The organism is Shewanella sp. DNRA4 (assembly GCF_012843185.1).
Taxonomy (GTDB): Bacteria; Pseudomonadota; Gammaproteobacteria; order Enterobacterales; family Shewanellaceae; genus Shewanella; species Shewanella xiamenensis.
This window is the reverse complement of the sequence record NZ_JABAIP010000001.1, coordinates 288,358-403,700: the sequence shown is the minus strand read 5'-3', so window position 1 is coordinate 403,700 and position 115,343 is coordinate 288,358. Positions and strand designations below refer to the sequence as shown.

The following is a 115,343-nucleotide window of genomic DNA, read 5'->3' as shown; positions in this document are numbered from 1 at the left end:
AATAGGAGGCCACAGTACCACTGGAGTAACACAAAAAAATCAAGGTCGCTTGAAAGCGGCTCCACTCGTAGGGCGCCGCCATCAAATGCAGTTGAATAAAGCTAAATTGATTCACCATCATCATAAAAGTGATCCCACCGATGGCATAGGCTAACCGCATTTGTGGATCGGTTAGATGGTGACTAAACCCGTAAAAATCTTGAAGTAACCGAGCCCGTTTTGAGACTGAAGGCGCCAAGGTTTGCCCGCCAGATATCGCCTTAGCATCCGCGCCAGATGGCAATAAAAAACTGGTCAAGGCAACACCTGCTAGGGTCACTAAAAACAGCAGCCACATGGACTCCTGCCAAGATAAAAACTGCGACATCAACCCGCCCAGCAGACGCCCAACAATCCCGCCGATACTATTGGCCATAATGTAAATCCCCGCGGCTTTGAGCATAGTGCTTGGCGAGAGTTGCTCCTTAAAATAAGCCATGGCAATGGCAGGCACCGCAGCGAGCAATACGCCTTGTAAAAAACGCACATACACAAGCGCATTAAAGTCCCCAGCCCAAATCAGCAGCAGGTTCGACAATGCCAATAACCAAAGACTCACCACAATCGGCGTATGCCGGCCAATTCTGTCGGACACAACCGCATAAATTAACAGCGAAAACGCCAATGAAAAACTGGTCACAGAGAGAATGAGCGTAGCCTGCGAGCCAGGCACAGAAAAATGCTCGGCGATCAGCGGTAACATGCCCTGCATCAAATACAGATTGATATATACCACCACGGAAGCCACACACAGGGCCCACATCAGTCGGGTATCACGTTGTTTATTGTCGATAATAGTGTCTAACACGGCTTGCACTTTTAGCCTCGATAACGCCTCACTCTAAGAATAGACAAAGGTTAGCACTGGGCATAACATAACAATAATAGATAATTTATATCGACATTATTGATTTTTGTTATGATAAATTTTTATAACTGACATGGTTATCGCAAATTGTCGCGCGTAAGCGTGCATCACAAGCAAAAGGCTCACACCATGGATATACGCCAACTTAAACACTTAGATGCACTTGCAAATACTGGCAGTTTTACCGCCGCGGCCAAGAAGCTCAATATGGCGCAGCCTGCCCTGAGCCAAAGTATTAAACGGCTTGAGCAGTCGCTTGGCGTCACCCTGATCAACCGCACCAGTAATAAGAATGACAAGCACCTCGCGCTCACCGCCGAAGGCTTAGTGCTGCACCAGCATGCCACGTTGATCCTAAAACAAATCAAGCAGGCGGAAGCACAAATCCGTGCCATGGCGAATCTCACTTCGGGGGAAGTGCGGATTGCGGTGCCGGGTATGTTGGGCTCTTTTTATCTACCTTCACGCCTTATGGCGTTTCGCCATCAATATCCCGAGTTAAAGCTGTCACTATTCGAAGGCGGTACCCGTGACGCACTGCGGATGTTACAACAGGAAGAAGTGGATATTGCTATCATTACTGCCCAAGATCTGCAGAGTGATTTTGATAGCCAATTACTGATCCGTGAGCAGATGGTGATCGCCATGGGTGCCGAGCATCCACTTGCCGAGCATTCTGCCGTGAGTTTAAACGACTTCTTTGACCATGAACTGGTAATGTTCAAAACCGGCTATTTTCACCGCGAGTGGATCCTCTCTCAGGCAAAAGACTTGGGTAAAAAGCCCAATATTGCCTTTGAGACCAATCTGATTAACTTGATCAAACAGATTGTGTCGCAGGGATTTGGTATCACCAGCGTGCTCGAAATGGCCATCAGTCCAAAAGACGATATTCTCGCAAAACCCTTTGATCCGCCAGTGTTTTTAAACCTGCATATCGCCTGGAAAAAACAGCGCCCCGTCAGCCAAGCCGACCGCGCCTTTGTGGAATTTTTAATGAAAAATCGATAATAAACAGGCAATAAAAAGGGCCGATTGCTCGGCCCTTTTTATGACTCACCTAACGCTTAAGGTGGAATCATTTTACTCATAGCAAATTAACGCAGTTTACGGCGACCAAAAGCAAATGGCAGCAGTAATAAACTTAACCAGCCTAAAGCACCACCGTCATCCTTCTTCGGCGGAGTATCGGTAATAGAGACAGATACTAAGCTCGAATCGCTGTTGCCGTGGTTATCGGATACCGTCAGTTGGAATGACACGGTTTGTGCCGCGCCACTCACACTTGGCGCCACTAAGTTTAATTTGGCCGCTGCGGGGTCAAAATTAAAGCTTGCGCCACCTAACTGAGTCCACTTGTAGGTCAGCGGATCATTATTCGCATCCGATGATTTACTGGCATCGATAAACAACGGCTTACCTTCTTGTACTGACGTTGGCGCTTCAACCTTGGCCACAGGCGCCACTTCTGCAACATCAAACTGATAGCGCTGAGTCAAGGTTTCTGACGACGCATTGTTGACCTTGTTCGACAGGCTTAACTCATTATCAACACCCGCCTTACGTGGAACCAGCTCAAAACTGATGTCTTTCGCTTCAGCGCCCGATGGCATCTCGATCGTCCAAGTGATCTTATTGCCATCTTGCTTACCGTCATGGCTGATGTTAGCCACTTCATGGCCTTCAGGCAGCATAGCTTCTAAGTTATACACGCGTGTTACTTGGGTTTTATTGGCTTCGATACGGGTTTTCATCATCTTAGCCACGCCCGGTGTTAACTGACCGCTCAGCGTATTGCCCAGAGGCGACAGCACATCATCACCTACACGTTCAAAGACGACGGGGAGCTTCACTGGTGCTACTTTGTCATCGCCAGTGGTGAGGGTCAGCATAGCTAAACCTTCATCACCGACTTTAAGCGCATCCTTCCACGTCAGCTTAACGTCAAAGTCATTGGTATCGCCAGAAAGCGTCGCCGTGAGGTTATCCTCAGCCGTGTCATAGAGGGTCAATTGTTTTAAACCAAACACGTCATCGGCCGTCGCTGATGAAGCGCTGTAGTTTTGCACAATCACATAGTAAGTGCCTTTAACAGGATTATTGAGTAAGACACTTTCCTCTGAACCATCTCTGGCTGATGAGGCCACTCGAGCAAGTTTGCTGCCATCGTTTTTATCGAGTAGCACATACATATCAAGATCGGGCGATGTGGTGTAACTAATTGAGGTACGGAAATACAGAGCATTTTCATTAACGTCAAACTTAAACACTTTGACGCCATCATCAAGATCATCTGTATATGAAGCATTATTCGAGTCTTGCTTCACGCTTGACTCAATGGTTTGGCTCAGCTTGAGGCCCGTCACTTCGGCACCAACGCTAGCAAAATCCACCGCCTTCAAGCCTTCAAGAGTGATCTCATCCGCATTACGAGTCGCTTGAATGCTTACCAAGTTTGGCAGGTTACGCTTACCAATCTTAGCCGCAATCGGCATAGTCGCCGTAGGGAAGTTAGCTGACTCGAGCACTAAGTTGCCAAAGCCCCAATCTGCACCCACTTGCGTTACATCGGCGGTGACAGTAATGATTTGGCTCGCACCTTTTTTCAGGGTAAAGCTTTCAGGCGATACCGTTAGTGCCAGCTTATCGGTCACCGCTTGGCCCTTCGCCGTCCAGCTACCATCTTGGGTTGCGGTTACGGTACGGGTCCAAGTACAGGTATTGACACAACGAGAATCAGCCATACTAGGCACGTTGAGCTTACGAGGATCGCCGTTCAATAAGGGATTTGCAATTTCATAGTTCAGTGCGCTTTCATCCATCACTAAACCCGCTTTAGCTGCTAAATCCACACGAATACGGCCAGCACCCACGTCGAACGGATCGGCAACGGTTTTAGCATCGGCTTTTTTCATCGCCTGAGCGGTCGTTGCAGTCAGCATTAATGCGGAGCGGATATTGTCCGGCGTCCAATCTTTATGCAGCGACTTTAACAGCGCGCCAGCACCCGCAACATGGGGGCTTGCCATGGAGGTACCCGACATTAAAGTAAAGTCGGCAGGATTAGTGCCCGACTCATCATGACCAAATTGTTGGTCAGAATAAGCGGCGTAAATATCCGAACCAGGAGCAGCCACCGAAGGCACAATAACATCATTGGTCGCATTTGGGCCAATCAGCGAGCCAGCAGATAACACATCGGCCTCACGGCTAATCGCTTGCGGTGTCGGGGTTAAAGTTAACTCTACAGCAGGATTGGCGGCCATGGCCTCGATTAAGGCAACGCCATCGGTATTACCAATAAATACCGCTGGTATATTTAATGTCTCGAGCGAAGCCATTTTTAAACGATCATTGCCTTCGCCATCTCGGTTATAGACGATCACCGCTTTAGCACCCGCAGCTAATGCACCCGATACTTTAGTTGTAAAATCGCATGTTCCCCGTTTAATGACCGCTATTTTGTCTTTAAAGGCATCGGCGGGGAAGACTTTACAACCTTCCACATTGGTCGCATCGACAGAGCCAGCAAACACTGGAAGTCCTTTAACCACTTCGGTTTGCACAGGGCCAGAGCCAGGGGTGAATTCAAATGTCTTACCATTAAATTCCAGCTCACGTACCACTTCACGATTGTGAGTCGAGTTAGCCACCGAGGTATACCATGGGGCATTTTTGGGAGTCGAATAAGGTGACTGGGTGATTGCGGCACTGGTTGCGGTTGCTGGGCGCGTATTCCCTGCTGCAACGGCAGCAAAAATACCCGCATTACGCGCCGCTAAAAAACCCTGTTCAGTTGCACTATTCCATGGATTACCGCCACCACTGATGGAGAAGTTAATCACATCCACGCCATCTTTAATCGCATCATCTATGGCTTTCAGAATCGGTACAGTCGGGCAACCTGAATACTTGTCACCCGCATCCCCAGGTCTACAGATTTGATATGCAATAATGTTTGCATGGGGAGCCACACCAGAGATTTGCGCAAACTTTAAGCCAGTTGCGATACCATCACCTTCTAGCTTACCAACCTCTCCATCAACATAAGGCACATCAAGCAAGATATTCCCTGCCGCGGTGCTGGCCACATGCGAGCCATGACCACCGTAGTCTTCACCATTTTTAGCGGGAGGCGTCGCACCAAAAATCTTTTCGTCGTCATAGATATCGGTGATTTCAGGGTAACTACGCACACCAATCAGCTTATCGTTACACATGCTGGCAAAATCGGTTTTACAATCACCAATATAAATCCCTTGGCCTAAGGGGTTTGTATGGTCATAACCATCCCCGCCAATATCGGCAAACGAGGCATGATCAGAGTTAATCCCCGAGTCGATGATCGCCACAACCACGCCCTCACCCATTGCCTTGGTACCAGTAGCACTACCGTCCCACACCTTTGGGGAGCCGATCAGTGCCTGACTCACATCGGTTTCAAGCTGCTCAATACGCTCACGCTCGATATAAATCACCTCAGGTAGTTCAGCCATTTTTATCGCTTGCGCCTGCGTCATACGCACAGCGATACCATTGAGTGCATATTGGTAGGTGGTTAATGGCTCTAGCTGTGTACCAATCGCTGCGCTGGCACTCGTCAAAAAGCGCTCTTGCTTAACCTTAAGGAAACTAACGTAGTTTTTCACCTCAGGAGCCGCGGCGTTAAGTTTAACATTGCCAGTCTTTCCAGTGCCTTTTGCCTGTGAGGTCGACTTTACATGTTGTGGGCTAGTTGCTTTGAAGCCAGGAATCTCCCCTTGATAATTCGCGACAGCACTGTCACGTAAGCGAACAATATAAGTATGCTCACCTTCGGCAAATTCTGGTTCAGGAATAAATTTTACATCTTGGTTATTAACTGCGGTTAATCTGCCTCGAGTTGAGTCATTTGATAATTCGGCTGGAATATCTAACTGTATTGTTTCACCCGTTGGAGATAATACTGTCTGTGCATTTGCTGCAGATGACAACAGTGCCATAGACACTGCTAGTGCAATTTTTGTTTTCATTGTCGCTTCCTTCGCTATATCGATTTATTTCTATAAAGTTCAATTTTTAATATTTATTCAGTACAGGAATCGATTAAATTTCTGTTACCAATAGAACTTCAGCTCAGCGTTTTAACACGGAGTGATACATATTGAAACACCTTATTAACGGAACAATTACCCATAAAAACAGTTAATAAGCATGCCATACTCAATAAAAAATCGATTTTTAAAACATAAGCGAATGGTAAACTGTTTACTTAAACAAAAGGAATTTTAGCAACTACTTAAAAATAAAAGACAAGTTATCTATCGCCATTAAGTAGCATAGAGAATCAAGAGAGAATTAACGGTTACGCATTCTGATTAAAAGATAAGAAAACAACTTAAATTTATAGATGAAATAATTTCAAATAGCTAAAAATTACATATGATAAACGCAATAAATAATCGCATTATGCCATCAACGTTACCGAATACCTCTACACCAAACAAGATGAATGATATTAAGCTCGAGATAGGAAATAAAAAATAATCGCGATTTACCAAACAAAAAGCCCTTACGAAAAGGGCTTTTTGAAATAACGCATGCTTTACTGATTAATCATCACCGCCTTCATCAATACTTCAGTGGTGTATTTACCATTATTAATCACGGGGAAACGATCATAGGTCTGGAAAATCACCTTGTCCTGGTACTTGATCATAGCCACTACGCCATAATTAATTCGTTTATCGATTGATTGCGCGGGTAATAAGAACTTAAATGGCACAGGCGCTCGGGCGATATTAAAGCTTTTTTGAGCAATAATGGCCCCCGGAGTATTCAAATCGATAATGGCAATAGTAATTTCACTGCCTTGTGGCAAGATAATTTTCTCTAAATAACCCGCCGCACCATTGATGATAATGGGTGGTTCAGGTTGTACCGTTACGCAACCAGCCATCGTCAATGAGCTTAAACAGAATAGAATAAATATTTTTAATTTCAGTAACATATTAGCTTCCTTTTACCATACGGATCAGCCCCTCTTGGGTCGTCGATGCGACAAGCTCGCCCTGCTGATTAAAAAATTGTCCTCGGACATACCCACGCCCACCACTGGCATTTGGGCTATCGATACTATAGAGCAACCATTCTCCCATATTAATGGGTCGGTGGAACCACATCGCATGATCTATGGTTGCCATGCGGATGCCCGGGGTTAAAAACGACACGCCATGGGGCTGAGCCGCCGTGACTAAAAAATTAAAGTCGGAGGCATAGGCTAGTAAATATTCATGGATATGACTATCTGTTGGCATTGCACCATTCGCCCTTAACCACACATAGCGATATGGCTCAGTTTCTTTAGGTGCGAAGGGATGCAGAGGGTTGACTAAGCGCATCTCAATTGGCGCGTCTTCCATAAACTTTTCAAGGATCCTTGCTGGGACTTTATCCCTTAAGGTCATAGCCAACTCATTTTGATTTAATAAACCTTCAGGGCCAGGCACCTGCGGCATCTGTGCTTGATGTTCAAAACCCACCTCGGGTTCTTGGAAGGAACAGGTCATATGAAAAATCGGCCGTCCCTTTTGTATTGCACTCACCCGCCTAGCACTAAAGCTGCCTCCATCGCGCATATTTTCAACTTCATACACTATGGGTAACTTCTCATCTCCTGCGCGTAAAAAATAAGAGTGAAGCGAATGCACTTGGCGCTCAGCTGGTACGGTTTGCTTAGCCGCGCTCAAGGCCTGTCCCATGACTTGCCCACCAAACACATGCCCAAATCCTAGGTCTTGACTTTGACCGCGAAACAGCCCGATTTCGATTTGCTCAAGGGATAATAATGATAAGAGATCGTCTAATACTTGACTCATGGGATCCTACGGAAAATTAGCAATGAATACCCAAGGGTAACTCAGTTCGACTAGGGCTGACCAGTAGGGAGTCACTTGGCATGGTGTTTGTTAACGATTTAACAAAACGCACGCCGAACTACTCAATTTTTATATGATGCTCAAGAGCGCTCTGCTTTGACCAAGCCAACACTTTATCCTCACCACAGGAATGTAAATTAACCGGAAAGGCATTGTGAAGTTCTGACCAATATTTCACGAGTTTATCGGGCGTACATTGTCCCTCACTAAAGTAGATAGACTGAAACTCAGCGAATCTGCCGTGGCTGACACTGCCAGCGCCCGCCAATAAATGCTGACCATTAGGGGCCTTTGGACTCACTAAAAACGCCACGGTCGCAGTCAGCGTATCAAAGCAAAATAGCGGTTGAATCGCAGGAGCTAAATGCTTTCGAGTCATAGCCGTTAATGCCTGAGGGCATAAGCTATTGATATAAATGTTATATTGCTCGCCCTCTATCGATAGGCTGTTTACCATTCCCACTAAAGCCATCTTGGCGGCACTGAATGCGACTTGGTGTAAATCACCAAAGAGTGCCGAAACCCCCGTTGTCATCAAAATGCGGCCATAACCCTGTGCTTTCATCGCTGGCCATATTGCTTGAGTCAGATAAAAACTGCCATTAACATCAACGTCAAACTGCCGCTGCCACTCAGCTTGTTGAATATGCTCAAAAGGACGAGCACCATAAACACCGGCATTATTGATTAATATATCCACGCCCTGCCAACATTGAAGCAAGCTATTCACCATAGTCTGAACATCCATCTGTTGACTGACATCCACCTCAAAGCAAAGGCACTCGGCCCCGAGTTTTAAAATCGTCTCATGGGTTTGGCGCAATTCATCATTGCTATCGTCAGCATCTGGGTGTTTTTGGCGTTTAGAGGACACCTTAGGTTGGTCGACAAGCACCACTTTGGCGCCCCGCTCTGCCAACATAATGGCATAGGCTCTCCCAAGCCCTGCGCCAGCTCCGGTGATCAACGCCACTTGGTTATCGAAACGCATCCTATCGAATCCTTATCATTGACATAAAGGTGACGTGCTCATTCTCCGGCAGCTAAGCCCGATGACTTGCCTTACACTCAAGGCTCAATCAGCGTTAAGTTACTGGCTTTACCAATGACATACGGGTAAACGGCATAAACTATAAAAGCACAGACAATGTGGATTTTCTTTGACATTGGCGGCAAATCTTTTCCCTAACCGCGAAACATCTGTGCGCCAATTCAAACTCTATTACATGCGTGTATTAGATAGTACTCACTTTAGGGTAATTTCTTGTTATGCTATGGCGCTGTTCACTACTCATTCCTTTTTAGATAACGACTAGACATCATGAATCCTTGGATTTTAGCCATCAGACCTCGCACCTTACCCGCGGCAATCGGTCCCCTGTTAATTGGTAATATTCTGGCGCTGCACCTTGAGCGTTTCAGTTGGTTAATTGCCGTGACATCGATGTTGTGCGCGATTTTATTGCAGATCGCTGTCAACCTCGCCAATGACTATTTTGATTTTAAAAATGGTATCGATACTGCCGAACGTATTGGCCCAGTTCGCGTGACGCAAAGCGGGATGATCCCAGCCTATAAAGTACGTAATGCGATGATCTTCTGCTTATTACTCGCGTTAACAGTAGGTTCCTATTTAATTTGGCACGGTGGTTGGCCAATAGCGATTTTAGCGGCGGCGGCGATTTTAGGCGCCCTCGGCTACAGCGGCGGTCCTTATCCTTTAGCCTCACACGGGCTAGGCGAAGTTGCCGCCTTTGTGTTTTTTGGCTTAGTGGCTGTGGTCGGCAGTTATTATTTGCAGGCAGGTGATACTAATTTGAATGCGTGGCTACTTGGCTGTGCGATTGGCTTATTTAACGCCGCCATTATGTTAGTTAACAACACCCGCGATATTCGCACCGACACCCAAGCGGGCAAACATACGCTCGCGGTGAGGATTGGCGAAGCACAGGCCAAAGTCTTGTATCAAGCCTTAATTTACTTACCCTTTGGTTTAGTGATCGCGGGATTCTTACTGGGCATTCTGCCTGGATTACCGGTATTGTTGGCGGGTTTATCTCTGCTTATCGCCCGTAAACTCAGTAGCGATTTCTATGCTGTATCGGGTGAGGCGCTTAATCCACTATTGGGACGCACAGCAAAACTTACTATGATTTTCAGTACCCTATTCAGTGTGGGACTGGTGTTTACCGCTTAAGCTGGAATACCAACATCTCAGAGTTGTCCCCATTACTGAGTAAGAGCCAGCCACCAATTAGCTAGGTTAAAATACAAAAAGGTTCGTCATGATGCGCCAAACGCACAACATGATGAACCTTTTGCTTTTAGGGACAAATTAAGACCAGAGATAAGCCGAGATTGCCGTGTTAAATAACACGCCACTAAATTGATGCGTGGCTTTTGGCGTCTGTAAATGCGCCGCCCCAAAACACACATGTAAAGGAATTAAATGCTCTTCCCTTGGGTGACTAAAACGCGCCTCTGGCGCCGATTGCCAATCGATTAATTGTGCCTTGGCGTGGTTATCGCCTGATGTCACTACATCGGTTAACCAAGTATCAAACCCTTGGCTGCGAGGCAACACCTTAGGATCGCCGGAGAAAAACGCGCGCATATTGTGAAACGACATGCCAGACCCCACAATTAGCACCCCTTGGGTACGTAATGATGCCAATGCTTCACCGATAGCAATATGGGCACTCGGATCCAGATGCTGCACTAAGGACATTTGCACCACAGGAATGTTGGCCTCAGGATACATCAACTTAAGTGGCACAAAGGTGCCGTGATCGAAGGCGCGTTGATTATCCAACCGTACCTCAATGCCGCTTGCCTTAAGTAAACTGGCAATGGTTTCCGCAAGCTGCGGCTCACCGGGTGCAGGATAAGAAAGCGTATAAGCCTCAGGGGGAAAACCATAGTAATCGAACAGCATACCAGGATGAGAATGGCTCGACACTGTCACCTGCGCCTCTTCCCAGTGGGCAGTAACTAATACAATCGCCTTGGGCGTGGGAATAGTCTCTGCCACCTTGGATAAATATGACCGTAATTCCCGATGATTTGCATCATTGAGTAATGGTAAAGGCCCGCCACCATGGGGAACAAACAGCACTGGCATTTGAGCCGAGTTCGCGTACGTCATAGTAAATGTCTCTTGATTAAACCGTGAGTTGTCACTTGTAAATTAAAACTTGTCTGCGCGGTGGCCAAAATCAGAAAACCGCTTTTATGTCCACCAGCTGACGTTGAAAACGCACTAATCTATCGACGGTTTCATCTAACTTGATGATTAAAAAAAGCAAGGCAGATAATAACAATGCGGGTAGCGCGTTAAGGGTAGCTTCAAAATTAAAGTGGTAATAAATGGCTCCCATCATCACCGACAGTAATGCTGTTGCCGACAGGACTCGAGATTCACGCCAGCCAATGCCAATGGCACCCAGCACTTCAATCACACCGATAAAATAGCCAAAACCCGTTGGTAAATTCATCACGCTAAAGGGCGCATGGAAAAACGGCACGCTGAGTAACTTACCCATGCCCGAGAATAAAAACACTATGCTCATGGCGAGCGTTACCAAAGCCGCCGCACGATTTAAGGTATTGGCACAGACAAAGAGTTTTTCAGGGTCGGTCTCTGCCGAGGTTTTGTTTTCACTTTTGGCAAAACATAATTGATTGATAGACATAACGACCTCATTGCTCATCACTTTTAGACCTAATTCCGTATAAACTCTTGCTAAACAGTACTCTAAACGCAAAGTAGTGGGCTCATATTTTGTGCCCACTACTGTAATATGGCGAGATTATGCGCCCACAAAAAATAAATAAATATGGAATAATATCTAACATCTTCTAAAATAATTATTTATTTGTTTAAGGGTATTGCCATGACCTTAGAACAACTGCTGATGTTCAATACCGTCGCCCTCGCTGGCTCGCTAAAGGCCGCCAGTGACAAACTCCATAAGACCCAGCCGGCGATCAGTCAGAGCATTAAACAATTGGAATCCCAGCTAGATGTAGTGCTGTTCGACCGCCAAGGTTATCGGTTAGCACTGACCCAAGAGGGACGAAAACTATTGCAATACGCCCAGCGCGTACTGAATGAAGCGCAGGAAATGCGCCAAGTGGCCAAGCATTTAGCCAAAGGTAACGAGGCCAGTATCACCTTAGCCTTTGAGGCATCCTTTAATCTTGCTCGAATCTTGCCGATGTTAGAGCGCACACAAAATGAGTTTCCACATACACAAATTATTCTTAAACAAGAGTATTTAACCGGGGCACTTGAAGCCCTAAATCAAGGCAAAGCCGATATTGCGATTTCAGCTGGCGGTATTGAGCTGCTTCGCTCAAGCCATTATGAGCTTGGTTATTTATTTTCAGGGAGTTTATTGGATGTTGCTTCCCCCCGTTTACTGAGCCGTTATCCCCACCTAAGTCATGTAAGGCAATTGGTGAACGAGTACCAAATTGTGATCCAAGATACTGGCACTGGCACCGCCAATATCGAATTTGGGGTGCAAGCTGGGCAGCGCCGTTGGTATGTGAATGATTTTTATACGAAGAAAATGCTTATTCAAGGAGGGATGGGATGGGGAAAACTTCCCCATTATATGGTCGAAGAAGCCATCGCAGAAGGAAGCTTACAACAGCTTGAACTACAAGAAAGACAAAACCTGATCCAACTTGATTACTATGTGATGCGGCCGCCCCACTCGCCACTAGGCCCTGTGGCACAGGCGCTATGGGACAATTTAGTGCAACTAGCCGTTAAGCCAAGCTAATAATTGACCTCTTTTGATATCACACTATCTGTATATGTAATCTGAATATGACATTCGTTAATCAGTCATATTTTGAAGGCTGGCTGCCTTGATAGAAGCTAACAGTTCAGCCTAAAGGAGCACTTAAATAAATGCGCGTGACACTCTGATGCACTTTTCATCATGCTTATTCAGTAAAAGCCTATTGTTGTTTTATCGCGTAATTTGCAGCCGCGATGACGCAATTTTTCCCACATATTACTCAGTCATGCTATCCAACAAGCAATTAACTCAGCGCCGATAATAAATAATTGACCAAAAATCAAACTGCTCGCCTTTGGCGGCGCACCAATCCGGAAACGACTCAGCCACAGCATGAGTGGAATACTCCTCCCAGCAATTTATCATCGACTGGTAATAATCATGCCGGTTTTGCAGCCTTGATTTACTCTCCTGCGTTTGTAATCGCTCGATTAATGTGTGTGCTGATGCTAGTGAGTCTTTTGCTCGCACTATATCGCCCAACAATACAGATTCAGATAAATGGTGGGTCTGAAAATCGACACTGCTTAAATGGGCCAACGCAACTTGAGTAAGACAAATTTCATCTTTAGGCTCAAGCGCTAACGCCCTTTCATAGGAGGCGATATCCTCACCAATATAGCCTAACCATTTGTGTGGAATGGGGTTGTTGGGTTCATCTACCGCCCATTGGGCCAGCACATTTTTGAGCAATACGGTGAGGGGGTAAGCGAGTAACTGGTGTGTTTCACGCTGCCAATAACCTAAGGATGATAGTTCTTCAGCTATTTGCCTTTGTTTAGTCAAGGATTGGCTCTTACAGTGCGACACAAATGTATTCACCGTCGCAATCGCTTGCTTCTTCAGTCCTTGCTCTTTTTGCAGACAATATTGGCCAAAAAGTTCATACCCCTTCAGAGCCGAATACTGAGTCCCTATCGACTTTAATCCTTCAAAGTTATCGCTATTCCAGTAGTTCATATTGAGACTTGAGTTGGTGAAACCTTCGGGCTGAACAATGCAACCACTCGTATGGAAAAGTACATGGAATAATGCAAACATGGTCCATGGTAATCATGCGCTAAAGCCGAGTGAAGCACGGCCCCAAGGCATAGAAGCAGATTGTAATCTGTAAACCCATCGTGAACCAAATAGTTTAGCGCTAAGTGGTTATATTATTGGCCGTTTTACGATAAAGCCTCTGATGTTAATAGGCTCATATTAATAATTGACTCATAATAAAGGGCCTTGCGGCCCTTTATTCACCTTTTAGCTTCGCTAAATGGCTTACTGAATTTCTTGCTTGGCGAGTGCGCGATCTAACTTAGCACGCTCCACTTCAGGCGAGGCTTTAACCGCTTGAATTAAGCCAATTAAATCAGTACCTTCTTCGGCGGCCAGCAGCAATAAGTTATTGTCATTCTGCCAATCAACTTTTAAACCGTGAGTCTTAGCAAAATCATCGGCTGATACACCTGGTTTTAGTTTAACCACTAACTTTCCGGTCATTTCGGCAAAGGGTTTACCCGATTGAGTCACCACTTTCTGCCCTTTAACCAATTGCTTAGCCTGTTTAACCCCAGTCTCAGTTTTAACAAAGTAGGGTGTATCTAAACCGAGAAACTCGGCACGGCTCACTTGAACACCTTTAGACTCAGCTTGAGGTTCAGTGAGTTCGATCTTGTCATGTGCCATTACTTGAACTGACAGTGAAAGTGCAACAGCTGCTAATGATAAATTTAACGCTTTCATTGGTTACTCCTTAAGATGCAGACTTGGCGGCATGGCCATGGAAACGAATTGACCAACCTTTCAGTTTGCCATCGGCTTCGTTAGGGATTGAGATATAGCCTTGATCGTATTTAACAAATCGATAGCTACCGCTATTCACATCAATCAGCTTGATTGTCCATTCACCTTTTGATGATTCGCCATAGAAGGCATTTGATAACATAGGTGTTGCATCATAGCCTTTAACAAGATCATCCGGATCATTCTTATCCATCACCCCTTGATAAACTAAACCGTTATAAGGTGTCATCAACACACTCTTAGTACCTGCAGGCGAAATCAGCTCTACCGCTAAATCAGGTAGACGCAGGTGATCGGCAGTCAGCTCAATTTGCACGGCTTCAATCACTAAATCGTCAGCGACTACTTGGGTATCCGTCACGCCATTAATATCGGCATCGGGAATCGCTTTGGTGAGCGCTGCGCTTGCTTGCCATTCGGTTACGACATAGTCACCTAAGTCCTGTACATAGGATTTGGCGAGCTTAACGGCTTCAGTTAAATTCACTCGACCAAAACCATAGAGGTTATGGAATGAAAAACCCGCCGCGTTTTGTAACCAACTAGGGATAGCCGTATACACTGGCGCACCTTCCCCCTCACCAATGGTCACGGTTTTAGGCGCAATATCCGCATCAACTTTGGTAGCTGTCTTCGCCAAAATATAGCGAATATCACGCCAAGTGAGATCTGGATTAGCACTCATAATGACAGCGACAGCTCCCGAAGTGTTAGGTGCCGCAGACGAGGTACCGTTCATTGTCGATGTGTAATCACAATTTGGGTTTAACGGGTTTAAACCACCGTGGAATGGCGTGCTTGGTCTATCTTCTGCGATTGCAGAGCCCTTCACACATCCCATAAAGTCGGTAGTAACTATCGCAGGATCATTATCACCATACTCACCACCGGGTGCTGTGACAAAAATATTCGAGCCCACGGATGAATAGCTAGAAAGTTTACCCTTAGCATTAATTGCACTAACAACTAAGTTATAAACGTTAGCATTGTCAGAGGACATGTTGGAATTATGGAAAGGTAAGCCGTGGTTAGCGGGATTTTCCGTCGTTGCCGTGAAGTAATCTCCCGGTAACCAGAAAGTACGGAAACGATAGTAGTCATACCCATTACCCGCGGACTTAACGAAAATACTGCCTTTGCCATCGAAGCTTTGCGTTGCAATATCTTGATAAACTTCGGTTTCATCCTCATCAAACCCATGAGGGAATGGCACGCTGTAACCATAGCTTTGGTTAAAAACGCGTGCACTATCGCTATAGGCACTGGCACCGTGGGATTTAGCAAAGTTTTCAAATGTTTGTACGTTTGTCACTTTACCCGTTGGATCTTCATCTAAAAAGTTAAAGCCAATTAATTTTGCCTTAGGTGCCACACCGCGACCACCAATACCGTTCCAACCTTCTGCAGCAATAATCCCTCCTACTGCTGTACCATGAGCTGCTGTCGCAGACCCAGAGAAAGGTGTTGGATCAACAGTACCTGTAATTAAATTGTATGAACCACCATTTACAGTGTTATTTGTTAGATCTGGATGAGCAATTTCTAAGCCGCTATCGACCACCGCGACAATCACACCTTGTCCCATAGCATTATCTGAAATTGCGCCGCTCACATTCATATCTTCACCGGCAACACCGCGGTTAGCCGCAAAAGCATTCTGCCCAGTGTTTTTTAAATGCCATTGGTAGGTAAAGAGTGGATCGCCATGCTTAATATTGATTGTCAGATTGGCTTCAGCCTGTAATTGGCCATCGGAGACTTTGAACCGAACCACCTCAGTCCCTTCATTGGCATCAGATGTATAGGTAAATTCACCCGTGCTTTTATTGACTAGCGTAAAGGTGCCGAGTTTGAGATCGGCAGGGTCCACTAAAGAATAAGTTAAACCACCTTCGGCATCCGTCCCCTCAAGTTTTCCAGTAAAAAGAATCGACTGTGACACATCAACAGTCATATCCGCTGTGGTCGGGGCAGTATTCACTTTAGGCACAGGTGCCGGAGTCTTCTTATCATCGCTCCCACAGCCAGCCAATAAGGCCGCCGTGATGCTTAATGCAACAATGGACATACGCATAATAGACATTCCTTCTTCTCATTACTTATTACAACTTAATTTGGCGTGATAATGTTGATTAACATTATTCCGCATTAAGTTCTGTTATTTTAGTTATACCCTATGAACTCTTATAAAATACAAGCATCAAATGGGAAGCAAAGATTTAACACAAAGGAAATAATTATGAAAACAAATATAAACAGAATGAAAGACTGAATAGGTTTATTCGATTATTTTATCAGCAGATAAAATTAAGAACAGATAAAGACAGACAATAAATAAGACATAAAAAAACAGATTAAAAACAAAAAGATAATAATTTTATTTGCTTTTTCAAATTACAAGACAACAAACTGTTTAAATTACATAAATTTTTACATTTTGAATCTTCAAATTCTTTAAAAATATTAAAACAGCAAAATTAAACCGTCCCAAAATATAGAATGGCAAACGGTTAAAGCGTCAAGTTATTAACATTTATAAAACAAGTTTGAGTTATTAAAAAGATACGACCAATAAAAAAGCCCCTATTTCTAGGGGCTATTCAAATTATTTTATCTAGAGTTTAATTAAAACTCTGTTTGTGGCACTCCAATCTAAATGGTATTTCTCACCGGCTGGCTTATCTAAACGCTCAAAAGTATGGGCACCAAAAAAGTCCCGTTGTCCTTGGAGCAAATTAGCTGGCAAGGTCTCACTGCGATAACTGTCGTAATAGGCCAGTGCCGAGCTAATGCAAGGCACAGGGATCCCTTGCATAACCGCCGCCGCCACAGCACTGCGCCACGCTGTTTGTTTTTCTGATAAGGTAGTTGCAAAGGTGTCTGCCATTAACAAACAACTTAAGTCAGCATCCGCTTGATAAGCTTGGGTTATCGATTGCAAGAAGGTGGCACGAATAATACAACCCGCACGCCAGATTTTCGCGATCTCAGCAAAATCGAGTTGCCATTTTTGCTCCTGCGCCGCCATCGCCATCAGTTGGAAACCTTGAGCGTAGCAACAGACCTTAGCGCAATAGAGCGCACTCTCTAAGGCATCGATTAAGGTGGCTTTTTGGTTTTCATCCATCGCAGGAGATAAGGGGCCCGCAAGCTTTTTACTGAGCTCAACACGGAGGGATTTTTGGGTGCTCACCGCGCGCGCATAAACCGCTTCGGCAATGGTGGGAGCCGGACAACCTATTTGTAAACTGCTCACCGCAGTCCAAAGTCCAGTGCCCTTCTGCCCTGCTTTATCGAGGATCATCTCAACTAACGGTTTACCCGTTAGCGGATCCGCCTGTTTGAGCACCTCGGCGCTGATCCCCATCAGATAACTGTTTAAACTGCCCTTATTCCAGCGTTCGAACACCTCACCTACCTGTGCTGCGCTCATGCCTAAGCCATCGTGCATTAATTGATAGGCTTCGCAAATCAGCTGCATATCGGCGTATTCAATGCCGTTATGCACCATTTTCACATAATGCCCAGCACCCGCAGGCCCAATATAGGTCGTGCAAGGTTCGCCTTCGGTCACCGGATTTCCCGGCTCAAAACGCTCAATCGGCAGCCCCGTTTTAGGGTCAACCTTAGCGGCAATAGCCTTCCAAATCGGCGCAACATGTTGCCATGCGCCAAGATCGCCGCTTGGCATTAATGAAGGCCCAAAACGCGCACCAACCTCACCGCCCGAAACGGCTGAGCTGAAGAAGATAAATTTGCCTTGATAACGCTTTTCGCGTTCAACGGTGTCAGTCCAAAGACTGTTGCCCGTATCGATTACGATGTCGTCCGCTTCGATACCAGCAGAAATCAGGGCATGACATACCCCATCCACAGGTGCACCCGCAGGGACAGATAGCACGAGAATACGGGGATGAGTGAGGCTGGCTAACATTTCTGAAAGATTAGCACAGCCTTTAATACGCAGATCCTGTCCTACACGTTCTTGTTTTTCTTGTTGTAAAACCCCGTTGACTTTAACAGGATCGAGATCGAAGGCACTGACGCGATATTGATTGTCGGCAATGTTTAGCGCGAGGTTTTTGCCCATCACGCCAAGGCCAATCACGCCAATGTCATTAAGATTGCTGTGGTTTTGCATTATATAATTCCCACGGGTCACAGAGGTTAGAAATAACCAATTTGGAGGTGTAATTATATCGGGCTTTGTAACTTAATTACCAGAGACAATAGACGATGCATACGATTGGCAATCTCGATTACAGTCTAAGATGCGTTGTTTTTTCAGGAAAATATTCCTAGATCTCATCAAACATCTTTACCAATCGTATACATCTGGGGCGAGCGCTTCCTTGGGGAAGAGAATTGATTAATGAGCGAGTTTTAAGCCGAGTACGCCAAGCAAAATGAGGATTAAGCTGGCGATTTTCAGCAAGCTCACTCCCTCGCCTAAGAGAATAATGCCCGCAATTGCCGTGCCCATGGCACCTATGCCAACCCACACCCCATAAGCCGTGCCTATCGGCAATTGCTTAACGGCGAGGCCCAGTAGCAACACACTGAACGCCATGGAGAGCAAAGTAAACACACTCGGCCACAAGCGAGTAAAACCATCGGTGTATTTGAGTCCGATGGCCCAACCAATTTCAAAAAGTCCAGCAAGTATTAACAGTAACCAGCTCATAGAGAACTCCCATACGGGGTCGTCCCCAAATTGATATCGGCGTATTTAGGGTCGTCCCTAAGCCGTTGTGAAATGTGTAATGTCTCTAACAATTGGAATCTAGATATAAAGCTTAAGATCCAATGCCTTAATCGTGCTTTGTAAAAGCTCGACGATTAAGTATGCGGGCTAGACTAACAAATAGTGACATCTAAGAGCAAGCCTTGGACTTCAGCCCTTTTCGCAAAATTCAAGCGATAGCCTGATGAGACTGCACTCATCAGACTATCGCTTTATCTTGGCTTTACGGCCCCTATTCAAGGACGCTCACGACTACCTAGTCAGATTACCCCACGAGAGCATCGGCATAGCCCATGCGGGTTAAGGTCGTGCGGACTAAATCGAGGGTCTGCGGATCTTCAATGGTCGCTGGCGCCGTATATTGCTGATTATCGGCAATTTTACGCATAGTGCCGCGCAGGATTTTACCCGAGCGAGTTTTCGGCAGTTTTTGAATCGCGCTCACCAACCTAAAGGACGCAACGGGACCAATTTCTTGGCGAACGAGGGCAATTAACTGCTTATGCAGCTCCTCATCCGTAATAGTCACGCCCTTTTTAAGTACCACTAAGCCTAATGGCACTTGGCCCTTTAATTTGTCATCAACACCAATCACTGCGGCTTCGGCGACATCGGGATGCTGGCACAACACCTCTTCAAACCGCCCAGTAGAGAGACGATGACCCGCAACGTTAATGATGTCATCGATGCGGCTCATGATATACAGATAGCCATCCTCATCCATATAACCCGCATCCCCTGTAAGGTAATAACCTGGGTACATAGATAAGTAACTGTCTTGATAACGTTTGTTGTTTTGCCAGAGCGTTGTGAGCGTGCCCGGTGGCAAGGGTAATTTTATCACCACATTGCCAGAGACATTCGCCGCCACTTTAGCGCCCAGCTCATCGACCACATCAACTTCGTATCCAGGCACGGGTCGCCCCGGTGAGCCGGCTTTAACCGCAATCGGCGCCACCCCCATTAGATTTGCGGCTACTGGCCAACCTGTTTCAGTTTGCCACCAATGATCGATAACCGGTTTATGTAACTTGTCTTCAGCCCAATGCAGTGTGTCGGGATCGCAGCGCTCCCCGGCTAAAAAGACATTCTTCAAGCAGCTTAAATCAACACCTTGAATAAATTCGCCGTCGGGATCTTCACGCTTAATAGCGCGAATCGCCGTGGGCGCGGTGAAAAAACTTTTAACTTGATACTTGGCAATCGTACGCCAAAAGGCGCCGGGGTCGGGTGTGCCAACGGGTTTGCCTTCGTATAACAGCGTGGTCGCCCCCACGAGTAACGGACCATAAACAATATAGGAATGACCAACAACCCAACCCACATCCGATGCCGCCCAAAACACATCGCCTTGATGAATATCGTAAATATTGGCCATCGACCAAGCTAATGCGACCGCATGACCGCCATTGTCACGCACCACCCCTTTAGGTTGGCCTGTAGTGCCAGAGGTATAGAGCACATATAAAGGATCGGTAGCATTTACCGTGACGCAGTCAACGCTTTCGCATCCTTTAAGCGCGGTCTGCCAATCGGCGTCTCGGCCAGTTTGCATCTGCGCTTCATATTGAGGGCGGTTTAAAATCAAGCAATGCTCAACCTTGTGCACCGCTTCATTTAATGCTTTATCTAGTAGGGGTTTATAGGGCACAACCCCTGAAGGTTCAATCCCGCAGGAGGCAGACATTACCAGCTTAGGTTTGGCATCATTGATACGGGTGGCAAGTTCATTGGCCGCAAAGCCACCAAATACCACCGAATGAATGGCGCCAATGCGCGCGCAGGCAAGCATGGCATAGGCCGTTTCGGGTACCATCGGCATATAAATAACCACCCGATCACCCTTTGTCACCCCCATAGTACGCAAATACCCTGCAAGCCTTGCTACCTGAGCCTGCAGTTCGTGATAGGTAATACTGTATTCGGTTTCAGTTACTGGGCTAACGTAATGAATCGCAATCTGCTCACCACGTCCCGCTAACACATGTCGGTCTATCGCGTTATAACACGTGTTTAACTCACCATCGCTAAACCAATGGTAAAATGGTGCCTCGCTTTCATCTAATATTTGTTTGCTTGGCGTAACCCAATCTAAGGCCTTGGCTGCTTGTTGCCAAAATGCCTGTTTGTTCGCAATAGATGTCTGATGTAATTGTTGTCCAACATCTGTCATAAGGCCTCCCATCATGACACTCATCCGTGTCAACACAGATGAAACTCTCCCCTTCCTTCCGAGGTTGATTATGACCTGCCACGCATTATTCCCCCATTAGACTAAGGGATATACTGGGGTTAAAAAATAAATCCGAAGAGATAGACCATCTAACACTTGCCGTGTAGAAGACTTCCACATAATCTTATGTCTTTAATGGATTTTTCACGGAAAGAAATACTCATTATGCGCCGCTTCAGCCAATTCAAACTCGGTCTACTCCTATTCATCAATCTCGTCAGTACGGCTTGTTTTGCTTCGACACAACAACTTGAAGCATTACTCGAACCCCTGTCTATCGGTGAGCGGGCTAACGTAGATAACACTCAGATCATCAGCGCTAAGTTACTCTCACGGGTCTATCAAGTGCGCCAATATCAAGCGCTCTGGGAGGATAAAGACTATGCGGGCACGCTACTCGATGTAATTAAAAGTGCCGATGAAGAGGGTCTTGCGAAGGAAGATTACCACTATCCCAAGTTGGTCGAACTTTACCAACAACTGAGTGCATCAAATTGGCAAGATGAGTATCGCAGTAGTGTATTTGAAGTGCTGCTAACCGATGGCATTATTACCTATGCTATTCATTTACTTAATGGAAAAGTCAATCCCAGTATGCTCGGCAAAACTTGGAACTATGATGAAGCCCATCTGGATTTTGATACCACATTAAAACAGCTTGAAGAACACATTAAAGCGCACACTGTGGCCGAGGCGATTACAGGCTTAGCGCCTAAGATTGCGCCATATCACCAGCTTAAACAGTATCTTGCCCAGTACAAAGACTTGGCCGCTCGCTATCCCTTTACCACGATTCCTTATACGGAAGTCATTAAACCCGGCAGCACTTCCCCCTCGGTACCAGGCATTGCCACACGGCTAAAAGAGTTAGGTTACTTAGCAGCAAGCTCGCCAGCGGAGAATAGCGCCGCCGTGAACGAGCCATTAACTTATGACAGCACGCTTGAAGCTGCGGTACGTCAATTTCAAACTGACCACAGCCTTAAGGCCGATGGGGTGATAGGCGCAGGCACAATGGCGGCGTTAAATGTTCCCTATACACAAAGGGTCGAGCAGATCCGCATTAACCTCGAGCGTGCCCGCTGGCTATCAGCCAACTTGCCGGCAAACTATCTGCTGGTTAATTTGGCTGGCTACGAATTATTACTATTTAAAGACAATAACTTAAACTGGCGCACCGACATTATCATCGGCAAAATCGACGCAAAGACGCCATTGTTTAAATCCAAATTAAAATATGTGGTTGTGAATCCCACTTGGACCGTGCCCCGCAGTATCTCCACGGAGATCATCAACCACTTACGTAAAGATCCCGATTATCTGCAAAAAAAGCACTTTAAAGTCGTCGAAGCCTCGGGCACGCCCGTCGATGCTCGCGGCATCGATTGGCACAGTATGACCCGCAAAAACTTTCCCTACTGGTTTGTGCAGGGGCCAGGGGAAGATAACTCCCTTGGTTTAGTTAAATTTATCTTCCCAAACCAATATTCAATTTATCTGCATGATACGCCATCGAAAAATCTATTCGAGCAAACCAATAGAGCCTTCAGTCACGGTTGTATTCGAGTGAAAGATCCTCTCGTGCTCGCCGATAAACTGCTGAGCGCCAATGCGAATTGGTCCAGTGAAACGCTCAATTGCAAACTTGCAGAGGGAAAAACAGAAAACCTGTTTTTAGATCAGCCCTTAGATATTTTGATTATGTATTGGACCGTGACCATCAAAAACGGAAAAATTAAATTTTACAATGATATATACACACGTGACCCGGTACTTATCGAAGCATTAAATCGCCCAACCTATGAGGGTGTGTTAGCCGATGATGGCTTGCTCAATACGTTGGAATAACGGCTTACACGCCTGCCTTAACGCCACCACTTAATAAGTTCTCTTCCCCCGTGGAGCCTTAAGGCAATATGGGTGGGCTCACCTAAAAAAACACTTGTTTGAGTTCAAGCTAACGTAATATTTATCAACATGTTAAACAACACAGCTTGAGCCAAGTGGCAACAAGAATTGACAAAAAAAATCGACTAACCACACCACAATCTTTACCTTTACGTAAACTTCATATATCTTGCATAAAAATGATTAACTAAGGTGCCTGAATGAGCGCAACTAACACGCCACAAACGACTTATTCGATCAGTGATCTCTCCAAAGAGTTTGATATCACGACCCGAAGCATTCGTTTTTACGAAGACCAAGGCTTACTTAAGCCAAAACGTCGCGGTCAAACCCGTATTTACAGTCTTAAGGACAGGGTTCGACTCAAACTAATCCTGCGCGGCAAGCGCCTTGGGTTCTCCCTCGCAGAAACCCGTCGCCTGTTCGAACTTTACGATGCCGACAAGAGCAGCACCACCCAGCTCAATACCATGCTTGCCCTAGTGGAAGAGAAAAAATCCGCCCTGCAACAGCAAATGGACGACATTAAAGTGGTCCTGATGGAGCTAAACTCGGCCGAGCAGCAATGCCGCCTCGCCCTAGAAGAAAGCAAAGTCAAAGCGTAAAACAGGCGGGCATAGCATTAATCAACACCTCAGTTGGTACGACCGCGTGACAGGGATAAATCACGCACTGTAAGACGGTTTTAAAGACTCAAGCACCTAATAATCATAAAAATATAAATTAGAACCTAAGATAGGACACAAGCAATGAACTCACTCTACACCAGTCTCAATTTTGGCCTAGGCGAAGAAGTCGATATGCTGCGCGATGCGGTGCACGATTTTGCTCAACACGAAATCGCCCCCATTGCCGCTAAAGTCGACCACGACAACGCCTTTCCTAACGAAATTTGGCCCGTGCTCGGTGGGATGGGGCTTTTAGGTGTCACTGTGCCTGAGGAATACGGCGGTGCAAATATGGGCTATCTTGCCCACGTGGTCGCCATGGAAGAGATTTCCCGTGCCTCGGCCTCTATTGGGTTAAGTTATGGCGCCCACTCTAATCTGTGTGTGAACCAAATTAACCGTAACGGTAATGCTGCACAAAAAGCCAAATACTTACCCAAACTGGTGAGCGGTGAGCATATCGGCGCACTGGCAATGAGTGAGCCCAATGCCGGCTCAGATGTGGTTTCAATGAAGCTGCACGCCCGTAAAGAAGGCGACCGTTATATCCTCAATGGCAACAAAATGTGGATCACCAACGGTCCCGATGCCAATACCTATGTAATTTATGCCAAAACCGACCTAACTAAGGGCGCCCACGGCATCACCGCCTTTATCGTTGAGCGTGGTTTTAAAGGTTTCAGCCAAGCGCAAAAACTCGATAAATTAGGCATGCGCGGTTCAAACACCTGCGAACTGGTGTTTGAAGAGGTGGAAGTGCCAGAGGAAAACATTCTTGGCGGCCTAAACAACGGCGTTAAAGTGCTGATGAGTGGCTTAGATTACGAGCGCGTCGTGCTCTCAGGCGGCCCGCTGGGGATTATGAATGCCTGTATGGATATCGTCGTGCCCTATATCCACGAGCGTGAGCAATTTGGTAAATCCATCGGTGAATTCCAATTAGTACAAGGCAAATTAGCCGACATGTACACAGGTATGAACGCCGCTAAAGCCTATGTCTATAGCGTGGCCAAATCCTGCGATCGCGGTGAAACCACCCGTAAAGACGCCGCGGGCGCCATTCTTTACAGCGCTGAATTGGCGACCAAAATGGCACTGGATGCCATTCAATTGCTCGGCGGTAACGGTTATGTCAACGAGTATGCCACTGGCCGCTTACTGCGCGATGCCAAACTCTATGAGATCGGTGCTGGCACCTCAGAAATTCGCCGTATGCTGATTGGCCGCGAACTCTATAACGAATCGAAATAAGCAGCCTAGGGCGAATGACGCATGACTCGGCTTAAGCCCTTCATGCCCCCTCGCCTCACCGAGCCAACTGATACTGAGTTACCGCTTTATAAGGACAATCAACGTGACGCAATTAAGCAGTCGTATCAACGCCCGTAGCGATGAATTTAAAGCCAAATCCGACGATATGGCCGCCCTAGTGGCCGATCTTAAAACCAAACTCGCCAAAATCGAACTCGGTGGCGGCCCTGTTGCCCTAGAGCGCCATTTGGCCCGCGGTAAACTCCTTCCCCGTCAACGGGTTGAGAAACTCCTCGACGCAGGTTCGCCCTTTTTAGAATTGTCGCAATTTGCGGCATTTGAAGTCTATGACGAAGAAGTGCCCGCCGCAGGCATAATTGCAGGTATCGGCCGCGTGAGCGGCGTAGAATGCATGATTATCGCCAACGATGCCACGGTCAAAGGCGGCACTTACTATCCTATTACGGTCAAAAAACACTTAAGGGCGCAAGAGATTGCCAGCCGCTGCCATCTGCCCTGTATCTATTTAGTCGACTCGGGCGGTGCCAACTTGCCCCGTCAGGATGAAGTGTTCCCAGACCGCGATCATTTCGGCCGGATTTTCTACAACCAAGCGCAAATGTCTGCCAAGGGTATTCCGCAAATTGCGGTGGTGATGGGTCTGTGTACCGCGGGCGGCGCCTATGTGCCAGCGATGGCCGATGAATCGATTATCGTTAAAGAACAAGGCACTATCTTCTTAGCGGGTCCGCCGTTAGTGAAAGCAGCGACAGGTGAAGAAGTCAGCGCCGAAGAACTTGGCGGCGCCGACGTACACACTAAAATTTCAGGTGTAGCGGATCACCTAGCCCAAAACGATGAGCATGCCTTAGAGCTTGCCCGCCGCGCAGTGCTGCGTCTAAATCATCAAAAACTAATTAATAGTTTACTGAGCCCAGTTAAGCCACCGAAGTTTGATATCAACGAACTCTACGGCATTGTCGGCACCGACTTGAAAAAGCCCTTTGATGTCAAAGAAGTGATCGCCCGCATTGTCGACGACTCCGACTTCGATGAGTTTAAAGCTAACTATGGTGCGACTTTGGTCTGTGGTTTTGCCCGCATTCACGGCTATCCCGTGGGAATTGTGGCCAACAACGGCATTTTATTCTCAGAATCGGCGCAAAAAGGCGCGCACTTTATCGAACTGTGCTGCCAGCGCAAGATCCCGCTACTGTTCCTGCAAAACATCACCGGCTTTATGGTGGGTAAAAAGTACGAACACGAAGGTATCGCAAAGCACGGCGCCAAAATGGTGACCGCAGTCTCCTGCGCCAATGTACCTAAATTCACTGTGATTATCGGTGGCAGCTACGGCGCGGGTAACTATGGTATGTGCGGCCGCGCCTTCGAACCAACCATGATGTGGATGTGGCCCAATGCGCGCATCTCTGTGATGGGTGGCGAGCAAGCCGCTGGCGTATTAGCGACAGTACGCCGCGACGGTTTAGCCCGTAAAGGTGAAGAATGGTCTGCTGAGGATGAAAAAGCCTTTAAAGCACCGATTATTGCCCAATACGATAAAGAGGGTCATCCCTACCATGCCAGCGCCCGCCTGTGGGATGACGGCATTATCGACCCGGCGCAAACCCGTGATGTGGTGGGCCTTGCCCTGTCAGCCGCATTAAATGCCCCTATCGAAGACACCCGCTTCGGCGTCTTCCGTATGTAACGCATCTTGCGATGCCTTACGTATCACTCATAGAGGGGATAAATATGACGGGAATAATAATGACTGACACACAACACCAGAACACTAGCACTCAATCCTTAGCTCATTTGCAGCACGTCAGCTATGCGCTCAATAACGGCGTGGGCGAGTTAATTCTTAACCGAGCAGAAGTGCACAACGCCTTCGATGAGGTGATGATCAGCGAAATGATCGCCGTCCTCGGTTATTTTGCCGAGCACAAAGACTGCAAACTCTTGGTATTAAAAGCCAATGGCAAAAACTTCAGCGCAGGCGCCGACTTAAACTGGATGCGCAAACAAGCCAAGATGGATTTTGATCAAAATCTGAATGACGCCAAGGCGCTGGCTAAGCTGATGCAGGACTTAGATACCTTTCCAAAACCCACTATCGCCTTAGTCCAAGGGGCAGCCTTTGGCGGCGCGCTTGGGTTAATTTGCGCTAGTGATATTGCCATCGCCACCCAGCGTGCCAGCTTCTGCTTAAGCGAAGTCAAACTCGGGCTGATCCCTGCGGTGATTAGCCCCTACGTTGCCCGCGCCATGGGCAATCGCGCCTCACGCCGCTATATGCTGACCGCGGAGCGTTTTGATGCGCAAACGGCGCTCAAACTCAATGTTATCCATGAGATAAACGACGATTTAGCGGCCGCTGCGCAGCCCATTATCACCGCGCTGCTCGCCAACAGTCCGCAGGGAATGGCATGGGTGAAGACCCTACTCGCCCGCCTCGAAGATGGCGTGATAGACCAAGATACGATTGATTACACCAGCGAGCGCATCGCCCGCATTCGGGTATCTGATGAAGGCCAAGAAGGTTTAAACGCCTTTTTTGAAAAACGTCAGCCGAACTGGCACACGCCAACAGATACCCAAGGAGCACTTTAATGTTGACCAAGCAGATGTTGACTAACAGCATGTTCACTAAGCTTTTAATTGCTAACCGTGGTGAAATTGCCTGCCGCATTATCAAAACCGCGCAGGCCATGGGCGTTCGCACCGTAGCCTTATATTCCGATGCCGATAAAAACGCCCGCCATGTTGCTATGGCCGACGAATCGTTTTACTTAGGTGGCAGCGCCCCAGCGGATTCTTACCTGAAGGGCGACTTGATTATTGAAATCGCCAAAAAAGCTCAGGCGCAAGCCATTCACCCAGGCTATGGCTTCTTATCGGAAAACGCCGACTTTGCCCGCAAGTGTGAGGCGGCAGGAATCGTATTTGTTGGCCCTGGCAGCAATGCTATCGATGCCATGGGCAGCAAGAGTGCGGCCAAAGCCATTATGACAGCGGCGCAAGTACCTTTAGTGCCCGGTTACCATGGCGACGATCAAACCGATGCCACCCTCAAGGCCGAAGCCTTAAAAATCGGCTTCCCCATGCTGATTAAAGCCGCCTACGGTGGCGGTGGCAAAGGCATGCGTATCGTTGAGCATGAAGGCGAAATTATGGACGCCATCAACTCGGCGCGCCGTGAAGCAGCCTCCTCCTTCGGTAACGATAAATTATTGCTGGAGCGTTACTTGCGCCAGCCTCGCCATGTCGAAGTGCAAGTATTTGCCGATACCTTTGGCAATGCGATTTACCTATCGGATCGCGACTGCTCGATTCAGCGCCGCCACCAAAAAGTGGTCGAAGAAGCCCCAGCCCCGGGTTTAAGTGATGAGCTGCGCGCCCAAATGGGTGAAGCTGCCGTGGCCGCCGCTAAAGCTATCGATTATGTCGGTGCGGGAACCGTTGAATTCCTGTTAGATACCGACAATCGCTTCTACTTTATGGAGATGAATACCCGTCTGCAGGTAGAGCATCCAGTCACCGAAATGGTGACGGGCCAAGACTTAGTCAAATGGCAGTTAATGGTCGCCAGTGGTCAGCCGTTACCGCTCAAACAGGACGAAGTGCGTATCCATGGGCACGCCTTTGAGGTACGTATTTACGCCGAAGATCCGCAAAATGAGTTCTTACCCGCCAGCGGTAAGCTCAACTTCCTGCGCGAGCCCGAGCAAAGCAAATACGTGCGTATCGATTCCGGCATCCGTGAAAACGATGTGATCAGTAACTTTTATGATCCGATGATCGCCAAACTGATTGTGTGGGATGAGTCGCGTCCACGTGCGCTGCAACGCCTAGTGCATGCCCTCGAGTCCTACCAAATCAGCGGACTTAAGCACAATATTGAATTTTTAGCCAATATTGCCGAGCATCCCGCCTTTGCCAAGGCAGATTTTAGCACCGACTTTATCAACCGTTACGGCGATGCGCTGATTGGCAGTGCTTCGAGCGAAGCCGACACTGCACTTGCCTTTGCCGCGCTGTATCAAGTGCTTGCCCGTAAAGAGGCCGCCAAGGCACAGGCGATTAATAGCGCCGATCCTTACTCGCCTTGGGGCCAAGTCAGTGGCTTTAGACTCAACAGTGTCAGCCAACATTCTATTGCCCTGCTCGACGATGCCCACGAGTTACAACAATTGGTGCTATTAGACTTTGGTGATCACTATCAGCTATCTCTGCCAACGGAAGAAGGTCATGTCAGCAAGTCCCTTAGTGGTGAGCTTAAGCAGGATTTACTGTTAGCCGAAATCAACGGCCATAAGAGTAAAGTACCAGTCAGCGCTCAGGGCGATGATTTTACACTGTTTTTACCCTCAGGCAGTTATCACTTCAGGGCGGTTAAAACCCAAGTGGTTGAGGCAGAATCCAGCAATGAAGATAAGCTCAAGGCCCCGATGAACGGCACAGTCGTGACCCACTTAGTGGAAGTCGGTGCTGAGGTGAAGGCGGGACAAGGGCTTCTGGTGATGGAAGCGATGAAGATGGAATACACCATCGAAGCGCCCTTCGACGGTATCGTTACCGAGTTCTACTTTAAGGCGGGCGAGTTAGTGAGCGATGGCGCTGTGCTGCTCCATGTTGAGCCAAAAGCCCAGAGCGAGGAAGCCTAAATGTCTGCGCTGGATCTTACGAACTTAAGCGCCAGCTCGGATAGGGTTAGCCTGTTCGAGATGGGGCCACGTGATGGCTTGCAGAATGAAGCCGCTGTCCCGACACAGGCCAAAGTCGCCTTGATTGAATTCCTCGCCGATGCGGGCGTGAAGCGAATTGAAGCTGGCAGTTTTGTGTCACCCAAATGGGTGCCACAAATGGCCGATAGTGGCGAAGTATTGCGCCAAATTCGCCGTCAAGCGGGCGTGGTTTACAGCGCCCTCACCCCCAATGTCAAAGGCTTAGAGCTGGCGCTGGATGCAAAAGCTTCCGAAGTCGCTATCTTTGGTGCGGCGTCACAAAGCTTTAGCCAACGCAATATCAACTGTTCGATTGAAGAGTCGATTGAACGCTTTATCCCGTTGATGGACATGGCAAAAGCCGCCAACATCCCTGTGCGTGGCTATGTGTCCTGCGTTTTAGGTTGCCCCTATGAAGGGGAAATCGCGGCGAGCGAAGTGGCAAGAGTGTCTGAAATCCTTTACAAAATGGGCTGTTACGAAATTTCGCTCGGCGACACTATCGGTGTAGGCACGCCGTTAAAAGCCCGTAAAATGCTGCAAGCCGTGATGGAGCGAGTGCCGGTAGAAAAACTCGCCCTACACTTCCACGACACCTATGGTCAAGCATTAGCCAATATTACTGCCTGCCTTGACTTAGGTGTGCGCAGCTTTGACGCCTCAGTGGCAGGCCTAGGTGGTTGCCCGTATGCGAAAGGCGCGTCGGGCAATCTGGCGAGTGAAGACTTGGTCTATATGCTCCACGGGCTCGGTTTGAAGACGGGTATCGATTTAGAAAAACTGGCATTAGCGGGTTTTGGGATCAGCAAACAATTAAATCGTCTTAATGGCTCTAAAGTCGCCAATGCAATCTTGCAGGGCGCTAAAGCCTAGACTCATGCGTCGAGGCGCTAAACATACCTAGCGCCTTGGGGACTGAATAACAGTAAAAGGACATCAAAATGGCAGGACTCAATAAAGTCGTCAGCAGCTATGAAGAAGCGTTAACAGGTTTATCCGATGATATGACCATTATGGTTGGCGGTTTTGGCCTGTGCGGTATTCCTGAAGGCTTAATCAATCAAATGGTTAAGATGGGCGTTAAAGGCTTAACCGCCATTTCGAATAATGCCGGTGTGGATGATTTCGGTCTGGGCTTATTGTTAAAACATCGCCAGATTTCGACCATGATCGCCTCCTACGTGGGTGAGAACGCCACCTTCGAGCAGCAAATGCTCTCGGGCGAACTGAATGTGATTTTAACGCCACAGGGCACGCTGGCGGAAAAAATCCGCGCCGGCGGTGCAGGCATTCCGGCATTTTTCACCGCCACAGGCTACGGCACCCCCGTGGCGGAAGGCAAAGAAACCCGCGAGATCAAAGGCCGTCACTATGTGTTAGAAGAATCTCTGAACGCCGATTTTGCCCTCGTTCGCGCTTGGAAGGCAGATACTATGGGTAACTTAGTGTTCCGCAAAACCGCTGCTAACTTTAACCCTATGATGGCGACGGCGGGCAAAATCACGGTAGTGGAAGCCGAGTTTATTGTAGAGCCGGGCGAGCTCGATCCTGATCATATCCATACTCCCGGCATTTATGTTGATCGCGTCATCCAAGGCAAGTTCGAGAAACGTATCGAGCAGCGCACGGTAAAAGCGGCGAAATAAGAAGCGCGAACGATTAACAACGCAAGCTAAAGCGACAGAGTCTTGACTCAAAGTAAAAGCACAAAAAATTGAGGCTAATAGCGACTCTAGGTAAAGGAAGGATAAAGATCATGGCATTATCAAGAGAACAACTGGCACAGCGCGTTGCCAAAGAATTACAAGACGGCTACTACGTCAACCTCGGTATTGGCATTCCCACGCTCGTGGCCAATTACATTCCCGCTGGCATGGAAGTGATGCTGCAATCGGAAAACGGTCTGCTCGGCATGGGTGAATTTCCGACGGAAGAAACTATCGATCCGGATTTAATTAACGCCGGTAAACAAACCGTCACCGCGGTAAAAGGCGCCTCGTTTTTCTCCTCCGCTGAAAGCTTCGCGATGATCCGTGGCGGCCATGTGGACTTAACCGTACTCGGCGCCTTTGAGGTCGATGTGAATGGTTCTATCGCTTCATGGATGATCCCAGGCAAACTTATCAAAGGCATGGGCGGCGCAATGGATTTAGTGGCGGGTGCGGAAAATATTATCGTGACTATGATGCACGCCGATAAGTACGGTAACTCTAAGCTGTTACCCGTATGCGAATTGCCCCTCACAGGTTACGGCTGCATCAAACGTGTTGTTACCGATTTAGCCTTTATCGAGATTAAAGACGGCGCCTTCCATCTGTTAGAGCGCGCCCCCGGTGTCAGCGTTGAAGAAATTGTTAGCAAAACCGCTGGCAAATTAATCGTGCCAGACCATGTACCAGAGATGGTGTTTTAAGCGTTCTACAACGTGTGCAAATAACCTATACCGATAAGGCTTGAAACTTACGTTAAATTGAAGCTTTAGCCTAAAAAGTGTTGAGTGTTAACCGATTTTTTTTAGTTTTAAAAAGCCCAGAAGATGATTCTGGGCTTTTTATTGCTCTGCTTAACCCATTGAACCTGTCGAGTGCAACAGCACCTATGCTCTGGCGACACGCCGTAAACCCATCCTTGGGGGCTCAACGAAAAAGTCCCTTTTTTCGATGGTCGCCAACGCATCAGCGCTGTTTGCTACAATGTTCTGCGTATTCAACCCTGCTTTACACATCGTGTGCATGGGTGACTTGTATAGTCGTTTTACTTCACAGTTAGCCACCCTGTATGCAATTGCGGTAAACTTGCCGCAGCCTAAATAGTAAGGATGCTCAAGTTGTTAACTAAATTCCTCAATAAGCGCAGTCGCAGTCGTAAACATATGCGCGATTATGCTCAAGATGTATTTCCCCGCAATCAACATCTACTAACCGATTATATCAATAGCGGGAAGGCTGATAGTTTTGAAAGAGTAAAGCAATACCGTGAATTCGATAAGGATTTTCGTCAATGGCAATTATTTCGGGCTGAGTTTGGTGTACCCAAACGCCATTGGGGTTATCTGGCCCAGCTTACCTATATCGAATCCGGTATACTTGAAGCTAAGCCATTGATGTGCTCACTAGCATATGGTTATTTTGATACTGCGATTGACTACTATCGTTTTTACCGCGAGATTGAAACAAAAGGTGAGATTGCTAATGCCATGTGGGCAACAGAACGAGCATTTCAGCTTGTGATTATGTTGTTAGCAGGACTAAAAGCTGAAGTGGATGAGTTGTATAATGCGAACGCCACCGCCTGGCGCGCTGGCTGGATAATTCGTTCCCACGGGTTTATCGGTGATTTTTTGGTGTTGTTATATGGGCGATATTTGGGTGTTATTGAGCCGCCTTTTACTAGTGAAGTGCAAGTGACATTGCGAAAAACGGCTCCTTTCCCCTATGCGCCCTTTTTAGATAACTGGGACACACAGGATATCGAATTCATCAGCACTATGTTGCAAACCCTGTGTGACCATCAGGTAGAGCAAGCAGTTATCGGCGATAAAAAGTGCTTTTTTGAGTTTGATAGTGGGCCACACGCATATTTACCATTGACTGCGTTAATGCTTCTAAAACTGCGTTCCCTTAAGGGGTTGCCTAACCCGCAATTCAGTCATCCCGCATTTGGCGATATAACAGCGTTGTTTGAGCAAGTCTCCACAGCCTTTAGCGACTATGTCGCAGCAGAGAAGATCCTGCAGATTGAAGATGCGGCCGATGAAGTGTTAACCCAGACATTAACCAGAATGCAAAGCCAAGATTTTAATGCCCATGCTATTTTTGCCAAGCGGCTCCCATCGTTGAGTGCTAGTTAACATATTGATTAACCATTCATTCCAATAACCCCATATTGATAACCCTGACTTAAGGCTGAGCCTATTCAAGCCTTAAGTCATCCCAATGCAAACGAGAGGACAAAGGATGTACCAGATTGCGATTGTGATATTTGATGAATTTACCGATATCGATTTCTTTTTAATGCGCGATATTCTCGGCCGCACAACAACCGATTGGACAGTCAAAGTGCTAGGCACCAAACCTAGCCACAGGTCGAGTTTGGGGATGACGGTAGAAACCCATGGTCATGTCGCGCAAGTCGCCGAGGCTGACGTAGTATTATTCAGCAGTGGTTACAAAGGCGTACCTGCCGCACTTGCGGATCCTGAGTTTATGTCGGCCCTTAAATTAGATCCCGCACGGCAATTACTTGGCAGTATTTGTGCGGGCTCATTCTTCTTTGCCAAGTTAGGCTTACTCGACAATATCTCGGCAACGACGCACCCCGATGCAAAACCCGCATTGGTAGCCATGGGTGTGGAGGTGGAAGACTCTGCTCTGGTGATCAATGGCAATATTGCCACCGCGGGAGGTTGTCTGTCCTCACTCTATTTAACGGGTTGGGTTGCGGAGCGTTTATTTGACAGTGCGAAACGCCGCGAAATTCATCGGCAACTGATCCCCGCAGGCCAAGCCGATGTGTTTGAAGCTTTAATCGAATCCTCGATTGCCTCAGCCATTCGCTAACACAGCTCCTCAGGATAAAAGGCCTTCAATAATGACACTCAAAGCACTACTCAATCAGTTAAAAACCGAACACAAGCTCACCAGCGTAGCCGAACTAGCGGCGCTATTGGCGCAAGATGAAGCGCTACTTCAGCAGATAAAACAAGTGGATGCGCAGTATTGGGTCAACTTTAGCAAGCAGACGTTTGATGGTTGGTACTGCATCGCTACGCCATCGAATGCCAGCTACCATGTGTACTATCAAGAGCGTGGGCAACATTGCTGGGGAGAAGAAGTATTTAGCGATCAACATTTAGCCATCGCTACGGTGATTTTTGAGTCAGGGCTGTTTCACGCTGAATAAAGGCATATCTGCAAAGTGTTAATCACTTTTGATGAGTTAGGCTGAGCCCTTAATGCCAAGGCTTTATACCTAAACCCGATTCGGCACGCCCATAACAAAGCCATTAATCTGCCGCGACTTACAATATTGATGGATTTTCATCTGAGTGACTTACTGTTAAGGTGATGTTTTTATAAGCAATTGACGTTCTAGTTCAGCACAACAATGGCAGCGGAGCATTCACTATGGATTGGTTACTGATCGCCCTCGCAGGCTTACTCGGCGGCATGTTAAATGCGGTGGCGGGCGGTGGCAGCTTTATCACCTTATTTGCCCTTGTGTTTGTGGGCATGCCGCCACTGATGGCCAACGCTACGGGCACTGCCGCTCTGCTCCCCGGCTACCTTGCCAGTGCCTGGCGTTTTCGAAAAGAAATTGAATATCCTGCAAATCTTAGCTTAAAAACCCTGTGTCTGATTGCGATAGCTGGCGGATGCCTAGGCGCGGCAATACTGCTAAGCACCAGCGAGCAAGTGTTTGCTTATCTTGTCCCTTGGTTGATTTTGCTGGCAACCCTAGCCTTTATCGCTGGACCTTGGTTACTGAAAAAACGTTTAGCCCATGCTAGCATCCCCAGTGTGAATACCGTCAAGCCACTGACTGCAATGATGATTCTCTTCATCGTTTGTATTTACGGCGGCTATTTTAATGGGGGATTAGGGATTATTTTACTCGCCACCTTTGGGCTACTCGGCCAAACCCAATTACATGGGATGAACGGGCTTAAAAATTTACTCTCCGCCCTACTCACCACCATTGCCGTGGTTATATACGCCCTAGGTAATCTGATTGATGGACAATATCTGTTACTGCTTGCCATTATGGCGATTATTGGCGGCTATCTTGGCGCCGCGCTGGCTTATCGCATTCCCCAATCCCTGCTGCGGGGTTTTATTGTGCTTGTCGGTTTCGCCATGAGTGTGGGATTTTTTATGCGTTAACCCCTTTGCGTTAGCCTAAAATATGCAAACATCAAGAGTCATGTATTGGCAGACTACCTGCTTAATAGAAATCTAGATACTGGATAAAACAAGGAAGCGTGATGGGCGCCATTTCAATTAGACAAGCACAGATAGCCGACCATAACGCCATGACGGCCTTACTGTTGCAGCTGGGTTATAGTGCCACCGAGGCGCAGTTACATCAGTATCTCGATGATCCTAAAAGATCGGATGAAATCTATCTCGCCGAGTCTGAGGGAGTCGTGGTTGGGCTGATAAGTTTGATCTTTTTTGATTATTTTCCCTCGCAGCAGCAAATCTGCCGCATTACTGCTTTAGTGGTGACTGAGGCCAGTAGAGGTTTAGGCGTGGGGACGCAACTAATTGATTTTGCAAAATCGAGGGCAAGTGAACGAGGTTGTCGCCAGCTTGAGGTCACTACCTCTATGCGCCGCGAGCAGACCCAAGCCTACTATGAGTCCATTGGCTTTGAGAAAACCTCCTTTCGCTATATTCAAGCTCTTGAAGTTAACCCAAAGTAAGTTTACCCAAATAAAATAGGCGCTTAAGTGTACTTAAGCGCCTATTTTGGCTAAGCGTTAGCGAGGGATTAATCCTGCGCTAACTCCTTTTCTAATTGCTGGGCAATCGCTTCTGGCGAGCCGCTATTACGGGCAAAAAGACCGTAGGCAGTTGGGATCACATAAATGGTAAACAGCGTCGCCAGCATAATGCCCGCAAGCACCACTACGCCAATCACAAAGCGGGTTTCAGCACCTGCGCCCGTTGCCAAAACCAGAGGAACGGCGCCCGCAGCAGTGGTAATCCCCGTCATCAGGATAGGCCGTAAACGCTGGCATGAGGCTTGGATAATGGCGCGGTCAAAATCGACGCCCTTATCCCGCAACTGGTTGGCAAATTCGACGATCAGAATACCGTTTTTCGCTGCCAAACCGACCAGCATAATAATCCCAATCTGACTGTAGATATTAAGGCTCTGCCCCGTAAACCACAGCCCTATCAAGGCGCCAACCGTGGCAAGCGGTACCGTCAGCATAATCACCATAGGGTGAATATAGCTTTCAAACTGCGCCGCTAATACCAGGAACACAATCCCAAGCGCCAGCAAGAACACAAAGTACATTGAGCTGCCAGACTCTTGATAATCCAGCGATTGTCCCTTGTAGCTGATGACAGCCTCCGCAGGCAAGTAAGCTCGCGCCACTTGATTGAGGTAATCCAGCGCTTCGCCTAGGCTATAACCATCCGCCAAGCTGGCCTCAATGGTAATCGCCCGCATACGGTTGTAGCGGTTAAGGGAGCTAGCATCGGCAAACTCTTCGACCGTGACTAAGTTGGATAATGGGATCAGCTCCTTCGTCCGTTCGGAGCGAACATAGATATTCTGTAGATCGGCCGCGGTATTTTGGTTACTGCGCTCCCCTTCCACAATCACATCATACTCTTCGCCATCACGCATAAAGGTGGTGACAAGGCGCGAACCTAACATAGATTCTAAGGTACGACCGATATTAGAAATTGACACCCCTAGGCTTGCCGCCCTGTCTCTGTCGATCACCACTCTAAGCTGCGGTTTGGTCTCTTTATAATCGTGGTCAAGGCCAAGCAGTTTAGGATTTTCCGCCACCTTTTCCATCATAATATCCCGCCAAGCAGCGAGTTCCTCATAGCTTGGACCACCAATAACAAATTGCACTGGTTTGCCCACGCCACGGCCAAAGGCTTGGCGCATCACAGGGAAAGCCTGCACACCGGCTAAATCAGCGAGGCGCTTGTTAATATCGCCAATCACTTCTTTCATCGGACGACGTTGACCCCAATCCTCGAGCACAATAATCGCCATACCGTTAGAGAAGTCTGCCGCGCGGCCAAAGCCACGGGGCGCACGAATGAGCAAACGCTTGATATCCCCCGAATCCACCAATGGCATTAGGCGGCTTTCCACCTCAGTCATATAGGATTCGATATACTCGTAACTCGCCCCCTGAGGCCCGTTAATCATTAAAAATAATGAGCCTCGATCCTCCTGCGGTGCAAATTCCTGCGGTACTTTTTGGGCAAGAAACACACTACTACCGAGCGCAATCAACACGATAACTGACATCAGCACTGGTTTTGCCATCGCGCTCTCTAGCGAGCTTTGATAGCGACGGGAAATGCCCGTCATAATGCTATCAACCTTACGCACTAGCCATGAGTCCTGCGACGCAGGTTTAAGCAGCTTAGAGCACATCATCGGGCTTAGGGTTAACGCCACGATACTGGAGAAAATCACCGCCGCACTCATGGCCACCGCAAACTCCTTAAAGAGCTTGCCTAAGTCTCCTTCGAGGAACGTGATCGGCATAAATACCGCCACTAGCACTAAGGTGGTGGCAATGACCGCAAAGGCGACTTCACGGGCCCCCAAAAACGCGGCTTTTAAGGGGGAATCCCCTTCTTCGATACGGCGGTGAATGTTTTCCAACATCACAATCGCATCGTCCACCACCATACCGATGGCGAGGATCATCGCTAGCAGCGTCAACAGGTTGATTGTATATCCCAAGGCATAGAGCACGATAAACGTGCCGAGCAAAGAAACAGGCACCGTAATCGCAGGGATTAACATGGCACGCACGCTGCCAAGGAATAGATAAATCACAATAATCACTAAGATCATTGCGGTAAACAGCGTTTGATACACCTCTTTGATCGAGGCTTCGATAAACACTGAGCTATCGTAGCTACGCTTAATCGACATTCCTGCGGGCAAGGTAGGATTGATTTTATCGACTAAGGCATTAACGGCACGGGCCACTTCTAAGGTGTTGGCGGTCGACTGTTTCGACACCCCAAGGCCAATCATGGCCTCCTTGTTGCCGCGGAACATAATACGCTCTTCTTCGGAGCCAATGTCCACCTTAGCTACGTCACCAAGCTTGACTAAATAACCATCTTCTCCTTGAGCAATCACCAGATTGGCAAAGTCCTCAGCGCTGCGATAACTTCGCTCTAAACGCACGGTAAAGTGGCGCTCCTTGGACTCAAGCGAACCTGCGGGTAACTCGACGTTTTCAGCCCTAAGTGCAGCTTCGACATCGGCCACCGTGAGGCTTCTGGATGCAAGGGCTTGTCTGTCAAGCCAGATGCGCATGGCATAAACCTTGCCACCACCAATACGGATCATCGACACCCCGTCAACCACCGACAGACGGTCGGATAAATAGCGACGGGTATAATCGGTTAGCTCTAATGTGGTCATTTGATCCGACACTAAGTTGAGCCACATAATCACTTCATCGCCACCGTTAGCTTTTTGTACCTCTGGGGGATCGGCTTCTTCGGGCAAGTTATCTAATAGACCCGAAATTCTATCGCGTACATCATTGGCCGCATCCTCAATATTACGACTAATATCAAACTCTAAGGTCACCTGTGAGCGACCATCGCTGCTCGATGAACTCACATGGCGAATGCCTTCGACGCCGCTGATCCTGTCTTCTATCAGCTGAGTAATGCGACTCTCAACTACCGCAGCACTGGCACCGCGATAGTTAGTTTCAATCGAGACAATCGGCGGGTCGATATTGGGATATTCCCGCAGCGGTAATTTATCAAATGCGACTAAACCAAAGGCCACCAGCAATAGGCTAATGACCGAGGCAAATACCGGCCGTTTAACGGAAAGATCGGTCAGGATCATACGCTTGGCTCCGTATTAGCATCGGAAAGATAGCTAAATTTTTCAGCCAGTTGGGTCTTTACCACATCACCAGGATGCACCTTAAGCAGGCCGCGGATCACCACATTTTCACCAATCGCTAAGCCATTGGTAATTTCTACCCAGCCACGGGTACGAACTCCAATGGTGACTTGCTTACGCTCGATGACATTGTCTTTATTCACACTGTAAACAAAGTGTTCTTTCTGAATTGGGATAATCGCCGACTCAGGCAACATTAGCGCCTCGCGGCTGCGTTTGATGAGTTTGACCTTCATCAGCATCCCAGGCAGTAAGCGTAAATCTGGATTTGGGATTTCGGCGCGTACAATCACGGCACGGGTGGTTGGGTTAACACGGCTATCGATGGAAATCACTTTGCCTTTAAAGATTTCATCAGGGAAAGCCACGGCTTTTGCTTCAACAAGCTTGCCGGGCTGCAAGTCTTGAATAAAACGCTCTGGCACTGAGAAATCTAATTTAATCTTAGAGATATCATCGAGCGTGGTGATCTCAGTACCCGGTGTCACTAAACTACCCACGCTCACTTGGCGCAGGCCTAAACGGCCATTAAAGGGGGCGATAATACTGCGATCATTGAGGGAAGATTGTGCCTGCTCTAACTCGGCGCGGGCCGTATCGATTAAGGTTTGCAGGCGGTCACGCTCTAATTCTGCCACTGTTCGACTGGTGACAAGCGAACTAATCCGCGCCAATTCACGCTGATTGTCACTCACTTTCACCTGCGCCACTTTCACTTTGGCTATCTGCTCGGCATTTTGCAGTTGCACCAATAAATCGCCCTTTTTGACAATATCGCCATCATCAAACTTTAATGAGGTCACCACATCAGTGACTTTGGGCGTAATGGTGACGGACTCAAATGCCTTATTTGTGCCAATAGCTTCCACTTCGTCTCGAACTTGTGCCATAGAAGCGGTGGCGATAACCACATTAGGGGTGAGCTTAACTTTTGCTTGCTGCTGCTCTTGAGGTTGCATAGCTTGATATCCAAACCATGCCGCTGCCAAAATAGCGATGATAATTATGATTTTTTTCATCTGGCTTCCAAATGATGACTCGCATTAGTGACGGCTAGTTTACCCACTCGCATCATTGCATCAATACGTTTTACTTTTTCTTACAAATTACGCTGAGCGCGCAAAATTTGTAATAACGCTGCGGACAAGTCGAAAAACACCACAGAGGTGAAGAATGCAATACGATAAATGGCAATTTAAGCGGATTGTTTCAAAATAACTCACAAATTAAGCGGTTTAATCTAAAACCATAATATAACTATTGATATTACCTAGAAATATTCTGATACATCATGCTGTATCGTCCTAGAGCAATAGGCTGAATTGCAGACACAAAAAAGGGCGATAAATCGCCCTTTTTGACTGAGATGGAATTAACGCAGTTTGCGCTCTTCTTTCATCAGATTCGACAATGATTCATACACCTTGGCGACAACGTCATTCGATAACGGCTGATCTTCAGCGTCACGAAGCAAAATCTTAGTCTCATCAGGGGTATCACCGTCTTGTAAGAGTAAACGGTAGCTACCTTCTTTTAAGGACAATTGATTGTCGTTCCACAATGAACTCCAGAAACCTGAGTTATCGGTAAACTTAATAAAGTACAGGCCTTTAGCACTGTCCATATCTGAAATTTCAAAGCCCATTTCTGGCAATACTATACGCAGACGATCCCACACTTGCTTATAGGAAGCCTTAGCAGACCAATATGCAGCACCCTCTTCTGGCGTGACCAAATCAACATTGATCCCTAAGGTCTGCTTTAAGCGGTTTGCTTGAATGGTTTGCTCACGCTTAACGCTCATATAAGCAATGGCACTGTTAAGCATATCGATGGTGTAACGCTGCTTATCCTCACCACTGAGCATTACATCCTGCTCTTTACCATCGTAAAACTCTTCGTGTTCTACTAAGTGAATAACGATATTAGCGGTACGGCCGTGTGGACGGGTTTCGATATCGAAGCGATAACGCTGACGCAGCAGATATTCTTTATCTGAGCCCCATAAACTTGACTCCAACACCTCTCGGCTTTCAATCCAATCGGTTTCAATGTTGCCTTTATCATAGTCGCGACTACGAACAGGGATCGCTTGCTTCGCTAAGAATCCATCTAAGTTAGCGAAAATCTCTTGCTTAAGATCGACACTGTTATCAATCGATTCAACCACAATCTTAATGTTATCGCTGCCCTCTTCGACATGCGTACCTTCTGCCATTGGCAAAACTTGCAGTGGTGGGCGGATATCAAGGTTTTTACCAACAAGCGCAGGGTTTGCTTTAGCGCCGATTGCCGGAACCTCGTATTCTTTATTGTAAGGCGGCGTTTTCAATCCCTCAGGGATTTTTAGCATTGGCGCTTGCTCAGCCTGAACATAGTCTTCAGCACCGTTGGCTTGGCGACGCTCTAATGGCGAACTACAAGCTGCAACAGCAGCAACTAAGAACAGTGGAGTGACTTTCTTTAACATTAATTATTTAACCTCTATCTGGGCACGAGTCATTGCATCTAACAACAGACCATGACATTGCTCAGAAAGTTCAGTCAAAGGTAAACGAATATGACCACACTGAATCAACCCCATACGATGGGCTGCCCATTTCACTGGGATAGGATTTGCTTCGCAAAACAGTGTGCTATATAAACCACGTAGTGGCTCGTCGATACTTGCGGCTAATTCGGCGTTGCCCGCCAATGCGGCGTCGCACATAGCTTTAAAGGCTTTTGGCACTATGTTGTTAGCAACCGAAATCACCCCGTTACCGCCAAGGAGTAAAAACTCTCTCGCTGTCGCATCATCACCGCTGTACAGCATAAAGTCATTGCCGCAAAGTTCACGTAGTCGTTTAACCCGTGATACATCACCCGTAGCTTCTTTTACACCAATAATATTGCTCACGCTCACTAACTCGGCCACGGTTTCAGGCTTCATATCAACCGCGGTGCGCCCAGGAACGTTATAGAGAATTTGGGGAATATCAGTGCTGGCCGCCACGGCTTTATAGTGGGCCACTAAGCCCTTTGGCGTCGGTTTATTGTAGTAAGGTGTTACGCCTAACATGGCGTCAACCCCGACTTTAGATAAGGACTTGGTGAGTTCGATAGCTTCTGCTGTCGCATTCGCACCATTGCCACCAATCACAGGGATACGACCTGCGACAAACTTAACGGTTTGAGCGACCACGGCAACATGCTCATTCATTGGCAGAGTCGCTGACTCACCGGTAGTACCCACGGCAACGATGGCGTCTGTGCCTTGGTCAATATGGAATTCGACTAACCTTTCAAGACTTGCAAAATCTACTGAGCCATCACTGTTCATTGGCGTGATTAAGGCTACGATGCTTCCGTTTATCATCTGACTTCCCCAAAATTTCAGGATTCGCTATGGTACTGATGCCAACCATTAATGACAAGCACTAACGGGGGTCTCAAATTGATTTAGTTATGGTAGCATTACATCCCGCACAAAAACTCGGCGCTCGGTCTCGAGTTTTCGCTCTATGATATCGAAAAAGTGAGGACAATTCATGACCAATTTCCTGGTCGTAACTGCAATGGGCGTAGACCGTCCTGGACTCGTAAGTAAACTAGCTCGGCTTGCCAGTGACTGTGACTGCGATATCGTCGACAGCCGTATGGCATTATTTGGTAACGAATTTACCTTAATCATGATGTTGTCAGGTTCGTGGGCATCCATAACGAAAATTGAAAGCTTGCTCCCGAGTCTCAGTGTTGAATTAGAACTGATGACGGTGATGAAGCGTACCTCTAAGCACACGCCGCAAAATTATCTTTCGCGCCTTGAAGTGCGCTTTACTGGTAAAGATCAGCGCGGCACGATGAAATCCATCACCCAGTTTCTTGCCGACCGCTCCTTAGACTTGGCGGCAGTCCGCTCCTTCTCTGAAGAGCTTGAAAATGGCGAGCAAACGCAAACTATTTCATTAACCATCAATATTCCTGAAAAAGTTGAACTAGAAAAGCTCGAAAAGAGTATCTATCAACTCTCCGAGGAGATGGCACTGGATTGCAACATTAGACGCATGGAAGGCACGACCTCAAGAAACGACAGAGGATAATAGATGAATACCTTAACCGCTGGTGCCAAAGCGCCACTTTTTACCTTACAAAATCAACAGGGTAACGCTGTTTCACTACAAGAATGCTTAACGCGTGGCCCCGTTTTAGTCTACTTTTACCCTAAGGCTTCAACCCCTGGCTGCACAGTACAAGCCTGCGGTTTACGTGATAGCAAAGCTGAACTCGACAGCCACAAAGTAACCGTCCTCGGCATTAGCCCAGATCCTGTGGCTAAGTTAGCCAAGTTTGCTGAAAAACAATCACTTAACTTTACCCTACTCAGCGATGAAGACCACAGCGTTGCTGATGCCTTTGGCGTGTGGGGCGAAAAGAAATTTATGGGTAAAGTCTATGATGGAATCCATAGGTTAAGTTTCCTCATCAACACCGATGGCACTGTTGCCCATGTGTTCGATAAGTTTAAAACCAGCGACCATCATCAAGTGGTGCTGGCAGAGATTGCAGCGCAGCAATAGCCGCTAAATGGTATAGCAAGGCATTTTCTGACTAATTGCCAACGGCTCAGTTTAGAAATTTCAGTTTGAATTGCCCAAAAAAACCGCAAGCAAACATAAAATGGCCCGAAATCAGGGCCATTTTTGATGAAAAATTTTCAGCTTGTGGCGAATAAATCCTCTAATCACACCGCAACTTTAGCAGTCGCTTATTCAAGTGAATCACCAACTCAATTCTCGGAAACGATTATAGGAATACAGGCAGTAACTCTTCAGTTTGAAGCTGTTGATAGTGATTAAAATCAATCTGACACCCTTGCTCAGTCACGATTGAACCATGCGCTAAACATACATGCTCAGGAAATCCAGCAGTCATAAGCGGCTGGTTAAAACGGATGATATCCCAACTTGAAGGCATAAATAGCTTAATCATTTGTGCAACAAGGGGATAGGGATAAACAGCTAAATCCAGATTAGTCTCAAAGCTGACGTAGGAGTTATCTCCCAGCCCTATCGATGGCGTGATATGCAAGGTAACATAGTCAGCCCCACGTATCCCATTTAACGAAAATCCCGCGGGCTGAAAACAGTGCATATCAAATTGAAAATCAGGGAAAATTCGCTGCAATCCTAAGCGTTGATAAATCCCCTGCTCGGTTTGTGTGGGCAACTTGAGGTAATCAGCCAACTCGCCACGGATGTGGTACATCATCAGTTCAAGGCAGGTATCATACGTTGACGACATAGGTTGGCCGTCAGTGCAAAACAAATTGTCAGTACAAAACAAATAGTGATGATGTGAATCTAAGTGACCAATTCGAAAGGCTTTTCCGGGGATCAAGGTCCGCAATTTCGCAATATCGTCAGCAAAGTGTGTGCTTTGTAGCTGGGCTTGGTATTCATTCTTACGCTGATAACAGAGCGCGGCAATGTGCTCAACCCCTAAGGCGTTAATAAAGTAGCAGGCCGCCTCAATCAGGGTGCTATTACCGCAGGTGAGCAGCAGAATCTTATCATCCCAGACGAACAGGCTCGATTCACTCAGTAGATAGGCATCGCAGGCAGGATTACGGATTGTTGACAGGATTTCCGCATTGGCACAGGCGACCAAGGTTGACCAAAAGCCGTACTCTCGTTGGCGCAGTGATGCCATATTGGAAGTGAGTCTGATCTCAAGCTTTTTTTCCGCACCTTCAAAAAACATCAAGCCGTTCGCCTCATCTTATCCCTGTGTTTGGGCATCTAATCTATTGGTATATCAGTCATTCATGGCTCACTGGCAACGTTGACTTAAATGTATGCACGCATTTTAAGACTGATAACCCATCAATTTTGCGCGGCTATTTTTACACGACTAGCGCCGCAATAAAACCACCGCGCTTGCTTTAACAAGGTGACAGCCTTGTAACGCACTCACCTTTACAACTCGCTAGCAAAAAGCAACACACTTACCTTGGCAACGCACTAGCAAAAATAATAGGCTATAAAAACAAAAGTCAGCCTAAGTGTCCCTAGGCTGACTTTTTTAACACACTCAATATTAAGAAAAATCTTCTAAATAAGTGTAACCTTTTAGGCCCACTTGTAATTCTTCTAAAATTTGTGCGCGTTCATCCTCAACAATATGCTGGTTGACTAACTCTTCGTAAGTCCGCATAAAGTCAACGGCATCTAAGTTAACATAGCGTAATACGTCAGCGACTGTATCACCGGCAAGTACCGATTCAATATTGGTCATACCGTTTTCTTCAATGCTGACAACGGCCGAGTTAGTGTCGCCAAACAAGTTGTGCATATCCCCTAAAATCTCTTGATATGCCCCCACCATAAAGAAGCCGATCAAATACGGGCTTTCAGCACTCCACGCTGGTACTGGTAGCGTAGTTTCAATCCCTTGACCGTCTACATATTGATCCACAATACCGTCGGAGTCACAGGTAATGTCCAGCATCACAGCGCGGCGCTCCGGCGCTTTGTCTAAACCAGACAATGGCAGCACAGGGAACACCTGATCGATACCCCAAGCATCCGGTAAGGATTGGAATAATGAGAAGTTAACGAAGAACTTATCGGCTAACTTTTCGTTTAACTCATCAATAATCGGTCTGTGGTAACGGTTTTTGGTGCTTAACAAACCTTGAACTTCGTGACATACACGTAGGTTAGCCTGCTCAGCCCACGCACGTTCTGCCAAGCTTAATTGACCCAAGGCAAACAGCGATTGCGCTTCTTGCAGGTCACTTTGGCTATCATGATAAATCTCAATCAAGGCACGTTGATCGGCACGACCACTCAGCTCAGTCCAAGATTGCCACATGTTGTGCAGCAGTTGCGGCGATTCTTCCGCTGGCGGCTGGATATCTTCAACCTGATAAGCTTCTGTGCCAATCACATCGGTGATCAGTACCGCATGATGCGCCGTTAAGTGACGGCCAGATTCTGAAATAATACGTGGCATTGGTTGCTCGTACTCATTACAGATATCGGTAAGCACATTGACGATGTTGTTCGCGTATTCACTTAAGCCATAGTTCATTGAGTTGTTACTTTGGCTACGAGTGCCGTCGTAATCCACCGCTAAACCACCGCCGACGTCGAAGCAGTTAATGCTGGCGCCTAACTCACGTAATTCACAGTAGAAACGCGCCGCTTCGCTCACACCTTGACGAATATCGCGGATATTGGCGATTTGCGAACCTAAGTGAAAGTGCAGTAATTGCAGCGAATCCAACATATCGCTTTGTTTTAACTGGTCAACTACAGTCAAAATCTGCGCCGCAGATAAACCAAACTTAGACTTTTCGCCACCGCTGGCTTGCCACTTGCCTTTTCCTTGGAATGCAAGGCGAGCACGTAACCCTAAGCGAGGTTTCACCCCTAAACGCTCAGACTCGGCTAGTACCATCTTAAGCTCAGACAGTTTTTCTAAAACGATATAGACCTTATGGCCTAACTTTTCACCAATTAAGGCTAACCGAATGTATTCGTTATCTTTGTAACCGTTACATACGATCACTGAACTGGCTTTTTGCGCCATGGCAAGTACGGCCATTAATTCAGGCTTACTGCCGGCTTCTAGGCCTAATTGTGGAACTTCTTTTGATGCTTGGCTCGCAAGGATCTCTTCTACCACAGTTTTTTGTTGGTTTACTTTAATGGGGTAAACCAGCAAATAGTCCGCCTGATACTCATATTTTTGTATCGCTTGGTCGAATGCTTGGCACAAACTGTTCACTCTGTGGTGCAGAATTTGCGGGAAACGAACTAATACAGGTAAAGCGACCCCTGCTTTAACCATGTCTTTTGCTAGCTCATTTAAGCCAATCTTGTGATCAGGATTCTTAGGATCCGGCGACACTGTCACCTCACCTTGGTCGCTGATCCCATAAAACCCTTGGCTCCAGTGGGTAACGTTGTACCCAGCACGAGCAGCATCAATAGACCAATCATTCATTTTTATTTAGCCCGTCTATAAAAAAATGGGTTAAACGGTCAGTGCAACATTGCAAGACCGCCCGTTCGACAAACCCAGGTAAACCATATAGTTACCTGACATACAGTTAGGATGAATTCACCCTAATTTGTGCAGCAAAATCAACCCAGCTTAGGCGACATTGATGCGATTTCCCTTAACGCAACCGGGATTAACCCGGTACTCTTTTACCTTGGCGATAACAAGATGGTGTTTATATCCCCCTTTATCGCCATAGGTCTTTCACCCAATGGCATTAACCATAACGCGCTTTGAGGTTAAAAAACACTCAAAACCTTAAGCTAAAGCGTTGCGTCTCCGCTCAATATGACTCTCTCTAAAAACGAGGTGCCGATTAAGTGGATAAACAATAGATAACACTAAGGATAAACATTAGGTATTAAGCGGCAAGGCATCACCAAGCACACCTAACACTAGGTGAGATTATTGTAACAGGGGACTGTTGGCTTCTTCGCGGCCAGAGTTGATACGGATTAACGTGAGATGTTTAAGGCTAGTATCGTCATAGGGAACAACGATTGAGCGCTGGCATTGAGATGCTTTTAGGCAAAGAGCAAAAAATGGATGCTTGTGCATTAGCTAAACAATTCCTCTTAACCCCATGTAACCATTATAAATTGTACGTTACACGGTGAATGACCTGTGAACCATAAAATCATTACAACTCACGTAATATTTGTCATGTCTGTAACGAGCGAAGTCGTTAAACGGCGCAATTAAACCGCGCAATGTCACAGAATGCAAGCAAGAATCTCATTTAATATTTTTCATTAAAATATAATAAACACCACATTAACAGAATGGTTGGTAACAAGTAGATTTATCTATTTTAAATTAATAGGTTAACCATCAACCTTACTCTACGTGCGTTCAATATTTTTTAATAGCCAATCAAGATAAATTGATAACATTTGCTCACATCAGCAATATTGTTTTATCTCAGCGCGACTGTTCATTTTCGACTATCGACGCAAAAGCCGATCTGGAAGCTGCTGTTTACGGATAAAGCGGTTATAATCACCGCCGAATGACATCCTTAGATAGAGAGCTCCATGGTACAGATAGGAAAAACCTGCAAACTTGAGGTAGTAAAACAAGTCAGTTTTGGTGTGTATTTAAATGCCCACGAATTTGGCCAAGTGTTACTCCCCAACAAAGCCACCCCAAAAGACTGCCAAGTCGGTGACTGGCTAGAGGTATTTTTATATCTGGACTCCGAAGATATTGTCATTGCCACGACCCGCAAACCTTTGGCACAAGTAGGAGAATTTGCCTACTTAAAAGCCGTGGCCACTGGGCCTTTTGGCGCATTTTTAGATTGGGGATTAGATAAAGATCTGTTACTACCTTTTGGTGAACAGCATAAACCGATTGAAGAAGGTCGCTCGTACCTTGTTTATGTGCACGTTAATCGTGCTGATGAGCGTATTGTTGCGTCATCAAAAATCGATAAATTCCTCGATAAAACTCCCGCCCAGTATGAAGTAGGTCAACAAGTTGACTTATTTATCGGTGGCACCACAGATTTAGGCTACAAAGCCATTATTAACCATGCCCATTGGGGCGTGATTTATCAAAACGAAGTGTTCCAAAAACTGCGTTTTGGTCAAAGGCTAAAAGGCTTTATCAAACAAGTGCGCCGTGATGGCAAAATTGATTTGGTATTGCAGCAAGGCAGTAAGCAAGAGCTTGATAAAAATGCGCACATTATCTTAGTAAAACTCAAGCAAGCGGGCGGATTCTTACCCCTAACGGATAAAACCGATGCCGAAGTGATTTACGAACAACTCGGTATGAGTAAAAAAGCCTTTAAAAAGAGTATCGGTGGCCTGTTTAAAGCCAGTAAGTTAAGCATCGACGATGATGGTTTACGCCTAACTGAAGCTGACTGATTGGGCTGAATAGTCAACCTCACACGGGACTGAACACTCTCTTGTAGTAAGGTTCGTGGTTTATTTGTCCAAATAGTCTGCCTAAACACTCAGTTTACCGACAAGCGCTAGGATCTTAAGCATGGCTCTGTTATAACAAAGTCATGCTTTTTTCTTTGGAGCTTATATGGAACTCACGTTACACGAAGCCAGAGTTATCGGTTGTCTACTTGAAAAAGAAGTCACCACCCCAGAGCAATACCCTCTTTCACTCAATGCCCTGACCCTCGCCTGTAATCAAAAAACCAGCCGCGAACCTGTATTAGAACTCACTGAAGCACAGGTACAAGTCGCCCTTGATTCATTGAACAAAAAGCGCTTAATCAGCGAGCAATCCGGCTTTGGTAGCCGAGTCGTCAAATATAAGCACAGATTCTGTAACACCGAATTTAGCGAGTTACAACTTTCCAGCGCGGCGGTAGCCATTGTTTGTTTACTGCTGCTTCGCGGCCCACAAACGCCCGGAGAGTTACGCACCCGTAGCAACAGACTGCATGATTTTAAAGACGTGCTCGAAGTGGAAGCCTGCATTAAGCAACTGATGGAGCGGGATAAACCCGTGCTAGCACAGCTGCCGCGGGAGCCGGGTAAACGTGAATGCCGTTATACTGAGCTGTTCTCCCAAGGTGCTGAGCAAATTAGCGCAGCGTCATTCATCAATGCCACAAATGCAGATGCCCACCCGCTAAACGAGCAGGATAGACAACAACTGGAAGCGAGAGTCACACAGCTTGAAGAGCAAGTGGCAGAACTTAAAGATAAGTTAGAATCGCTTATCGCTTCTTTATCCTAACCGCGCCGCGGACGACTTTCGCAAGTAGTCACTCTTAACGATGACCAAGGTGAGAGTTTGTCCGCCGACTCACTGACGAGACAGCGAATGACACCAAATGCTCCCAGTACATTCAATAACATGCTTTTGATCGCTGGCTTTGAATGTCGCAAATTTCTATTTAACCTTCGCGGGATTATCGCCCTGATCGCCTTTGCATTAGTGTGGGGCATGCTATTGCTCTACCCCATCCAAGGCGCTTCGACCCTATTAATGCAGCCCAATATTAAAGATCTGATCGACGGTCTCTTAGGCAGCCAAGCTCTCAACATACTGTTTGACTGGCCCGTAGCGGAAATGGCTATCTTCTGGTGCTTTGCGCTGTATCTGTTTCCCATGTTCAGTATTTTGATTGCCGCCGATCAGTTCTCCTCAGACAAAACCCGCGGCACATTGCGCTTCTATACCCTAAGAACCAGCAAAGACAGCCTACTCTTCGGCCGCTTTTTGGGGCAAATCTTGATCCAAGGTCTACTGATCTTATTGACCATCCTTGCCACCATAGCGCTGGCACTTACTCGCGATATCGGCTTGTTATTACCCGCATTAACGTCGGGATCCTTGGTCGGCATCAACTTGGTTATCGTGATTTTACCCTTTACCGCGGTCATGACTTTATTGTCCCTCTATGCCAACACGGCAAGGCAAGCCATGGTTCTGGCCACTATTTTGTGGACCGTCGTCTCTATAGCACTGCTGATATTGGGTAATGAATCGCGCTTATTTGAGGGCTTCCAATGGCTACTGCCGGGCGCTCAACTGTCGAACATGGTCAACACCAATGGACTCAATAGCTTTGCCTACGCACCAATTCCCCTACTACAAACCGCATTCGCCCTTTTCCTTGGCCGCGTTTATATCCAAAGGAGTCAACTATGATCCTCATTCAATGCCAAGGACTGTCCAAATACTATGGCAGTAAAAAAGCGCTCAATAACGTTAACTTAACCCTCGAAGCGGGAGCGCCTATCGCTTTGGTTGGCCCTAACGGTGCAGGTAAAACTACACTGTTTAGCCTGCTCTGTGGTTACCTCACCCCAAGCGCGGGCACGGTTCGTATTCTAGGAGAAGCACCAAATAGTCCAGCATTATTAGGGCAAATTGCCGCCCTGCCACAGGATGCGACGCTCGATCCCAATTTAACTATTATCAGCCAGTTAAGCTTCTTTGCGCGTCTTCAAGGAATGGATAGCAAGCAGGCAAATCAAGAAGCACAGCGAGTGCTGAATTTAGTTGACTTAGCCGAGGTGGCGCAGCAAAAGCCACCGAGTCTAAGCCATGGAATGAGTAAACGTGTGGCGATTGCACAAGCCTTAATCGGTGCTCCCAAGTTGGTATTACTCGACGAGCCAACCGCAGGGCTCGATCCGGCTAATGCGAAAAAAATCCGTGAACTTGTCAGAAGCCTCTCGCCCACCACAACCTTTGTGATCAGCTCACATAACTTGGACGAACTCGAAAAGCTCTGTGACCAAGTGCTGTATCTAGATAAAGGTGAATTGGGCCAATCGATTTCGATGCGCTCATCCAATAGCGGCAGTGATTATCTCACCCTCACCATGGAAAGCTGCGACAGTGAAGCGCTGATCCAAGCCGTAGGTCAAATAGCTGGTGTGGTGAATATCACCTCAAAACAAGCCCATGTATTTGTTATCCAATTGGATGACACGGCAAATCGTCATTATGAGTTTGAAACCGCCCTGCTCGCCCTATTTAAGCAGCAGCATTGGCAATATAAGATGCTGCTGAAAGGACGCACATTGGAAGAAACGTTATTTTCTTAACTCCGCGATAAGTCCAACCATTATTCCTACGCTTAGCTCCACCTCTAACAGCGCCCGCAAGGGCGCTCAGTAGACACTTTGTTGTTTATACACAGCGAAACCAATATCATTTCTTACACCCTATCAAAGGTGGAATAGTCGTAAATATCAGTTTTAAAACGCTTTATCCTTTAACTTCCACCTTAGCGCTAAACGCCACCCACTAGGCCAACTTAGCCCCTAACGCTGCTTATATGAGGCGTATTTACGTTTCAAAAGAAAAGGTGAGTTGTCATCGCTAACCAATAAAGCAGCAGTTAAGCCGCTTTGGTAAACCTAGACTTTCAATCTGATCCCGAGCTTGTTATAAACTCCCCTTTCCTGCTCTTTCGCTGAATTCAGAGGTTTCAATGAACAAAGCACAACTTATCCAACGTATCGCCACTTCGCTTGAACAGTCCCAGGCCAGCACTAAACCTGTTGTCGAACAGATCCTACAACAGATCCATATCGCCTTAAGCGAAGGTGAGAAAGTCTTCCTGCCGCAATTCGGTACCTTCGAGTTACGTTATCATTTACCTAAATCGGGTCGAAATCCACAGACGGGTGAGACAATTGAGATTGCAGGCTTTAACCAGCCAAGCTTTAAGGCGGCGACAGCGCTAAAACAAGCGATAAATGAGTAGTATTGCGGATGTGTAAAATTGCCTCGTGAAAACCACGGGGCTTTTTTATCGGCCAAGATTAACGATATTACGTTGGCAATGAGCTTGGGAGATAAAACGTAACCTGCCCTAGCTGAGTTTGATGTTATAGAGCTTAGAGAGCAGTAACAAAGTCAACCTAAAGCCAGCTACTGACGGCGTGCCAGAGGCTCTATCTCATAAAATAGACAAGTCGCGGTAAAACAAAACGAAAAATCAGTGCTGCAAATGCAAAAAAGCCCCGACTAATGTCGAGGCTTATTTACTATTCAATAAGAATAATGGTACCCGAGGCCAGACTTGAACTGGCACGCTGTTACCAGCGAGGGATTTTAAATCCCTTGTGTCTACCGATTCCACCACTCGGGCAAACTCTAAATATCGCCAGCACTGCTGTTGATATTGTTAACTCTTTGCTTCTATCTATTGATTATATTTCAAATACTTAGATTACGAAGTTTAACGCTTTAGCTCGTTTGAGCTGTCACCATTATAATAATGGTACCCGAGGCCAGACTTGAACTGGCACGCTGTTACCAGCGAGGGATTTTAAATCCCTTGTGTCTACCGATTCCACCACTCGGGCAAACTCTTCATATTAACGACGGGAATCATGTCATTAATATCTTAATATGGAGGCGCGACCCGGAGTCGAACCGAGATCGACGGATTTGCAATCCGCAGCATAGCCATTCTGCCATCGCGCCATCTTTCCAATCATTTAGATTGGAGCGACATATCGGGTTCGAACCGATGACCTATACCTTGGCAAGGTATCGCTCTACCAACTGAGCTAATGTCGCACTTCGATTTCACATCAACTCAAAAAGCAAGGTATCGTATTCCACCTTATCAACTGAGCTAATGTCGCATCACGCAGAGTTAAGATTTTGTTTTCACTTCGTCTCTCGTCTACGGGGAGGCATTCTACCTATTTACGATGCAGTGTCAACCGCTGTTTTATCGATAACTTACTGCTTGCGCACTAAATAATCTCTTTGATCTTTTATTGTGCTATTCAGCCGTTAAATCTTTCCAGGCGGCTAAAATGTAACTCATCATTGACCAGAACGTTAATACGGCAGCGATATATAACAGCACAAATGCCGCGGTGATCATGAGTGGATTGTATTGCCAGATCAGGCCAATAATCGCCACCATCTGCGCCGCCGTTTTATATTTGCCGATCCAAGAAACTGCAACCGTGCCGCGTTTACCTAATTCAGCCATCCACTCCCGCAGGGCTGAAATCACAATTTCACGGCCAATCATAAACAGTGCTGGCAGTGTGAGCCAAATATCAGCGTATTGGTCAACTAATAATACGAGCGCGGTGATCACCATCAGTTTATCAGCGACGGGATCGAGGAAGGCGCCAAAACGGGTCAGTTGCTTGAGTTTACGCGCCGCATAACCGTCTAATGCATCCGTTAACGCAGCCAACCAAAACACAAATGCGGCAACAAAAGGCGTCCAGCTGTAAGGTAAATAAAACAACACCACAAAAATGGGCAGTAAAAAAAGCCTAAAAAGAGTTAATGCTATGGGTAAGTTAAACGGCATGATCAAACCAGTTAGTCAAAAGCAGCGCCAATCTTGCCTTAATTTTATCACCCTCGCAATGCATCATGAATGGTTTGTGCCATTTCTATGCTGATCCCTGGCACTTTCGCTAACTCGGCCACGCTCGCACCCTTCACTTCCTGCAAACCGCCCAAATGTTGGAGTAACGCTTTACGGCGTTTAGGGCCAATGCCCGGAATGGATTCAAGCGTTGAGGTGTTACGGGTTTTCTGACGGCGATTACGATGCCCAGTGATGGCAAAGCGGTGCGATTCATCGCGAATATGTTGAATAAGGTGCAATGCGGGTGAGTCATCCTCAAGGGAAAAGCTCGTTTCTGTGTCACCAAAGATTAAGGTTTCCAGCCCGGGTTTACGGCTCTCCCCCTTTGCCACCCCAATCAGTTGCGGCGCTTTATCTAAATTAACGAACTTCTCATCCACTATTTGCTGCGCGATACGCAGCTGACCCAAACCACCGTCGATAAATAAGATATCAGGAATTTTGCCGCTGGCATCGATTTTATCAAATCGACGACTAATGGCTTGTTTCATCGCGGCATAATCATCGCCTGGCGTAATGCCTTCGATATTGTAACGGCGATACTCGGCCTTATGTGGCCCCTCGCGGTTAAACACCACACAAGAGGCTACCGTGCTCTCACCCATGGTATGGCTGATATCGAAACACTCCATTCGCTGAATCGGCGCATTAAGCTCGAGGATTTCCTCAAGCAAGACAAAACGCTGTTCAACGGTGTTTTTATGGGACAGGCGCGTCATAACCGCATTGGTAGCATTGGTGATCGCGAGGCGTAAAAAACTCGCCCTATCAGCACGCACATTGGTTTTAATGCTGAATTTTTTATTCAACGCCTCAGAGACGGCCGCCTCTAACTCATGCAATTCTTCAAAGTGATGGCTTATCACCACCTCCTTAGGAATAGTGCGTTGAATATCGGCATTTAAATAAAACTGTAGCAGGAAGGAGCGTAAGACTTCTTCGATATCCGTTTGCGCGGGCACCGTTGGATAATAGCTGCGGCTACCAAAAATTTTACCTTCGCGGATAAATAGCAAGTGAAAACAGGCAATGCCCGAGGCATAGTGTACGCCGATAACATCCATATCGCCGGTGTTTCCCGAGACTTCTTGCTGCTCGGCCACGCGGCGCAGCGCCATAATTTGATCGCGAAAACGCGCGGCTTGCTCATAGGCTTGCTGCTCAGCTGCCTCTTCCATCTTAGCCACGAGTTCACTGATAACTTGTTTATCTTTTCCCTTTAGGAACAAACTGGCAAGTTTAACCTGCTCATCATACTCCGCATTACTGACCTTACCGACGCAAGGCGCACTGCAACGGGATAACTGGTACTGCAGGCAGGGGCGAGTGCGGGATTTATAATAGAGATCATCACACTGGCGGATAGGAAACAGCTTTTGCATCAAGTGCAAACTTTCGCGCACCGCGCCGCCATTCGGATAAGGCCCAAAATAATGGCCCTTTTCCCGCTGCGGCCCACGATGATAAGCAAGGCGTGGATGCTCATGCTGACTCAATAAAATATAAGGGTATGACTTATCGTCCCGCAGTAACACATTGTATTTGGGCATGTACTGCTTGATATAGTCATTTTCAAGCAGCAGCGCATCGGTCTCACTGTGGGTGAGTGTCACATCGATATGATGAATATGCGACACCAGCGCCTGGGTTTTGACATTGCCAAGGTTTTTACGGAAATAAGAAGATAAGCGCTTTTTAAGGTCTTTGGCTTTACCCACATAAATGACGTCACCTTTGACGTCATACATGCGATAAACACCCGCCGAAGAGGTGACTGTACGTAAAAAACTCTGGGCGTTAAAACCTGTCGACATCGTTATACACCCACTTTTTTACTTACTATCTTCAAAACAGCTTGATAAATCGTTTTCAAACTCACGCCTAACACACTATATAAGCAGGATTAATTAATGCTAAAGATTAAAAATGGCCAGCATCTAACATTTTATAGCGGATCGCTAAACGGGTCAGCTCCACATCACCACTGATCCCCAGTTTCGCAAATAAGCGGTAACGGTAACTGTTAACGGTTTTTGGGCTTAAGTTGAGCTGCTCCGAAATATCATTGACCTTTTCACCGTTGGTGATCATCAACATAATTTGCAGTTCGCGCTCAGATAAGGCTTTAAACGGATTCTCATCGGCAGGATTAAATTGGCTCAATGCCATTTGTTGGGCTATTTCAGGAGATAAATAGCGCTGCCCACGGGAAACCTGACGTATCGCTTGCAATACTTCAGGTGGCGTCGCACCTTTGGTTAAATAACCAGACGCGCCCGCCTGCATCACTTTACTGGGGAACGGATCTTCGGTGTGCACTGTTAGCACAATAATCTTAGCATGAGGTTGATAACGTAAAATCTTACGCGTCGCTTCGAGTCCGCCCATACCTGGCATATTCATGTCCATTAAGATGACGTCGGCTTCATTTTGTCTCGCCCACTGTACGGCGGTCTCACCATCGGGCGCTTCACCCACAACTTTGATCCCCCGCTCATCTTCTAAGATACGGCGGATCCCAGTTCTCACCAGCTCATGATCGTCAACTAAATATATCGATATCAACTTTATCCACCTTTAACCAATGCTGACTAAGAGAGTTTAGCCAAATCAGAATACCGCAACCGGAATATAGGTTATCAGGGTAATTTAGCCCAACAATGGCATTTCGCAAAGCATAAAATGAATATTGTTAACTAGATGATATTTAAAGAAACAACTTGCTAATTAATGCAGTTTGAAATTAAGAGCTTGTTATGATGAAAGTATGAGTGGAGCTCAGGATTGGGCTAATTGATAAGCTGACGCAAAATATAGCAGGTTTAAAACGCTCATCGAAAATGAAGTCGTGTTGTCCTGTAAATGCAAAAAGCCGCTAATTGCTTAGCGGCTTTTTAGCCGACTATTGTGCTGGAGCAGCGCTTAGCATGAAGAACCCGGGTTCAAATTGCATAAACAAAAAAGCCATCATTGCTGATGGCTTTTCCGTGAAATATGGCGGAGGAGCAGGGATTTGAACCCTGGGTGGGCTATAAACCCACGCCGGTTTTCAAGACCGGTGCATTAAACCACTCTGCCACCCCTCCGAACGAGCGAGATAATATACATCTCGCCCAAAGCTGTAAACTTAAATTTATTATTATTTGAATTGATTGGCGATTTGATATCCAGCTGGCGATGAAATCATCGCTTTCAGGGCGATTTTTGATCTGTTGCTATTTCTGCTCACTAAAAACCAGCATGACAACAACATTACCTAAGTCACTTTTGAATAGATTAAAGAATCGCGAGCACTTTTTTAAGGTGGCGGCTTCCTATGAAAAAGATGAAGTATAAATAGGGATCGTAGGAGAAGGTTAATCCAAACCTTAAAAATCAACTTCTTCATATCTGAACATAATGATTATCAAGACAATCGCAGATACGCCTTTTGGCAATGTAATCAAACATCTCATACCGTGGAACCAGATGCAAAAAGGCCGCTAATTGTTTAGCGGCCTTTTTGACTGACATTACATAAACAAAAAGGCCATCATTGCTGATGGCCTTTCCGTGAAATATGGCGGAGGAGCAGGGATTTGAACCCTGGGTGGGCTATAAACCCACGCCGGTTTTCAAGACCGGTGCATTAAACCACTCTGCCACCCCTCCGAACGCCGCAAATAATATAAGCATCATCGGTGCTTGTAAACAGCAATTTTTGAATATTGTGTCAAATGCTCATCTTATGTTCAGACGGATGAATTTTCAGGCGAATAGCCAACATATTTTCAGCAATATCTGGGTAAAGCAGCATAAAAACACCTATACAGTAAGAGACTTGCCCTCTCGGTATGGTAAAATCGCGGTAACTTTTCACGGTAAATGCTTATATGAATTCACTCTTGATACCTTCATCCTCACTCGCCCCTGAATTTAATCTTCCCGTCCTGTCGCAATTGCCAACAGGATATAAAGCGTTGCTTTTAGGTCAAGAGCGCGTATTGGATGCCTTTAAGTTACATAACGCCATTGCCGATCAACAACTGTATCTCGCAGACTTTCCTGGCATCGATAGACTATTAATGATCAAAGCATTAATGGAAACGCTTGAGCCATTGCCGGCAGCTTATCTGGTGGCAAAGCGCCCCGAAGATAAAACCATTCAATTCCATTGGCAATATGAAGCGCCGCAGGACAACCAAGGCTCAATTGCTGAAAAGCATGTCAGTTATCGCTATCTGAGTGGCAATATCCGCCGTTCAGACCTACTTGGCCGTATGGTGCAATCAGGTAATAGCAGTAAATATCAAGCGGGTGCATTGGCCGAATGCCATTATGTATTTATCTGCGCCGAATCCCTGTGGAAACGAGAAGGCTTATGGGATTTGCTGCTGCAAATCCTGACACAGAAAGAGTATCAAATCAGTCACAACCTAAGCCCAATCCCATTAAATTGTAAAATTATTTTAATTGGCGCGGGTTTAATCTATAGCCAAATTAGGTCTGAAGATTGGCAATTTCAACGCCACTTTAACCTGTTGGCAGAACTGGCGGGTGAACTGGATTTGACCCGTTTTAAAGAAGCGCAATATGCCAGTTGGCTACAAACGGTGGCACAAAGTGTCGATGTCACATTAGAACAATCCAGTCTTGCCCCACTCTTTAGACACAGTGCTAGATTAACTGAGCATCAACGTCGCTTAAGTCTCTCAATGCTAGATTTGGCGCAGTTAATGGCGCAGGCAAAAGTCTATCGCGGTAAATCAACAATTAATGCAGCCAGCATTGAACGTGCGCTATCGCAAGCCAATTATCGCCATAACAGCTCTGAAGAATTTTCAAGCCAAAGTTTTGATGACAATTTCATAAATCTGCCAACTACGGGCGCTATGGTAGGACAAATTAATGGTCTTACTGTTATCGATGCGATTGATCACTGCTATGGTGAACCAGCTCGGATCACCGCTACGGTACACTATGGTGACGGTGAAGTTGCAGATATTGAAAGAAAGTCAGAGCTGGGCGGTAATATCCATGCAAAGGGTATGATGATCCTTTCAGCCTGTTTATATCGTATCTTTGGTCGCGATGCGCCATTGCACCTAAATGCCAATATTGTATTTGAGCAATCCTATCAGGAGATCGATGGCGATAGCGCCTCGCTTGCAGAATATTGCTGCTTGATGTCAGCCATTGCCGAACAGCCGATTATTCAATCGTTAGCCATAACAGGTGCATTGGATCAATTTGGTAATGTGCAAGCTATCGGTGGTATTAATGAAAAAATTGAAGGCTTTTTTAATCTTTGTGAACGCCGAGGCTTAACCGGTGAGCAAGGTGTAATTATGCCCAAGTCAAATATATTACAGCTTAATCTACACCCCAAAGTGATTACAGCTGTAGGCAAAGGCTTGTTCCATATTTATGCCATTGAACATATGGATGAAGCGGTCGAGCTATTGATGCAGATGCCCGCTGGCGTTGCCGATGAAGATAATGACTTCCCAGCAGAATCCTTATATGGTCTAGTGCAACAACGATTAGACAAGCTAGCTGGTAACGGTGAAGAAGAAATAGGCTTAATGACGAGATTACTCGCAAAACTAGGATTTTTTCGACATTAATTAGCTGATCGGAGTTGTTTAGCTTACACGTGTTCGCTAATCTTGGCGCTCTTATTGCTGGAGTAGTAAAACAATGAATAAAGCAAACAGTTTCAACAAAGAAGAACTTATCGCCTGTGGCCATGGGAAATTATTTGGTCCAAACTCCCCTCGCCTCCCCGTAGACAACATGCTGATGATCGACAGGATCATCACCATCAATGACAACGGTGGTGAGTTTGGAAAAGGTGAAATTGTTGCCGAACTCGACATTAAGCCAGAATTATGGTTTTTTGACTGCCACTTTATCACTGACCCAGTTATGCCGGGTTGCTTAGGCTTAGATGCCATGTGGCAACTGGTTGGTTTTTACCTAGGCTGGGAAGGTGCTGAAGGCAAAGGTCGCGCTTTAGGTGTGGGTGAAGTGAAGTTTACAGGTCAAGTATTACCCGGCGCGAAAAAGGTCACTTATAAGCTCAATATCAAACGTACCATCCACCGTAAATTAGTAATGGGTATTGCCGATGCCATCCTTGAAGTAGATGGACGTCAAATTTACAGTGCAACCGACCTTAAAGTCGGTGTATTTAGCGATACTTCGACCTTCTAACCTGCTTTACCCGGCAATATTCAATAGAGACAAAAATGCCCTCATCTGAGGGCAATTATGCTGCATTACTCTGTTTGTTCTGGGCTATTTAATTAATGAGCAAAACGCCATTATTTATTAAATAGCCCATTAACTCGGCCATCCACACCTTCACGCCAACCACCTAACCACTGTGACCGCGAATCAAGATTTGCATAAGGACAGAGCTCCTTAGAGCGTCCACCAACACCAGCTTGGAATCCTTTTGAAAAAGCTCTGTCTAAACGATCTCGTTTTTGTCTTTTCATGCAAGCGTCCTCTGTTCTACGTGAAATAGAAGCAACAGCTTCAACCATAGGAATAGTGCTTTTCAGCGCCGAGATCAATCAAAAAATCGTTCATTTTATCGACTATTTATTAAACTATTGAGATCATGATTAAAAAAAATCGAGGCATTTTGCCTCGATTTTTTTAGTCTGAATTCAAGCTTAAAAACTAGCGAACCCGACGTCGTAACCAAACTAAGGGTAAGGCTAATAACCACGCGAAAGATGCTGCGCCTTTACGTTCATAATTTCCCGTATCAGTACTTTCATCCACGGTACATGCTTCACCGTTAGTGGTAGGTTTAAGCACAACCATACGTGGAATATAAGCTGTCACAGGGTCACCATTACCACTGAGTTCAAACAGAGGTAGGCCATTTTCACCAACGATAATGTTGCCATCTTTATCGAGTTGGTATGAAGGCTTGCGAATGAATGCAGTACCAACGATAGTACCCTCTTCATTTATACTGGCAGCTTCGACAATGAGAATATCACTGTTATAGCTTAATACCTTGCCTGTTCCATCCTTAACTTCAACCTTGTGGCGAGCCCAATTACCATCAGCCCCCTTTTCAAAACCTTTAGATTCACAGGTCAGCAAATTATTGAGGTTATTGAATTCACCCGTTGATTTCTCATACAGGAAGCCTGCCTTAGGGCGTGGCTTTTCTTTATCATAGGTGGTTTCAATATAACCAACGACTTGATCTTTGTTATTGATATCTTTAGCTTTGCTAGATAAATCTGTGGTTGTCGCAGCAAAATCATTAGGCGTCACATAAGGCACATCTGGGGTATTAATATCAAAATAGAAGAATTTATCGCGTTGGTAACCTTGGATATAACTACGATAACTTCCCACAACAATTCCATTGTCGTTTACATCGTAGGCAATAGAGCTCAAAATTGAGTCTCCCATTGGGATCCAATGGTATTGATATTTACCCTCTGCATCTTTGGTCCAATAGGCCGCATCTTGACGTAATCTATCGGTATTACCGTTACGGTAAACATGTGAGCGACCAGCCACCACACCGTCGTTATTCACGCCTAATGCCTGTGCAGTAAATGTCAATGTATTGTCACTGGCGGGAGTTAATCCTAGCGGTAACTCAGTGCCAGTAGCAGTGCCATTATCTAATTGCCAAACATAAGCACGGGTTTGGTACTGGATGTTACGCGTGCCTTGAGCATTAGGATATTGCTCACGCTGAATACACACATCTAATGGCAAAGTGTTATCAGTACCTAAACAGTAAGCAACCCGATCACCACCATACTTGCTGATATTAGTGCTGGCATAACCCACCACTAAGTTATTATTGTTAACTGCCGTTGCCGCAGACCAACCACCGAGCTCTACAGTCTTATCATCCTTAACATATTGAGTATAAGGAGGTGGTAATGGGATCTCGATGTCACCCACTTTGGCAACACCACGGTACTCATAATCGCGATAATACCAATAGTCGGTTGCATTATCTGTGGTTGCAGTATTTTCTGTCTTCTTTTCAGGGGCAGTCATGCTGCCAACTTTCACACCCGCATCATTGATGCCGTAGTAAAAAGTATCAACTGAATTCACAACCGAAGAATCACTTGGTGGCGTGGTACCATTGATGCTGTCAAAGGTTGGCTTCCACGCACCAGTGGCACCATTTTGCGCAGCGATAAAGGCAAAGTTATTCGCAATAATGGCCGCTGTAATTGAATAGGTGATAGTTTCCTCTGAGGCAATACCATCTTCAACATCAATCACACCACCTTCAACATCGGATGTACTGAGTTTTTTCTTGCCTTTGGCGATACCGACCAGTTCATCGTTGCCATTAACACCTAAAGCGTAGCCATTACGCGTACCTTGGAGGGTGTCTGCAAGTGGTAGATCATAATTATCAATGTTAACAATTTCATAGACTGGTGCAGCATGGGCACTGTGCAATACGCCAAGGACACCTAAGGCAACCAAGGACAGGGCTTTATCCAACTTTAACTTCATTAATTCAATTCCCATTTTTATTATTGGTTTACTTCTGTGACTCAAGCTCTTCCCATCGCTCGAAGCAAACTTCCAATTGCTTTTCTTTATCCGCTAACAAGCTCAATACCTGATTGATTTTATCCTGCGTCTGACTATAAAAATCTGGGCTTGCCACTGTGGTTTGTAAATCGAGGATTTCGGCCTCTAATTTCTCCATCAACTCTGGCATTGCCTCTAACTCACGCTGTAATTTATAAGACAGTTTTTTTGCGGCTTTGGCAGGCTCAGCCACTTTAACCTCAGCGTTTTTTGCCGTCGCAGGAGCTTCGACCGTGTTTGCTTGACTAGGTTCCTCAGAATAAAACTTTGCACCTTGATCGATAGCATCCTGGTAACCGCCAACATACTCAGTCCAGTGACCATTACCGGCATACCACCAACTGCTGGTCACGGTATTATCGATAAACGCCCGGTCATGGCTGACCAGCAACAACGTGCCTTCATATTCAGTCAGCAGCGACTCTAGCAATTCTAGGGTCTCAATATCAAGATCGTTTGTTGGTTCGTCCAGAATGATAAGGTTTGCGGGACGAATGAGTAACTTCGCCAGTAATAAACGGTTTTTCTCTCCGCCTGATAGCGCCTTTACTGGCGTTCTGGCACGCATTGGTGAGAACAAGAAATCCTGCAAATAACTTAAAATATGGCGATCTTGACCATTGATAGTGATGGTCTTTTTACCCTCACCCACGTTATCTTCAACAGTTTGCTCAGGATCCAGTGCTTCACGGTATTGGTCAAAGTAGGCGATTTCGAGCTTAGTACCGACTTTCACTTCACCCGATTGAGGTTGTAACTTCTCAATCAATAATTTAATTAAGGTCGATTTACCACAGCCGTTAGGGCCTATAAGCGCAATACGATCACCACGCATCACTGTGATATTGAAGTTTTTGACCAGATTTTTATCAGGTAAATTATAGTTTAAGTCCTTCACATCAAAGACCAATTTACCAGAACGCTCAGTATCGGCCACCGCCATTTTGGCATTACCCTGACGATTCAAGCGCTCACTGCGTTCTTGACGCAAGGCTTTTAACGCACGCACACGGCCTTCGTTACGGGTGCGACGCGCCTTAACACCTTGGCGGATCCAGACTTCTTCTTCGGCTAAGCGCTTATCAAATAATGCGTTTTTCTCAGCCTCGACCCGCAGCCATTCTTGTTTACCATCAAGATAGGCTTGATAATTACCGGGCCATGAAGTCACGACACCGCGATCTAAATCCACAATCCGCGTGGCCATGCGAGCAATAAAGCCCCTGTCGTGGCTGATAAACACGATGGCGCCTTGGAAATCCAGTAGGAATTTTTCTAGCCACTCAATAGTATCAATATCGAGGTGGTTGGTTGGCTCATCGAGTAGCAATAAATCTGGCGCGCTGACTAACGCACGGGCAAGTGCCACTTTACGTTGCCAACCCCCAGATAATTCACTTAAAGATTTATCGGGATCTAACCCCAAAAGCTCACAATTTTGATTGATCCGCGAGTCAAGTTGCCAACCATTATGGTGGTCTAACGTCTCCTGCAACTTTTGCATTTGATTGAGCATGCGCTCCATTTGCTCAGGCTCAGCAAAAGCGACATCGTGGGATAATTGATGGTATTGCTCTAGAGCTTCACCTACTTCTTTTAAACCTGCAGCAATGTAAGCGTAAACCGTACCCTGCTCAGCTTTAGGTGGATCTTGCTGTAACCGACTGACCGTGACGCTACCATCGATGTTAAATTCACCTTCATCGAGCAGCACATCGCCGGATAAAATCTTTAATAGACTCGACTTGCCTGCACCGTTACGGCCAACAATACAGACCCGCTCGCCGCGCTCAATAGTAAAATCAGCATGCTGTAATAGCGGGGTGTAACCATAGGCTAACGAGCCATTATTGATACGAACCAGACTCAAACTAAGCTCCTAAAAATTCTTGTAATTGCGTGGCATCAAAGGGCCAACTTAAATAACGCTCGTCCAGGGCTTTAACCACAGGAATCGACACGCCATAACGCTCTGCTAGGGTTTCATCATCGCAAATATCGATGGCCGTAAAAGGCACCTCGGCGGCATTTAATAATGCCGCCGCCAGTTCGCATAAATGGCAACCTTCGGTGTGATACAACACATAGCTTGCCTGCAATGCATTATTTATCTGCATGGGTAATTAACCAGGTGTTATGGATATGAGGATTACGTTTGTAATCCAGCGGCAACGTCATGTCGTCGATGTTTTGCACCTTAATTTTCATTTTGGTTAAAGTTTCAGTGTCCATCTTAAACTTGCGCTTATTGTTGGAGAACACCAATTCACCGTTTGGACTTAACAGCTTGATTAGCATACCGAGTAAATTCACATGATCACGTTGCACATCGAAAGAATCTTCCATGCGCTTGGAGTTGGAGAAGGTAGGCGGATCGATAAAAATTAAATCGTATTGTTCGTTACAATCGCGGATCCACTGCAAACAGTCAGCCTGAACAAATTCATATTGCTTGCCAGACAAATTATTAAGGGCAAAGTTCTCTTTCGCCCAAGCAAGGTATGTGTTTGACATATCAACCGTCGTGACCGATTTTGCGCCGCCTAATGCAGCATGCACTGAGGCAGAACCTGTGTAAGAGAACAAATTCAGTACCCGGCGGCCCTTAGATTTTTGCCCCACTAAACGGCGAGTTAATCGATGATCGAGGAACAGCCCAGTATCTAAATAACCCGTCAGGTTTAGCTTAAATTTAGCGCCATATTCAGTCGTGGTAAGCTCTAACTTACGTTCATCCAACTTTTGATATTGGTTAGTGCCCTTTTGACGCTCGCGGGTCTTCATAATGATTTTGTGTGGATTAACGCCAATGGCCGCAGGCAAAGCCAGCAGCACATCACTTAAACGACGTTTAGTGACGGCCTCAGGAATACTGGCTGGTGCCATGTATTCTTGTACCACAACATAATCAAGATACTTATCGACTGCGACGTTATATTCAGGAATGTCAGCATCATAGAGGCGATAACTATCAATCCCCTCTTTTTGGGCCCACTTCTCAAATTGCTTAGCGTTTTTCTTTATACGGTTAGCAAAAGCAGGCGCGATATCGGCAATATCGACACCCTCTGGCAACAATGGCGTATCGCGGCGAGTACTCTGTGCGTGAAGCGTGTATAAGTTAAAAGCGCACTCTAACGCACCGTTAAACATCTTCATCTGTTTATCGGCTTTGAGTTTCAATGCCGAGATAAGCTCGATATCGCTACACAGCATGGCCACTTTCCAGCCACCAAATTCTTTTTTGAATTTATCGCCTAATTGATAGTACAGCTGCAACAGCTCAGACACACTGCCTAAACGCTCACCGTAGGGAGGGTTGGTGATGAGGTAACCTTCAGCCGCTGGCGGCTCAACATTAAGGGCATTTGCCACCTTAAACTCAATTAATTCAAGCACGCCTGCATTTTGCGCGTTGCGTTTTGCTAACGCCACTAAGCGTGAGTCGATATCGGAGCCATAGAACTTCACTTCGCAGCGCTTTACTCCTAACGATGCACGCGCTTTAGCTTCTTCGACAATTTCGTGCCAAGTGGCCTTATCGTGACGACGCCAATGTTCGAAACCAAAACGGCTGCGTTGTAAACCAGGAGCAATATCGGCGGCCATCAAAGCCGCTTCAATCAGCACTGTACCGCTACCGCAGAAGGGATCGAGTAAGGTAGTCGGCGCGGCTTTCCAGCCACTGCGAACTAGCATATTCGCCGCGAGATTTTCTTTTAAAGGCGCTTCACCCGTGGTTGAACGGTAACCACGTTGGTGCAGTGATGGGCCAGAAAAATTCATCGCAATGGTAATGACCCCATTGCGAAAATGGGCATCAACTTTAATGTCGGCATCGATACGGGCGACGTTTGGACGGGCATCACCGTCATCACGGAAACGGTCAACAATCGCATCTTTAATCTTTAGCGCGCCAAACTGGGTATTGTTAATAAAACCACCCGTGCCATGGAAATCGATACTAAAGGTGTTGCGATTAGAGAAATGTGCTGACCAATCAATACAGTAGGCTGCATTATATAACTGCTCCGCCGACTCACAGGGTCCCTTATAGATCACCAGTACAATACGGCTGGCTAAACGCGTCCACAGGGTAATGCGATAGGCTAAAGCCAGAGGCGCGGTAAAATAGACACCGGCTACACTTTCTTTAATCTCGGTCGCACCAAATTCTGTCAGTTCTTGGGCTAAGCTATATTCAAAGCCCTTAGGGGCGGCAGCAAAAAAATTAAGCATGGGATAATCAATACGCAGTCAAAATCAAACCGACATTATACCTGCGAAGCCACATAAAAGATAAACAGTTATTAGCCAAAACTCGATTTAGTCAGGTAGTTAATCCACATTTAACCCATTAAAATCCGATATCACGGTCAATACTGGGTAAATTCCCCGCACTACGCTTTATATTTAAGCATTCGTCCGCTTTTTTAGAATTCCTCCTTGCAATGCCACAGCGCTGCCGTTATAGTCTGCCCCGCTTTGAAGACGGACGCGGGATGGAGCAGCATGGTAGCTCGTCGGGCTCATAACCCGAAGGTCGTTGGTTCAAATCCAGCTCCCGCAACCATTTAAAGCAAATATAAGTAATACAGATAGATATCGGACGCGGGATGGAGCAGCATGGTAGCTCGTCGGGCTCATAACCCGAAGGTCGTTGGTTCAAATCCAGCTCCCGCAACCAATTTAGATGTATACGTTTATAAAAAGAAATAGCTCGTCGGGCTCAACTCTTTATAAACAACAGCGAAGGTCGTCGGTTCAAATCCGGCTCCCGCAACCAATTCTAAGATGACAGAATTAAAACAGTGATCAGCAGCGTTAATCGGACGCGGGATGGAGCAGCATGGTAGCTCGTCGGGCTCATAACCCGAAGGTCGTCGGTTCAAATCCGGCTCCCGCAACCAATTCTAAGATGACAGAATTAAAACAGTTATCAGCAGCGTTACTCGGACGCGGGATGGAGCAGCATGGTAGCTCGTCGGGCTCATAACCCGAAGGTCGTTGGTTCAAATCCAGCTCCCGCAACCAATTTAACAATGATAATGACCAGACCAGCATCAGCTGGTTTTTTTGTGTCCGAAATTTATCGTACTGAGTTTCACCATGCTAGCTTGTCGGGCTCAACCCTTTATAAACAACAGGCGAAGGTCGTTGGTTCAAATCCAGCTCCCGCAACCAATTTAACAATGGTAACGACCAGACCAGCATCAGCTGGTTTTTTTGTGTCCGAAATTTATCGTACTGAGTTTCACCATGCTAGCTTGTCGGGCTCAGCCCCTTATAAACAACAGGCGAAGGTCGTTGGTTCAAATCCAGCTCCCGCAACCAATTTAACAATGGTAACGACCAGACCAGCATCAGCTGGTTTTTTTGTGTCCGAAATTCCTCGTCACCTGAGTTTGGCTTGATTTACTCGAATCGTTTATCGAATTACTTTAGTGATATCCTGAAATGACTGATAAAAACGGAGGCATTAACTCGTAGAAAAATTGCAGTGTTAGCTGATATTTGTACCAACTTCGTCTTAGCCACTTATTGCCGATTGCCTTTGCGGTTGCCGATCTTCACAAACCCCAGTTTAGTATTCATTTTTCGCTCTAAATGCAGCCATAGTCGTTTGCCGCCCAACACGCATTTCTGCTATGATCCGTCACTGACTAATCATAATTCCACAAATTGGCAGATAATCAGCACTCAAGCTTTATCTTGCGATACCAATCCATCGCCTGCAGGTACAAATATGATTAACCACTTTAGTGTGCTTGGTATCAAACCTAGCGCCAAAGAAGACGACATTAAAAAAGCCTATCGTCGGCTCTCAAACAAGTATCATCCTGATAAGTTGTTAGGTGCCTCTGATGACGAAAAAGAGCAAGCGTCACAGCAACTTGAACGCGTCAAAAAAGCGTATGAAGTCTTGTCCGATCCGAAGCTTAGAAATGCGTTTATCCGAGATTTCAACAATGTGATAGTGACCGATCCGAATGGCGCAATGCGTGAATTATGGGATCAGTTCTACCCTTAATATTTTTTTTTAGCGCCGAATTAACGAGCGGTTAACTCCGCATTTTCTACGCCGAATAAATTATTTCTGCGCTTTATTTCGAGACAAGCCCATGGCAAAAAAACTGAATATCTCACGCATTAATGAGCTTAAGACCAATGCCTACGACAATATCGAGTCCTATGATGACCCGGATACCCCCAAGGCACTGGAGCAATTTACCAGTCAAATCAAAAAAGTATTACAGGCCGATCCAAAAATGCTCGAGTCAGTACCCGAGTACCTGCCTGTGGCACTCTATGGCCGAGTAAAATTTCCAAGTGACGCCAAGCTCAAGTGGGCTCACTGGATTAACACCGCAACGCAACCTGAGTGGGATGAATTTAAGGTCACAATCGGCTTTAACAATTCCGATTTGCCATTAGTGCTAGCGGTGCGCGCTTACTCAGAGGATTTACTGATTGAAAGCTGCGCCGTGCTGTACTTATTGGAAAACCAAGGCAAAAGTACGCCAGCCCCTAAACGCAGTGCTGACGATGATTTTGAAGACGAAGACAGTGATTACGCCGACTATTCCGATGACGACGATGATGACGGCGAAGAGGAAGATGGCTATTACGATCAGTACGATGATGAGGACCGCTAATGAACACCAGTCTCATTGAGATAACCGTTGCCGAGATTAAAGAGCTCGCCGATGTCGAGCCAAAACAGGCCAGTAAACGTTTCGAACTCATCGCCACCACAATGAACGATGAGCAATTAGTCGAAGTCATTGAAAAAATGGATATTGTGACACTGACGCAAATCAACAGTCACCACGATATCTCCTGCCCGTCAATTATGTCGGAGCTGATGACACCTGAGCAAATTCGCGACATCGTCTGTCAGCAACCTTTGTATTGGGAAGAAAAAATCAAAAACAATGCCGAAGAACTCATTCAGCATACCTTTGATTTTTTAACTTATTTAATTCGTATTCAAGATAGCGAAGAAAAACAAACCGCTATTTTAGAGTGCATTGCCGAAGATCCCGCCGGCCTCTTCTATCTGTCTATCCCTTTTATTGAGATGATGCTGGGCGAACGCCACGACGATGAAGACCACTTCAACGATTATTATGACGATGAAGAAGATACTGATACCGTCGGCTATGACAGCCGTGTCGCCAGCGAAGAAGCCCATAGCTTAAGCCTAGATGACCCACGTAGTCTGATGGCATTAATCCATGAGCTGGCACCCGATGTAGAAAAAGCCATTAAAAACCTGCTGCGTAACGAAAGCTCTGGCTGGGAAATGATCATTAACAAATTCGTTAATGAATTAGTTATCCAAGCCAAAGAGAAAAACCAAGTCACGGATGAATACGCAGAAGTGGATGATATGTTTAGCTTTTTAGATTAAGGATCCCTAGATGCAACTGGTACTGCGTGATTTAGACCAAGGCCCATACCTGAGTAAGGTGTTGGCCAAAGGCCAAGCAGACAACACCCTTAGCGGTGAGCAGCTCGCACAAATCAAATCTAAAGCCATTTTGATGAGCCTCAAATTGGCAGATAAGTTCTACAACAAGTACAAGATGCACTTACTGGAACAAGCGGCGCACGATGTGATTGGCGTCGTTAGTCTCGGGTTAATGGAACTATCGAATAAAGATCAACAACAGGCATTGCGTTTATTGCTCACCGCAGATGGTGTGGTCAAATGCTTCCAAAAGGGCTGGAGCATGCTTAGCGTGGTGAGCAAACATAAGCTGGTCAATGGCAAATCACTCTATGGTGATGTAGATAAATTTCTACTGGAACAAGTCTCTACGCCACCAGACGCCGAAGAGTGGCTTGGATATGAGGCCTATCAGGATGCATTAGTCGAGCACCAACGTCAGCAATCGATTGCGGCGCTAATGGCGCAGTTTTATGCCCAAACCAGCTACGATCCTTTGGATTTCTTAAATCTAGAGAGCGTATTGGCCGAAGCCGTGCTGTATCGGATGTTGTTTGATAATGCCAAAGTCAGACAAGATTTGAAAAAGCGCATTGCCAAAATCAGCTTGCAGGACGAATGGTTTAGCCTTGAGTATATCGAGCAGCAAACCCAAAAAGCCTTGGCAGAACTCCCCGCGGAGCTGGCCGAGACTATCGGTAAAGATTTGGGGAAAAACTTTGCGCCAGCATTGCTGCGAACACTGCATTTTGCAAAAAGCTACCGTGAGCTGCTGCTCAATGACGCCTCACCTGAGCGTTTAGAAAGATTCGAGCATAAAGAAGGACTCGTCGGCCTACTCGGCTGGCCACTTTATATCGTGCTGTAATCCTTAGCGGGGCGCTAATCAATTAGCGCCCCGTTTTTTATCTGTCGTCTGAATTTGCTTACGCTTCCTTTATTGTCTCGCCACCAGCCGCAATAACAAATACAGGCATGGTTGCATCGGGGCGTAGATAGCCCCAAATCCTGATCCCTTGAGCTTCTTTACTGTAGGGAAGCCGATACTTATGCAGTTGCGCCTCAATATAATCTGTAAAATCCGTGGTCTTTTCCGGCAGCAATCTGCCGCGGTGCTCTCTTTTCAGCGGATCAATTTCAAGCCACTCAATCCTCTCGCAAATAGCGAGTAACTCGTCCCACCATACTGGCGTAAAACCAGGGTTTGGCCCTTCATCCTCCAGCAGCTTATAACGCACATGAGGCACAAACTCTGGTGCCTCATGAAGCGCCTGCTCAAGTTTTCGCCATTTAGTAAGGTTCATCACTGAGGTTAATTGATACTGATTGAGGTACGCCAAGGTGTCTGCATTCATTGCGATGAGTGTGCTCCCTGTGAGTAAAAATCCATAAGTGGCGTCATCTTAGCTTAAGCGAGGATGTACTTACAGCGACTTAGCTTGAATTTCAAGCATGCTATAGTCCGTTAATATAGCCAGTTAATAAAGTCAATTAAGCAAGTGATGAATTAAGTAAGTGAATCAAAGTAAAAAGCCTGCAACAGCAGGCTTTTGATATTTAAAGAAAGAGGCTAACGCTTAACGGTACGTCAGTGTCGTCGTATCCGTTAATTTATCATTGTCTTTAACGGTTAATTCGACGGTATGCTCTCCGCGGCGCGCCAGACGCAGTACTACAGGACCATTGGCGCGGGTGCCATTATCAAACTTCCACTTATGCTGCTTAATAACCCCATCGGTGTCATAGCTAGTCGAAATAAACATATCGACCAGCCATAGATTGATGCGCTGAATTTGGGCAACGGGTGGTTTCTTCACATTTTCAACCACCACTGACACCATTTGCGAGCTGCTATGGCTTAAGCCGTCATTGTCCGTTACGGTTAACGTCACTAGATAATCACCACTTTGCGCATAAGTGTGTGATACCGCCTCTCCAATACCTTGACTATTATCGCCAAAGTCCCACTGAGTAGAAACGATTTGACCGTCGCTATCAATGGCGGTTGACCTCAATTGCACACTCGCACCATTCACAACCTGAGTGAAGCTGGCTTCAGGGGCGACTTTTTCAGCTTCGAGCAAGAGTGAAATCACTACAGGATCATGATCAGATGATCGATAAGCATCACTAGCGTACAAGTCTTGCACCTGCGCAGGGGTCTTAAACTCTTCGTTGTAATCTAACACACGTGGCTCGTCGGTATTAATATGCCACTCAGTCACATCTAGGACTTTATCCACTAACGCAGCATTCGCGAGCGCATGGTCTAACTGTCCCGATTCACCCGAGAATACATAGGAATAAGGATTAGCTTTTTCAAGTTTGGCGAACAACTCACTAAAGCCAGCGTTAGCCAATGCCATCAGCGGGTCTTCCTTGGCGTAGGAGTTTAAGTCACCAATCAGCAGTACACCTTGCTCAGGATACTGCGCGGCAATCCACTGCCCTGCCGCCGTTGCTGCGCGACTACGGGTAATATTGCAGTTGCCTTGGCCATCGTTCATATCTGGATCGCCAGCACACTCACTGCCTTTAGATTTCAAGTGATTAACCGCAACGACTACACTCTCCTCACTGCCGTTTAGCGCGAAAGCTTGAGTCAACATAGGGCGGTTTTTGCTGTCGTCGAACAGCGGCTGCGCGGCGTCATCTAAGGGAGAGTTAGCGCTTGATAAAATACGCGCATCACCCTGAGGGCTCACTTTGTCACTGCGATAAATTAAACCAACGGTAATCGCATCCGTACCTATCGCACTTAAGCTGCTGCCATTGACCTTTGGAATAACATAAGCATAGCGATTTTCACCCACGGCGACATTGAGGCCCGCCACGAGATCGGCAATCGCCGAGTTGGCGCCAAAGCCATCGTTCTCGATTTCCATCAGACCAAACACATCGGCACTGATCCCCACCATAGCGCTGACAATCTTCGCTTTTTGACGCTCAAACTCACTCAGGGTATTGGCACCGCGCGCAGTAGGGAAACCACCGCCTTGTCCATCGCCATTAAAGTAGTTCAGTACGTTAAAGCTGGCGACTTTCAGGTTGCCGCCTTCGGCAAGCACTGGTGATTGTGGACGAGGATTTTCCGCTACAAAATTAACGGGCTCAGTCGGCATAATGCGATAAAGATTAAAGCCATAGTGCATAACACCAGTAAGGCTCGTGGCTTTATCACCCACACGCACAGTGTTTGAAGCGCTTAAACCTGGCGCCGGGAAAATCACAGGATCAGGGTTCTGCGCCGTTAGACCATCGTCGAGTAAAATACTGTCTTTAAGATTGGCCGCCGTGACGGCTAAAGCATCGGCACCTGGCGCAGCGACTTGTGTCCCAATAAAGTGACGGCTGCTACCGAGTGAAATTTCACCATAGCGGCCCAAATTGTAGACTTCGTTCACGACCAGATCTTGGCTAAAGCGTACGCGCATGCCTTCAAAGGGCTCAAAATCATCGCTTGAGTTGACGGGTAAAGTTACTACCGCGGCACTCGGCAAAGCTTGTCCTGCAACGCAAAGTTTATGATCGGCAACGGTAGTCAGTTCCGTTAAGCCTTGATATTCAGTGACTTTAGCCTTTAAACGTACACGGTCGCCCGCCACGTAACCCGTAGGCGCATTACCGGTATAAACAAACACCCCTTCAGAAGTTTGTGGATCGTTATCGGCTTCGTTGTCGGCCATTTGCACGAAGATGCCCTTTAGGCCAGCTTCTTGGTTACTCACCACAATGGCTTCTACCACTAAGGTTTGTCCGTTTAACGGACTGACATTGGTCGAACCTTGCAGAGCATGGATAGGCGTTGAGGCTTCACCACAGGCTAATGAACTCGGTGGCGGCTCAACAGGATCGGTAGGTGTGCCTGCACTGAACTTACCCAAATCCGAGATATCGTCTTTGGCAAAACCTAACCATGTATTAAAGGTAACAGCATCATCAATAATGGTATCGGCGATTAGCTGATCGGGATTGCGGCGTAGCGTGTTGTCCTGGGTCGATAAATCACCACTGCCCCATTCACTGCCTGGATCGACACCCACTTGGCCTAAGCTATCAATCACTTGGTCTTGATAGGTCAGCACAATGGCATCATCACCATTGAAAAAACTCGCGCTGCTTTGTTGATTCGTCACCGCCAGAATATCGGCCGATGCGTCGTTATCAGCGACAACATAAGTTGCCCCTGCCGCTAAGGTGCCATTCAGGGTGATAGTCGTGCCCACATTTGTGCTGCCATTAAAATAGAAGCGCAATTGATACTGGCTTAAATCAATAGTGTTAGCAGTTGGGTTGTACAGCTCAATGGCTTTGTTATTGCTGCTGCCTTCAACATATTCAGAAATAATTAGATTATCGGCAGCATGAGCAACGCCACAGATGCTACTGATGGCTAACGCCAACAGCGTTTTGTTATTAAACATAATGACCCCTAAAAGTATCTTTTATATTGATATTTGAGTTTATGATTGACCATTTTACGAAGCATTCAGCTTCGAAAACTGACGATACTATAGGGAATCAAGGTTACAAATTAGTTGCACTTAAGTTGCAACTTAAGGTGTATATTTAGGCGACGATTTAGCGGATTGTACTAGGAAAAATAGCGAAGATGGCGAGCCTAACTCACCATCTTGTTAACATCCATTACGGTTTCCCGTTATAGCGGTTGCAGCTGCTCATCGAGCAGCGTCACCAACAACAACTCTCCCCGTTCGCTGACTCTAAACTCGCCGTATTTGGCTTGGCTGAAGTGGTCAGCTTGGCCCTCTTCAAAGAAAAAACTATTTGAGGCCAGCTTTACCCTATGATTGCGCAGGCGAAAATCTACGGTGAGTTGATCGGCGGCTTTGGGCTGGTCACGGTAAATACCGACAAAGTGCGCCACTTTTTGCGAATCGAGAGTCAACAGTAGTTGCCCCTGCGTCATCCCCTCAGGCAACGCGGCGCGTACCTCCTGTGCAATGGCATATTCCAAGGCCATATAATCCCCCTGCATAATCGAGCGAGGATCCACTGGCGCTAAGGCAAAACGCACCACTTTGCCATCTTGCAATAACTGCTCAAACTGGGCGATTCGCCAATTCACCATCGTCAGCAAGGCCACCACAGTAACAACAACCAATAATAGGACTCTTCGGTGGCTGTTCGCTAAATACAACATCGCCGTCCCCATTACACATGCTCCTCTAACTCTGCTTGTGCGTCTGAGATAGGAAAGTAACGCCACATCACTAATCTCGCGGCAAGCAGTAACAACCCTAATCCCATCAAATACAGCGACTTAAGCATCAGCGTTGTCTCTAATGAATAATAATAACCACCAGCAAAAACCAACCCTGAAACAATACCCATTCCCTTCAACCAAGACTCATTTGCATAGTGCCCCAACAAGATGAGCCACACAGCTGTCGATAAACCCTGCATGGGTAAAGACAGTGCAGTAATCAGCACTAGGCCTAAAAACGCAAACAACCCACTGGGGGCGGTGAGTGAGATTTGCCATTGGTTAAACAGACTAACGAGTAGGAAACCACAAAGAGTAAATACTACGAGTAAATGACTAACTGCCATTCCCGACTGCCAACCGGATATAAATAACGCCTCAAAGATCCTATCCATACTGAAGACATGTATTAGTTGAATGGAGAGCAAAAGTGAAGCAGCACCATAGACCAACATCCTCGCCCGCTGATAGTGATATCCTGTGCGATGGATATTTAATAGCACCACACTCAGTAACGACACCAGCAAAGTCGGTGTTAAGTTGAGTAAATGCCACTCAGCCAACAGCCCCGTCAAACAGGCTAATAAACAGAATGCAAATACCCATTGAGCAACCTTGTGTTTTATCATGCCCCAAAGCAACAGAAACAAAGCAGCCATACTCAGATACCAAGCAAGATTAAAGGTATCGCCGAGCAAATCAAACAGTCCCCAAGCAAGGGCAAGCGTACCGCTTAAACATGAGGCAAAGGCAAATTGCTGTAAAAAGTGCTGTTGGCGCCCGCCCCAATACAAGGCGAGTCCTAAGCCTAAATAGATACAACCGATAAACAGAGCGGCTCCCCCTTCGAATCGCCCCCATACACTATCGAAAAGTGACGCCATAAAGCCCAATAAAAACCAGGCGGCAATCCAAGCTGCAAAGGCTTGCATCAACGCAATATACCAAGGTATTTCATGGGATTGGGGCCGTTCTGGTGCGTTCACTTCGCCCTTTGCATACAAACTATTCCAAAGCGTTTGCGCCGCTGAAGCACCAGGATCTTGAATCGAATCAGTGAGGGGGTTATTCATGACTCAGCTCCTCTCCTACGAGGGATATTGGCGTCATTTCGGCGCTAAATTGCCATTGTAATCGTATTAACACAGTACTCAAGCCGGTACTTGCCAAAATAATATAAAGCCCAATCAATAAAAAGCCGCCTATAGGATCGCTATTCTTAAACAGCAGTTCGGTTAATAGCGCAGCACCCACAGCAATCAAACTAAAACCGCCCAAAGCCAACGGATAAATCTGTAATAATCTGTGCCTGAACCACCAGAATCCCAATAACAAATGAATAAAGTAACCAGCCCACACACCTACAAGTAGCGGCTTAGAATCACTGGGTTCAAAAATCATCCAACAGAGCAATAAGGTAAAACAGCCCATGGCCACAAGTGAACTCGCATACAGCATAAGTGGTGCATGCCAGCGATTGCTCTGGCTTTTTCCCATAAAAACAAAAACATAATAGATAGTCAGATTAATAGCCGCAAAGACAAATAACCAAATCTGTTCATCCAAAAGGTAGGATGCGGTATCAGCAAAGAGTCCAAGGCTTAAATTAACTAACCCGAGTAATAACAACCATAAGCCATCAAAACCTGCCACCCAAGCTAAGGGGATAATGGCTAATGCCCACAACGCAAATAGCTGCCAAGGATCCGCTCCCGTTTGATAGGTCTGGCCCACCAAGGCTAAAAGTCCACCAATTAACATACTCACCACTAACAGTGCCACGTTTGCAAGCGTGGCACCAAAAAGATGATGATGGGCATCAACTTGCCTCAACATGCTGCGGTAATACAGCCAAACAAAGCACACAAGGCTAATCAATAGCGCGGCTTCAATCAGGGCAAATTTGCTTATTCTGTCTAGGGACTGCCAATTGTAAGCAAAAAAGAAAATAATCCCCGTCACTAGGCTTAACGCCCCCGCCCACTGAAGCAAAAGGGATAATAACCGCTGCCAACTGAGAGAGTTGGGCGACACCAATACGCTGCGAAACAACTCATTTGCCTGCGCCCGAGTAATATGTCCTTGCTCCAGCCACTCATAAACTTGAGAAGTAAGATTGCGCAATATGAAACTTCCTTATTTTTGATACTGACTCACACAAAATACGCATTTAACCAACTTAAGTGCAATAATTAATTGTATTAACTTGTCTCTGTTAAAGATAAGCTTAAGACTTCACGATAAACAGGATAACTTATGCGACTAGCTGTATTACTGAATTTACTATTAGGCCTAGTGTTGAATTTATTCAGTGTTGCAACTGCAGGTCCCCTTTCTCCCGCTCAGACAAAACCCGTTATTCGTGTTGGGGGCTATCAATTTGCTCCCTATGTCAATTTACAGAGCGATGGCCGTTATACAGGCTTAACGCTTGATCTCATCAACGCCCTCAACCAAATTCAGCAAGAAATCAGCTTTGAGTTTGTCTCCACCAGCATAGAGCATAGATATAAAGCCTATGCAGCTGGAAGATTCGATATGATCATGTTTGAAAATCCACGCTGGGGGTGGGAAAAACTTAATACAGCATTTATCCCCCTACATATCCATGATGGCGAAGTCTTTATCGCCCTGAAGGAAAAAGTAAAAGATCCTCAGTTTTTTGCTCTGTTCAAAGAGCGAACGCTAGCATTAGTTAAAGGCTACCACTATCGCTTTGCCAACTTCGAAACCGATCCTGCAGTGCTAGAAAAAAACTACAAGGTCGTTTTTGTAAACAGCAATAAAGCATCCATTGAAACCGTACTTCGAAAGCGCGCAGAAATTGCCCCAGTGACCATTTCCTACCTCAATTTTTACCTCGCTTCAAATCCGCAAGATCAACAACTCTATGTATCAAATCAATGGGATCAACATTATTATCATGGCGTGTTAATCAATCCACATTCGAAACTACACCCAGATAAACTCAACCTTTGGTTACAGCAATTGCAGCAAAACGGCAAACTCACAGAGCTCGTGCGCCAATATGGATTAGAGCTCGCCAGCGAACACAATAGTGCAGGACAAATCACACACTAAGATGTATTGACAGCAATTTAGTGAGCACTATGGTGCCTAAAAGGCAATATTTAATCTCGAGCCCTCGTGCGAACTCGATATTGATAAAACGGATTAGTGCAATGCTCCCAACAACGTAAATAATGATACCAACAACAGGCTCAATGCCATGATATATAAACCAAACCTCTTCTCGGGTGGACCAAGTTTGGCTATATGACAATGCCAAATAGCAAAAATACCGTAATTTAAACCGATAAATAGTAATAAACTGTAGGCATACATACGAGGAACGACACCTAGCGCGCAAGCAAATAAGCAGAGGCTCGTTGTGATGAAAAAGCCCATTTGGCAATAGAATAAACTAAGTAACACTTGCTTATTCAATTGAGCAATATTGGCTCCCTGAAGCATGGCTATAATCTGTAATCTTCCTTGCGATAGGTAATAAATACAAATCATCAAGCTCAATAACGCCGCCACCAATATACTTAACTGCATAATATTTCCCCTCCTCTGATGCTTTTCAAGAATTGAGAATAGTGCATCTGATTGCATTAACTGTAAGACCAGCTTAAGCCTAGTTACATTTCGTAATGGGTATGAGATGGATTTAAATCGAGTCGCAGGAATATTATTGAAAGACAAAAATAAAGGAGCCTTATGGCTCCTTTATCATTGATAATATGGCATAAATCAGTGATGACAATGCTCATCATGAACGTGATCATCGTCCATAAACTCATCATCGCCGTCTTGGTGTTGCATCACACCCCAACCATCGGTCATGCCGCCAAACTCGGCCGCAAAATCATTGAGAATGGTTTCTTGCTCAACCAAGTCATCGTAGTCTGGCACCATGTTGATGCATACGATGATTTCCCACTTGCCTAGCTCATCATTCAAATTCAGCTCAACTTCACCTTCGAGATCCGAATTGGCTAATTCTTCAAGTGCAGTTTCAGCATCACGCTGATCATCAAAAACTAAAAAGAAATCAACATCGAGGGCTTTAGTAAGGTCAATTCCGGCTTCAGCCATTGCGGCCAGCATTTTGCCATTATCGTCGTCTGGAAATTGCATATCCTACTCCACAGTATCAGGCTTATTCAGCCGCAATGATTTGAACCGATTCACCGTTAAAACTGACGATGTCACCCGCAATGACTTTTTTACGTTTGCGGGTTTCTACTTCGCCATTGACGGTAACCAAACCTTCATCAATAACATGCTTCGCTTCGCCACCGGCATTCGACATACCTTGTACCTTTAATACTTTGTACAATTCAATAAAATCTTCGCCGGGATGCAAAACTAACTGATTAATTTGCGTCACTTAAATACGCCTCAAAAAATAAACCTGCGGCATTATAGCAGCATGTCCATTGCGATGCAGATAATTTAACTTATCTTTGCCTTTCATCGGCGAGCAGGCCATAGGCGCATTCATCTAGCCACTCATCGCCTATCTTAAAATGCTGCCTAAATACGCCTTCGAGTTGAAAACCACATTTTTCCATCACTCGTGCCGAACCTATATTGTCTTTGGCGCAGTATCCGACGAATTTATGTATTGATAAGCTCAAACAGGCCCAATCGATGACAGCTTGCAAACTCTCAGTGGCATAGCCTTTGCCTTGTCCCGCGTGCACCAGCAAATAACCGACCTCAGTACGTTGTTCCTCCACACTTTGGCAATGAAGACCGGTTAAACCGATAAACTCGCAGGTATCAAGGGTTTCAATCACCAGCGTAAGCCAATCGCCAGAGGTATAGTCCCAGGTGACTGAGCGCTGCTCAAACTTTTGCCGGATCAATTCGGGAGCTTCAGGATTACGCACGTAGCGATTGATGTCAGGATCTTGGTGTAATGCCAAAAAGTGTGGCCAATCCTGCTCTTGTAAACTGCGAAGTCTTAATCTGTCGGTATAGAGTTCAAGCATAGCGGCTCCCCAATGGATGGACGAACTAAAAAAAATGGCAGCTAAACGCTGCCATTGCCTCGGCAAGAAGACGATTAACCGCGGCTGGTGACTTCGAGTAAGTGGTAACCAAACTGGGTTTTAACTGGACCTTGAACCACGTTTAACGGCGCACTAAATACCACTTCATCAAACTCACGCACCATCATGCCTGGACCGAATGAACCTAATTCACCACCTTGAGCGCCCGATGGGCATGAAGAATGAGCGCGCGCGATTTGCGCAAAATCAGCACCGTCGAGGATCTGTTGTTTAAGTGCTTGGCACTGCTCTTCACTGCTGACTAACAAATGTCTTGCTGTAGCCTGAACCATGATAAAACTCCCTGAATAATGCTGAGACATTTGCCCCAAATATCATATGGTTCCCGTTTTTATGACTGAAAACGAGATGTGAATGTTGAGTATAAAAACATTATGTTTAATTAAAAAGCTTTAAACCGCACCGTTATCAATTTTGTTATCGATAACGGCGCTACATAATCGACTCCGTGTTAAGCCTTAGTCGCCGCTATCCAGCGATCAATTTTCTGTTCCATCACCGCCATAGGTAGTGAGCCAGAAGTCAGAATCTGATCATGGAAAGCCTTAAGATCAAACTTATCACCTAGGGCTTTTTCAGCACGCTCACGTAGGGCAAGAATTTTTAGTTGACCCACTTTATAAGACAACGCTTGGCCAGGAATTGCCATATAACGTTCAACCTCGGCAATAATATCCGACTCGGCCATGGGCGAATTGTCCTTCATGTATTGAATCGCTTGTTCGCGACTCCAGCCTTTGGCATGTAATCCCGTATCCACCACCAAACGCATCGCACGCAGCATTTCGTCTGAAAGCTTACCAAAGTACTGATAAGGGTCGCTAAAGAGCCCCATTTCGATGCCTAAGTATTCAGCATACAGCGCCCAGCCCTCTTCAAACGCAGTATAACCGCTGAAGCGTTGAAACTCAGGTACACCCGTTAACTCTTGCTTAATGGCGATTTGGAAATGGTGACCAGGTGCCGCTTCATGCAGTGACAGTGTCGTCATGCCCCATTTCGGCTGAGCTTTCAAGTTGTAGGTGTTGATATAAAACACCCCTGGACGGCTCCCATCTACAGCTGGTGATTCATAGGATGCGCCCGCAGCCGATTGCTCTCTAAAGCTTTCAACCGGTTTAACCACATAGTCGGCCTTTGGCATTACATTAAAATACTGTGGCAATACTTGGTTAATCTTATCTTTCAACACCATATAACCATCGATTAAGCCTTGGCGATCGCCATAGAAGTATTGTGGCTCAGACGATAAAGAGGCAAAAAAAGCTTTTAAGTCACCTTTAAAACCCACTTGCTCACGGACTTTGTCCATCTCAGAAAGGATTCGTGCGACCTCATTCAGACCAATTTGATGAATTTCATCCACTGGCATGGTTGTGGTGGTATGAGAATTGGCTAAATGCTGATACCAAGCTTTACCATTTGGTAGACCAGACCAACCATCCGTTGCACGGGACTTAGGCAAATAAGTCTGCTTAAAGTAATCGCGCAGCCCTGCTAATGCAGGCACTAAACGCTCATTAATCATCGCCTGATAACTTGCTGTTAGCTCAGCTTTGTCTTGATCTGAAAAACCTTCTGGGAAGTGATTAATCGGTGAATAGAAAATACTTTGGCTGGCATCGGTCGTCAGCATAGCATCTAGCTGTGGAATAATACGCTCAACCAGCACTCGAGGAAGTACAACCTTACTTGCAATCCCCTCATCCATACGCTGTTGAGCAAGCTGGATCCACTGAATGAAACCATTCACACGCTGTTCCCAATTGCGGTAATCTTGAACGGTATTAAAAGGCTGAGCACTTTCACCACTTCCTAGCTGCACCATAGTTATAACAGTACTGTAAAACTGGCTGATAGGCATAAAGCGTGACGGATAGGTTTCATCAACTAACGCCATTTCACGATCATAAACAAACAACGAATAACTTAATTGCAGATCCGCTGGTAATTGCTCAACATCAATAGCCTTAACTTGTGCTAGATAGCGAGTATTTAGATCGTGTCGAGCCTTAAGATACTCTTCAGTTAAATCACCACCAAACTGCGCATTGTAGTCGTTAACACCCACAAAAGTGGCGTAAATAGGCTCAAGCTTCAAGTAGTCTTTAAAATAGGCATCGACGAGTGCAACATAACGCGACTCAGCCGTTTGGTTTTCTGCTTGAGTCGCTGGGGTCTGCGTTGTCCCTTCCTGTGTAACAATTTTTGTTTCAGGCTTTGAGCATCCCTGTAGGGCTAGCACTAAGGCTATCGTTCCCGCAACTACATTTAATTTCATTTTTTATATTTCTCCTTTTACGTCCGAGATAGCCAGACTCTTCCTATACTTACTGAAAAGTCTACTTACGGGATTATTCTATGATCTACTCATTTCGTAACTCAGGTTTTAGAGATCCAGAAACAGGGGTTTACAACCAAACTTATTTCATGGAAGTCTTTAACCGAGAATGGCATAGGCATATACGAGAACAGCAAAGCTTGGCGCTATTGTATCTGTGCCCTCACATTCACGAAACCGTTAAACAACCACATTTACTCGAATTTTTTACTAAACAAGTACAAGAAGCACTGCTAAGAGCAACGGATTTAATTGCTAGATTAGACCACAATCATTTTGCCTTAGGATTATTCAATATTGATGAAGCAGGTACCGAAGTTGTTCTTAATCGCATAGAAGATCATATTCAAGAATTTAATCAAGAGTTTGGCAAAACTCATAAGCTAAAAATTGACTACAAACTCGCAGCTTGCCTCTGCTTACCGACTCAAGAACAAAAAATTGAATCTATATTCAATAATGTTTCCAAACTTTCACAAGAGCTTGAACGTAAACAACAGCAATCCAAAGCATTAGTAAAGCTTCAATAAACAAAAAGCCCCTTTCGGGGCTTTTTAGATCTACCTAGCAAATTAGATGAATTACAGTTCGACGTTATGCATACGAGCTTTCTCTTTGATGTAAGAGATGTAGCTGTTTGCACTCTTCTCTGTCTTCTTATCTTTCGCAGCTAATACAGCACGATTATAAGCAGACTTATACTGTTTCAAACTAAGATGAGCTAAAGCCAGCTCGAAGTTTGCTTCACCGGGATGTTCAATACCTAAAGAGATTGCTTTTTCAAGCACAGGAATCGCTTCATTATATTTCTCACCCAAGCTCAGTAAACGACCTTGCTTCAGATAAAGCTTACCATCGTTGCTGATTGCAGCAGCTTTACCATAAAAGTCAGCGGCTTCTTTAAACTCTTTCGCATTTTGGTAAAAACCAGCCAAAATCTCATAAGATTTAGCATCTTGTGTGATTAAGCCCGACTTCATATGCTTCTCAAAAACTTTCGCTGCTTGGTATGGCGCACCCTTCTGAGCCATCAGCTGAGCTAAACGAGTAATGTTAGCCCCAGTTTCTAAGAAACCATTACGATATGCCAAGTCATAAGTCGCTAGCGCTTTATCATAGTCTTCGACCATTAGATAAAATTGTGCGAGCTGAACCCATAATCTGCCGTCATCCGGAAATAACGGTACCATGACTTCTAACACACCAACGGCTTTCTTATATTGCTTCTGGTTAAAGTAAGACGTTAACTTCATCTGATACAGACCTTTATCAGGTGACTCAGCAAGTGAAAGGCCTTTATCAGCCACTTCAATTACTTTATCCCACTGCTTAAGTTCTGAATGTGCAATACCAATGCGACGGTACATCTGAGCATCAGTCTTACAGGTGAAATCCATCCATTTGTAATAGTATGGAATCGCTTCCTTAAACTTTTTCTCTTGTAACAACAAATCAGCATAAAGGCGCAATGTTGCAGCGTGATCGGTACCACCTAAAATATCGGCTTCAACAGCTTGTTTTAGGTACTTGATCGCAGTATCCATCTTGCCTTTTTCGGCATAGAAGTTACCTAGCATACGCGCGACATAGGCTTTATCGAAATCATTCTTTGGGTTTGCTTCTAACAGAATGGCAATCGCTTCATCAACTTGACCATTCGTATAAGCTTCAAAGGACTTCTGCACCTTTTTCGCAGCACTCTCACCTACCGCTTTAGATTGACGTTTATCAACTTCACACTTTTCAGCTGCAATAGCAGAAGAAACTGATAACGCACCACCACAAAGGGAAAGTAATAACGCAACTGCGATTTTATTAGCATTACGCATTATTAATTGCCTCCTTTGTCTAAAGTGAAGTCAAGTTGTACTGTCATACCAGGTTGTTTAAGTGGCTTACCATCAACAATCTTTGGTTTGTACTTCCACTTTTTCAGTGCTCGTATTGCTTCTTTATCAAATAAACGTTTAGGTTCTGCTTGAATAACTTCAACGTCATCAACACCCCCTAACTCATTAATTGTAAAGCGTAATTGCACCCAACCTTCTTTACCATCACGAGCGGCTGCGATTGGATATTGTGGCTCGATACGAACGATAGGTGTTGCATCGCCGTCACGAGTCATCATATTACCCAGTTTAAAACCACCTGCACTATGACCACCGGTTTCGACAGCTCCCATATTGAACGACATTGCCGTATCAATATTTGATGAAGTATCTGGTGGCGCAGTTTGAGGTTTCTCAGGCTGTGCTGGTGGTGGTGGCGGTTTAGGCACTACCCTTGGCTTATTCTGTGCTTTTGCATCCTGTCTATCCATGGTGATTTCAATTACAGGGGTCTCGGCCGATGTTTCAGCGCGCTGCGCCCCACCACCGACCAAGAACGCCATAAAAGCGAACAGACCAAAAGTCACAGCAGCACCAATAATGATTGATACTAGTGCTCTTAGCATATTAATCGTTCCCCGCAGATACCGAAATCTTATCTATACCAGCCGCTTTGACTTGGTCTAGAACTTTAACAACTAAGCCGTGCATTGCGTCTTTATCAGCCTGAATAAGCACTGCTGCTTCAGGCGCTTCAGCTAACATACGCTCAACGTTTGCTGTTACACGTTCGATATCAACCTGACGGTTTTCCATCATGATAACGCCAGTTTTGCTGACGCCAATGAAGATGTTGGCCGAAGGCTTTGAAGTCGCTTGTGATGCTTTTGGTTTGTTATAATCCAAACCAGATGGCTTCACGAATGACGTTGTTACAATGAAGAAGATCAGCATGATGAACACGATGTCGAGCATCGGTGTCATATCAATTTGCGCTTCCTCGTCTACACTGGAATGCTTTTTACGTGCCATGTTCAATCTCTCTCTAGTGGTGCGGCATGCTGTCTTTTAGCTTTTCTAAGCTGATTTTCATTTTCACATCAAGGCGAGTACTGAAGAATACTCCCGATAGTGCTGCAACCATTCCCGCCATAGTGGGCATAGTTGCCATTGAAATACCAGCCGCCATTAAACGAGCATTACTCGTCCCCTGAACTGCCATCACATCGAACACTGAAATCATACCGGTAACGGTACCTAATAAACCTATCATAGGACAAATCGCTACTAAGGTTTTAATCATCAGCATACGTGCATTCAAATCTTGCTTCGCTTGGGACAGCCAAGCTTCACGGATACGGTGTGCATACCAAGAGGTAGTTTCCTCTCTAGCATCCCATGCAGCTATGATTGCTTTATGTTGCTTTGGTGATATCCAATTTAGATACCAGTAACGTTCAAGCATCAATACCCACATTAAGAACAGCACAAACGCAACTAACCAGAGGACGTTGCCTCCGGAGGCCATGAAGCCCCTGACGGAATCCCATATGTCCATCAGGTGAATCATCATTAGTTAGCCCTCTTCTCAGCATGTGCTGCGATGATACCCGCACTTTGCTCTTCCAATATTTGGGTGATTGATTTACTACGTGCAACTAAAAGTGCATGCAATAACATCAGAGGCAGAGCCGCAACCAGACCTTGAACCGTCGTTACCAGCGCCATTGAGATACCGCCAGCCATCAGTTTTGGATCGCCAGTACCGAACAATTGAATACTTTGGAAGGTTGCAATCATACCGGTTACTGTACCTAGCAGCCCTAACATAGGACCGATAGCAGCAATCACTTTTAGAATTGGAATACGCGCTTCTAATGCTGGGGTTTCTTTCAGAATGGCTTCATCCAATTTCAACTCCAACGTTTCAACATCAACGTCTTTGTTTTCATGGTAAACCTTCAAGATACGGCCAAGAGCGTTATTACCTGGTTTATCAACATTCTTCGCTTGATTTTTAACTTTTGCACCAATAGCAGCCAGAACAATAAAACGCTCAGCAGCAATTAATAAGCCAAGTGCAAGTAATACCAGAATGATATAACCAATTGTGCCACCAGACTCTAAACGATCTTCCATACTGGCTTTGTTTGTAAAGATATTTAACAAAACACCACGAGCGGGGTCAATGTAGAATGGTGCAGTACCTGAGGTGGTTTGTTCCCATTTACCAACAGCACTGACTTGATAACCTTCAGGCTGTTGTGATAACTCTTGAACTAAACCTAATTCAGGATTGTAAACAACATATTTGCCATCAGCAGTTAGGTTATAAGTACCAATACGGTGAATAGTGGTATTTTTTACACTACCATCAATCGCAGTAACAGACGCATTAAATTTAACAACCTTACCAGATTGCACCATTTCGAATAACTGTTCTTGCCAGAATTGCTCTAACTCTTCAATTTTTGGTAATTGCTTACGAGCACCTAAATCAGCAACAAATTTGTCACGATTAGGAAATTGAGCACTGACGTTTGAACTCGCTAATTTACCCGCGAAATCGCCTGCTTCACCTTTAACCACACCGAACATCTCACCCAAGTCACCTTGAGCAGTTTTCAGATCTTCTTCTAACTGGGCGATTTTGCGCTCATTATCTAAGAAGGCTTGGTTTAAATCTTTACCGCGTTGTTTTTCAGCCGCCAAAGCGTCTTTTTCACGCTTCAATAAAGCCGCTTTATCGCCACGCTCAGCTTGAAACTCTTGCTCACGTTTGCTGTTAACTTTGCCTTCAGCAGCGCGATCAACTTTAACTTGCTGCAATAATTGGTCGATGGTCTTAGGTGCATCAGCAGCGCTAGCCATACCAGCAGTTAAAGAAAAACTTGCAGCTAATACAGCTGTAGTAATTAACTTCTTCATTATTGTGCAGTCTCCGCAGCAGGAATTGGTAATGCGAATAGATCTAGAGCGCCTTGTTTACGGGCAATGCGGATACCTTTAGTCAGTTCACGCAGATAGCTGTCATCTAACTTATCCCAACCCTTAGTTTCTGGGTTGTACATCCAGCCAGTCTTTTGATCTAAGCTTTGTGCATACAGAGCAACACGACCCAAGTTAAAGAAGTCTACTAATACTTCTTTACCATCTAAGGTCAATTTACCTTGGTTAACTGCAACAGCACTACCATACTCACGCTCGATGCTGTACGCATCCAGGATCAAACGGTATTTTTCAGCTAAAGTCACTTCTGCTGTGTTTAAAAGTGTTTTTAACTCTTTAACACGGTTAGCACGGACTTCAGAGTTGAATGGCAAGTCTAATTGAACGAATTGTTCTAAAGACTCAACCATTTTAAACATTAAAGGCACAACGCCCTGACGTAGTTTATCTACGCCATTAATGTCATTTTGAACTGCGTCCATTGTTTTTTGTTGATCAGCAACCAAGCTGGCAACGTAATCGTTATAGGACTTCAGTGACTCACGCTCATCAGCAACTGAACCATACTCAAAAAGCATGTCTTGTGCTTGATCGAAATACTTATCAACGTTCTTTTGCGACGCAGCAGCATCAGCATGGATCATACTATCCGCTTTCTGCACGTCGGTAAGAGGATCTGCAACTACTAAGTTGCTGCTCGCTAATGCAAGCACGCCAACAAGTGCAGTAGCGATTTTTGTTCTATTGCTTACCTTGGACATAGTTCCCAACCAATTTGAAGTGAATAAAAAAGTTAACTTACCAGCAACATCACTTTAAGCAAGACTTACTTTAGGAAATGCTTACCGTAAGCTCATCTTTCTCTTGTGATTCTTAGTTTTTTCTTCCCTTTCCTATGCCCTTACAGGCATAGACCCGCTGGCATCATTTCACAAAATGTTGACCTGTGTCAACATTCAGAACATGTAAAAACGAGTGTAAAGAAGTCTTAGTTATGAATTTTTTTACGGATGATCTGATCCAGTAGTTCTGTACACCGCGCTAAGTGAGTAAAATCACATAACGAGGTGCCTATGACAACTAAAAAGAACCGTAAGACTTATACCGCAGAATTTAAAACCGAAGCCCTGAAACTGGCCGAGCGTGTTGGCGTGGCCGAAGCAGCACGGCAGTTGAAGCTATACGAAACCCAGATTTACAACTGGCGTAATGCATCAGAGAAAAAATCCACTACCAGCCAGCGTGAAGCTGAACTAGCGGCCGAAGTAGCTAAGTTACGTCGCCAACTGGCTGATCAGGCTGAGGATTTAGCCATCTTAAAAAAGGCCGCAACCTACTTCGCGAAAAATCAAAAGTAGCTGCATTTGAATTTATGCTGGAGCACCAACACAGGTTCCGCCTGCTGCGCATGGCCGCTGTGTTTGGTGTATCGCGAAGTGGGTATTATCAGTGGCGTCATACCGGTGAAGAACCTGGCGAGAAAGCCCTACGGCGGGCCGCGCCGGACGAGAAAATCAATAAGGCTTTTACGCAAGGTAAGCAACGTGACGGTGCGCGCCGTATTCAGGTTGCGTTGGCTGAAAATGGCGACCATGCAGACCTGAAAACGATATTGAACAGCATGAAAAGACAAGGGTTAAAAGCCAAAGCAGCTCGTAAGTTCAAGGTGACCACAGATAGCAACCATCAGTTGCCAGTGGCCCCAAATTTGCTCGAGCAGAACTTTAGTGCGGATGCGCCTAACCAGAAATGGGTAGGTGACATCACGTATTTGCTAACCAACGAGGGCTGGCTCTATCTGGCCGTTATCATTGATTTGTACTCGCGAGCAGTGATTGGCTGGTCGATGAATTCGCGGATGACGGCAGAGCTGACGTGTAAAGCATTGCAAATGGCTTTACTGCGCCGCGGACGCCCCAAGAACGTCATAGTTCACAGCGACCGAGGCAGCCAATACTGTTCAACGGCTTATAGAAATTTGATTGAAAAACATCAGCTTATACAAAGCATGAGTAGAAAAGGCAATTGCTGGGACAATGCAGTGGCAGAGAGCTTCTTCCATACTCTGAAGGTCGAACTGCTCAAAGATGAACCGTTAACTGAGAGGGTAACGCTTCAACAACAGGTATTTGAATACATTGAAGTTGATTACAACAAAACCAGAAGGCATAGTGCTATTGGCTATCTCAGCCCAGAAAACTATGAATTAAAGAAAGTAGCTTAGTGGCGTGTCCAGTGTTGCCGGATCAGATCAGTTTCCGGTTAGACCAAAGAAAAATGCCGTTCACTCTTAAGTGAACGGCATTAGAGCTATTGCTCCGGTTTTTACTTAGGATCTAATTAAAACTTAGCAGTCAAGCCTGCATAGAAATAACGTCCAGTTACATCATACGCTTCAGAAGCAGTGTTGATACCTGTTGAACCAGAGTTAGAACCCTGTGGTAACAACGGAGGTTGCTTATCAAATAGGTTTCTGACACCAACCATAGCTTCCCATCCATTAGTGAATGTATAGCTTGCATTCAGATCATGATAAAGAACCGCATCAATACTGTTAAACTTAGTTAAAGGTTCACCGTCAGTGTAGTTCAAGTTGCTACCATCGATAGAGTCTTCAACTGAGCCCCAATAACGCATGCGCCATGCAAAACTCATCTCATTAATTGCATAAGATAAATTCAAGTTAGCTCTATGTTCTGGGTAAAGAACTTCACCAACATAATCAATTGATTCACCAGAAAGAATACCTGTTACTACGTATTCATTTGTATAGTTCCAAACTAACTGCGCTTTGAAGCTACCAGGACCAATATCTGTTGTGTAGTTGAACTCAGCATCAATACCAGATGTATCAATATTGTTTTCGTTTGAAGTTCCAGAATTTACGTCAATTAAGGCACCATTCTGATCACGAATCGCTGCACCATTACAGTTTTGAGAGAAATTGCTAGGGTTAACGTCAAAGCAACGGTTAAGCACTGTTGTACGGCTTGTTGTCGAAATAGCATCTTTTACAGAAATATCGTAGTAATCTAGAGTAAATGCTAGATCATCTACGATTTGCCAAACAATACCGGCACTCCATGTATCAGCTGTTTCAGCTTTGACATCTGGATTCCCGCCGACTGTACCACCAGTACCTTGCTGTTCAGCTTGAGTTAGCACAAACTCACCATTAGCAGCAATTCTATCACTAATAGCCTGAATTGAGCGGCAATTTGCGGCTACATCACCTGTAGTTGTGGCATTGATACCATTACAAGGGTCAACAACAGTAGCAAATGTTTCACCTTTTCCACCGTATAGATCTGAAATGTTTGGAGTACGAATCGCTGTGGCCGCAGAAGCCCTCACTTTGAATGAATCAAACGGTGTATATTCTAAACCAGCGTTCCATGTCCAGTCACCACCGGTTACAGAGTGATCAGCAAAACGAGCTGCCAGATCGAATTCTAAATCCTCTAATACAGGTAAGATGGCCTCAACATAAACATCTCTTGAGTATAACTTACCATCTGTTGGATCTGATTGGTTAGTACTTGAAGCGCCAGTTTGAGCTAAGTCACCAGGGCTATAAACACCGCGTTCCTCCCGATATTCAACTCCCATTGCTACACCGATGTCGCCACCAGGTAAGGCAACTGGTAGAGCACCAGTGATACTGCTACCTAAGACAAACTGTTCGGCCTGACCAGTCGCTTTCGCTGGTGATTCAATATATTTAACTGCTGCATCAGAAACAGTGCCTGCACCAAATAAATCTAAAGGCACACAACCTTGCAAACGAGCTAACTCATTAGCACAAACCAAGTTGCCATTGGCATCTTTAATGACATCTAATGCCAAAGCCGCACGCTCTTTATTAACTTGGCCACCGTTATCCTGTAGCTGATCAGTACGACCCCAAGTTAAATACGTTTGTGATGCCCAAGTATCATTAATAGCCCAGTCAATACCTGTTGCAATACGAACAGTATCACGCTCTAAGTCAGTTGAACGTGGTCCAAATTCAACTAAGCGACGCGAAAATGTAGTTTGGTTTAAATTTGTAATGCCATCTGCGATCAGTGCGTTACGAAGAGCATCTGGAATTAAAGGTGAATTGACATCCATTCCACCAGTGCCATTACGATTCTTTAACCACACATCGTTTACGACATCTAACGGAGTAGGCTCAATTGTTGAGTCCTTAGTTTTAGTCGTATTCCAGTTAACTTCAGTAAACATAGAAACATTATCAGACAGTTCCATATTTAAACCGGCAGCAGCATATTTACGCTCTAAAGGTGTAACCAATTGACGATATGATGCTCTATTGAAGCTATCTGTACTACCATCATAAACTGTACCGTCTGCATTGTAGGCTTTGGTCTTTTTATTTTGATCTTTCCATGTTAGGCGTCCCTGTGGCGCGAAAGATGAATTTAGAGGTCCTGCATACTCGTTACCATTTTCATCCAAGAATATTGCTAAATCTTGCTTTGAAAAATCACGGTCTGTCGATTTGATACCAGCATCATCATCATAACCTAACGAAATCCAAGCGTTACCGCCTGACCACGTTTTACCAGATGTTAAACTAACGGTTTTAGTCTCGCGATCACTTTCACCAGAAACACCCGTTTGTGCGTTTAATTCAACGCCTTCAAAATCCTTACGAGTAATAATGTTCACAACACCAGCAACAGCATCTGAACCGTATATAGCAGAAGATGCGCTCTTCAAAATTTCAATTCGTTCAATCATTGATGTAGGAATCGCGTTCAAGTCAACAGCATAACCACTTGAAGGATCAACACCAGATACAAATCGACGACCATTTACAAGCACCAACGTTCTTGAGTCACCAAGATTACGTAATGATGTAGTGTTTAGACCTACAGTAGAAGTTGAGAATGCACTATTTGATTGGTCAGAACCAGCGATAGTTACAGGCGATGAGTTTAAGATATCGGCAACGTTAATCGCACCCGTTTGTGCAATATCTTCTCTTGATAAAACAGTAATGGGCACTGTTGTTTCCATATCTGTCCGTTTGATACGAGAACCTGTTACTTCAATACGTTCAACTTTAGCGCCGTCTTCATCAGCAGCAAATGTTGTTGGTGCAGCTAGCACAGTTAAAGCTGCACCACTGACCAGTGCGATACGTATTGAATTAGCTATTTTATTATTCGTATACATTGTCTATCTCCCTTGACACAGATGTGTTCTTATTTTTCTACCTCTGCTTTTTGACGCGGGTAGTGTGTAATACATCGATGATATCAGTAATCACAACATCGAATGAAGCACAATAAAATCACAATAGCCGCACTTAATCAACACAAATAAATCATTTAATTATTTTTTTTAACAAAAAAAATAACAACTCAACACTTATGGCAACTATATTTTGCCTAGACAGATTTCATGTGGGAGCTTCGGTAACTATTGATGCAAATGAGGGGGTGGGGGGTGAAATTAAAAACAATTAATTCAAAATGTTATTAACAATCTGACTCCTATATAAACAGCCTTAACAACACCTAGTCGACAAAGATATAGAATAAAAACTGTGCAAAATACGCTAAAATAAGATATCTGAGTGGAATATGATGCTAATTGTTGGAACATCATTAATGATAAGACCCCAAGCCAACTTGGGGTCTTAATAAGGCTCGCGATTAGAACTTCATGCTTGCACGAACAAAGAAGTAACGGCCTAACACATCATAGGTGTAAGGGTCAGTGTTCGAATCATTGTTACCAGTGTAGTAAGGAGGTTCTTTATCGAAGAGGTTATTAATACCACCTGATAAACGAATATTATTCGTTAAATCATATGAACCTGATAGGTCATGATAAACAACACTACCTACTGATGGAGCATAGCAGCTAGACTCTTTACCGATACACGCGAATGAATCCATACCATCGATATAACGTGCCTCGTAAGTGAAGCTCCAGTCATCGGCAGTCGCAGTAAGGTTGAGATTACTCTTCAGTTTAGCATAAGCACCAACACCACCAGTAACATAACCACGGTAATCAACAGCTACTCCATCAGGATCAAACTCTTCATATTTAGTTAAAATCGAAGAATCCCAACCTACTTTCCAATCAAGTCCTACAGCATAAAATGCGTAAGCAACGTTGATATCGTAGCCAGAAGTGTTAGTTGCACCAATGTTTTGTAATCCGTTATCGAACTTAATTCGACCACTGTTATCAATTTGGATATGTGAAGATTGGCACAGTGCAGTGCCTGTATTGATGAGACTGCCAGTTGCATCCATACATTGATTTGCAATGTAGTTGTTATCAACAGAAGTAATAGTATTTGAAATCTCAATATCGTAGTAGTCAACTGTCATAGACAAGCCTTCTACGAAGCTTGGAGAGTACACTAAACCTACAGTGGTAATATCTGCTTCTTCCGGTGTGAGTAACGCATTACCACCTACAGTTACTTCTGCTTGGTCTTGTTCTGTTGCAGGGTGTACAATTTGTTCAAATGATGGAGACTTACCGCCATATAATTCATCGACAGTTGGAGCACGGAAAGCCGTTGATAAGCCGCCTCGTAACATTAAATCATCGAAAACACGCCAAGTTAACCCCAGCTTCCAAGTGGTATCATCACCAAATGTGCTGTAGTCGAAGTAACGCATTGCAGCGCTGAGATCTAATTGCTGAACTAGAGGAATGTTACTCAGTAATGGGATGGCTAATTCTGCATAAACTTCATTTACGCTGAAATCCCCACTTGTCGGTTCCACACGAGGGTCATTAGCGAGCCCTTGTGCCGTCAGAGAATCAGGTGTGAACTTTGCAGCCTCTTTACGGTTTTCATAACCAGCAGCAAATCCCATCATACCAGCAGGTAATTCAACAATATCACCAGATAAAGTTGCTGCAATGATATCCAGCTCACTACCACCACTATTAACTTCAGTGTAGATAAACGGAGCAATGCTCTCACCCTGCCATGAAGATTGGAGGAACGGATCAAATGTACCTTCCAGTACAGCAGCGTTAATTGAACCTAAGTTGTGTAAGTTTGCTAGTGTATCGACCGAGTCATTTCGGCCCTTGTTGTATGAAGCATCCCAACTCCAACCGTTTTCGAACTCACCTTCAACACCAACAACAATACGAATAGTATCTACAACTTGATCAAAATCACGAGTACCAGATTCAACCATACGGCGACCATAAGCTAACTCTTCACCTGGTTGAACCCAAGGAAGTAAGTCATCGGTCATCCAGCCACCGGCTGAAATAGGGTTATAGACCCAAGCATCATTATTCCAAATTGGTTGAGGTGCCATTTGTTGATTTGACCAACGCTTGGAATACATTGCTTCAGTAAAGAAACGAGTATTTTCGGTTAACTCATATGTACCTGCTAAAGTCAGGTTTAAGCGCTCCATTGGCGTAAAAAGATAACTATCTTTGGCATAGTTATATGCATCATTAGCAGTAACATAATCATGATAAGTACCACCTCGGCCGCTTAAATCCGCTTCAGACATGCCATCAAAATATTTAAATTTGGGCTTTCCTTTACCGTCATCAACATATTCACCATAGTGCCCTTTGTCACCTATAGCATATGCACCATCAGGACCTGTGCCAACGATTCCAAAGTTGTTATCCCCCCAAACATGACCGCCTTGAGCGTAACCACTACCTCCACAATACAAACTGACATTACCATTTGCATCTGGTTTCGTTTCAGTTATCGGGCAGTCAGAAAAACCGCGGTCAGCTTGGCTAGCTTCACCGCGCTTAGTATATTGAGCACTAACAACGATATTACCTTTATCGAAGGTGTTACCCAAAGTCATATCAATTGATGACTCATCAGCATCGCCTTCAGCAGAAATCCCTGTTTGAACATTGACTTCAAAACCTTCAAAGTCTCTCTTAAGAATAACGTTTACCACACCAGCGATAGCATCAGTACCATAGATAGCAGAAGCACCATCTTTAAGGACTTCAACGCGTTGGATCATCGAAACAGGGATAGTGTTAAGATCGACACTTGAAGCAGCGCCTGTTCCAGATGCAATCATACGGCGACCATTGACAAGAACTAACGTGCGATTTTCACCTAAGCCTCTTAAGTTAATACGAGTATTACCGCCCGAACCGTTGTTGATACCTGCGTTGGTCATTGCGCCACCCGCTGATGTCATTTTTTGTAAAACTTCATCCACTGAAATTGCGCCAGATGAAATGATTGCCGAGGCATCAATTACGCTCACAGGGCTAGCAGTTTCCATATCGGCACGTTTAATTCGTGAACCAGTTACTGCAATACGTTCAACTTTTGCCCCATCTTCCTCTGCGGCAAAAGTGAAAGGTGCATTTAATACCGTAGCAGTCATCCCACCAATTAGTGCTAAACGCACTGATTTGGCCAGTAAGTTATTCTTATGCATTGTCTATCTCCCGATACATATTGTTTCTTATTATTTATGTGCTGGTCTTATGAGCAGCTTCATACAGGAGCACTTCGAACAATTACGGAGTACTCAGCTGACTCAATAGAACCATACAGTTAACATTAAATCAACATAAAACAAACCAAATAAAAACAATGATGCCAACATTTAAATATTTAAGAATTTGTTTAACAAGGCAGCTTGAAAGATGCATAAATTTTTAGGTAGCTTACAACCGTAAATAAAACTCTGTTTTCAAAAAAAAAACGCCAGTCATTGCTGACTGGCATTTTTGTTAGTTTTTCGTTATCTATTTTCTAGGTAAACAGCAGAGGCTTAGAGCGTATAGCGAATACCAATAGCGATGCCATCATCTTCTGACAATGACATTCTGGCTTCTTGGGCTTGATCTGCGCTGGTAAAGTCGCTGTAGTCTTTACGTGCTTCAACATAAAGAACTGTGCTTGGGTCCCAAACAAAGTGTAAGCCTACAACTACAAACTGGCGCTTAAACACATCGTTAGGATCGGCGTTAAAGTTTGGTTGGATAACATAGTCTTTACCAGCATCCAGAATGTTATAGGAAACAAATAGACGTAAACCATTGTCAAACTTATATGAAACTAAAGTTTCAACGCCATAGGCATCTTTAATCAAGCGACCAATGTTATCGGTATCATGGTTCTCTTCTTTATGAACGTTGGCGGCAACATATAAACCATTCTTGTCGAAGTCACCCCAAGTAGCGCCCACACCATAGATTAAATCAACAGCCGTTTTTTGATCACCATTACCGTAAGCAATATCAAACTCACCGCGGTTTACACCCGCCATCAGACTAAGTTTATCTGTGGCTTTGTAAGTGACAGAACCACCATAGGTGTAATCATAGGTAACCCGTTGTGCTTCTTTTTTACCTGCATTCCATTCTGCTTCACAGGCTTCTTCTGTGATATTTTCAATATCACAGGTGTAAAAGCTATTATTTTTTAACTGAGATTGTACCGCAAAACTGAAGTCACCAAATGAGTTGCGGTATTGTACCGTTTTATCGCCACGACCTACGCCATTTACTGCGCCATCGTCTTTATTAAAGGTGTACACACCAGCAGCGTTTCCGTCCCATACAAAACCGTAGTTGGTGTTATAAACCACGTCATACCAAGCACCCCATTGTTTACCAATAGTGATCGTGCCGTATTTATCGTGGCTGATACCAGCGTAACCTAACCGATTGTAAAAAAACTCATCCTGAACGGATTCAAAGCGGTTGTTATAGACAATATCGCTGTTACCAACAGGGTTAACGCCCCATTCCAACTTAGCAAATGCATTCCAGCCATGGGTTAACTCACGGCTGAAACCAAAATTAATTCGAGAAGCACCATTTACAACCTCAGTTTCACCTTGAGTGTTGATTACACGCGCATCAATAAACCCCCCTATCTCGACTGCATTTTTGTCATCTTTGTAGATTTCGATTGCTGATACAGTTGGCGCAAGAAAGAGTGCTGCTAACGCAGTGGCGACTATCGTTTTGTTCATTTGGTGCTTAACCTTTTTCGTTTATGTTTTATCAACGTCATTCCGTTGTTATATTTCCTTACAATTTCCCATTGAGAGTAGCAAACTTTCAATAAACACTCCAAGGGAAACCTAAGCATTCTGTAGATAAATATCACAAAAACCGACTGATTAACCGCTGTAAAACAGGTTAAAACAGGTTAAAACACTATAAACACTCGTTAATAAAACACAAATAAAACAACATAAACATTAAATTAACAGCAACTGTTTAGAGACAATGTCTGTGTAATTCAATTTCATTATTGAAAAAATAGGCTCTGCAATGGGACTAATTTGCTTATCAATGTAGTATTGATAATCAATTATAGACGATCTATGTGAAACAGGTTCAGGACCATTTACAGTGATGACATAATTAATCTGAGCTCCTCTCTTGCCATAGGATACCTTTCCTGTTAACTCACATAGCTGACGTGCGACTTTGACATGGGGGGAAGATTTTGCGGTGTACTCTTCAAGATTTCGGCGCATTCGTTTACTAAACACTAGTTCAGCATCCCGCTTTCCTGTCTGCAGTTCGCTTATGACACCAGCGAGATAACCGCTGATATCTCGCTGATTGAACATTCGCTCATAAAGTTCAGCTTGAACCTTACGCGCTAAGGGGCTCCAATCACTTCGCACCTGCTCCATCCCCTTAAAAGTGATTTCCAGCCCTCCATTCCTATTGCGCCAAGCACCGACATAACGCTTCTTACTACCCTCCTCCGATCCCCTCAAGGTCGGCATAAAAAACTGTTCGTAATGGCGCTCAAACTGTAGCTCAAGGAAGCTTTCTAGCTGAAACTCCTTTACGATTTTACTCTGCCATTGTTGATTGATTTGCGCGGCAATCTGCTTACCTAAGGCATTAATATCACTGAGATCAGGATCAGAGCCCAAATAAACAAAGGTGGAATCCGTGTCCCCATAAATAACTTGATAACCCATTTCCTCTATCCAAGCGCGAGTCTGTTTCATTATTTGATGACCGCGCATGGTGATGGAGCTTGCCAGTTTCGCATCATGGAACACGCAGCCTTGGGAGCCTAAAACCCCATAGAGCGAATTCATGATGATTTTAATCGCTTGCGATAAAGGCGCATTCGCCTCCCGCTTGGCTTTTTCGCGTTGTTCTGAGAGATTTTGGATAAGTTTTGGCAGGATCGGTTGATGCCGACTAAAACGAGCCCCTAAAAAACCGGGAACGATTTCAGACTCGTCCAAAATATGTTCCTCGTTATCTAGACCTTCAATGAGCCCTTTCGGATCGATCAAAAAAGTACGAATTATCGATGGATAAAGACTTTTAAAGTCAAACACTAAAATATGCTGATAAAAACCCGGGACTGAATCCATTACATAACCGCCAGGGCTTTCAATCCCTTGACTTGCAGGCTCTGCGGGCGCGACGAAACCCGCTCTATGTAAATGCGGTAGATACAAATGGTTGAATGCGGCGACCGAGGCGCCTACCCGCCCCAGTTCTAATCCCGTTAACTCGGCGCGAGCGAGGGCAAAATCCCACAACTGAGTATGCTCAAAAATATCCCACACTAAGCGACTATCGGTCAGATTATAGTGAGCAAGCTCTTGTTTATTTTCGGTAAATAGCGCATCAATCTCTTGCGCTCGATTTTCTACATCATGAATCGCTTTGCCTTCACCGAGTAACGCTTGGGCGACAAACTCCAAAGAGAAACGTTCAAATTGATAAAAAGCCGCCTTTAACCAATCGATACCATCGAGTACCACTCGCCCAGGCAAACTTAAGGTTTCTGGCCGAAATTTATTCTCAACCTTCCACTCAAGGAGTGCGCCACCTCGACCGATACGCAACGGGATCCGGTGCAGTAACGCACGCCGATATAACAGGGCCAGATCAAAGGTCACTACTGACCAACCAATAATCACATCGGGATCAAACTCAGTAAACCAAGCGATGAGATGATGAATAAGCGCCGCTTCATCGTTCACCCATTCAATGTAGATTGCAGCATCAGGTTGCGGCTCACCCACCATAATGACTTTTTCATAGGGCTGAGATTGCGCACCGCGCCCATAAAGGGCCACAGAATAGAGTAATCCGTCAAAGCTGCATTCAAAATCAAGCGAGATTGAACGCAATTTTATTTCCGGCTGCGGCGCAACTGCTTTGGCCCGTATGGCGCTAAACACAGGCAACTGTCCATCTATGCCAGCTTTGCTGACATAATACCCTAAAAATGCCACATCGAGTGCCACAAAACGCTCGATTAAAAAACGCTGCTCTGGACGGATATCCGACTCAAATAAGGGAATACCCGCATCTGTCGCTATCCGCTGCAAGTGACGAAACACACTGCTCGACTGGGCATAAATCGCCGCCACGGATTGTCTTTTAAAACTTTTAAGCATAAGCGGCACAAAGCGTAGCGCCAGCCCCGGCGTTTGTAACTGTAATGCAGCCATATCGCTTTGATGGCAAAAACAAATGTACTCAGAGCCAGGTAACTCAACCAGCACAGGGCCTGAAACGGTGGCGAGATAATACTGCAACACAAGCGTTGCACCGCGTGTAATAGCATGGCGCGAGAGGACGCGTCCCTGTACACTCACAGGCGCAGCAGTGTCATGTGCAAGACTCTCGGGGGGATTCAACTGCGGTTTCACTCTAAGGCTCTCGCTGCTTATTGATTCTCGGGATACAGAATAAAATTGCCATAAAATGGCAGAAAAGTTTCTTAGGCTATGCAATCACTGTTATTATGTACAGCATTAATTCGATAAAGTAGTGCCGCATGTTACCTGACAACGTAAAAAACCAGATCCGCGCTATCTACAAAGATATTGCCACCGCTTTGCCTAATTTTAGGCCGCGCCGCGAGCAAAACTTTATGGTAGCAGAAATCTCTAAGACCCTGGCTGGCGACTATGACAAAGATAGACGCATCATAGTGGTCGAAGCGGGTACGGGGATTGGTAAATCATTGTCTTATATTTTAGGCACGATTCCGCTTGCGCTTGCGAGTAAGAAAAAGGTCTGTATCGCTACGGCAACCGTGGCGCTGCAGGAGCAGTTGCTGCACAAAGACTTACCGTTTTTTCTCGAACAATCAGGGCTAAACTTTCGCTTTGGTCTGGTCAAAGGGCGTCAGCGCTATGTCTGTTTATCCAAGCTTGCAATGTTAATCGGCGATGATAACAGTACCCAAATGGCCATGTGGCAAACAAAGCCTGATAACAGCCAAATAGCCATGTTGCAGGAGCTGCTCAGCGACTTTAATGAAGGCCGCTGGAACGGTGAAATCGATACGCTATCGACACCGATACCGGACCATCTCTGGCAACAAATCGCCTGCGATAAACACAGTTGTCATCGGCAACTCGCCAGCCATCGTAATTGCCCGTTTCACAAGGCCCGTGAGGATGTGGATACTTGGGATGTGCTCATTGCCAACCACAGTTTGCTGTTTGCCGACTTAGAGCTAGGCGGCGGGGTGATTTTGCCCGATCCCGAAGAAGTATTTTACGTCATTGACGAAGCACACCACTTACCTATTGTTGCCCGAGACTTTTCTAGCGCACAGGCAACGCTTAGAGGCGCCGCCGACTGGCTTGAAAAAGTCGGTAAGACCAGCGCAAAATTACAAAATCAGATAAAAAGCAACAACATCATCGCCCCAGCACAGGCGATGCAGGATCATATCGGTGACTTAATTGCTCAGCTCAATCAAGTCGCCCACTTCTGTGATACCCAGACCAAGCAGTTTGCCAATCCAGAGAGTCGCTATCGGTTCGAACACGGCAAATTACCCGATGCGTTAAAAATCCCTGCCGAGAATCTCGCAACCACCTCCAATCTTGCTCTCAAGCAATTTAATAAGATGCAATTATTGCTCGCAGAAGCGATAAAAGATGGCGATATTCCTAAGCACCAGGCTGAAGCGCTACAGGCCGAAATGGGCTTTATGTTGCAGCGACTCGAAAACCTGCAAAAGCTCTGGAAAATGATGGCCAAGGAAGATTCCACTAAAGGTGCCCCAATGGCCCGTTGGATCGAGTTAATTACAGGCAAACAGGTCGATTATCTGTTTAGCGCCTCGCCGATTGAAGTCGGTTTTATGCTCGAATCTATGCTGTGGCAAAAGGCTGCTGGCGTCGTGCTATGTAGCGCTACGCTGCGGGCGCTGAATAACTTTGACCATTTTGCCCATCAGGTAGGGTTATCATTAAAGGACGGCAGCCGTTATCTTGCCCTGCAATCGCCCTTTGATTATCCCAATAACGCCACGCTGTACTTACCTAAGATGAAAACCGAGCCGACGGATGATGCCTATACTGCTGAACTTGCCGAACAAATTATCGAGCTAATTGAAGGTGAAATGGCTACCTTAGTGCTGTTTGCCTCTTACTGGCAAATGGAAAAAGTGGCCGAATTGCTCGAGGGCAAACTCACACAGGAAATCCTGATCCAAGGTAATGCACCACGCCAGCAATTGCTTGAGACTCACAAAGCTAAATGTGATAAAGGTGAGCCAAGCATCTTATTTGGCACAGGCAGTTTTTCTGAAGGCTTGGACTTACCCGGAGATTACCTCACCAACCTCATCGTCACTAAGCTACCCTTTGCTGTGCCAACCTCGCCCGTTGAGCAAGCCCATGCTGAATATGTGAAAATAAAGGGTGGAAATCCGTTTCTGCAACTCACCATTCCAGATGCATCGCGAAAGCTTATCCAAAGTTGTGGTAGATTACTGCGTAAAGAGCAGGATTATGGCCGAGTCACTATCCTAGATAGACGATTAGTGACCAAACGTTACGGCAAATCCTTGCTAGACGCACTGCCCCCCTTTAGACGAGTCATTGAGTAGGATTAAGATTTGGAGTTGTTACTCGAGCCCAGTAACTGGGCCCTGTTGGCTGTCATAGGCTTAGTTGCCGGCTTTATCGATGCCGTTGTTGGTGGTGGCGGTTTGCTCTCCATTCCCGCCCTGCTAACCCTTGGTCTCTCGCCTCACACCGCTTTAGGTACCAACAAATTTGCCGCCAGTTTTGGTTCCTCAATGGCTGCCTTTACCTATTACCGTCAACACTTACTCAAACCCGCTTTTTGGTATATGGCATTTGTCGCAACCTTTTTTGGCGCAGTTCTTGGCAGCGTATTGGTGTATTTGTTAAACGCGCAGTGGCTTGAAAAAGCCTTACCACTGCTCATTATTGGCATTGCAATTTACAGCTTGCTGAGCCCTAATGCCATCTCGGATACCGATTGTCAGACGCCGACAAAAGCCCAATCCAAGCTCAAGCAAAGCCTGCAAGGTTTATTACTAGGCATCTACGATGGTTTTGCTGGTCCCGGCATTGGCGCCTTTTGGACAGTGAGTTCAGGTTCATTATATAAATTACCTCTTTTGCATAGTTGCGCGCTCGCTAGAGCCATGACTTTTACCAGCAATTTGACGGCGCTGGCGATCTTTGGCTTTCTTGGGCAAGTCCATTGGCAAATTGGCCTGTGGATGGGACTGTGTATGATGCTCGGCTCCTTTATCGGCGCTCGCTGTGCGATAAAATTTGGTATGCCTTTTATTCGACCTTTATTTATATTAATTGTCCTATCAATTGCCGCTAATCTGGCGTGGAGCGCATGGTTTTGAACACTTCGCAGCTAATCAGCACGTTGAAAAATCAGCTAAAAACATTAGAGCAAGAAGTACTGCAACACGACAGTCATCTTGCACCGAGCCAACGCAAACTCCTACTAGATATTGAACGCTTTAACCAATCGCTGTTTATTCAAAATGGCGCCCAGTTGATGCCCTGTATTGAACAAATTCGAAGTAGTATCGGTCAGTTAGAGAAGCAAATCGCCCTAAAATTGGCACCGCAAACCATCGCCTTAAGCTGTGAACGTATTCAAGACCGCTTTACCGCGGTTAAACGGGCGCTACTGACGACCTCAATCGATATAAAGTCTAAAAATCAACAACGTGCCAGTAAGCGCGCACGTTTCGCCCAGCAACAAAACCAATCGCATCAAGCCAGCGGGTTTGCTTGGATCGCCAGCAATGTGTTACAAAATAGCCACGAAATCTATGCCGAACTGAATAAGCATCTGAATTGGGCGAAAAAATTTGAACAAAAAATTGCAGAAATGGAGTCAAAACTTGAAAACTGTCATAGTGCTGACAAAATCCGTTTGCAAAATGACATCCTTTTGATGCATCGTCGTTTGGGAAAATGCAGGCAAGCCATCAGTTATATCGAAGATCGCATTCAAGCATTCGAACGTCCGCATCAGAGCCATAATCGTTAAGGAGCAACAATGAAATCACTTTTGCCAATCAGCAGCCTGCTAATGCTACTCGGCTCTGCCTCAGCCTTTGCCGCAGATCTGAATATCCCTATGTCCTTCGAATACCTTGCCCTCGATGGCAAAAAAGTCGAGTCCAGCGTATTCAACCATAAAAGCAGCTTAGAGTTGGCGCCCGGCACCCACAAAATCGCCATTCGCTACCACGAAATGGTGGAAGACGATTTTAGTGACAGCCAAACCTTTGTTAAGTCATCTCCTTTTATTGTGACCTTAGAGGTTGATGGCGATCATCAATACTATTTACAAGCCGCTGAAGGCAAAGTCGTTAAAAAGCCTAAAGTGTTTGCCCAAAATCCCCAAGTCGTGTTAACCCGCTCCGACAAAGGTCAGGTTAATTACCAAGTGGCAAACACCGATATTGAAGAAGAAGGCTTTGTCTCTCGTCTCTTTAGCGGTAACCAAGCGGTAGATGTGTCAGGCACAGCAGCCGCAGTAACAGGCGCAGCAGGCACAGCAGCGGTGGTTGCCGCGCCAGCACCCACTTCGGCGCAGGCAACAGTTAAGGCAACCTCATTAACCGCTCCGGTTGATACTTCTAAAGCGGCTGGCGCAAATCCACAGCAGATGTTGCAATACTGGTGGTTACAAGCCGATGAGAAAACACGTAAAGAGTTTATGAGCTGGGCTATTTCACAACTCTAATCCAGATGATCCCATTGGTTTATCACGCCAGCTACTCCAAGCTGGCGTTACCCGCCCATCACCGCTTTCCCACAACCAAATACGCACGTCTTTATCAGTATCTTCTCGATAATCAACTGGCTGTTGCGGATCAATTTCATACTCCCTCGCCGATGACGGCTGAAGATGTAATGCAGGTGCATCAGCAAGATTATGTCGAACAATTTATTCAAGGTACCTTAGCCAACACGGCCTTAAGACGCATCGGCTTTCCATGGAGTCAAGCCTTGGTCGAGCGAACCTTGCACTCGGTATCGGGGACGAGTTTAACCGCAAGCTTGGCACTACAAACGGGTATCGCCCTTCACTTAACCGGCGGTTATCACCATGCACACTATGACTTTGGCAGTGGTTACTGTATTTTCAATGACTTGATTATCGCCGCCCGCAAACTTATCGCCGAGCAGCAACTGCATAAGGTATTGATTTTTGATTGTGACGTGCACCAAGGAGACGGCACTGCTACCCTCAGCCATAGGCATCAAGGCATTATCAGTTGTTCCATCCACTGCAAAGAGAATTTCCCCTGCCGTAAACAGCAGTCACACTATGATATTGAACTAACGAAAGGTGCAGATGATAGCGCCTATCAGGAAACCGTCGAACAGACTCTCGAGCTGCTTATTCGGCTCCATCAACCAGATTTAATCCTGTATGACGCTGGTGTTGATATTCATCAGGACGATGATTTAGGCCATTTACAGATCAGCCAACAAGGGCTCTATCAACGTGATGTTACTGTGCTCTCCATGGCAAAAGCGGCAAATATTCCTGTTGCTGCGGTAATTGGCGGCGGCTACAGCCGAGACGAACTACAATTAAGCCAAAGACATAGCCAACTTTTTATTGCAGCCAACCATTTGTGGTAACAAACTCAATAAAAATCATCATGGAGCACAGCGATGCAACTCGAAATCCGCAACTATTACGAAGTTCTCTTAATGGAAATGTTATCCGATGAAGGCCTGATGGATGAATTGCCGGAGGATTATTTAGCCGATCTCTGCTGTGTGACACTCAATCAACTGCCCGTGCGTTATATCCGCCATTTAGTCGACACTTATTTCTTTGAAGATTATGATGAATTACAGGAACTTAAACGCGAAATACAGGCTGCACTCGAAAAATCGCGAGCCTTTTTAAAACAGAATTTACAAAAAAGAATGCAGCAGGAAGAAGCCAACAGCTAAGTCTCGCCATAAGGAATTCAGATTAAAATAAAGAATCTTAGAACAGGATGGGGAAATTTGGAGGTTCCCCTAGAGCCTACACCCCGGCACACGAGTCGCTTGCTGCGGTTGCTCCCTTCCGGGCCTGGCCGAGTTCACAAGTTATCATTGCGGGGGGACCCTAGGGTCACCATAACTTCAAGTGGGTCACCAAAAGGATCATCACCGAACGACGCGGATTATCCCCTATGACCTTTATGGGATCAAGTGCTAATCCGCCCATTTGATAAATATCCGGTTTAACTGGACAATCTATAGGCAAACCTAAGTATTGAAAATGATAAAAGCCTGCAAAGCAGGCTTTTTATTCGCTAAAAGACGTCAAGCTAACGCAAATGACTCAAGACAATGCCAAGGCGTTACAGCTTAATCATATGACGATTTTGCTCAATCAGCTTAGCACCGATCCCTGAGACATTTGCTAACTCATCAATAGTCTTAAATTGCCCATTTTGAGTGCGATAATCGATGATTGCCTGCGCTTTAGCGGCACCAATCCCCTTTAGCAGTTGTAATTGTTCAGTTGAAGCGGTATTGATGTTGACTTGAGCTGCGTCTGGCAATGCTTGTTTAGCATCGCTTGCCATATTTTTGGCCTCAGTTTTCGCTTGGTTTTGCACCTTACTCGCTTCTTTTACCGGATCAGCTGCCATTACTGGCAAGGTTAACAGGGCAGAAAATGCAATAGCAGATACCATCGCAGGTAAACTAGGTTTTAGTTTCATAATGCTTCCTCTCTCTCCTTGATATTCGGCCTTTCGTCCAACTTCCGTGGCCTCCAATCAAACATAGACGAAGCTTTTATGAATTTCCAAACGCCAAAGTACAAATATTACCTCTGGCTTAAATATGTAACTTTAGAGCAATGAATTTACAGATAACAATGAAGAAAAAGGATGCGGTTAATGCATCCTTGTTATAAAAATTATCCATAACCAGCTAAACAATCGTTGCTAATGCCTGGCTTAAATCAGTAATAATATCGTCACAATCCTCCAAACCGACAGAAATTCTCAGCAGATTATCCCCAATGCCCGCAGCTGCCCGTGCATCAGGGGAATAAGGAGAGTGGGTCATTGAAGCCGGATGCTGAATAAGGGATTCCGCATCACCCAAACTAACCGCAATTGAAAATAATTTAAGCTTGCCAACAAACGCCATAGCCTGAGTAAAATCCGCAGCTAATTCAAAGGCGATCACCCCTCCTGCTCGCTGCATCTGATCACCAATAAATTGATGACCCGAATGGGATTTAAGCCCTGGATAGTACACTCGCGTCACAGCAGGGTGTTGCTCTAAAAACTCAGCAACCCGCTGGGCACTCTCGCAATGGCGCTGTAAGCGCACATCGAGGGTTTTAAGGCCTCGTAGAATAAGCCAAGCATCATGGGGTGAAATCACTGCACCGATATCCTTTAGGATTTCATACTTCACTCTGTGAAGTTGCTCTTCGCTGCCACAGACGACGCCCGCAATCACATCACCGTGACCATTTAAGTATTTAGTCGCGCTGTGCACCACTAAATCAATGCCTAGTGCAATCGGTTGCTGCAGTAGCGGCGTCATAAAAGTATTATCGACAATGCTAACTAATTGATGCCGCTTCGCAATATCGGCAATAGCTCTAAGATCAAACACCTGCAGATGAGGATTGACCGGCGTTTCACAAAAAATCACCCGAGTGTTCGGTTTGATTGACCGCTCAATTGCCACTAAATCGGTAAAGTCGACTAAGGTGACTTCGATGCCAAAACGGGCAAATTGGCAGGTCATAAGTGCAAAAGTGCACCCATATACCGCATTAGAAGCCACTAAATGATCACCCATCTGCAAATTAGCGAGCAGCGCCGCCGAAACCGCCCCCATACCTGACGCTGTTGCCGCCGCCGCTTCAGCCCCTTCTAAAATCGCCATTTTACGCTCAAGTTCGGCCACAGTTGGATTACCAAGACGGGTATAAATATAACCGGGCTCGTTACCCGCAAAACGCTCGCCACCTTGCTGCGCCGATTCAAATACAAAAGTTGCAGTTTGATAAAGTGGTGTGACTAACGAACCGAAGGCCTCTCGCTCATGTCCTGCATGGATGGCTTGGGTCGCCGTTTTCCACATCTTGCTCGATTCATCTTGCATTGCTTACTCCTTGTTATGCCATTACATCATTCGATTCTTGATTGATTGTTCGAGGAATGATGATTTGCTTGTGTTTTTAGTCCATATAGATAAGTTAATAAAACATTAGCCCTATCGAATAAGCACTAACATACCCTGCTGAACAGTTGAAACCAGTGCAACGGTGAAAATAGCAACAGAACCACTGTAACTAAGTTGTTACATTCAGGCGTTTGGGGCAGAACATCGGCGATAAAAAATGCGCTAATGACAGAGTCATTAGCGCATTAGCATTTAGCCTAAAGTGCACTCGCGGTTTTGTGCATTCGGCTATGTTATTTGTCTTTTGCCGTTGAGCTGTTTTTTAGCTCAGCAGCCTCTAATTGGCTCTTAAGCGCATCACGCCCATCTTTGGTCAATAACTTACCAGCAAACTGCTTAAGCTCAATCAACAACTCTTGATGAACTTTCGATAATTTGGGGCGCTGTCCTTCCCTAAAACCGATAGGCCGACACAGTGCCATGGCCTGATATCCTAGGCGCGCCGTTAACAAACCGCCCCCTAATCCTTGGGCAAGCCGCGCGGATAATTTACCGGTCATCTCGACCGACAGCAATTGAGTTCCTAAGTCCGTGACTAACTCACTGGTGCCCGCATAAATAATGTTAATCACTATGCTGCGAATGAGTTTAATCCGGCTCCAATAGCCTAACTCTATCCCATAACAGGCAGCGACATCACGCAGCATTCGCTGATTACGCCAAAGAATGATCGCCATATCCAATGCAGCAAGCGGGCTAGCAGCCAATAACACTGCTGATTCAGCCGCATATCGACACACGACTTTTTTGGCGAGTTCATCCCGCTCCGTTAGGACTAAGTCCTCAAATAACAGCACTTTTTCGGCATCGTTATGTTCATCTTTTAACGAGTGACGCAGCCGTTGTAATCCTTGGCTATCGGGGTAATGCCGTACAATATTATCGATAAAGCTATCGGCCTCACCCATTTGCATACTGAGGGCAAGCCTTGCACCTGTATCCTGGGTATCGGCAACCTGTTTTAAGCGTTTTAATTTTTGGTACTCGCTAACAGCACCGACTATAGCCCAGCTCCCGACTAAACCAAGCACCACACCATAAAAACTAAATAGCCAAGGACTGGCAACCCAAGCATCCCGCAAACCAAGGCCTGTTTGCACTAGCGTGAGTAGTATTAATGCCATTAGTGATAAGCGTGCCAACCAAGACCAGCGGCGAGATTGATGTAATTTAGGGCGTATGGATGTCACATCTAAAACCTGCGGTTGGGCCGCTAACGTCTCTTCAACAACGTCATCAATCGCCTTTATCGGGGTTTGTGGCGCAAACATTTGCGCACTTTTGAACTCATCTGTTACAGACTGTAGTTTGACCTGTTCAGCATCAAATACTTGCTGCTTTTTAAGCGCTTGAGTTGTAATCGGAGCGACAGACTGCTCCGACTCATTTATTTGCGACTCAGTTGAATGTGGTAACGGGTCTTTTCTCATGCCAGTTTATCCCCTACAAGATACTGCAGAAGGTGATCAAGACGGATATGGTCAAAATGCACCGAAGATGGATCAAGATTACGGTTATCCGGCGGTGCAAAACCGAAAAAGTTAAAGCCTTGCTCACGCCAAAAAGTGGACTCAGGTAAGCGAGTGGGCACTTCGCCGGGAAACAGTGTCAGGGCTTGGCCATTCAATCCTGTGCCCTGCACGACTTCCACATCCCCATCTTGAGTGGTCACCATACCGTGGCGCGTAGCCTTAATCGCACTAATGGCCATGGTTTCGACTTTACAACCATCAAAACTAGCAAAGTGCTGACTGTGCTTGAGCATATCCGTTAACAGCGACAACACATGACTTTGTTGATCCCGCGTGACATGGTCAACCTTACTGGCGGCAAAGAGCAAACGGTCAATCCGCGGCGCAAAAAGCCGACGTAAATAACTGGATTGTCCGTATTGAAAACTCTCCATAATGGCATTTAGCGCCGCGCCCATATCTTCAAATTGTGATTTGCCACGATTTAACGCACTGAAGCAATCAACGAGCACTACCTGACGATCAAAACCTGCGAAATGTTGTTTATAAAAAGGTTTAACAACCTTAGCGACATACTCTTGATAGCGCTTTTCCAGCACATGAAAAGCACAGTGTTTATCACTTTGTTTAAAGTTGCTCCACTGAGCATCAGTCACAGATAACAGCGGGAAAAACGCCAGCAGCGGCGCACCTTGCCACTCACCGGGTAATAACATCCGCCCCGGTTGCGCTTGGTAATACCCCTGCACATGCACTAAATCCTGTAATAGCTGCTGATATTGATCGGCAAGCCGTTTCAGTTCCGATTCATCGGCCATCGCCGCTAAATTGAGTGCATTTAACGACGTTTCAAATCCAGCGTATAACGGTGAACTCTTTAAAACCGCAAGCCGTTGCTGCTGGGCAGTACACCACTCAATATAGTTTTGGCGCAGCATAGGTAAATCTAAAAGCCACTCCCCTGGATAATCCACAATATCTAAATATAGCGTTGCGGTATCGGCAAACTTGGCGAGTAATCCCTTTTGCGGCCGATATTTAATCGCTAGACGCAACTCTGAAATGGTGCGAGTCGACGCCGGCCAGGTCGGAGGATTCGAAGTCAGCGCTAACATAGCGCCCTGATAATCAAAACTCGCGATTTCAAGATCTGGCTGCATCGCGCGCTTAACCCCAAGCAGACGTTGTTCACGGCTCACCTGCCAAAGAGGCAAACCATGTTGGCGAGAATGCGATGCAGATGATGCTGCACCGCTATTGAGTAATTGATTGACTAACCCTGTAATAAAGGCTGTTTTTCCCGCTCCCGATAACCCTGTTACCGCAAGGCGCAAATGCCTATCGGCCGTTCGATGGAGGAGGGATTGGCTCTTTTGCGTGATTTTGTGGAGCGATACATCAAGCATTCCCATAAGGATTTCCCTAAATGTTGAATGAGATAACTATATACTGGAATCAACGGGAGATAACACTGGAATCAACCAAAGATTAAACAACAAGGGCGGACATGGCCGCCCTTTCGAGGGATTACAAACTATTGATTTGTCTTTTTAAATCAAAATTATCAGAAGTGACATGGCGCTCAAGGTTTTGCAATCTCACCTCTAGACTCCTAAACTGACGATTCACATCGCTTAGCGCCTGTTTAGCTGGCTCTCCCGACTGCCAAGGCTTCTTCTTCACTTCAATGTCATCCCTAACAGAGCTATTTTGAGGTTTGATATCGAGTATCACCCATAACGCCACATAGATGATAAAGACAACACCCGAACCACCTAATAGAAAGATAGAAACAGCAAGTACGCGTACTAACCAAGTTTCAATCGCAAAGTACTCAGCAATCCCTGCACACACTCCGGCGATTTTACCTGACTGGGGAATACGGTACAAAGTTCGACCATTAGATCCTCTCATGTTTTCCCCTCCATTCAGGCGATTCAGAATCGAGAATCGCCTCTAAGGTTTCGATACGCGCAGCCATTTTATCGGCTTTCGCAATCAAGTCATTCAGCTGTGAAAACTCTTCCTCAGTGAGTCCCTGGCTCACTTGTCGCTTACTGCGATAATGAAGAACTAACCATATAGGCGCCACCACTATCATAAAGATGATAATCGGAGCCATTAGTATGTCCATATCCATAACTCACCTCTAAAATGTTATTCTTTTGACTTTGTGGGAGCTTTGCCTTTTACTTTTGCCTTGAGCGCTTCCAACTCAGCATTGACTGAATCTTCAGCTTCTAATGCCGCAAACTCATCAGCTAAGGTTTTTTTGCTGCCAAGATCGTAGGATTCAACCTGCGCTTCTAATCCTTCAACACGGCGCTCATATTGCTCAAACTTAAGCATGGCATTATCAATTTTGCTTGAGTCTAACTGCTTTTTCACTTCTAAACGTGATGACGCAGTTTGAGTGCGCAAAATAATGGTCTTTTGGCGCGCTTTTGCATCTAACAGTTTTTCCTGCAGCAGGCTCACTTCGTCTTTTAAACGAGCGATATGCTCATCCAGCACTGCCAACTCTTGGTTTAAAGTATCCACTAAACCCGCCGCTTTTTGTTTTTCAACTAAAGCTGCTTTGGCTAAATCTTCACGGTCCTTTGAAAGTGCCAGTTCCGCTTTATCCTGCCAATCCTGAACTTGCTCCTCGACTCGGCTGATACGGCGATGCAATTCTTTCTTTTCAGCCAATACCTTAGCTGAGGTTGAACGCACTTCTACCAGTGTATCTTCCATTTCTTGGATGATCAGGCGAACCATTTTTTCAGGGTCTTCGGCTTTGTCGAGTAATGCGCTGATATTAGAGTTAATGATATCGGCGAAACGAGAGAAAATACCCATAATGCTATCCTCAAATTGATGTTGGTCTCGCTTAAGGTAATACACTAACTGTGCCAACTTTTATTTATTATTTAAATTCAATTAGATAAACAAAATTTTAACTTTTCCTTTATTTTACAGCGCAAGCCACTTATTATGATTTTCACCAAAATTTAGCGTTAAAGACTAAAAAATATCGTGGATAATAAATTTCAGCAAGACAATCTAATCGGTCAATCAAACGCCCTACTTGAAGTATTAGAGCACGTCTCACAAATCGCTCCGTTATCAAAACCTGTACTGATCATTGGTGAACGAGGCACAGGTAAAGAGCTGATTGCCGAACGCCTACATTATCTGTCTAAGCGCTGGGATCAAAATTTTATTAAGCTAAATTGTTCATCTTTGAGCGAAAACTTGCTTGAAAGTGAATTGTTTGGCCACGAATCTGGTGCATTTACTGGTGCCAAAGGTAAACACGAAGGCCGTTTTGAACGGGCTGATGGTGGAACACTGTTTCTTGACGAGTTAGCCAATACTTCTGGATTGATTCAAGAAAAACTACTGCGCGTTATCGAGTACGGTGAATTTGAACGTGTCGGTGGCAGTAAAACCATTCAAGCGGATGTGCGCCTTATCTGCGCCGCCAACGAAGATTTACCCTCACTGGCCGAGGCCGGTGAATTTCGGGCCGACTTACTCGATCGTTTAGCCTTCGATGTGATCACACTGCCGCCACTACGTTGTCGTCCAGAAGATATCATGACATTAGCCGAATACTTTGCTGTGGGAATGGCTCGGCAACTCAAGCTCGAACTCTTTAGTGGCTTTAGTGCAAATGCCATCGAGCAGCTCATGAGTCATGACTGGCCCGGTAATATTCGTGAACTTAAAAACGTAGTTGAGCGAAGTGTTTACCGTAATTGCGGTGAAAATCGTCCCATCGAGCACATTATTCTCGACCCTTTCGCCTCCCCGTACCGGCCGACAACTCGGGTGCGCACTCTTGAGCGTCAGGTGGTGCCCACACCGCACTCAACCATCATAAGCCCTCCCACCGTTACGGCAAAAACCGATATTGATGTAATTGCACCTAGTGAAGCGCCGTTAAATGACTTTAGTTTTCCATTAGACTTTAAAGAACAAACCGAGCGTTATGAGATGGAGCTTATTCAGCAAGCCTTATCGGCGAGCCAATATAATCAAAAGAAGACCGCTGAAATCTTGGGGTTAAGTTATCATCAGCTACGCGGCATTCTAAAAAAATACAATTTGCTCGATAAAGCATAAGCTGATTGCCCATGGGCGAGATGCACTGCTAAAATAGTCGTTCATAGTCGATAAAATAATGATTTATAAATGAGTGTGCTAATTAGACGCCTGTGCCTAGCAACTGCGGTATTCTGCATGAGTGGGTTGTTGGTTGCATGTGGCCCCCAACGACTTCCTTCTGGTTTGGTCTATTGTTCCGAAGGGAATCCCGAGTCTTTTAATCCGCAATTGGTGACCTCAGGCACAACCATCGACGCCACTTCACACCTAATCTATAGCCGCTTAGTAGACTATGACGCGCTCTCTGGTCAGTTGGTTCCGGCCTTGGCAACCAGTTGGGCTGAAAGTGATGATGGTCTTAGTTATCGTTTTACGCTCAGGGAGAATGTTAAGTTTCAGCACTCTTCCCGTTTTACGCCAAGTCGCTCCTTTAACGCCGACGACGTACTGTTTTCCTTCAATCGAATTATCAATAAGCATCACCCTTACCATGGTGTGTCACGCACCGGTTATCCCTTTTTTCAAAGCATTGGTTTTTCTGAACAAGTTAAAAGTGTTGAAAAAATCAATGACTATGAAGTCATTTTTCGCTTAGCCCGTAAGGATGCTTCATTTTTATCGAATTTAGCGACTGACTTTGCCGTTATTCTCTCCAGTGAGTACGCCGAACAACAGCTTGCACTAGGTCACCCGGAAAATGTTGACCATTTTGCCATTGGTACAGGGCCTTTTACTTTAGTGCATTACGCCAAAAACGAATATATTCGCTATCGCCGTAATCCGGATTTTTGGGGAGAACCCGCCAATGTCGAGATGTTGGTCTATGATATCACCCCTAAAAGCACCGTGAGATTAGCAAAGTTAATCGCGGGTGACTGCAGTGTTTCAGCCCTGCCCAAAGCAGGGGAACTTCCCGTTATTAAGCAACATGAACAGCTCAATATCGAATCACAACCCGGCCTTAACGTAGCATTTTGGGCATTTAACACTCAAAAAGCGCCATTAAATGATGTTCGAGTTCGCCGCGCGCTCGCCCATGCGGTGGATAAACAAAATATCTTACGTGCTGTGTATCAAAACACCGCAATAGAGGCGATAGGCGTACTTCCACCAGCCTCTTGGGCCTACGACAGCAATAAGAAGCTACTCGATTATAACCCCCAAAAAGCCAGAGACCTGCTAAAAGAGGCAGGTATTAACAATCTCAGCATCGATATTTGGGCAATGCCTGTTGCGAGAGCTTATAATCCTAATGCACTGAAAACAGCTGAGTTAATCCAATCTGATTTGGCCAATATCGGCGTTAAAGTCAACATCATCAGTTACGACTGGAGTGTCTTT

At 45.7% G+C, this 115,343-nt stretch carries 98 protein-coding genes, 10 tRNA genes and 1 other RNA gene (2 of these 109 only partly in view); 46 read left to right on the top strand and 63 right to left on the bottom strand.

Annotated features, from left to right (window positions below):
• On the bottom strand, positions 1-856 hold the 5' portion of the coding sequence (locus HG547_RS01750) for an MFS transporter (protein WP_169546756.1). Its footprint begins 395 nt before the window's first position; only the first 856 of its 1,251 coding nucleotides appear in the window; the start codon lies at positions 854-856; the stop codon falls past the left edge of the window.
• Positions 857-1,036: 180 nt separating this feature from the next.
• Between HG547_RS01750 and HG547_RS01745 the strand changes: the two genes are divergently transcribed.
• Entirely contained in the window at positions 1,037-1,918 is an 882-nt protein-coding gene (locus HG547_RS01745) for a LysR family transcriptional regulator (protein WP_169546754.1), read from the top strand.
• Positions 1,919-2,004: 86 nt separating this feature from the next.
• Here the strand turns inward: HG547_RS01745 and HG547_RS01740 are convergent, their stop codons facing one another.
• From HG547_RS01740 to HG547_RS01725, 4 genes are all read right to left on the bottom strand, one after another.
• The gene (locus tag HG547_RS01740; protein WP_169546752.1) at positions 2,005-5,919 is read right to left on the bottom strand and encodes a S8 family serine peptidase; all 3,915 of its coding nucleotides are present in this window, start codon (positions 5,917-5,919) and stop codon (positions 2,005-2,007) included.
• A gap of 572 nt (positions 5,920-6,491) precedes the next feature.
• A complete protein-coding gene (locus HG547_RS01735; protein ID WP_037425639.1) occupies positions 6,492-6,896 on the bottom strand; it encodes a YbaY family lipoprotein in 405 nt (134 codons plus the stop codon).
• A gap of 1 nt (position 6,897) precedes the next feature.
• Entirely contained in the window at positions 6,898-7,764 is an 867-nt protein-coding gene (gene tesB / locus HG547_RS01730; protein ID WP_037417495.1) for an acyl-CoA thioesterase II, read from the bottom strand.
• A 118-nt stretch (positions 7,765-7,882) separates the two neighbouring features.
• Positions 7,883-8,815 carry an SDR family NAD(P)-dependent oxidoreductase gene (locus HG547_RS01725; protein ID WP_169546750.1) on the bottom strand — a complete coding sequence of 311 codons (933 nt, stop codon included), beginning with the start codon at positions 8,813-8,815 and terminating at the stop codon, positions 7,883-7,885.
• A gap of 330 nt (positions 8,816-9,145) precedes the next feature.
• On the opposite strand from HG547_RS01725, the gene HG547_RS01720 reads away from it, so the two are divergent.
• On the top strand, positions 9,146-10,021 hold the full coding sequence (locus HG547_RS01720; protein ID WP_037425645.1) for a 1,4-dihydroxy-2-naphthoate polyprenyltransferase: 876 nt from the start codon (positions 9,146-9,148) through the stop codon (positions 10,019-10,021).
• A 138-nt stretch (positions 10,022-10,159) separates the two neighbouring features.
• Here the strand turns inward: HG547_RS01720 and HG547_RS01715 are convergent, their stop codons facing one another.
• Both HG547_RS01715 and HG547_RS01710 read right to left on the bottom strand, forming a co-directional pair.
• Complete coding sequence (locus HG547_RS01715; RefSeq protein ID WP_169546748.1) at positions 10,160-10,969, bottom strand: class III extradiol ring-cleavage dioxygenase; 810 nt, start codon at positions 10,967-10,969, stop codon at positions 10,160-10,162.
• 70 nt (positions 10,970-11,039) lie between these two features.
• Positions 11,040-11,516, bottom strand: a complete 477-nt coding sequence (locus HG547_RS01710; protein ID WP_169546745.1) for a DoxX family protein — start codon at positions 11,514-11,516, stop codon at positions 11,040-11,042.
• Between the two features lie 201 nt (positions 11,517-11,717).
• Here HG547_RS01710 and HG547_RS01705 point away from each other — a divergent pair, with 201 nt between their 5' ends.
• Complete coding sequence (locus HG547_RS01705) at positions 11,718-12,614, top strand: LysR family transcriptional regulator (protein WP_144375989.1); 897 nt, start codon at positions 11,718-11,720, stop codon at positions 12,612-12,614.
• A gap of 270 nt (positions 12,615-12,884) precedes the next feature.
• Here HG547_RS01705 and HG547_RS01700 read toward each other — a convergent pair whose 3' ends face one another.
• The 6 genes from HG547_RS01700 to HG547_RS01675 all read right to left on the bottom strand — a co-directional run bounded on the left by HG547_RS01700 (position 12,885) and on the right by HG547_RS01675 (position 21,343).
• Positions 12,885-13,595 (bottom strand): hypothetical protein, encoded by a 711-nt coding sequence (locus tag HG547_RS01700; RefSeq protein WP_144346038.1) that lies wholly within the window; start codon positions 13,593-13,595, stop codon positions 12,885-12,887.
• Positions 13,596-13,901: 306 nt separating this feature from the next.
• Positions 13,902-14,366: a hypothetical protein gene (locus tag HG547_RS01695; protein WP_169546743.1), complete on the bottom strand. Its 465-nt coding sequence runs from the start codon at positions 14,364-14,366 to the stop codon at positions 13,902-13,904.
• Between the two features lie 10 nt (positions 14,367-14,376).
• A complete protein-coding gene (locus tag HG547_RS01690; protein WP_169546740.1) occupies positions 14,377-16,500 on the bottom strand; it encodes a S8 family serine peptidase in 2,124 nt (707 codons plus the stop codon).
• Between the two features lie 540 nt (positions 16,501-17,040).
• Positions 17,041-18,567 (bottom strand): NADP-dependent phosphogluconate dehydrogenase, encoded by a 1,527-nt coding sequence (gene gndA, locus HG547_RS01685; RefSeq protein ID WP_169546738.1) that lies wholly within the window; start codon positions 18,565-18,567, stop codon positions 17,041-17,043.
• 228 nt (positions 18,568-18,795) lie between these two features.
• The gene (sugE, locus tag HG547_RS01680; RefSeq protein ID WP_037425659.1) at positions 18,796-19,110 is read right to left on the bottom strand and encodes a quaternary ammonium compound efflux SMR transporter SugE; all 315 of its coding nucleotides are present in this window, start codon (positions 19,108-19,110) and stop codon (positions 18,796-18,798) included.
• Between the two features lie 325 nt (positions 19,111-19,435).
• Entirely contained in the window at positions 19,436-21,343 is a 1,908-nt protein-coding gene (locus HG547_RS01675) for a propionyl-CoA synthetase (RefSeq protein ID WP_099458075.1), read from the bottom strand.
• Between the two features lie 225 nt (positions 21,344-21,568).
• Between HG547_RS01675 and HG547_RS01670 the strand changes: the two genes are divergently transcribed.
• The 14 genes from HG547_RS01670 (at position 21,569) to HG547_RS01605 (ending at position 36,384) form a co-directional block, all read left to right on the top strand.
• Entirely contained in the window at positions 21,569-23,251 is a 1,683-nt protein-coding gene (locus HG547_RS01670; RefSeq protein WP_169546734.1) for a L,D-transpeptidase family protein, read from the top strand.
• 260 nt (positions 23,252-23,511) lie between these two features.
• Positions 23,512-23,916, top strand: coding sequence for a MerR family DNA-binding transcriptional regulator (locus HG547_RS01665; RefSeq protein ID WP_011072005.1), 405 nt, complete (start codon positions 23,512-23,514; stop codon positions 23,914-23,916).
• Positions 23,917-24,060: 144 nt separating this feature from the next.
• Positions 24,061-25,230, top strand: coding sequence for an isovaleryl-CoA dehydrogenase (locus tag HG547_RS01660; RefSeq protein WP_169546732.1), 1,170 nt, complete (start codon positions 24,061-24,063; stop codon positions 25,228-25,230).
• A gap of 103 nt (positions 25,231-25,333) precedes the next feature.
• The gene (locus HG547_RS01655) at positions 25,334-26,941 is read left to right on the top strand and encodes a carboxyl transferase domain-containing protein (RefSeq protein ID WP_169546729.1); all 1,608 of its coding nucleotides are present in this window, start codon (positions 25,334-25,336) and stop codon (positions 26,939-26,941) included.
• Between the two features lie 59 nt (positions 26,942-27,000).
• On the top strand, positions 27,001-27,846 hold the full coding sequence (locus tag HG547_RS01650; protein WP_169546727.1) for an enoyl-CoA hydratase-related protein: 846 nt from the start codon (positions 27,001-27,003) through the stop codon (positions 27,844-27,846).
• A gap of 14 nt (positions 27,847-27,860) precedes the next feature.
• Positions 27,861-29,900 carry an acetyl/propionyl/methylcrotonyl-CoA carboxylase subunit alpha gene (locus HG547_RS01645; protein WP_169546815.1) on the top strand — a complete coding sequence of 680 codons (2,040 nt, stop codon included), beginning with the start codon at positions 27,861-27,863 and terminating at the stop codon, positions 29,898-29,900.
• Positions 29,901-30,833, top strand: coding sequence for a hydroxymethylglutaryl-CoA lyase (locus HG547_RS01640; protein ID WP_169546725.1), 933 nt, complete (start codon positions 29,901-29,903; stop codon positions 30,831-30,833). It begins immediately after the preceding gene.
• Positions 30,834-30,901: 68 nt separating this feature from the next.
• Positions 30,902-31,606: a CoA transferase subunit A gene (locus tag HG547_RS01635; RefSeq protein WP_169546723.1), complete on the top strand. Its 705-nt coding sequence runs from the start codon at positions 30,902-30,904 to the stop codon at positions 31,604-31,606.
• A gap of 110 nt (positions 31,607-31,716) precedes the next feature.
• Positions 31,717-32,373: a 3-oxoacid CoA-transferase subunit B gene (locus HG547_RS01630; protein WP_011623089.1), complete on the top strand. Its 657-nt coding sequence runs from the start codon at positions 31,717-31,719 to the stop codon at positions 32,371-32,373.
• Positions 32,374-32,778: 405 nt separating this feature from the next.
• Positions 32,779-33,810 carry a hypothetical protein gene (locus HG547_RS01625; protein ID WP_248278673.1) on the top strand — a complete coding sequence of 344 codons (1,032 nt, stop codon included), beginning with the start codon at positions 32,779-32,781 and terminating at the stop codon, positions 33,808-33,810.
• 106 nt (positions 33,811-33,916) lie between these two features.
• Complete coding sequence (locus HG547_RS01620) at positions 33,917-34,519, top strand: DJ-1/PfpI family protein (RefSeq protein ID WP_169546719.1); 603 nt, start codon at positions 33,917-33,919, stop codon at positions 34,517-34,519.
• Between the two features lie 31 nt (positions 34,520-34,550).
• Positions 34,551-34,862, top strand: a complete 312-nt coding sequence (locus HG547_RS01615) for a cytoplasmic protein (RefSeq protein ID WP_169546717.1) — start codon at positions 34,551-34,553, stop codon at positions 34,860-34,862.
• A gap of 224 nt (positions 34,863-35,086) precedes the next feature.
• Positions 35,087-35,842 (top strand): sulfite exporter TauE/SafE family protein, encoded by a 756-nt coding sequence (locus HG547_RS01610; RefSeq protein ID WP_169546715.1) that lies wholly within the window; start codon positions 35,087-35,089, stop codon positions 35,840-35,842.
• 101 nt (positions 35,843-35,943) lie between these two features.
• Positions 35,944-36,384, top strand: a complete 441-nt coding sequence (locus HG547_RS01605; RefSeq protein WP_169546713.1) for a GNAT family N-acetyltransferase — start codon at positions 35,944-35,946, stop codon at positions 36,382-36,384.
• Between the two features lie 68 nt (positions 36,385-36,452).
• On the opposite strand, the gene HG547_RS01600 is transcribed toward HG547_RS01605, so the two are convergent.
• From HG547_RS01600 to dapA, 4 genes are all read right to left on the bottom strand, one after another.
• The gene (locus tag HG547_RS01600; protein ID WP_047536097.1) at positions 36,453-39,548 is read right to left on the bottom strand and encodes an efflux RND transporter permease subunit; all 3,096 of its coding nucleotides are present in this window, start codon (positions 39,546-39,548) and stop codon (positions 36,453-36,455) included.
• The gene (locus HG547_RS01595; protein ID WP_169546711.1) at positions 39,545-40,627 is read right to left on the bottom strand and encodes an efflux RND transporter periplasmic adaptor subunit; all 1,083 of its coding nucleotides are present in this window, start codon (positions 40,625-40,627) and stop codon (positions 39,545-39,547) included. The genes HG547_RS01600 and HG547_RS01595 overlap by 4 nt, the downstream gene beginning before the upstream one ends.
• A 353-nt stretch (positions 40,628-40,980) precedes the next feature.
• Entirely contained in the window at positions 40,981-42,078 is a 1,098-nt protein-coding gene (gene bamC / locus HG547_RS01590; protein ID WP_037417567.1) for an outer membrane protein assembly factor BamC, read from the bottom strand.
• Positions 42,079-42,081: 3 nt separating this feature from the next.
• Positions 42,082-42,966, bottom strand: coding sequence for a 4-hydroxy-tetrahydrodipicolinate synthase (gene dapA / locus HG547_RS01585; protein ID WP_037417569.1), 885 nt, complete (start codon positions 42,964-42,966; stop codon positions 42,082-42,084).
• Positions 42,967-43,138: 172 nt separating this feature from the next.
• Between dapA and HG547_RS01580 the strand changes: the two genes are divergently transcribed.
• Together HG547_RS01580 and bcp are read left to right on the top strand one after the other, a co-directional pair.
• Positions 43,139-43,690 carry an ACT domain-containing protein gene (locus HG547_RS01580; protein ID WP_169546709.1) on the top strand — a complete coding sequence of 184 codons (552 nt, stop codon included), beginning with the start codon at positions 43,139-43,141 and terminating at the stop codon, positions 43,688-43,690.
• A 3-nt stretch (positions 43,691-43,693) separates the two neighbouring features.
• The gene (gene bcp, locus HG547_RS01575) at positions 43,694-44,167 is read left to right on the top strand and encodes a thioredoxin-dependent thiol peroxidase (protein ID WP_037425696.1); all 474 of its coding nucleotides are present in this window, start codon (positions 43,694-43,696) and stop codon (positions 44,165-44,167) included.
• Positions 44,168-44,393: 226 nt separating this feature from the next.
• On the opposite strand, the gene HG547_RS01570 is transcribed toward bcp, so the two are convergent.
• Positions 44,394-45,350: an adenosylmethionine decarboxylase gene (locus HG547_RS01570; RefSeq protein WP_169546813.1), complete on the bottom strand. Its 957-nt coding sequence runs from the start codon at positions 45,348-45,350 to the stop codon at positions 44,394-44,396.
• A gap of 336 nt (positions 45,351-45,686) precedes the next feature.
• The gene (gene speA / locus HG547_RS01565; protein WP_037417405.1) at positions 45,687-47,600 is read right to left on the bottom strand and encodes a biosynthetic arginine decarboxylase; all 1,914 of its coding nucleotides are present in this window, start codon (positions 47,598-47,600) and stop codon (positions 45,687-45,689) included.
• A gap of 129 nt (positions 47,601-47,729) precedes the next feature.
• On the opposite strand from speA, the gene HG547_RS01560 reads away from it, so the two are divergent.
• Positions 47,730-47,894, top strand: a complete 165-nt coding sequence (locus HG547_RS01560; protein ID WP_169546707.1) for a hypothetical protein — start codon at positions 47,730-47,732, stop codon at positions 47,892-47,894.
• Positions 47,895-48,062: 168 nt separating this feature from the next.
• On the opposite strand, the gene HG547_RS01555 is transcribed toward HG547_RS01560, so the two are convergent.
• The gene (locus tag HG547_RS01555) at positions 48,063-48,215 is read right to left on the bottom strand and encodes a hypothetical protein (protein ID WP_011071981.1); all 153 of its coding nucleotides are present in this window, start codon (positions 48,213-48,215) and stop codon (positions 48,063-48,065) included.
• Between the two features lie 476 nt (positions 48,216-48,691).
• Here HG547_RS01555 and HG547_RS01550 point away from each other — a divergent pair, with 476 nt between their 5' ends.
• The 5 genes from HG547_RS01550 to HG547_RS01530 all read left to right on the top strand — a co-directional run bounded on the left by HG547_RS01550 (position 48,692) and on the right by HG547_RS01530 (position 52,851).
• Positions 48,692-49,531, top strand: a complete 840-nt coding sequence (locus tag HG547_RS01550; protein WP_037425700.1) for a S1-like domain-containing RNA-binding protein — start codon at positions 48,692-48,694, stop codon at positions 49,529-49,531.
• A 166-nt stretch (positions 49,532-49,697) separates the two neighbouring features.
• Positions 49,698-50,363: a DUF480 domain-containing protein gene (locus HG547_RS01545; RefSeq protein WP_169546705.1), complete on the top strand. Its 666-nt coding sequence runs from the start codon at positions 49,698-49,700 to the stop codon at positions 50,361-50,363.
• An 87-nt stretch (positions 50,364-50,450) separates the two neighbouring features.
• Positions 50,451-51,281 (top strand): ABC transporter permease subunit, encoded by an 831-nt coding sequence (locus HG547_RS01540; RefSeq protein ID WP_169546703.1) that lies wholly within the window; start codon positions 50,451-50,453, stop codon positions 51,279-51,281.
• Positions 51,278-52,186: an ABC transporter ATP-binding protein gene (locus tag HG547_RS01535; protein WP_169546701.1), complete on the top strand. Its 909-nt coding sequence runs from the start codon at positions 51,278-51,280 to the stop codon at positions 52,184-52,186. Before HG547_RS01540 ends, HG547_RS01535 begins: the two co-directional genes overlap by 4 nt.
• A 389-nt stretch (positions 52,187-52,575) precedes the next feature.
• Entirely contained in the window at positions 52,576-52,851 is a 276-nt protein-coding gene (locus HG547_RS01530) for an HU family DNA-binding protein (protein WP_011622331.1), read from the top strand.
• A 300-nt stretch (positions 52,852-53,151) separates the two neighbouring features.
• Here HG547_RS01530 and HG547_RS01525 read toward each other — a convergent pair.
• The 9 genes from HG547_RS01525 to HG547_RS01485 form a co-directional block, all read right to left on the bottom strand.
• Positions 53,152-53,238: transfer RNA gene (locus HG547_RS01525), tRNA-Leu, on the bottom strand.
• Positions 53,239-53,368: 130 nt separating this feature from the next.
• Positions 53,369-53,455, bottom strand: a tRNA-Leu gene (locus tag HG547_RS01520).
• 47 nt (positions 53,456-53,502) lie between these two features.
• A tRNA-Cys gene (locus HG547_RS01515) sits at positions 53,503-53,576 on the bottom strand.
• Positions 53,577-53,596: 20 nt separating this feature from the next.
• Positions 53,597-53,672, bottom strand: a tRNA-Gly gene (locus HG547_RS01510).
• Positions 53,673-53,883: 211 nt separating this feature from the next.
• On the bottom strand, positions 53,884-54,432 hold the full coding sequence (gene pgsA / locus HG547_RS01505; RefSeq protein ID WP_037417386.1) for a CDP-diacylglycerol--glycerol-3-phosphate 3-phosphatidyltransferase: 549 nt from the start codon (positions 54,430-54,432) through the stop codon (positions 53,884-53,886).
• Positions 54,433-54,479: 47 nt separating this feature from the next.
• Positions 54,480-56,309 (bottom strand): excinuclease ABC subunit UvrC, encoded by a 1,830-nt coding sequence (gene uvrC / locus HG547_RS01500; RefSeq protein ID WP_011071973.1) that lies wholly within the window; start codon positions 56,307-56,309, stop codon positions 54,480-54,482.
• Positions 56,310-56,415: 106 nt separating this feature from the next.
• Positions 56,416-57,060 carry a UvrY/SirA/GacA family response regulator transcription factor gene (gene uvrY / locus HG547_RS01495; protein ID WP_011622328.1) on the bottom strand — a complete coding sequence of 215 codons (645 nt, stop codon included), beginning with the start codon at positions 57,058-57,060 and terminating at the stop codon, positions 56,416-56,418.
• A 430-nt stretch (positions 57,061-57,490) separates the two neighbouring features.
• Positions 57,491-57,581 (bottom strand) — tRNA-Ser (locus HG547_RS01490).
• 474 nt (positions 57,582-58,055) lie between these two features.
• Positions 58,056-58,146, bottom strand: a tRNA-Ser gene (locus tag HG547_RS01485).
• 221 nt (positions 58,147-58,367) lie between these two features.
• Between HG547_RS01485 and HG547_RS01480 the strand changes: the two genes are divergently transcribed.
• Positions 58,368-60,101, top strand: a complete 1,734-nt coding sequence (locus HG547_RS01480; protein WP_037417378.1) for an AAA family ATPase — start codon at positions 58,368-58,370, stop codon at positions 60,099-60,101.
• Between the two features lie 73 nt (positions 60,102-60,174).
• Complete coding sequence (gene fabA, locus HG547_RS01475; RefSeq protein ID WP_011071970.1) at positions 60,175-60,690, top strand: bifunctional 3-hydroxydecanoyl-ACP dehydratase/trans-2-decenoyl-ACP isomerase; 516 nt, start codon at positions 60,175-60,177, stop codon at positions 60,688-60,690.
• 110 nt (positions 60,691-60,800) lie between these two features.
• Here fabA and rmf read toward each other — a convergent pair whose 3' ends face one another.
• The 5 genes from rmf to rlmKL all read right to left on the bottom strand — a co-directional run bounded on the left by rmf (position 60,801) and on the right by rlmKL (position 67,317).
• Positions 60,801-60,977 carry a ribosome modulation factor gene (gene rmf / locus HG547_RS01470; RefSeq protein WP_006082074.1) on the bottom strand — a complete coding sequence of 59 codons (177 nt, stop codon included), beginning with the start codon at positions 60,975-60,977 and terminating at the stop codon, positions 60,801-60,803.
• Positions 60,978-61,164: 187 nt separating this feature from the next.
• Positions 61,165-62,997 carry a DUF3466 family protein gene (locus HG547_RS01465; protein WP_169546698.1) on the bottom strand — a complete coding sequence of 611 codons (1,833 nt, stop codon included), beginning with the start codon at positions 62,995-62,997 and terminating at the stop codon, positions 61,165-61,167.
• A gap of 28 nt (positions 62,998-63,025) precedes the next feature.
• Entirely contained in the window at positions 63,026-64,948 is a 1,923-nt protein-coding gene (locus HG547_RS01460) for an ABC transporter ATP-binding protein (RefSeq protein WP_169546696.1), read from the bottom strand.
• A 1-nt stretch (position 64,949) separates the two neighbouring features.
• Positions 64,950-65,195 carry a glutaredoxin family protein gene (locus tag HG547_RS01455; RefSeq protein ID WP_037417366.1) on the bottom strand — a complete coding sequence of 82 codons (246 nt, stop codon included), beginning with the start codon at positions 65,193-65,195 and terminating at the stop codon, positions 64,950-64,952.
• Positions 65,182-67,317, bottom strand: coding sequence for a bifunctional 23S rRNA (guanine(2069)-N(7))-methyltransferase RlmK/23S rRNA (guanine(2445)-N(2))-methyltransferase RlmL (gene rlmKL / locus HG547_RS01450; RefSeq protein ID WP_169546694.1), 2,136 nt, complete (start codon positions 67,315-67,317; stop codon positions 65,182-65,184). The genes HG547_RS01455 and rlmKL overlap by 14 nt, the downstream gene beginning before the upstream one ends.
• 257 nt (positions 67,318-67,574) lie before the next feature.
• Here rlmKL and HG547_RS01445 point away from each other — a divergent pair.
• The 8 genes from HG547_RS01445 (at position 67,575) to HG547_RS01410 (ending at position 71,399) form a co-directional block, all read left to right on the top strand.
• Positions 67,575-67,651: transfer RNA gene (locus HG547_RS01445), tRNA-Met, on the top strand.
• A 37-nt stretch (positions 67,652-67,688) separates the two neighbouring features.
• Positions 67,689-67,765: transfer RNA gene (locus HG547_RS01440), tRNA-Met, on the top strand.
• Positions 67,766-67,911: 146 nt separating this feature from the next.
• Positions 67,912-67,988 (top strand) — tRNA-Met (locus tag HG547_RS01435).
• A 47-nt stretch (positions 67,989-68,035) separates the two neighbouring features.
• A tRNA-Met gene (locus tag HG547_RS01430) sits at positions 68,036-68,112 on the top strand.
• A gap of 712 nt (positions 68,113-68,824) precedes the next feature.
• Positions 68,825-69,109 (top strand): J domain-containing protein, encoded by a 285-nt coding sequence (locus HG547_RS01425; RefSeq protein ID WP_037417359.1) that lies wholly within the window; start codon positions 68,825-68,827, stop codon positions 69,107-69,109.
• Positions 69,110-69,200: 91 nt separating this feature from the next.
• On the top strand, positions 69,201-69,734 hold the full coding sequence (locus HG547_RS01420; RefSeq protein WP_169546692.1) for a hypothetical protein: 534 nt from the start codon (positions 69,201-69,203) through the stop codon (positions 69,732-69,734).
• Positions 69,734-70,492 carry a hypothetical protein gene (locus tag HG547_RS01415; protein WP_023265328.1) on the top strand — a complete coding sequence of 253 codons (759 nt, stop codon included), beginning with the start codon at positions 69,734-69,736 and terminating at the stop codon, positions 70,490-70,492. Before HG547_RS01420 ends, HG547_RS01415 begins: the two co-directional genes overlap by 1 nt.
• 10 nt (positions 70,493-70,502) lie before the next feature.
• Complete coding sequence (locus tag HG547_RS01410; RefSeq protein WP_037430978.1) at positions 70,503-71,399, top strand: hypothetical protein; 897 nt, start codon at positions 70,503-70,505, stop codon at positions 71,397-71,399.
• A 58-nt stretch (positions 71,400-71,457) separates the two neighbouring features.
• Here the strand turns inward: HG547_RS01410 and HG547_RS01405 are convergent, their stop codons facing one another.
• The 5 genes from HG547_RS01405 to HG547_RS01385 all read right to left on the bottom strand — a co-directional run bounded on the left by HG547_RS01405 (position 71,458) and on the right by HG547_RS01385 (position 77,882).
• Positions 71,458-71,886 carry a DUF6678 family protein gene (locus HG547_RS01405; protein WP_169546690.1) on the bottom strand — a complete coding sequence of 143 codons (429 nt, stop codon included), beginning with the start codon at positions 71,884-71,886 and terminating at the stop codon, positions 71,458-71,460.
• 222 nt (positions 71,887-72,108) lie between these two features.
• Positions 72,109-74,955 carry an ExeM/NucH family extracellular endonuclease gene (locus tag HG547_RS01400; protein ID WP_169546688.1) on the bottom strand — a complete coding sequence of 949 codons (2,847 nt, stop codon included), beginning with the start codon at positions 74,953-74,955 and terminating at the stop codon, positions 72,109-72,111.
• 236 nt (positions 74,956-75,191) lie between these two features.
• Positions 75,192-75,707: a GDYXXLXY domain-containing protein gene (locus HG547_RS01395; protein WP_037417311.1), complete on the bottom strand. Its 516-nt coding sequence runs from the start codon at positions 75,705-75,707 to the stop codon at positions 75,192-75,194.
• Entirely contained in the window at positions 75,707-76,831 is a 1,125-nt protein-coding gene (locus HG547_RS01390) for a DUF4401 domain-containing protein (RefSeq protein ID WP_169546686.1), read from the bottom strand. Before HG547_RS01390 ends, HG547_RS01395 begins: the two co-directional genes overlap by 1 nt.
• Positions 76,824-77,882 carry a DUF2157 domain-containing protein gene (locus HG547_RS01385; RefSeq protein ID WP_169546684.1) on the bottom strand — a complete coding sequence of 353 codons (1,059 nt, stop codon included), beginning with the start codon at positions 77,880-77,882 and terminating at the stop codon, positions 76,824-76,826. Before HG547_RS01385 ends, HG547_RS01390 begins: the two co-directional genes overlap by 8 nt.
• A gap of 132 nt (positions 77,883-78,014) precedes the next feature.
• Between HG547_RS01385 and HG547_RS01380 the strand changes: the two genes are divergently transcribed.
• Positions 78,015-78,839: a transporter substrate-binding domain-containing protein gene (locus HG547_RS01380; RefSeq protein WP_037428116.1), complete on the top strand. Its 825-nt coding sequence runs from the start codon at positions 78,015-78,017 to the stop codon at positions 78,837-78,839.
• Positions 78,840-78,932: 93 nt separating this feature from the next.
• On the opposite strand, the gene HG547_RS01375 is transcribed toward HG547_RS01380, so the two are convergent.
• From HG547_RS01375 to HG547_RS01350, 6 genes are all read right to left on the bottom strand, one after another.
• On the bottom strand, positions 78,933-79,319 hold the full coding sequence (locus HG547_RS01375) for a hypothetical protein (RefSeq protein WP_169546682.1): 387 nt from the start codon (positions 79,317-79,319) through the stop codon (positions 78,933-78,935).
• Between the two features lie 195 nt (positions 79,320-79,514).
• Positions 79,515-79,901: a ribonuclease E inhibitor RraB gene (locus tag HG547_RS01370; protein WP_037417296.1), complete on the bottom strand. Its 387-nt coding sequence runs from the start codon at positions 79,899-79,901 to the stop codon at positions 79,515-79,517.
• Positions 79,902-79,923: 22 nt separating this feature from the next.
• On the bottom strand, positions 79,924-80,154 hold the full coding sequence (locus HG547_RS01365) for an RNA-binding S4 domain-containing protein (RefSeq protein WP_169546680.1): 231 nt from the start codon (positions 80,152-80,154) through the stop codon (positions 79,924-79,926).
• Positions 80,155-80,224: 70 nt separating this feature from the next.
• Positions 80,225-80,761, bottom strand: coding sequence for a GNAT family protein (locus HG547_RS01360; RefSeq protein ID WP_169546678.1), 537 nt, complete (start codon positions 80,759-80,761; stop codon positions 80,225-80,227).
• Between the two features lie 74 nt (positions 80,762-80,835).
• Complete coding sequence (locus tag HG547_RS01355) at positions 80,836-81,114, bottom strand: peptidylprolyl isomerase (RefSeq protein WP_011623210.1); 279 nt, start codon at positions 81,112-81,114, stop codon at positions 80,836-80,838.
• A 179-nt stretch (positions 81,115-81,293) separates the two neighbouring features.
• Complete coding sequence (locus HG547_RS01350; protein ID WP_169546676.1) at positions 81,294-83,123, bottom strand: DUF885 domain-containing protein; 1,830 nt, start codon at positions 83,121-83,123, stop codon at positions 81,294-81,296.
• An 80-nt stretch (positions 83,124-83,203) separates the two neighbouring features.
• On the opposite strand from HG547_RS01350, the gene HG547_RS01345 reads away from it, so the two are divergent.
• Positions 83,204-83,713, top strand: coding sequence for a diguanylate cyclase (locus HG547_RS01345; RefSeq protein ID WP_144376517.1), 510 nt, complete (start codon positions 83,204-83,206; stop codon positions 83,711-83,713).
• A gap of 51 nt (positions 83,714-83,764) precedes the next feature.
• Here the strand turns inward: HG547_RS01345 and HG547_RS01340 are convergent, their stop codons facing one another.
• From HG547_RS01340 to HG547_RS01315, 6 genes are read right to left on the bottom strand one after another with little or no spacing between them, the layout of a single operon-like run.
• A complete protein-coding gene (locus HG547_RS01340) occupies positions 83,765-85,012 on the bottom strand; it encodes a tetratricopeptide repeat protein (protein ID WP_169546674.1) in 1,248 nt (415 codons plus the stop codon).
• 2 nt (positions 85,013-85,014) lie between these two features.
• The gene (locus tag HG547_RS01335; protein ID WP_169546672.1) at positions 85,015-85,638 is read right to left on the bottom strand and encodes an energy transducer TonB; all 624 of its coding nucleotides are present in this window, start codon (positions 85,636-85,638) and stop codon (positions 85,015-85,017) included.
• A 1-nt stretch (position 85,639) separates the two neighbouring features.
• On the bottom strand, positions 85,640-86,044 hold the full coding sequence (locus HG547_RS01330; protein ID WP_037428129.1) for a biopolymer transporter ExbD: 405 nt from the start codon (positions 86,042-86,044) through the stop codon (positions 85,640-85,642).
• Positions 86,045-86,057: 13 nt separating this feature from the next.
• On the bottom strand, positions 86,058-86,585 hold the full coding sequence (locus HG547_RS01325) for a MotA/TolQ/ExbB proton channel family protein (RefSeq protein WP_080612365.1): 528 nt from the start codon (positions 86,583-86,585) through the stop codon (positions 86,058-86,060).
• Positions 86,585-87,940, bottom strand: coding sequence for a MotA/TolQ/ExbB proton channel family protein (locus tag HG547_RS01320; RefSeq protein ID WP_037428132.1), 1,356 nt, complete (start codon positions 87,938-87,940; stop codon positions 86,585-86,587). The genes HG547_RS01325 and HG547_RS01320 overlap by 1 nt, the downstream gene beginning before the upstream one ends.
• Positions 87,940-88,722: a DUF3450 domain-containing protein gene (locus HG547_RS01315; RefSeq protein ID WP_037417266.1), complete on the bottom strand. Its 783-nt coding sequence runs from the start codon at positions 88,720-88,722 to the stop codon at positions 87,940-87,942. The genes HG547_RS01320 and HG547_RS01315 overlap by 1 nt, the downstream gene beginning before the upstream one ends.
• 312 nt (positions 88,723-89,034) lie before the next feature.
• Between HG547_RS01315 and HG547_RS01310 the strand changes: the two genes are divergently transcribed.
• Positions 89,035-90,185, top strand: a protein-coding gene (locus HG547_RS01310) for an IS3 family transposase (protein ID WP_169546670.1) whose coding sequence is annotated in 2 segments (ribosomal slippage) — positions 89,035-89,275 and positions 89,275-90,185 — 1,152 coding nt in all. Because the reading frame shifts where the segments join, the coding sequence is not laid out codon by codon here.
• A 116-nt stretch (positions 90,186-90,301) separates the two neighbouring features.
• Here HG547_RS01310 and HG547_RS01305 read toward each other — a convergent pair.
• The 4 genes from HG547_RS01305 to HG547_RS01290 form a co-directional block, all read right to left on the bottom strand.
• Positions 90,302-93,145, bottom strand: a complete 2,844-nt coding sequence (locus HG547_RS01305) for a TonB-dependent receptor (protein ID WP_169546668.1) — start codon at positions 93,143-93,145, stop codon at positions 90,302-90,304.
• 482 nt (positions 93,146-93,627) lie between these two features.
• On the bottom strand, positions 93,628-96,390 hold the full coding sequence (locus HG547_RS01300) for a TonB-dependent receptor (protein ID WP_169546666.1): 2,763 nt from the start codon (positions 96,388-96,390) through the stop codon (positions 93,628-93,630).
• A 339-nt stretch (positions 96,391-96,729) separates the two neighbouring features.
• On the bottom strand, positions 96,730-97,938 hold the full coding sequence (locus tag HG547_RS01295) for a porin (protein WP_169546664.1): 1,209 nt from the start codon (positions 97,936-97,938) through the stop codon (positions 96,730-96,732).
• A 231-nt stretch (positions 97,939-98,169) separates the two neighbouring features.
• Positions 98,170-100,599 carry a DNA polymerase II gene (locus HG547_RS01290; protein WP_169546811.1) on the bottom strand — a complete coding sequence of 810 codons (2,430 nt, stop codon included), beginning with the start codon at positions 100,597-100,599 and terminating at the stop codon, positions 98,170-98,172.
• Positions 100,600-100,739: 140 nt separating this feature from the next.
• Between HG547_RS01290 and dinG the strand changes: the two genes are divergently transcribed.
• From dinG to HG547_RS01260, 6 genes are read left to right on the top strand one after another with little or no spacing between them, the layout of a single operon-like run.
• The gene (dinG, locus tag HG547_RS01285) at positions 100,740-102,812 is read left to right on the top strand and encodes an ATP-dependent DNA helicase DinG (protein ID WP_169546662.1); all 2,073 of its coding nucleotides are present in this window, start codon (positions 100,740-100,742) and stop codon (positions 102,810-102,812) included.
• A 9-nt stretch (positions 102,813-102,821) separates the two neighbouring features.
• On the top strand, positions 102,822-103,595 hold the full coding sequence (locus HG547_RS01280; RefSeq protein ID WP_169546660.1) for a TSUP family transporter: 774 nt from the start codon (positions 102,822-102,824) through the stop codon (positions 103,593-103,595).
• Positions 103,586-104,254, top strand: coding sequence for a primosomal replication protein (locus HG547_RS01275; RefSeq protein ID WP_170919380.1), 669 nt, complete (start codon positions 103,586-103,588; stop codon positions 104,252-104,254). The genes HG547_RS01280 and HG547_RS01275 overlap by 10 nt, the downstream gene beginning before the upstream one ends.
• Positions 104,255-104,263: 9 nt before the next feature.
• Positions 104,264-104,956, top strand: a complete 693-nt coding sequence (locus tag HG547_RS01270) for a DUF2057 domain-containing protein (protein WP_169546657.1) — start codon at positions 104,264-104,266, stop codon at positions 104,954-104,956.
• Between the two features lie 5 nt (positions 104,957-104,961).
• Positions 104,962-105,864: a histone deacetylase gene (locus HG547_RS01265; RefSeq protein ID WP_211164505.1), complete on the top strand. Its 903-nt coding sequence runs from the start codon at positions 104,962-104,964 to the stop codon at positions 105,862-105,864.
• A gap of 33 nt (positions 105,865-105,897) precedes the next feature.
• Positions 105,898-106,185 (top strand): late competence development ComFB family protein, encoded by a 288-nt coding sequence (locus HG547_RS01260; RefSeq protein WP_037417243.1) that lies wholly within the window; start codon positions 105,898-105,900, stop codon positions 106,183-106,185.
• A gap of 66 nt (positions 106,186-106,251) precedes the next feature.
• On the opposite strand, the gene ffs is transcribed toward HG547_RS01260, so the two are convergent.
• The 8 genes from ffs to pspA form a co-directional block, all read right to left on the bottom strand.
• Positions 106,252-106,349: signal recognition particle sRNA small type (gene ffs, locus HG547_RS01255), an RNA gene on the bottom strand.
• Between the two features lie 234 nt (positions 106,350-106,583).
• Positions 106,584-106,949: a ComEA family DNA-binding protein gene (locus HG547_RS01250; protein WP_037417240.1), complete on the bottom strand. Its 366-nt coding sequence runs from the start codon at positions 106,947-106,949 to the stop codon at positions 106,584-106,586.
• A 214-nt stretch (positions 106,950-107,163) separates the two neighbouring features.
• On the bottom strand, positions 107,164-108,357 hold the full coding sequence (megL, locus tag HG547_RS01245) for a methionine gamma-lyase (RefSeq protein WP_169546655.1): 1,194 nt from the start codon (positions 108,355-108,357) through the stop codon (positions 107,164-107,166).
• 314 nt (positions 108,358-108,671) lie between these two features.
• Positions 108,672-109,868, bottom strand: coding sequence for a TIGR01620 family protein (locus HG547_RS01240; RefSeq protein ID WP_169546652.1), 1,197 nt, complete (start codon positions 109,866-109,868; stop codon positions 108,672-108,674).
• On the bottom strand, positions 109,865-111,322 hold the full coding sequence (locus HG547_RS01235; RefSeq protein ID WP_169546650.1) for a YcjX family protein: 1,458 nt from the start codon (positions 111,320-111,322) through the stop codon (positions 109,865-109,867). The genes HG547_RS01240 and HG547_RS01235 overlap by 4 nt, the downstream gene beginning before the upstream one ends.
• A 115-nt stretch (positions 111,323-111,437) precedes the next feature.
• Positions 111,438-111,824 (bottom strand): envelope stress response membrane protein PspC, encoded by a 387-nt coding sequence (gene pspC / locus HG547_RS01230; RefSeq protein WP_047539490.1) that lies wholly within the window; start codon positions 111,822-111,824, stop codon positions 111,438-111,440.
• Positions 111,811-112,050: an envelope stress response membrane protein PspB gene (gene pspB / locus HG547_RS01225; RefSeq protein ID WP_086024023.1), complete on the bottom strand. Its 240-nt coding sequence runs from the start codon at positions 112,048-112,050 to the stop codon at positions 111,811-111,813. The genes pspC and pspB overlap by 14 nt, the downstream gene beginning before the upstream one ends.
• 17 nt (positions 112,051-112,067) lie before the next feature.
• Positions 112,068-112,751, bottom strand: a complete 684-nt coding sequence (gene pspA, locus HG547_RS01220; RefSeq protein WP_011071928.1) for a phage shock protein PspA — start codon at positions 112,749-112,751, stop codon at positions 112,068-112,070.
• 177 nt (positions 112,752-112,928) lie between these two features.
• Here pspA and pspF point away from each other — a divergent pair, with 177 nt between their 5' ends.
• Both pspF and HG547_RS01210 read left to right on the top strand, forming a co-directional pair.
• Positions 112,929-114,020: a phage shock protein operon transcriptional activator gene (gene pspF / locus HG547_RS01215; protein WP_037428146.1), complete on the top strand. Its 1,092-nt coding sequence runs from the start codon at positions 112,929-112,931 to the stop codon at positions 114,018-114,020.
• A gap of 69 nt (positions 114,021-114,089) precedes the next feature.
• A protein-coding gene (locus HG547_RS01210) for an ABC transporter substrate-binding protein (protein ID WP_169546648.1) crosses the window boundary here: on the top strand, positions 114,090-115,343 show its 5' portion. The gene runs 372 nt beyond the window's last position; the window shows 1,254 of its 1,626 coding nt (coding positions 1-1,254); the start codon lies at positions 114,090-114,092; its stop codon lies off the right edge, out of view.

Coding starts and splice junctions, on each gene's coding strand:
- bcp (WP_037425696.1), top strand. CDS start 43,694: ATGAATACCTTAACCGCTGGTGCCAAAGCGCCACTTTTTACCTTACAA.
- HG547_RS01235 (WP_169546650.1), bottom strand. CDS start 111,322: ATGGGAATGCTTGATGTATCGCTCCACAAAATCACGCAAAAGAGCCAA.
- pspC (WP_047539490.1), bottom strand. CDS start 111,824: ATGAGAGGATCTAATGGTCGAACTTTGTACCGTATTCCCCAGTCAGGT.
- HG547_RS01335 (WP_169546672.1), bottom strand. CDS start 85,638: ATGCTAAGAGCACTAGTATCAATCATTATTGGTGCTGCTGTGACTTTT.
- HG547_RS01370 (WP_037417296.1), bottom strand. CDS start 79,901: ATGCAATTTCCAGACGACGATAATGGCAAAATGCTGGCCGCAATGGCT.
- HG547_RS01265 (WP_211164505.1), top strand. CDS start 104,962: ATGATCCCATTGGTTTATCACGCCAGCTACTCCAAGCTGGCGTTACCC.
- HG547_RS01345 (WP_144376517.1), top strand. CDS start 83,204: ATGATCTACTCATTTCGTAACTCAGGTTTTAGAGATCCAGAAACAGGG.
- HG547_RS01330 (WP_037428129.1), bottom strand. CDS start 86,044: ATGGCACGTAAAAAGCATTCCAGTGTAGACGAGGAAGCGCAAATTGAT.
- HG547_RS01540 (WP_169546703.1), top strand. CDS start 50,451: ATGACACCAAATGCTCCCAGTACATTCAATAACATGCTTTTGATCGCT.
- HG547_RS01395 (WP_037417311.1), bottom strand. CDS start 75,707: ATGGGGACGGCGATGTTGTATTTAGCGAACAGCCACCGAAGAGTCCTA.
- HG547_RS01355 (WP_011623210.1), bottom strand. CDS start 81,114: ATGGTTCAGGCTACAGCAAGACATTTGTTAGTCAGCAGTGAAGAGCAG.
- HG547_RS01300 (WP_169546666.1), bottom strand. CDS start 96,390: ATGCATAAGAATAACTTACTGGCCAAATCAGTGCGTTTAGCACTAATT.
- HG547_RS01580 (WP_169546709.1), top strand. CDS start 43,139: ATGACCAATTTCCTGGTCGTAACTGCAATGGGCGTAGACCGTCCTGGA.
- pspA (WP_011071928.1), bottom strand. CDS start 112,751: ATGGGTATTTTCTCTCGTTTCGCCGATATCATTAACTCTAATATCAGC.
- HG547_RS01390 (WP_169546686.1), bottom strand. CDS start 76,831: ATGAATAACCCCCTCACTGATTCGATTCAAGATCCTGGTGCTTCAGCG.
- HG547_RS01610 (WP_169546715.1), top strand. CDS start 35,087: ATGGATTGGTTACTGATCGCCCTCGCAGGCTTACTCGGCGGCATGTTA.
- HG547_RS01695 (WP_169546743.1), bottom strand. CDS start 14,366: ATGAAAGCGTTAAATTTATCATTAGCAGCTGTTGCACTTTCACTGTCA.
- HG547_RS01625 (WP_248278673.1), top strand. CDS start 32,779: ATGCTCAAGTTGTTAACTAAATTCCTCAATAAGCGCAGTCGCAGTCGT.
- HG547_RS01360 (WP_169546678.1), bottom strand. CDS start 80,761: ATGCTTGAACTCTATACCGACAGATTAAGACTTCGCAGTTTACAAGAG.
- HG547_RS01715 (WP_169546748.1), bottom strand. CDS start 10,969: ATGACGTACGCGAACTCGGCTCAAATGCCAGTGCTGTTTGTTCCCCAT.
- HG547_RS01600 (WP_047536097.1), bottom strand. CDS start 39,548: ATGATCCTGACCGATCTTTCCGTTAAACGGCCGGTATTTGCCTCGGTC.
- HG547_RS01270 (WP_169546657.1), top strand. CDS start 104,264: ATGAAATCACTTTTGCCAATCAGCAGCCTGCTAATGCTACTCGGCTCT.
- HG547_RS01710 (WP_169546745.1), bottom strand. CDS start 11,516: ATGTCTATCAATCAATTATGTTTTGCCAAAAGTGAAAACAAAACCTCG.
- HG547_RS01480 (WP_037417378.1), top strand. CDS start 58,368: ATGAATTCACTCTTGATACCTTCATCCTCACTCGCCCCTGAATTTAAT.
- gndA (WP_169546738.1), bottom strand. CDS start 18,567: ATGCAAAACCACAGCAATCTTAATGACATTGGCGTGATTGGCCTTGGC.
- HG547_RS01410 (WP_037430978.1), top strand. CDS start 70,503: ATGCAACTGGTACTGCGTGATTTAGACCAAGGCCCATACCTGAGTAAG.
- HG547_RS01530 (WP_011622331.1), top strand. CDS start 52,576: ATGAACAAAGCACAACTTATCCAACGTATCGCCACTTCGCTTGAACAG.
- HG547_RS01660 (WP_169546732.1), top strand. CDS start 24,061: ATGAACTCACTCTACACCAGTCTCAATTTTGGCCTAGGCGAAGAAGTC.
- HG547_RS01250 (WP_037417240.1), bottom strand. CDS start 106,949: ATGAAACTAAAACCTAGTTTACCTGCGATGGTATCTGCTATTGCATTT.
- HG547_RS01640 (WP_169546725.1), top strand. CDS start 29,901: ATGTCTGCGCTGGATCTTACGAACTTAAGCGCCAGCTCGGATAGGGTT.
- HG547_RS01350 (WP_169546676.1), bottom strand. CDS start 83,123: ATGAAATTAAATGTAGTTGCGGGAACGATAGCCTTAGTGCTAGCCCTA.
- HG547_RS01720 (WP_037425645.1), top strand. CDS start 9,146: ATGAATCCTTGGATTTTAGCCATCAGACCTCGCACCTTACCCGCGGCA.
- HG547_RS01615 (WP_169546717.1), top strand. CDS start 34,551: ATGACACTCAAAGCACTACTCAATCAGTTAAAAACCGAACACAAGCTC.
- HG547_RS01545 (WP_169546705.1), top strand. CDS start 49,698: ATGGAACTCACGTTACACGAAGCCAGAGTTATCGGTTGTCTACTTGAA.
- HG547_RS01700 (WP_144346038.1), bottom strand. CDS start 13,595: ATGAACTACTGGAATAGCGATAACTTTGAAGGATTAAAGTCGATAGGG.
- tesB (WP_037417495.1), bottom strand. CDS start 7,764: ATGAGTCAAGTATTAGACGATCTCTTATCATTATTATCCCTTGAGCAA.
- HG547_RS01535 (WP_169546701.1), top strand. CDS start 51,278: ATGATCCTCATTCAATGCCAAGGACTGTCCAAATACTATGGCAGTAAA.
- HG547_RS01275 (WP_170919380.1), top strand. CDS start 103,586: ATGGTTTTGAACACTTCGCAGCTAATCAGCACGTTGAAAAATCAGCTA.
- dapA (WP_037417569.1), bottom strand. CDS start 42,966: ATGATAAACGGAAGCATCGTAGCCTTAATCACGCCAATGAACAGTGAT.
- HG547_RS01465 (WP_169546698.1), bottom strand. CDS start 62,997: ATGAAGTTAAAGTTGGATAAAGCCCTGTCCTTGGTTGCCTTAGGTGTC.
- HG547_RS01325 (WP_080612365.1), bottom strand. CDS start 86,585: ATGATGATTCACCTGATGGACATATGGGATTCCGTCAGGGGCTTCATG.
- HG547_RS01675 (WP_099458075.1), bottom strand. CDS start 21,343: ATGACAGATGTTGGACAACAATTACATCAGACATCTATTGCGAACAAA.
- HG547_RS01630 (WP_011623089.1), top strand. CDS start 31,717: ATGGCATTATCAAGAGAACAACTGGCACAGCGCGTTGCCAAAGAATTA.
- speA (WP_037417405.1), bottom strand. CDS start 47,600: ATGAATGATTGGTCTATTGATGCTGCTCGTGCTGGGTACAACGTTACC.
- HG547_RS01420 (WP_169546692.1), top strand. CDS start 69,201: ATGGCAAAAAAACTGAATATCTCACGCATTAATGAGCTTAAGACCAAT.
- dinG (WP_169546662.1), top strand. CDS start 100,740: ATGTTACCTGACAACGTAAAAAACCAGATCCGCGCTATCTACAAAGAT.
- pgsA (WP_037417386.1), bottom strand. CDS start 54,432: ATGCCGTTTAACTTACCCATAGCATTAACTCTTTTTAGGCTTTTTTTA.
- HG547_RS01555 (WP_011071981.1), bottom strand. CDS start 48,215: ATGCACAAGCATCCATTTTTTGCTCTTTGCCTAAAAGCATCTCAATGC.
- HG547_RS01240 (WP_169546652.1), bottom strand. CDS start 109,868: ATGAGAAAAGACCCGTTACCACATTCAACTGAGTCGCAAATAAATGAG.
- HG547_RS01320 (WP_037428132.1), bottom strand. CDS start 87,940: ATGAAGAAGTTAATTACTACAGCTGTATTAGCTGCAAGTTTTTCTTTA.
- rmf (WP_006082074.1), bottom strand. CDS start 60,977: ATGAAAAGACAAAAACGAGATCGTTTAGACAGAGCTTTTTCAAAAGGA.
- HG547_RS01595 (WP_169546711.1), bottom strand. CDS start 40,627: ATGAAAAAAATCATAATTATCATCGCTATTTTGGCAGCGGCATGGTTT.
- HG547_RS01670 (WP_169546734.1), top strand. CDS start 21,569: ATGCGCCGCTTCAGCCAATTCAAACTCGGTCTACTCCTATTCATCAAT.
- HG547_RS01645 (WP_169546815.1), top strand. CDS start 27,861: ATGTTGACTAACAGCATGTTCACTAAGCTTTTAATTGCTAACCGTGGT.
- HG547_RS01635 (WP_169546723.1), top strand. CDS start 30,902: ATGGCAGGACTCAATAAAGTCGTCAGCAGCTATGAAGAAGCGTTAACA.
- HG547_RS01550 (WP_037425700.1), top strand. CDS start 48,692: ATGGTACAGATAGGAAAAACCTGCAAACTTGAGGTAGTAAAACAAGTC.
- HG547_RS01725 (WP_169546750.1), bottom strand. CDS start 8,815: ATGCGTTTCGATAACCAAGTGGCGTTGATCACCGGAGCTGGCGCAGGG.
- rlmKL (WP_169546694.1), bottom strand. CDS start 67,317: ATGCTTAATTTTTTTGCTGCCGCCCCTAAGGGCTTTGAATATAGCTTA.
- HG547_RS01295 (WP_169546664.1), bottom strand. CDS start 97,938: ATGAACAAAACGATAGTCGCCACTGCGTTAGCAGCACTCTTTCTTGCG.
- HG547_RS01690 (WP_169546740.1), bottom strand. CDS start 16,500: ATGCGTATGTCCATTGTTGCATTAAGCATCACGGCGGCCTTATTGGCT.
- HG547_RS01620 (WP_169546719.1), top strand. CDS start 33,917: ATGTACCAGATTGCGATTGTGATATTTGATGAATTTACCGATATCGAT.
- HG547_RS01735 (WP_037425639.1), bottom strand. CDS start 6,896: ATGTTACTGAAATTAAAAATATTTATTCTATTCTGTTTAAGCTCATTG.
- sugE (WP_037425659.1), bottom strand. CDS start 19,110: ATGAGCTGGTTACTGTTAATACTTGCTGGACTTTTTGAAATTGGTTGG.
- HG547_RS01400 (WP_169546688.1), bottom strand. CDS start 74,955: ATGTTTAATAACAAAACGCTGTTGGCGTTAGCCATCAGTAGCATCTGT.
- HG547_RS01305 (WP_169546668.1), bottom strand. CDS start 93,145: ATGTATACGAATAATAAAATAGCTAATTCAATACGTATCGCACTGGTC.
- fabA (WP_011071970.1), top strand. CDS start 60,175: ATGAATAAAGCAAACAGTTTCAACAAAGAAGAACTTATCGCCTGTGGC.
- HG547_RS01405 (WP_169546690.1), bottom strand. CDS start 71,886: ATGAATGCAGACACCTTGGCGTACCTCAATCAGTATCAATTAACCTCA.
- HG547_RS01455 (WP_037417366.1), bottom strand. CDS start 65,195: ATGCAGATAAATAATGCATTGCAGGCAAGCTATGTGTTGTATCACACC.
- HG547_RS01570 (WP_169546813.1), bottom strand. CDS start 45,350: ATGTTTTTTGAAGGTGCGGAAAAAAAGCTTGAGATCAGACTCACTTCC.
- HG547_RS01745 (WP_169546754.1), top strand. CDS start 1,037: ATGGATATACGCCAACTTAAACACTTAGATGCACTTGCAAATACTGGC.
- bamC (WP_037417567.1), bottom strand. CDS start 42,078: ATGTTAAAGAAAGTCACTCCACTGTTCTTAGTTGCTGCTGTTGCAGCT.
- HG547_RS01375 (WP_169546682.1), bottom strand. CDS start 79,319: ATGCAGTTAAGTATATTGGTGGCGGCGTTATTGAGCTTGATGATTTGT.
- HG547_RS01705 (WP_144375989.1), top strand. CDS start 11,718: ATGACCTTAGAACAACTGCTGATGTTCAATACCGTCGCCCTCGCTGGC.
- megL (WP_169546655.1), bottom strand. CDS start 108,357: ATGCAAGATGAATCGAGCAAGATGTGGAAAACGGCGACCCAAGCCATC.
- HG547_RS01605 (WP_169546713.1), top strand. CDS start 35,944: ATGGGCGCCATTTCAATTAGACAAGCACAGATAGCCGACCATAACGCC.
- uvrC (WP_011071973.1), bottom strand. CDS start 56,309: ATGTCGACAGGTTTTAACGCCCAGAGTTTTTTACGTACAGTCACCTCT.
- HG547_RS01665 (WP_011072005.1), top strand. CDS start 23,512: ATGAGCGCAACTAACACGCCACAAACGACTTATTCGATCAGTGATCTC.
- HG547_RS01340 (WP_169546674.1), bottom strand. CDS start 85,012: ATGCGTAATGCTAATAAAATCGCAGTTGCGTTATTACTTTCCCTTTGT.
- HG547_RS01415 (WP_023265328.1), top strand. CDS start 69,734: ATGAACACCAGTCTCATTGAGATAACCGTTGCCGAGATTAAAGAGCTC.
- HG547_RS01315 (WP_037417266.1), bottom strand. CDS start 88,722: ATGTCCAAGGTAAGCAATAGAACAAAAATCGCTACTGCACTTGTTGGC.
- HG547_RS01380 (WP_037428116.1), top strand. CDS start 78,015: ATGCGACTAGCTGTATTACTGAATTTACTATTAGGCCTAGTGTTGAAT.
- pspB (WP_086024023.1), bottom strand. CDS start 112,050: ATGGATATGGACATACTAATGGCTCCGATTATCATCTTTATGATAGTG.
- HG547_RS01650 (WP_169546727.1), top strand. CDS start 27,001: ATGACTGACACACAACACCAGAACACTAGCACTCAATCCTTAGCTCAT.
- HG547_RS01260 (WP_037417243.1), top strand. CDS start 105,898: ATGCAACTCGAAATCCGCAACTATTACGAAGTTCTCTTAATGGAAATG.
- HG547_RS01425 (WP_037417359.1), top strand. CDS start 68,825: ATGATTAACCACTTTAGTGTGCTTGGTATCAAACCTAGCGCCAAAGAA.
- HG547_RS01740 (WP_169546752.1), bottom strand. CDS start 5,919: ATGAAAACAAAAATTGCACTAGCAGTGTCTATGGCACTGTTGTCATCT.